We start from the raw sequence: 115343 nt of genomic DNA on the forward strand, positions 1-115343 counted from the left end.
ACCAGATGTAGATGTAAAAGATCCCGATCTTCGAATAAATATTCATATTCATAATAATGATTGTAACGTATCATTAGACAGTTCTGGTTACTCATTACATAAAAGAGGTTATCGTACGGCAACGAATATCGCACCTATAAATGAAGTATTAGCTTCTGGCTTGCTTCTATTAAGTGGCTGGGATGGTCAGTCAGATTTTCTTGATCCTATGTGTGGTAGTGGTACTATGCTGACTGAAGCCGCTATGATAGCTTGTAATATACCGGCCAATATTAATAGAAAAGGATTTGCTTTTGAAAAATGGTCAGACTTTGATGCTGATTTATTTGAGAAAATTATTGATTCTTGCTTAAAGAAAACCAGAGAGTTTCATTTTAAAATTATTGGTTACGATAAAGCACCCTCTGCGGTAAGAAAGGCTCAAGATAATATTGAAAATGCTAATCTAACCGACTATATTACGGTAGAAAGAAAAGATTTTTTCAAAACCGAAAAAGAATCACAAGGCACACTACATATGTGTTTTAACCCTCCATACGGTGAGCGATTAGATATTGAAATGGAGAACTTTTACAGTGCGATAGGTGATACCTTAAAGCAAGGATACCCAGGTACGAATGCATGGTTTATAACAAGTAATTTACCAGCTTTAAAGTTTGTAGGTCTAAGACCATCTCGTAAAATTAAAGTGTTTAACAGCCACTTAGAGTCTCGATTGGTGAAGTACGAGATGTACGAAGGAAGTAAGAAGGCAAAATTTCAAAAAAATACGGAAGAATGAAGCTAAATCACAAAGTTCTAATCTATAATTTTTTGAGTTTCGCGGTACTATTTGTTTTATTTCGTTACATTTTATACATCTCTGTAACTATGAACTCTCTTTATTTATCAGCTATTGCCGCTATTACTGCTTCTTTTTTAGCTCCTAAATTTGCTGTTGCCAAAATTGAAGGTGTCGATAAAATTGTGATGAAATGGATTTTTATAAAGGGTTTTAAAACTTTATAGACGCTCTTTTGGTTTTGGTGGACCTTGGGGTTCACTAGATAATTCAATCTTTTTCTTGATCTTATTCTTCTTTTTATAGAGCGGTAAGAAATAAGAAATGCTGTAGTTATAGCCTATCCCGAAATTACTATCCCAGGTTACCTTATTAAAACCTGGTATCCAAAGATTAGGGAATCTGTCAAAATCATTATTATTGGAAGATACAATGAGACCTAAGCGTATACTTGCGCCCACATACACGTTAGAGAATAATTCTACTTTTGTACCAAAAACACCCTCTAACCAAGTGACATTTAGACCAGAAAATTTCTCAGGTATATCAGAGCCGTTTGCAAATCCGTCAGGACTCCAATATCTATTCGTGTCAAAATATTGATAATTGTTAAGTGTGTTATCGAATGTGCTAAATGCCAATCGACCACCCATATAAATTAAGTTTCGCTCACCGTACCAGTTTGCATAATTATTTTTGTTTACACCTATTTTTATATAATTGCCAGAAGTGGTAAAATTATATAAATCTTCTTGTCGTGTTTTCTCTTCAGTCCCTATCTCTGCAGCTAAATATAAATTTTGAGTTAGTCTATAATCTGCAACTATTTCAAAGCCTTTATAATTATCATCTAAAGCTCCTGTTATAATTCTTCTTAAATCAATACCCAAGCCTAAGCCATATGACTGTTTATAACCGACAGTATCTTTTGGGTTTAGATCAATAGGCTTGCTTTGGCTAAATGCCGAACAAGTAATTAATAGGAGTAAAAGATTAATGAAATATCTTGACATGTGTAGAATCTGAGTTGGGGACTAACGATTGTGTTATTTCGATATCTTGAATCCAATTATTGGTGTCTGCTGTTACCTCGGCTACTAATTCATCATAATTGACTATAAAACCACAGCCACGAGAGAGAAAGTCTTCAATTCTTGAATACGTAAAAGTTATGGTATCAACATTGCCTGTTTCTGTACCATCTTCGGCTGCAGCAGAACTATTTATGAGTATAAAACTAGTAGTGTTCTCATCTGTTTTTAATGGAATGGATATGGTACTCAAATTGCTGCGGTCTGTTACTGTATTTACGGTTACCGTTTGTCCAACACCTACAACTCTCAAAGTTGGAACTTGCTTTAAAGTTGTGGTATCTGAAATATCGTAAAATTCTATGACCAATAGGGGAGTGTCACCTTCTACGCAGATATCATCTTTCTCGCATGATGACGAGAGAACTATCCCTAGAAAAATCAATAATCCGATTTGAAATCTTCTCATTTTAAACTTTCTTTTCTAAAAGTACAACATTTTCTACGTGATGGGTCTGTGGAAACATGTCTACAGGTTGAACTCTAGTGACAGTATACATTTCTTTCATCATTTCTAAATCTCTAGCCTGTGTAGCGCTGTTACAGCTTACATAGACAACCTTTTTAGGAGCAATGTTCAATATTTGTTGAACTACATCTTTGTGCATACCATCGCGTGGTGGGTCTGTAATAATTACATCTGGCACTCCATTCTGAGCTATAAATTGTTCGTTGAAAACATTTTTCATATCACCGACAAAGAAATCTACGTTCTCAATTTCATTACGAACAGCATTTGCCTTTGCATCTAATATAGCTTCAGGTACCGATTCTATACCTACTACTTTCTTTGCCTTCTTAGCAACAAATTGAGCAATAGTTCCTGTACCTGTGTACAGATCGTACACCAATTCATCACCTTTTAAATCAGCGAAATCTCTGGTTATTTTATATAACTCGTAAGCTTGTTCTGAATTTGTTTGATAAAAAGATTTTGCATTAATTTTGAATTTCAATCCTTCCATTTCTTCGAAAATATGATCTCGACCAGAAAAACAGATGATTTCTTGATCGTAAATGGTATCGTTCTGTTTCGGATTGATAACATATAATAAAGAGGTAATCTCTGGAAACGTTTTAGCAAGATGATTTAGAAGCAATTCTCTTTTCTCTTTATCATCTTCAAAAAACTGAACCATTACCATTATTTCACCAATAGATGTTGTACGAAGCATAAGAGTTCGCAACATACCATATTGATTACGCGGATTGAAAAAAGTTAATCCGTTTTCAACGGCAAATCTTTTAGTTTCTATACGAATGGCATTTGATGGGTCTTTTTGAAGGTGACATTTTTTAATATCCAATATCTTATCCCACATGCCTGGTATATGAAAACCTAATGCATTTTTATCTTCAATTTGATTGTCAGATTGTATTTCGTCAAGAGTTAACCAACGGCTATCAGAAAATGAAAATTCCATTTTGTTTCTGTAGAAGTATTGTTGTGCCGAGCCAAGTATAGGTATCATTTCTGGTAAATCTAAATGCCCGATTCTTTTTAAGTTATTCTCTACTTCTTTCTGCTTATAAAAAAGTTGATGTTCATAGCCCATATCTTGCCATTTGCAACCCCCACAAACGCCAAAATGTTGACAAACAGGATCAACACGTTTGTCTGATAATGTATGAAAGTTAATGGCTGTACCTTCAAAATATGCTTTTCGCTTTTTTGTGGTTTGTACATCAACTACATCACCCGGTACTGTATTATTTAAGAAAATTACCCTGCCATCTGGGGCTTTACCTATAGTTTTTCCTTTTGCAGCTGCATCGGTTACCGTTACATTTTCAAAAACTAGTCGATTTGTCTTTTTTCGCATGACGCAAAAATAAATGGTTTCTTTGAAATGAGAAGCAGTTGTTGATAGTATTAACAAGATATTGGAACCATTCGCCGTAATTATTATATTTACAGTCAATAATTCGTATTTTTGAGATTCTACAAGGATGATTTCTCTCCCACGCTGAATTTTCGCCCCGATAACTTTTCGGGATTTGAAAGGAAAAAGGTATAGAAGGAATTGCTAAAGTTTTATTTAAAGTAATTTTTATCATGTCAATTTTAGAAAACATCACTTCTAAAGATGCAATCGCATTAGAAGAAAAACACGGAGCTCACAATTATCACCCATTACCTGTTGTATTAAGCAAAGGCGAAGGTGTTCATGTTTGGGATGTGGAAGGGAAAAAGTATTATGATTTTCTTTCTGCTTACTCTGCCGTAAATCAAGGTCATTGCCACCCAAAAATCGTAAATGCAATGACAGAACAGGCTAAGACCTTGTCTTTGACCTCTAGAGCATTTTATAATGATATGTTGGGTAAATATGAGAAGTATGCTACCGAGACTTTTCATTTCGACAAATTGTTGCCTATGAATACTGGTGCCGAGGCGGTAGAGACTGCTTTGAAGATTTGTAGAAAATGGGCTTACGAGAAAAAAGGTATAGCAGAGAACAAGGCTGAAATAGTTGTTTGCGAGAATAATTTTCATGGTCGTACAACGACGATTATCTCTTTTTCTAATGATCCAGTAGCTCGTAAGAACTTCGGACCTTATACTGACGGATTTATTAAAATTGAATATGACAATTTATCGGCTCTTGAAGAGGTTTTAAAATCAAATTCAAATGTTGCCGGCTTTTTAGTAGAACCTATTCAAGGTGAAGCGGGAGTTTATGTGCCTTCTGAAGGTTACTTAAGCGGAGCAAAGGCATTGTGTGAAAAATATAATGTATTGTTCATTGCTGATGAAGTACAAACAGGTATTGCTAGAACAGGTCGTTTATTGGCAACTTGTGGTAACTGTTCTTGTTCAGATAAGCATTGTAGTGGTACACCTGAAATAAAGCCAGATATATTAATTCTAGGTAAAGCGCTTTCTGGTGGTGCCTACCCAGTTTCGGCAGTTTTGGCAAATGATGCCATTATTAATGTTATACGACCAGGAAACCATGGTAGTACTTTTGGAGGTAACCCAATTGCTGCTGCTGTTGGTATGGCTGCTTTAGAAGTCGTAAAAGACGAGAAGCTTGCACAAAATGCCTTTGAATTAGGAGAGCTTTTTAGATCGGAACTAAATAAGTTTATACCTACTACCGATTTGGTAAATAGTGTTCGTGGAAAAGGTCTTTTAAATGCAATTCTAATTAATGACAGCGAAGATAGTTCTACTGCTTGGGATATTTGTATGGCCTTAAAGGAAAACGGATTATTAGCTAAACCTACCCACGGTAATATTATTCGTTTTGCACCACCATTGGTGATGACGAAAGAACAACTTTTAGATTGTGTTTCAATTATTATAAAAACACTGAAAGAGTTTAAAAAATAGGAATAAAAAATCCCCGATGTAAATCGGGGATTTTTTTTTGATTATTATTTTCTTATTGAAAATCGGCTGTCATAAAGAAAGCCATTATCAATCCGAAGTATAAAATGACAAACATTAGGTAGATAAGGGCTAAAGCCAGACCTACATAAGAAAGAATTCTTCCTGTACTAATATTTTCGTACCCTCTATAATTACCAGGGTTAGCCTCGTAATGTCTCTTTGCGGTTTTAGCATTGCTTAAACCGATGAAACTGAATATGGCACCGAAAGGGCCACAACAAAAAAGGGTTAGCACAATAGATAAAATGCCAAAAGTTAATGCATTGCTAGAACCTGGTATTTGTTGGTACTCTGTATTGTTCATTTAGTTGTTTAATAAATCATTCATCCGCTCTTGAATCAATTCTTGATCTTGGCTCATCATAACATCCCAGCCAATCCACATTATGAACCAAATTAGAAATATTATGAAAAGTATATTTAATACTAGCCCAATTATAGAGACCACTTTAGCAGTTTTTAACGCTGAGTAATTAGTATAATCTTGAGGGTTGGCATTGTAGGTTTTAGTGCTATTTATTGCCAAAATAAGACCTACAACACTTAATATTAAGCCAAGGATACCATAGCACCAGCAAAGTAAAATAGATGCAATGCCAAGTACTAATATTAGCGTTACATTGGGTAATTTTTGTTGTTCCATAATTTAAAGGTTTAGTTAATTAGATGAATTTTAAAATATAATTGGTCAATATAAAACCTACGGTGCTAACCATAAGTGTAATGGTAATAGTATTTGAATGTTTAACAGGATAAAACTTATTGAATCCTAAAAAAGCAAATAAAGCCAACATAGGATAAATGGCAGGATACATTAGAAAAGCAGAGGCAAATTCACCTTTGATTAAAAATAACAGTGAACGTTGTAAACCACAGCCAGGGCAATCAACGCCTAATAACTGCTTAGTGAAACAGGGTAGCATGAAACTTTCTAATCCCAAAAAAATGATTAATGCCTTAAAGCGCATCTCCAAATAAATTAATAGTCCGAAAATTACCATTATTTTTGTGTATTCAAAACAAAAACATGTCTCATTTTAATATTGGCGATACAGTAGAAACAATTGATGATGTCATAAAAGGCGTTGTAGAATCTATTAATGGCTCTAATATTACCATGTTGAGCGATGATGGCTTCCCTTTAATATTTGCTGCTCATGAACTGGTTTTGATCGCTGATGATATAAGGGTATCGAATTACGAGATTGCACAAATTAAAAAGGAAAAAGAAATACCTAAGCGAAGAAAAACTACCGTTCAGAAAATAAAAGAACGTACCGCCCCAAAAATGGAAGTTGATTTGCACATTAATCAATTAATGAAAAACCCTAAGTCTATCGGTAAGTTTGAAATGCTGAATCTACAGTTAGATACCGCCAAACGCCAGTTAGATTTTGCAATCAGTAAAAGAATACAAAAAGTCGTCTTTATACACGGGGTAGGTGAGGGTGTGCTAAAAGAAGAATTGGGCTATTTGTTCGGTAAATATGACAATGTCAAATTCTACGATGCCGATTATCAAAAATATGGACTAGGAGCAACCGAAGTCTATATTATGCAGAATTTTTAAATTACTCTGCCGTTGTGGTTACCGTACCAAATTCATTTACTTGCAAATCTGTAATTCTACTACCGTTTTCATTTAAAAACGTAACACCGCTTAATTGAATAGTATGGGTAAATGTAATACTATCTTCGGTCGAAGTAGTTACGATTATGCTACCACCTTCAGCTTCAATTTCTTCTAAAACGGTAGGTGTAAGTGGTGGTGGTGAATCGCAAAAATATGCACTTGTTACCGTCTCGGAGAATATTCGATAACTAATTTGCGAACTACCAGGTACTGCACTTTCTAAACTAGAAGCGGTTACTTCGTTTTTTAATAGTCCGCTATCAATGGTCAAAATCAATGCCTCATCGCCATTTATCTTAAACACAACATTTTCAGTCGATGCAGACACAGTATCACAACTTTGAACGGTTTCTATACTATCAAAATCTACGGTTTCTATTTGCAAGTCACCATCATTACATCCAAGGAGCAAAATCGAACAACCAATCAAGAGGTATTTTTTCATAATTCAAATTTAATTTAAAAATTGTAAATGTGTCTGTCGCATCAAGGTCAATTATAGGTTAATTAACTATTTTTGTCCTTTATGTATTTAAGAGTACGCCTTTATGAAAAATGTATATTTAGATAACGCAGCTACTACACAAGTTCACCCTAATGTTATTGCGAAAATGCAAGATGCCTTAGGTACTTATGGCAACCCTTCTTCTACCCACAGTTTCGGTAGAACTGCAAAGACGGCCATTGAAAGTGCTCGTAAAACTATTGCTAAGTATATAAACGCGCAACCTTCAGAAATTATATTTACTTCGGGTGGTACCGAGGCAGATAATATGATTATTAGATGTGCTGTTCGAGATTTAGATGTAAAAACTATTATTACTACGAGAATTGAGCACCATGCTGTTCTGCATACGGTAGAAGAGTTGGAACAGACAGGTTTTGTAGAAGTGTTGTATGTAAATTTAGATGCATTTGGTAACCCTGATGTGGCACATTTAGAAACTTTATTGCAAAAAGATGATTCTAAGAAGTTGGTCAGCTTAATGCACGTGAACAATGAAATAGGTAATAAAATCGACTTAGAAGAAATTACCCTATTGTCAAAGAAATATGGTGCTTTAGTTCATTCTGATACTGTGCAATCTTTAGGGCATTATAATTGGGATGTAAAAGCATTTCCTATTGATTTCTTAGCCGCGGCAGCGCACAAATTTCACGGACCAAAAGGTATCGGATTTGCTTTTATTCGTAAAAATTCTGGACTAAGTTGTATGATTTCTGGGGGTTCGCAAGAACGCGGACTTAGAGCTGGTACGGAGTCTTTTCATAATATTGTGGGGTTGGAAGAAGCTTTTATTCATGCTTACGATAATTTAGAGGAAGAGAAGAAGTATGTAGAAAGCCTGAAATCTTATTTCATAGAGAAGATAAATAAAGATATACCTGATGCTACGTTTAATGGGCATTCTGGTGATATGGAAAAGAGTACATATACCTTGGTCAATGTATGTTTACCTATTACAGAAGCTAAAGCAATGCTATTGTTGTTCAATTTAGATATGAAAGGCATCGCCTGTTCTAAAGGTAGTGCATGCCAGTCTGGTAGTGATGCCGGTTCTCATGTTCTTACGCAAATTCTGTCTGCTGAAGATATGAAAAAGCCATCTGTGCGCTTTTCATTTTCTACTTACAATACCAAAGAAGATATTGATTATACCATTGGCATTCTAAAGGATATAATAGAAGCGTAATTAGCTTTTGTTTCGATCGCGTTTACGTTCTCTTTCATAAGGGAATTTTCTAATAGCCAATTTCATCATACGATCAATAAGGTCAGTGGTATTTTTACCGGTTTTCTTATTGATTTCCTTTTCGTATTTCCATAACAGTTTACCAGAGTAGCCATCACTGATTTTTATACCTATTCTACCATAATTTGCGCCACCAGAGAAGTAATCTGTAAAACTAAATTCTGTTGGCACACCATTAGATAAAAGTATATTCAAATCTAAAGTGCCGCTTATAATACCATCAACACCTAAAATTTCACTCAATTCTTTGGTGGTATATACGTCAATATTATCGTAGCGAATGTTGTTCTTAGCTAATATAGCTGTAGTATTTTCAATGTTTTGAAAGGTTACCGGTAATTTTTTCTTTTTGCTACGTTTAGAAAAATAGGTTTCTAAGGCATTTTGCACGGCATATCCTTCATTTTCTTCAAGCCTCTTTTGTTCAGTTTTAGATAATTTACTGTTGAGATCCAAATTAGTAAGAAATGGTATAATGGCTAAAACATTGTGATCAGCACTTAAGTCATCAAAATTCGGACTTTCGTAAATGTTTTTCTGAGCCGCTACGGTTAGGGAAGAAATCAGTGCTAGTAAGAAAAGTATTCTTTTCATTTTTAGTGTTTAAAGGCGAATTCCTAATCGTAAATTCAATACTCTCGATGTAAGGTAATTTGGCACTGCATACTCATTTTTGCTGTCCGCATCCCTAACCCAAGTATTGGTAATCGAATTTTGGTTGTTGAATAAATTGAAAATTTCAAAACCTAAACTCAATTCTTTAAAATTATGAAGCCAATGTGTTGTTGGAAATTGTTTTTCCTTGTTTGCAAAAATATAGGAAATTCCTAAATCTGCACGTTTATAATCTCTTAATCTATTCTGAAAAATGTACGGATCTGCATAACTGGGCGAACCACCTGGCACACCTGTTTGATAAACCAAATTCAAATACATTTTTAAATCAGGAATTGTGGGAATATAATCTTGAAATAGTATCGCGAATTTTACCCGTTGATCTGTTGGGCGTGGTATGTATCCTCTATCATTTCTATTTTCCTCGGTTTTTAAATACCCCAGGCTAACCCATGACTCTGTACCTGGTACAAAGGCACCATTTAATCTAACTTCTGCACCATAGACATAAGCTTCAGTGTTATTGTTCGCCGCGTAGCGTATGCGAACATCTTCGAGTGTATATGGGTTTACGTTTTCTAATTTTTTGTAATAAGCTTCACTGATCAACGTAAAAGGTCTGTCCCACAATTGAAAACTATATTCATTACCCGCAACAATATGAAAAGATTTCTGAGCCTTAACATTGGGTTGAATTGTTCCAGTACTGTCTCTTAATTCTCTATAAAATGGTGGTTGGTGGTATACACCTGCAGATAACCTAAAGAGCATATCTTTCTCCCATTCTGGTTTAATGGCAAACTGTGCACGCGGACTAATTACGGTTTGCGATGCTTTTTCTACTCCGGTTCCACTGACCGTCCAATGATGAGAACGCACACCTATGTTATAATATATATCAGCATTGTTCCATGTTTTATGTGTTCCTAATTGTACAAAGCCCGAAAACCGATTTGTTTTTACAAAATTTAGAGCGTTTAATCCATCGTATGCTTCTAAAGGAGCAGTAAATGGTTCAGAAGGTTGGTTTTTTATAAATTCTGCCCTCGGTGGTCTTATCGAAAATCCGGCAGAGTCGATAAATTCAGATTCTCGCAATTGATCTCGTATATCTTCATGAGTATATTTTGCTCCCCATTCCAATACAGAATTATCCATCTTATGTAATCCCTTATGCTCTAAATTAAAAATGAGCGCATCTAAATCATTTCGAGTTCGGTTAAACTGAGAACCGACACCACGAGATGTCAATACTTCACCGGCAGAACTACTGCCCAAATTACTATCTACTTCGCCAAGTTCGTATGCTGCAACAACATCTGAGTATTCTTCTTCTGTTGTGTGATATATAGATGAAATAAGTTTTAGGGTAGTCTGCTCATTTAAGATATAGCTTCCTTTTAAAGCACCTAAAGCAGTGGTGTATTTATTCGTTTCTTGACCTTCGTAATACACTACTAATGCCTGCGGATTATCTATGGTGCCAAAATTTGTCTGTCGGTTTAAAGGTTCGTTTTTATAATCATTGACCGCAATGTTGCCTAAAAAGTTTAGCTGAAATTTAGGGGAAGTATGATAGGTTAAATAACTTTGAATATCTGTAAATGCCGGATTGAAGTTACTTTGCGTCTGTTGACTATTCACCAATAACGAATTGTTGCGATACCGAACGCCAGAAACCGAGCTTAATTTTTGATTTTTAGAAACAGTTTCTAAACTTGCGCTAGCACCCAAGAAACTTACATCTGCCCGAAGTGAAAATAGGGTAGGGGTCTTGTATGTAATATCCAAAACCGATGCCAATTTATCACCATACTTGGCTTGAAATCCGCCAGCGGAAAATTTTACGTTTTGTACTAAATCGCTATTTACAAAACTTAGTCCCTCTTGTTGAGCAGAGCGAATTAAGAAAGGTCTATACACCTCAATTTCATTTACATATACTAGATTTTCATCGTAGTTGCCACCACGAACCGCGTATTGTGTGCTTAATTCGTTATTAGAAGATACACCTGGCAGTAATTTTAAAATTGTTTCAACACCTGAATTAGCGCCTGGTATTTTTCTTATTTTTTCTGGTGAAATTGTTAATATGCTGCTTACGTTTCTTTCGCCGGTTGCAGATACGGTTACGCCATCTATCTGCGTAATATCACTTTTTAAAATCGGGTTGAACTCAAATGTTTCGTTCGTAGTCAGAATCAAATTTTCTAAAACCACATCTTTGTAAGCAATGTGTGAAAAAACGATTGTGTTTTCTTCATCTGAAGTGAGTTCTAGAATATAAAATCCGTCAGAATTTGTGGTAGTTCCTAAACCACTTGCTGTTATATTGACATTAGGTAAAGGTTCGTTGCCATCACCTAATACAATTCCCGAAATAGTAGCATTCTGCGCAAAACCAAAGGAGCTGCACAGCAGTAGTATCAGGCTAAGAACGTTAAGTAATTTCAACTATATTATTTTCTATAAAAAGAGGTGGTTAAGGTGTTTGCATTGCCTACATTATCTGTAACGGTAACTTCAAGAACACATTGTGTTTTGTCTTCTATCTTATCGTCAAAATTATAGGTCAATGTATTACGTTTTGGTTCGTATTCCATAAGAATCCATTCCCCATTCAAGGTTGCCGAATAGGTATCTACACCACTTAAATCATCCGCTATTTGAACACTTAGATATTTGTAATTGTTAAGCCATTGTTTCTCTTTAAAATTTTTGGTTCTAATGGTTGGCGCAACAGAATCTCTAGCTAAAGTATAGGTGCCTAAATTACGGGTGCGAGTAGTAAATTCATTACCTCTTTTATAGGTGTTTGCGTGGTTGGGTCTAAGTTTGTCATCTAATCTTGCAATAAATAATTGCTTTTGTATCTCGTTCGAATATTTTGAAACATCAAACGTAATGGTGAAATTTCTATGTGCCGGTACCGTACTGTTATGAATGGTTACTGTGTCTTTTCCTTTTTTTAGATCGATATAAAAATCTTCGTAAAAGGTATTGGTGGGAAAGTATACTTTAGCGGCGCCTAAATCAAAATTATTTGGTTTTTTGGCAATTACGTAATTATCGGTTTTGGCAATTTCTTTTTTGTTTCCCAATAAATTTTTAGTGCCAACAATGGGTATATTCAACACAATTTTATTACCGGCATAATCTTTAATCAATAATTTGGCGGTGTAGCTTAAACCATTGGCTACCGAAATTGATCCCTTGTTGTAGAGTTCCTTATAAATATTTAGGTTATTACCCGCCGATTTAAAACTCTTTTGAATACGCTCTCTTGTTCGCCCATAATAATCGTAATCTACCAAAGTGTTTATATATCTGGTTTCACCGAATGAAAATGATTCGAAGTCGTAAAGTGAATATATTTTGCCGTTTACACTTAGTTCAACACTATAGACTCCGTTTTTATTTGCAGCCATATCTAACCTATCAAAACCAACGAAACCGATTCCGATATCACCAAGGGCAGATACTTTATCTGCTAAAAATGTACCGTCGCTCTGTTTACTGAAATTAATTTGCGTTCTCTCATAATTACTATTTACATGAGACTTGTCATTTAAGGGATACGCGAAAAGTTTTTCAATTATAGGGTTGGTGGCATCGGCAACGTCTAAACCATACATTAACGGGTTGGTCGGCTTTTCAGAAATACTACTTCTAATTTCGAAATGTAAATGCGGACCAGCAGAACCACCCGTGTTACCGCTATAAGCAATTAATTCGCCTTTCGATACTTTTAACTCTCCGTAATCAGGAAATACCTCTACTTCAAAAGATTTTTTATCGTACTGTAGTTTTTTTATATAAGCTTCGATAGCGGGAGAGAATTTTTGAAGATGCCCGTAAACAGAAGTGTATCCATTAGGGTGAGCGATGTAAAGAACTTTGCCATAACCCCAAAGTGAGACTTTAATACGGGTAATAGTACCATCGCCGATAGCGTTTATAGGAATGCCTTCTCGTTGTTGCGTTTTAATGTCAATACCAGAATGAAAATGATTAGAACGTAGTTCGCCAAATGTACCCGCTAAAATAATGGGGATATCCATTGGTGGTCCAAAAGCATCTTTCGGATAATTTTCTTGTGCGAAAAGACTAAAACAAAATAATAATAACAGACCAAGGGATATTTTTTTCATAGGTAGACAGCAATAGTGCGAAAATAATTAATCAATAACAATTCCGTGAAGTTGAGGAAGCTAAAATTATAATAAAGAGTTTATTGTAAAATAATCTGAAATTAAGAACGACAGATTTACGAATATTTCACAAAACTATTGCTAAGTCATATAATGTATGTTAACTTTGTGTAAATCGCATTGACCGTAATGTATGAGCGAGTTAATTAAAATCGTTGATTCTTTAGAAAATAAAATTAGCAAATTGTTGCATAAACTTGAGGTTTTAAACAATGCTAATATTGAATTGGAAAAAGAATTGAGGAATATAAAATCTTCACAAGAAAATACCAGTAAATCGGTATCTGAATGGGAAGAAAAATATAATTCACTCAAACTTGCAAATTCAATGCTTGGCAGTAATACAAACAAAACAGAAGCTAAGCTTAAAATAAATACATTAATACGAGAGTTGGACCATTGTATAGCTCAATTGTCGGAGTAATGTTTATAATAATATGTCAGATAAGCTCAAAATAAAACTTTCGATTGCTGATAGGGTCTACCCATTGATTATTGACCCTGCTCAAGAAGAAGGTTTGCGTAAAGCCGCTAAAAATATAGAACAGTTGGCTAAAAAATTTGAGCAGAACTATGCAGTTAGAGACAAACAAGATGTATTGGCCATGTGTGCCTTGCAGTTTGCGTCAAAAATTGAGCAGAGTGGCATAGAGCAAACAGAAGGTACCAAAGAAGCTGAAGAACGTTTAAAAGCGTTAGAAGATTTGGTAGATTCAAAATTGGCTTTAAAATAAAAACGTTCTTTTAAATATATTAAGTTACTGCCCACATTGGTAATACCTTTTGACAAACTCAACATTTATTTTTTTTAAGAAGGGTGAGTTTAGATTGTAAAAGCAGGCCCTACTCGTATAGGGATCCTTGATCAGTCTGTTAACCCTAAACCTGTTTACCGGAGTTTGATCAAAACTTCTCCAATGTGGGCTTTTTTTTTATTAATAAATTACACTATGGATAGTACAATGATAATTATTGCCGCAATAGTAGTTGGGCTGGCAATCGGTTTTGCAATAGCAAAATTTTTGGAAAAAGGGAAAGCCTCTAAAACCATAATAAACGCAAAGAAAGACGCTGAACGCATATTAAAAGATGCAAATGCTGAAGGAGAGAGTGTCAAGAAAGAAAAGATTTTACAGGCGAAAGAGAAGTTTTTAGAATTAAAAGCGGAACATGAGAAGGTCATTAATAGTAAGGATAAAAAAATAAACGACGCTGAAAAGCGTACAAGAGATAAAGAATCTCAAGTGAGTAGTGAGCTTGCCAAAAACAAGAACATGAACTCTCAGTTAGATGGTAAAATGAAAGATGTAGAACAGAAAATAGAACTGTTCGAAAAGCGTCATGAAGAGTTGGATAAAATGCATAAAAGCCAAATTCAACAATTAGAGGTTATTTCTGGTCTTTCTGCCGATGAAGCTAAAAATCAGTTGGTACAGAGTTTAAAGGAAACCGCAAAATCTGATGCTATGGCTTATATTCAATCTACGGTTGAAGAGTCTAAACTTACGGCACAACAAGAAGCACGTAAAATTATTATCAATACCATACAACGAATAGGTACTGAAGAGGCTGTTGAAAACTGTGTTTCAGTTTTTAATATTGAATCTGATGATGTAAAAGGACGAATTATTGGTAGAGAAGGTAGAAATATTAGAGCATTAGAAGCTGCTACAGGTGTTGAAATTATTGTTGATGATACTCCAGAAGCTATTATTCTTTCTTGTTTCGATTCAGTAAGAAGAGAGGTAGCAAGACTTTCGCTTCATAAATTAGTTACCGATGGTAGAATTCACCCTGCAAGAATTGAAGAAGTCGTTAAGAAGACCGAAAAGCAGATTGAAGCAGAAATCGTGGAAATTGGTAAGCGTACTGTTATAGATTTAGGTATTCACGGGTTACACCCAGAGTTGATTCGTGCAGTGGGTAGAATGAAATATCGTTCTTCGTACGGACAAAATCTTTTACAACACTCTAGAGAAGTTGCTAAACTTTGTGGCGTTATGGCGGCTGAGTTAGGGTTGAATCCTAAGATAGCTAAACGTGCAGGTCTTTTGCATGATATAGGTAAAGTGCCGAATACTGAAAATGAAGTAGAAACTCCACATGCAATCTTAGGAATGCAATGGGCCGAGAAATACGGAGAAAAAGAGGAAGTTTGTAACGCTATTGGCGCTCACCACGATGAAATTGAAATGAAAACTCTAATTGCACCTATCGTACAGGTTTGTGATGCTATTAGTGGTGCTCGACCAGGTGCAAGAAGACAGGTGTTAGATTCTTACATTCAGCGTTTAAAAGACCTTGAAGAGGTTGCATTTGGCTTTAGTGGTGTACAGAAGGCTTACGCAATACAAGCAGGTAGAGAGCTTCGTGTTATTGTTGAGAGCGAAAAAGTAAATGATGATAGAGCTGCTCAATTGTCTTTTGAAATTTCTCAAAAAATACAGACAGATATGACCTATCCTGGTCAAGTAAAAGTTACGGTTATACGTGAGACAAGAGCTGTCAATGTAGCGAAGTAATTTTTGCTTAGAATATATAAAAAATGCCTCTATATTATAGAGGCATTTTTTTATGGTGTATGCAGAGAGTTCATCCAATTCTTCAACTTTTCTTCTTCTAAAGACGATAGTTTGTTTTTTCTTCCTTTGGGCATTTTTCGAGTTGTAAATACTTGGTATTCTATAGTTTTTGCCAAAGTATTCATATTTTCAAGGGTGAAGATTGTTCTGTTCCTCTTTTCCTCATGGCAGAAATTACACTTGGTATTTAAAACGTAGAAGGCTTCTTTTTGTAGTATTTGAGATTGGCCTATGGTAGTTTCACTATCTTTCTTTGAGCTGAAGTCAGTAAAAGTATATGCGATTACTACGACCCATAAAAAAGATTTGACAGGGGTTAGCATGGTTAACCTATATTTTTAGAAAGGGTAAAATTAAAATATACACCTTCATTATTGTCTTCTCTTTTGCCAATTGTAATTGTACCTCCAAGTTTATCTATAAGGGCTTTAATAGTGGTTAAGCCGATACCAGTATCATTGACGCCTTCTGTACCCAATTTTTCGAAAAGGGCAAAAACTTTTTCCCAATATCGCTCGGGTATTCCGGGGCCATTATCCTCATAGGTAAAAGTATAGAAATCTTGATCTTCTTTAAAACCTACCAATATATCAATGTTAGATTTATCAGAGAATTTTATACTATTAGAAATTAAATCTCTAAATATTTGATGAAAGCTGTTGAGGGAGTGGGTAATAGTTTTATTACCGTTTTCTAATTTCAAATGTACCTTGGCAGCTTCAGATTGTTTGTTGAGCACTGATGTAATCTCTTTTGAGATATCGAACTCTTGTAAATTAATCTCTGCATTGGTTATAGCATTATAGTTAATGATGCCGTTAACTAACGACTCCATATATTCTACCCTACTATCGATAATATCTAGGAAATTCGGAATTTCAGTTTCCTTAATAAAATCGGAGTAATCTTCTTTGATGAAGCCCACTACAGAACTTATGCCCAAAAGGGGAGTTTTCATGTCATGCGCCAAACGATAAGACAAATGTTTTAGCTGATCATTCTTTATACGTAACTCTTCATTGATAATTTTTTGTTGAATATTCTGCCTTCTAAGTTCTAGTTGAGCCATTACTTGATCGGCAAGATCTTTTAACGAAGCCCTTTGTCTTTCGGTGAATTCATTTCTGGGTTTGGTGTCTATAACACATAATGTACCTATAGATTCACCATCTTTGGTATTCAAAGGGGCGCCGGCATAAAACTGCACTGACGGACCACCGGTTACTAATGGGTTGTCAAAAAAACGATCATCTTTATTGGCATCGTTGACAACGAATAAAGAGTCTGGTGTGTTTATGGCATGCGCGCAAAACGCTAAATCTCTCGGTGTTTCGGTAGCATCTATACCATGATGGGATTTAAACCATTGTCTACCTTCATCTACTAAAGAAACTAATGCCATAGGCGTATCGCAAATATCTGCTGCAATACGGGTTATGGCATCGTATTCTTTCTCTTCTAAGGTGTCTAGAACGTTAAAGCTTTTTAAAGCTTCTAAACGTTGTTGTTCGTTTGTTGGTATTTCTGGTTTAACCATATAGAATCGATAACTAAAATATTAATAGTAAGTTATTTCTTATATATAAAACGTTTAGATTATCGGATTGGTGTATATCCTCTAATTTTCAATCATATCAACTTATTTTCTATAAATTAATATAATTATATAACTGTTTTATATGGTTAAAACTATTCTTCTGTTTTAGTTTCTTCAACCTCTTCGTCTTCTTTATTCAGGTTGTTTTTTAAGATGTTCAATTTTTTCAATTTAGCTTTCCATGCTGCTAAAGATTCTTTATGCTGGTTGACTCTTTTTATAACATCTTGTACTAAAGGGTTGCTTTCAGATGCATTTGAGAAAAACTGTAAATTGTTTTCTAATTGTCTTATTTCATCTTTGCTTTCATCTATTTTTTTTCTGATAAATGCACGCTCATTCTGTATTGCACGTTCTTGATTATCATTATCACTTAGCTGTTGAATCTTATTACCGTATTTCAATAATTCTGACTCTTGCTTACTTACGCCACTTTTTTGGTAAAGGGCATCAATGATTTTATCAAATCTTGAATTGATGTTTTTCTTTTTAAACGGGACTCTACCATATGTTTTCCATTCTTCAGAAAATTTCTTTATTGCAGATAGATCTTTCGTTTTATCGCCACTTAATTCAAAGGCTTTAAGACGATCAATACATTCTTCTTTCTGTTTAAAATTGGCTTCCTCTTCCTTAAAGGCATCATTTTTAAGAGCGTTTAACTTGTCGAAATAGTGATTACAAGCTGTTTTAAACTCTTTCCATAATTTGTCTGAGTATTTTCTTGGAACATGCCCTATTTTTTTCCATTGCCCTTGAATGCGTTTCATTTCTGCCGTGGTAGCATCCCAATCATCGCTATCTTTTATGGTATTCGCGATTTCTAAAAGCGCTCTCTTTTTGTCTAAATTTTCTTGTTGGTCTTTTTTAAGATTTTTGTAGAACGCATTTTTATTTTGGTTGAATGCACGAACGGCTCCTTTAAAACTATTCCAAGTTTTAGAATTTAATTTTTGAGGTACCTGCCCAGCTTTGAAAAAAGCTTCCCTTAATTCTTCTAATTTTTTAATCTGCTGCTGTAACGTTCCATGATTACTTGAAACATTTGTACTTAGTTCGTTAATTTCGGCAATAATTGCCTGTTTGCGTGCTAAGTTTTCTTCTTTTATCTGGTCAAGATTCTTAAAGTAATCTTGTCTTCTTTCATGAATAATTTTGGTTGCAGCACTAAAACTATCCCAAATAGCTTCTCTATGATCTTTACCTACAGGGCCTAAATCTTCTTTCCAGATTTTATGTAATACCTGTAATTCTCTAAAAGCTCTATTTAGATCGGGCTCTTTTGAAAGCTCTTCAGCTCTTGCCACAATTTTAGTTTTCTCTTCTAAATTATGCTTAAAATCTAAATCTCTTAAGTCTCTATTAATATTTAAGAAGTCGTAAAATATTTCTATGTGATGGTGATAGGTCTTCCAAACATTAGTGTAATCTGCTCTTGGAATAGCACCTGCATGGCGCCATTTCGCCTGTATATCCTTAAAATTATTGTAAGTCGTATTTATATCTTCCTCAACATTTACAAGAGATTTCAACTGCTCAATAAGGTCTAATCTATAGGCAAGATTCTCTTTGTGACTTTTTTCTAAGCTTTTGTAATGTTGATTGCGTTTATCTCTGTAGTCTGTATATACTTCGTTAAACTGTTTTTTGTCAACTGAATTATATCTGAAATCAATTTCATTACCTCCGTTAGAAATGAATTCTTCTTTCTTTTCTTCTAGAAGTTCATCAAATTTTTGGTTGAACTCATCTTTAATAGTATCAACATGCTTTCTAATGGACTGAACCTTTTCATTATTTACTAATCGCTGTAGTTCACCCACCAAATTTTCCATGCTCATTTCATGGTAATCAGGCATTGGTATTGCATGCCTTTTTTCAGTATCGGTATCTTCAGCGTCTTCAGCATTAGAATCGTCAATTTCATCCATAACATCGGCTTCTACTGACTCTTCATTAGATTTAGTTGATGTTTCGACTTCTACCACTGTCGATTCTTCAACAGAATCAACTGTTTCTTCCACTGTGTTTTCAGCAGTTTCTGTTACAGTTTTTTCATCTATTGAATTCTCTGTTAATTGTTGTTCTTTATCCTCAGACATAATCCTAAATTATATGTTTACAAGATAGTGACAACCCTACGATTGGCAAAGAATTGATTGTTCTTTTTAGCTAAACGTAATTGAGTACTTTTTAAAGGAAATCAAGAATTTGAAATGTATTGCCAAAAGAGAAGTTTAAGAACAGAAGGTTACTGGTTCCAGATTTCCCAAGATTTTTCGGCTTGAAACTCTAGCATTCGATGTCCGTTACAAATCGATGCACCATTAGCTTTACCTGCAGATAAAAACGCGGTTTCTTCTGGATTATAAATGAGGTCAAAAAGTAGATGTGCTTCACTAATTTTCGAATACGGAATAGCAGGTTTCTCTTCTATTTTAGGGAAAGTACCTACCGGAGAACAATTAATAATCAGGGTATATTCAGCTATGATATCATCGGTCAGTTCATTATAGGTATACCCATCATTTTTACCACTTCTAGAAACAAACGAAAATGTCACACCTAGTTCTTCAAGTATAAATGCCACAGCTTTTGATGCCCCGCCGGTACCTAAAATCAGTGCTTTTTTATGATGTTTCTTTAAATGGGGTTCAAGTGATTTTTGAAATCCGTAGGCATCAGTATTGAAGCCAATTATACCATTCTTGCTAAATTTTATGGTATTTACCGCACCTATCTTTTTGGCTGCAATATCGATATCGTCTAAAAAAGCCATTATTTCTTCTTTATACGGAATGGTAATATTCAGCCCTTGTACATTTTCAGCTTTTTTAAAAATGGTCGGAAATTCTGAAATAGATTGTAAATCGAAGTTTTGATACGAGCAATTATCCAATCCCATATCTTCGAACTTCTTTTTAAAATATCCTCTTGAAAATGAATAAGAAATATCTTTTCCTATTAAGCCGTAGTTAACTTTCTGTCTTTCTGTTTTTTCCATACCAATCTAAAAGTAGTAAAATACTAATGCCAAATATAATTAAGAAAATAGCCGTCCAGTTTTCTACGGTGGTCATATCTGGTAAAAACCGTTCGTAGTTCATTATTATACCTTTTCCGTTAGAGTCTAAAATGGTCTCCCCATCTATTCCCGTTTTGAAAATAGTTTTTTTCCAAGGCCAAACAACCCCTAGCGAACCAGTAATGAATCCCAATATAATAGCTGTTGTAACGTGCTTATAATGTTTTAGTACGAATGTCAATACATGAGATAAAGTAACTAAACCCGTTGCAGAACCTAAAGTGAAAACGGCTAAAATTTTAAGGGTATGTAATCTTTCTGTATTAGTGGTAAAACTAAAATCACCCATTAATATTTCGGAGAAAGTATCATATAAGGCATTTACAGAATCTACTAATAGTAACACGTAATTACCTAATAGAATTAATATGAAGGAACCCGAAAGTCCAGGCAATGTCATACCCGACACACTGATCATACCACATAAAAAGATGAATAGTAGGTTGTCGTTTTCTTTCGCCGGACTAAGAAAACTAATGGCTACACCGACACTTAAGCCAATAATAGCAGCGGTAAAGGTTTTCTTTTTCCAGTAATCGAAATCTTTGCCTATGTAGTAAATAGAGCCGAGGATCATACCAAAAAAAGCAGACCACACATACAGTTCATGTGTTACTAAAAAATAATCTAATATTTTCGAAATGCTGAAATAGCTAACAAGCATACCGAAAATCAGTAGTGTTAAAAAAGTTCCATTTATATACTGATAGAAACTTTTAAGTCTACCATTAATAAGAAGCTTAAAGGCTTTTGCATTTATTTTTTGAAGGGAATAAATGAATTCTTCGTAAAAACCACCTACAAAGGCAACAATACCACCAGATACACCAGGTACTTTATTGGCAGCACCCATGCAAAGTCCCTTTACGACCAAGAAAAATTTATCGGTAAAGGATCGGGGTTCGTTCATGTAGGTTTTCGCTTTACTTCTTAGAAGCTGATTTTTCTAATATAAAAATAAGAGAAAAACCTATTACAGCGGCTACAATAGCAAAGGTTAATTGATTATCACCTTGAAAAGCGAAAGGTGAGATGTTTTCGTCGATTATAATTTCTTTTTTACCAATCTGAATAATCTCAATAATATTCTTCCATGGCCATATTTTGTTCAACGATCCTAAAATAAACCCTGTTAACACGGCAAGTGTCGCATCTTTATAATTGGTGAACATCCACTTTAAAACTCGTGCAAAACTTAAAATTCCGAAGGCAGCACCAAATGCAAAAGTGATAACAATACCAAAATCTCTTTCATTAACAGCTTCTAATACAGTTTTGTACGAGCCTAACAATACCAATATAAAAGAACCGGAAATACCTGGTAATACCATGGCGCAGATTGCTATGGCACCTGATAAAAATATAAATGGTAGACTACCAGAACTAGCAGAAGGGGGTAGGGTAGTAATATAGAAAGCACTTGCAGTACCTATTACAAATAATATAATCGCTAGCAGATTCCATTTTTTTATCGATTTGGCCACAAAAATGACACTTGCCAATACCAAACCGAAAAAGAAAGACCATGTTATAATTGGGTGTTCTTCTAATAACCAAGCAATGACTTTTGATAGCGAGAAAATGCTAATCATCATACCCAAGACCAAGGCTAATAGAAAATTGCCATTTAACTTCTCCCAGAACTTTTTAAAACCTTCTTCTTTTAAAACTTTTAGAGTAGTAAGGTTGACGTTATTGATTGAAGTAATGAATTCTTCGTATATACCTGTAACAAAAGCTATTGTGCCACCAGATACGCCTGGTACTAATTCTGCAATACCCATTGCCATACCTTTTAGAGATATGAATGTATAATCTTTAAGTTTTCTATTGTCCATGAAATGTAGAACCTTTTCTATGAGGTTTTATTGTATTTTCTTACAATTTCTTGTGTCCATTCAGACTTGCCATATTCTGGAAAATTTTCAGTGAACAAATGTAGTTTTTTTAGCTTCTTGTCAATTTTCAATGCATCCATTAACATAATACGTGCGTTAATTGGATCTTCGGCCAATAATAAATAACCTACAGAATTATATAATAGCTTCAAATTATCAGGATAAAATTCTCTTCCTTGAGTTAAAATTTCCACTGCCGCTGCTTCTTCTCCATTAATATGCACTACTTCTGCCCAGTTCAACCAAGTTTCCAATTCAAAGTTGCCTAAATCTACCGCTTGTTTAAAAGCGAAATCTGCTTGGTCATAGTTTTTTAGCGCCATATGAATATTGGCACATTTTTTCCAGTATTGCGGATTTTCACCATCTATATTCAGCGCTTTATTGATGTAAAAAATCGCCTTTTCAAAATCTTTAATACTGTAATATAAATTTGTTATCGCGAGCCAGCCTTTATCTAATAACGGATCTTCATGAACGGTTTGGTAGAAATAGTATTTTGCCATCTCGGTATCTTTCAACTTTTCGTAACATTTTCCTATTCTCAAAAATGCATGAGAGGTTGGGTCCTCAATAGAAATGGTCGTCTCGTAATTTTCAATAGCCTCTTTATGCCTTCCTAATTTTTCTAGTACTTTACCTTTTTCAAAGTAAGCACCTATAAAAGTATCATCAGAAATAATGGCAAAATCAAAAGCTGTTAAGGCTTCGGTAAACATATGTTTATAATAATATTGTTTACCTAACTGATGCCACGCAACTTCGCAATATGGGTTGTTTTCTAAATAACCGTTTAAATAAATAATGGCACCATCATAATCTTCAAGAAACTCAAAACAATACACCACATTGTAAAGTGAAGAATAATCTTCTTCGTCGAACTCTACACATTTCATAAAGCTCTCTTTGGCATTTTTGAAGTTGTCCATAAACAGATACTCCATGCCCAAGAGGCTATAAATATCAAAACTATTATCCGTGAAGCTTAATGCTTTTTGCAGCAAATCAATGGCACCTTCGTGATCATCTCGTTTCGAAAAGATATTTGCACGTTGAATATAAATTTCATCGTTGTGTTTATCTAATCGTTGTAGTTCATCTAAAAGTGCTTCAGCTTTTTCCATCTGATTTTCGAAAACCATGACTTCAACCTGAAGTAATTTCAATTCTATTGAAGCTGGGTGTTGCTGTAGGCCTATTTTAATTCCTTTTTTAGCCAAAGAAATCTTCCCATGATTTAGGTAGTGGTGCACAATATCCTCAAAATCTTCAGCATCAAAGAAATAGACATCGTCTGTCTTCAACATTGATTCGAATTTTGTAATTGGCTTGTCCGGTCTCTCGTTAGATTCTAACGCCATAGGAACTTTTTGGTTTTACAAGATATTTTAAAAGTAAGTGATTGTATGGGGTTTCAGCCATCTTAGCAATCGATATTATTAACAAATTAGTTAACAACGTTGATTTACATGGAGTTAAGAAGTGCTAAAATTATTGCGCAGCCTTCTTTAATTTCTTTATCTGAAATGGTTAACGGCGGAGAAATACGTACGGCTCTATTTTCGAACAGTAGCCAGAATAGAATTAGGTTTTTCTCTTTTGCTCGTAATACCAGTTCATTAGCTGTTTCTGGTGTATCCATTAGTAAAGCAAGCATTAAACCTCTACCTCTAATTTCTTTTATCTTCGGATGTTTTAATAACGATTTAAAAAGTGTTTCTTTTCTTAACGTTTCGGCTATTAAATTGGAATTCAATAGTACGTTCAGAGTTGCCAAACTTGATGCTGCAATTACAGGATTACCGCCAAATGTAGTAATATGACCCATTTTCGGATTCTCACTCAACGTATGCATAATCTCTTTGCTTGCTGTGAATGCACCAACAGGCAAACCAGATGCCATGCCTTTGCCAATAACTAAAATATCGGGAACACAATCAAAATGTTCAAAGGCGAATAACTTTCCTGTTCTGCCGAAACCTGGCTGTATTTCATCTAGTATAAGTAATGCACCCATTTCTTCGCAGCGTGCTTTAACTTTCTTTAGATAATCGTTTTTTGGGAGTATAAAACCAGCACCACCTTGTATGGTCTCTAATATTACACATGCAGTTTTGTTGGTAATTTTCTCTAAATCTTTATCGTTGTTGAAATCAATATGATAAATATCAGGCAGCAAAGGTCTAAATACACTTTTACGCTCTTCGAAATCCATTAAACTTAGACTACCCATGGTATTACCATGATAGGCAGATTTTGCAGCTATTATTTGAGAACGACCAGTATATCTGCGAGCCAATTTTAATGCGCCTTCTATAGCTTCGGTTCCTGAATTTACCAAATAGGTTACCTCTAAAGGTTCTGGTAAATTATCTGCCAGTAATTTAGTATACGTTGTTGCAGGTGATTGCGAATATTCGCCATATACCATAACATGCATATACTTTTCTACCTGATTTTTTATTGCGTCAACCACTTCTGGGTGGCAATGACCAAGTGTACATGCTGAGACACCTGCAACAAAATCTAGATGTGCATTGCCATTGGTATCATAAATATAACTGCCACTGGCATGAGATACTTCCATCCCTAATGGGTAAGGAGAGGTTTGAGCTTGATATTGTAGAAAGTCTTTATTCATGTCAAAGACTTATTTTATTTTTTTCGGATTCCCAGATTTTTTCGGATCTGTTGCTTTATCCTGCCCTGGAATATTGTTAATAGGGTCGGTAGCATTTTTGCTTCGTTGTTGCTCTTCGGCATCAATATCAATAGGGTTGTCAATGCCGTTAATAACAACAAGTTTTAAGTTGTTATCGTCTTCGTCAAAAATATCTTCTTTGGTAAGAATACGCTCATCGCCGCGCCAAATAAAGCCTTTTAATATTCTACTATTCTCAGGCAAATCTTTTTCAGGAAAAATATCGCCGTCGGGATCTGTGTAAAATGTAAGATCTTCGATATCATTTTCTGCCATGGTGATGCGTATTTTACTGCATACCGTTTTATCGATGCCAATAAGTTCGTCATCATCATTATACATATAGTATACTACTTCTGTATTCTGAACTAGGTCGATAATCTTTAATTCGTTTTCTATAAACTGACCGTAAAGGTTAATCCCTTTTGCTTGGTTGTAGCCCGTCATGCTGACACTATCTAACGAAATAATAAATGCATTTTGTAATACTTTAAGCGAATCTAGTTTTTCGGTTTCTAAGTTCGATTTTAGGTGAATGCTATCGCCTGTCATTTGGTTGGCACCGTTCCAAATAATCGGATTTTTAATTAATTGCGTAATACCTGTGGTTTGGGCAGAGTGTATGCTATCGCATTTGCCGCTTAAATCGGTTTTGTAGAATTTTGCATTTCTAAAAGCGCGTAGAATTCTATTCTCTGGTTTACCGGTTACCATCAAGGTATCGCCATGTACGTAAAGTGAATCTCTTTCTTGTACTGAGATAGAAACCGCTCTTCGGGTAGCAAAAACAGAATCTTTTGCCTTGTAAACTTCTGCGTAATGCGCTCTAATTATTCCGTTATTAATAGTGTCTGTTACAGTGATATTATTAGTAGCAGATGCAAATTCTTTTGCTTTGTTAAAGTACACACTATCACCTTCAATAATTCTGTTATTATAATCTATTCGCGTGTTTTTAATACCGTAGCCGCTTTCAATTTTAGTATTATAAAACCCTCTTTCACAATATATTTTGTAAGTCTCGCCATTAATGGTGGACGGACCGTACATGTATGCATTCTTAGAAGTGGTGTAGTAATCTAACTGTTCAGAGTCTAAAGTATATTCCGGATTCTTAACATGTACACTATCTAAAAATTGATACTTTTTTAGCTCCATAAAATACTTGCCAATTTTACTGGTCAAGGTATTGGCAGAATCTATTACAGTGCCATTATCTTGATAAAAAGCTTCCTGCTTTTCGCGATCTAAACGAAGGGTGTCTGTTCTGAGCGTCATGTCTGAATTTGTAAGAACAACATTGCCCCATGCTTTTGCCAATTTTATATCACCTAAATAGTTGATTTTTTTACTCGTCATTTCGACGGAGTCACCTTGCTTCAGAACAACATTTCCTATGGCTTCTAATCGGTTCTCTAATTGGTAGTATATAGCAACGTCGCACCATAAGTCGGCACCTTGATGTTCAAATTGTACTTGTCGGTCATCTTTACTAAATATAGATGCACCTGGGTATTCAGCTTCATTTTTTGTGAAGTTGGCACCATAGACAATATTAATTTGTTTTGATTCTTCTTGGGCAACATCTTGCTGGGCATAACCAAAAAGAGTACATGCAAAGAATAAAAGAACAACTGAATATATCTTTTTCAACCTAAAAATTTTTTCAAAAATAGGACATTTTAAAGGAGCCTTGTCATGCTTAAGATACTTTTGGGATTTTAATACGAAAAGTGCTTTTGTTTATTTTACTTCCCAACCAGTATTTGTATTAAAACCATATGATTTTGCTAATTATTAAATGCTCTTCGAATTCACTGCTTTTTAATCGGCATAGTAAATTATACATATAAAAAAACCACTCGAAAGTGGTTTTTTTATTTTTAAATATGAATTAAAAGTTTCTATAATCGCCTGCTAAGAAAGCATTTGCCTCTTCTTCTGCAAATTTAGCATTTTCACTGTCCCAATGTAAAACTTGATTAGGGAATCTGCCAGCGATAACACCTAGTAAAATAGTTTCAGTAAGTCTAGATGCATATGAAAATGGTGCGGTAGTTTCACCAGTGCCCAAACAAGCATCTACAAATTGGTGGTAATGTTTAGGTCCTTCCAAATCATAATCGCGAATTGGTTTGCCCATATTATTTGCTTTTTCTACAGCTTCTATTTCTGCTGAAATGTCTACATATTCACCATCTACTATCTTCTTTGGTAGTTGCATAAAGTGTGGCAGTAATAGTCTACCTTTTTCACCAATGAACATAGCGCCCTGGTCTGGTAATGTACCTTCTCCAGCAGTTTTAGTTTCTAGCGACAATTTATCTGCCATAGAATCTTCAGAAGTTTCTTTTGAATCTGCCATGTTCTCAGCCCCTGGTAGAATTAAATCTACATGGTCTTTAGGTGCTCCAGGTCCATCATACCAAACCCATTTTAATGTTTCAGTTGTGTAAGCCGTTTGCGGGAATTCATAAGTAACAATATTGTTTTGCGGAAAACCGAATCCGTTTGGTTCTCTACATTCATTTTTAATGGTCATTGGAACTTGAAGGTCTAAGGCGTTATACGGAGTATCGAAAATATGAACGCCCATATCACCTAACGTACCACAGCCATAATCAACTAATTTTCTCCAATTACCTGGGTGATAAAAACCTTCTTTGTATGGTCTTTCTGCTGAAGTGCCTAGCCATAAATTCCAATCTAAAGATTCTGGTACTGGGTCTGAGCCTGTTGGTTCGGCACCATCATAGCCCCAATCTTTCGGCGACCATGCACGTACGGTATGTACTTTGCCAATAATACCAGATTGTATTAATAGGGTTGCCAGTTTGTAATCGTAAAAGGAGTGTACCTGAATTCCCATTTGGGTAACTAAGCCTTTTTCTGCTGCTAGTTTGTTCATGGCTCTAGCCTCAGATACATAATGCGTTAATGGTTTTTGGCAATACACTGGTTTGTTCATTTCCATTGCCATCATTGAAGCAGGGGCGTGTGTGTGATCAGGCGTAGAAACAACAACAGCATCAATTTCATCGCCCATTTCTTTTAACATCACTCTGTAATCGGTATATGTTTTTGCATTTGGATGTAGCTTTTTAGCTTCTGCCAAGTTATTTGCATCTACGTCGCACAATACGGTTACATCAACTTTGCTATGAGAAGAAATTGCCTTTAAATCTTCAGCTCCCATATTGCCAACACCAATATGCGCAGTACGAAGTCTGGTTAATACTTTTTCTTCCTTTTTACAAGACCAAAGTCCTGATGGTAATAATACAAATGTGGACAATGCCGCTGCGTTTTTTATAAAGTCTCTTTTGTTCATCGGTGAGGTGGTTATAGTTTTTTGATTTTTATATTTCTGAACCAGATGGGGCTAGAATGATCTTGGAAGCCAATAAAGCCAGTTTTAAATTTACCGTAATCTTCACTATTTTTCCATTTGTCCGAATTTTTTTTGGCGTACCAAGCTTCATTCTAAGGTACAAATGACACAACTTTTTTGCCGTTCAGCCAATGCTCCACTTGCTCAGGTGTGAAAATGATTTTAGTAGTATTCCATTCTCCAACAGGATTCAATATTTTGCCTTCAGGGTCAGCCGCATGCATAGCATAATCAGAAGCTGTTTGTTGAAGGGGTTTTAATTCTTCTGGTTTGTCAGTGTAGCCTAAACTTAAGTTATAATCGGTTAAATCATGAATGCTAGCGTAATTTTCATCATCGATCAATTGATACTCTGGTGAAACTTCTGGCGGACTATCATAGCCTTCTTTTAAGTGGTAGAAAATACCGCTATTGCCACCCTTTGGTAATTTCCATTCTACATATAGTTCGAAATTGTCGAACTCTTCTGCGCCATAAATAATATCAGTGCCACCGGTGTAGTCTTGCTCTTTTCCTAATTCAGTATCGAATTGTAATTCTCCATCTTTGGCAATCCACCCAGGGGGCAGCTCTTTGCCGTTATAGGCTCGCCAACCTTTGGTGGTTTTACCATCGAATAAAGTAATCCATTCTCCTTTTGTTTGCCGTTCGGTGGTGGCAGTTTCTTGTACTTTTTCTTTAGTTTCTGTTTTGCATGCAATAGCAAAAAACAGTAGAATGAATAGTGTAGCATAGGTGGTTTTTTTCATTCTTGAGAGATGTAGTTTTTAACTGTTGTTGAATTGTAAAAATTTAAATTTTACATAGTACTGAAATTACAAAAAAAAAGAATGGCGATAAAGGTATTTCCCTATATCGCCATTCCTGTAAGTTGAACAACCTATTCTAGTCGCTAAATGTCTATCTTAAAATCGTCTGAGTTCTATCTGGACCTACAGAAACAATCTTAATTGGCACTTCTAATACTTTTTCAAGAAATGCTATATAATCATTAAGTGCTTTTGGTAATTGATTGGCAGAAGTCATTTTTGCTAGATCTTCTTTCCAACCATCCATTTCTAAATAAACGGGGGTAACATTTTCTGCCTCGATATTATATGGAAAATGTTCTATTTGCTTGCCCTTGTAATTATATGCGGTACAAACTTTTAATTTTTTGAATCCGCTAAGTACATCGCCTTTCATCATCATTAATTCAGTAACTCCGTTTACACGAACAGCGTATTTTAGAGCCACTAAATCTAACCAACCACAACGTCTTGGTCTACCGGTAGTAGCACCAAATTCATTACCTACGCGACCCATAGTTTCACCATCTTCATCGAAAAGTTCGGTTGGGAAGGGTCCGCTACCAACTCTTGTAGTATATGCCTTAAAAATACCTTTTACGGCACCAATTTGGTTTGGTGCAACACCAAGACCTGTACAAGCACCTGCAGCAGTTGTATTCGATGAAGTTACAAATGGGTATGTTCCAAAATCAATATCCAATAATGATCCCTGAGCACCTTCTGCCAATATTTTTTTACCTGCTTTTTGTGCTTGGTATAAATATTCTTCGCTATCAATGAAAGTCAATTGTTTTAAATCTTCTACAGCTTTAAAGAAGTCTGTTTCTAACTCGGCAAGATCATACTGAATATCTACATCGTAAAAGCTGATCATTGCTTCGTGCTTGTTCGCTAGGTTACGGTATTTTTCTTTCCAATCGCTTAATTCTAAGTCACCGATTCGCATACCGTTTCTACCAGTTTTGTCCATGTAAGTCGGACCAATTCCTTTTAACGTAGAACCAATTTTTGCTTTTCCTTTAGATGCCTCAGAAGCTGCATCTAACAAACGGTGCGTTGGTAAAATTAAATGTGCTTTTCTTGAAATGAATAATTTAGACTTTACATCTAAATTAAATTTCTTCAATGCATCTAATTCTTTCTGGAAAATAACAGGATCGATAACAACACCGTTACCAACTACATTCACTGCATTTTTATGAAAAATTCCTGAAGGGATTGTGTGTAGCACGTGCTTTATTCCGTCGAATTCTAAAGTATGACCAGCATTTGGACCACCTTGAAAACGCGCAATAATGTCGTAATCTTGAGTTAATACATCAACAATTTTTCCCTTTCCTTCGTCACCCCATTGTAGGCCTAACAATAAATCTACTGCCATCTAAATATTATATACTTGGTTAGTTCTCTTTAATTTCTCTTTTGCCTGCATCTTTTGCAGGAGTATTTTTAGTCCCGTAAAAATAAAGGGAATGTGTGTTTATGGTAATATCAAAAACTTCTTCGATTGTTTTCTTTATAGTTTGAATTCTAGGATCACAAAATTCCATTACCTCGCCGGTATCGGTTAGAATAACATGATCATGCTGACGGTCGAAATATGACTTTTCGTATTGTGCCTGATTTTTACCAAACTGGTGCTTGCGTACCAATTTACAATCTAATAAAAGTTCTATGGTATTGTATAAAGTAGCCCTGCTAACGCGATAATTTTTATTTTTCATTTTAATATAGAGTGATTCTATATCAAAATGCTCTTCACTTTCGTAGATTTCTTGGAGTATGGCGTAGCGTTCAGGTGTTTTTCTATGCCCTTTGTCCTCCAAAAAGGTTGTGAAGACGTTTTTTACAATTTCTTGATTTTTATCAGAAGACATATTTACTACATTAATACACAAAGGTACAGTTAAATTTTAATTTCCTTTTTCTAAATACGAGTAACTTTATCAATACCGTTGATGTTCATTAAATTATCGGTCAGCTTTTTTAATACTGCCTTGTTTTTGACCACCACGGTAATTTTACCTTTAAAGGTGCCACCATCTGTACTGAAATTTAAATTACGCATATTTACGTGCATAATATCAGAAATTACTTCTGTAATATCGCTCACTAACCCCATGTTGTCAATACCCGTTAATACAATATCTGCCTGGTATTCTTGCTGAGAAGAATCTATCCATTTAGCGCTAATAATGCGGTAGGCATAATTAGATTGTAAAGAGATAGCATTAGGACAGTTCTTTTTGTGAACCTTTATACCTTCAGATACACTAACAAAACCAAATACATCATCGCCGGGTATTGGGTTACAGCATAAAGAGAGTTTATATTCTAACTTTTCTTCTTCTTTGCCAAAAACCAACATATCATACTTAGAGGTAATCTCATCTCTATTGATATCTTCTGGTATCGGCGTTTTGCGCATTCGGTTCTTGAAGAAACTAATGAACGCATTACTGTAAGATGAAGCAAAATCTTTAAGCATGGCATTGTCTATCGATCCAATACCAACTCTATAAAATAAATCTAAACTTGTTTTAAGCTTAAAGAAGGTGACCATTTTATTTATGGAATCTTCGTTCAGCGTTATTTTTTGTGATTTTAACTTACGACGTAAAATTTCTTTTCCGTCTTCGGCAACAGATTTTTTCTCTTCCCTTAAAACAGATTTAATTTTTGCTCTAGCCCGTGCGGTTGTAGCATAGTCTAACCAGTTTTGATTTGGTTTTGCTTGGTCAGAAGTGATAATTTCAAGTTGGTCTCCACTAGATAGGGTAGTATTCAATGGTACTAATTTACCATTGACTTTAGCGCCTCTTGTGCGCATACCTACTTCGGTATGTATGCTAAATGCAAAATCTAAGGGAGTAGCGCCTTTTGGTAAAGATTTTAATTCTCCTTTAGGGGTAAATACAAATATCTCTTTAGAATACAGGTTGAGCTTGAATTCTTCAACAAAATCTACTGCATTGGTATTGGCGTTTTCTAATGCTTCTTGAAGCTTGTTCAACCAAATTTCAATACCCTGTTCTTTTTGATTGCCATGCTTGTATTTAAAGTGTGCTGCATAACCTTTCTCCGCTATTTCGTGCATGCGTTCACTTCTGATCTGTACTTCTACCCATTTTCCTTTAGGTCCCATTACGGTGATGTGTAAGGCTTCGTAACCCGTAGATTTAGGTGATGAGATCCAATCTCTTAATCGAACAGGGTTAGGGGTAAAGTGATCAGTTACGATAGAATAAATTTTCCAAGCAAGAAACTTCTCGTTCTGTACATCGGACTTATAGATAATTCGAATTGCAAACTTATCATAGATTTCCTCAAAAGTGACATTCTGGGCAATCATCTTTTTACGCATAGAGAAGATAGACTTCATCCTCCCTTTTATAATATAATTGAGTCCTTCTTTTTTAAGGGAATTGTCAATAGTGTCCGAAAAGGCATCGATATATGCTTGCTGATCTTCCTTGCTATCTTCTATTTTATCTTTAATAGACTTATAGACCTCAGGTTCAGTATACTTTAAGCTTAAGTCTTCTAATTCCGTTTTAATATTGTAAAGCCCTATTCTATGTGCTAAAGGGGCATATATGTATAAGGTTTCAGAAGCAATTTTCACTTGCTTATGCTCTGGCATAGAATCCATAGTGAGCATATTGTGATATCTATCTGCAATTTTAATAATGATTACCCTTACATCATCATTTAAAGTCAAGAGCATTTTTCTGAAATTCTCTGCCTGTTGAGAGATGTTCATGTCTTTCTTTAAATGCGATATTTTTGTGAGTCCGTCAACAATACGTGCCACGGTTTCACCAAACATGCGGTCAATATCATCTAAGGTATATTCGGTATCTTCTACAACATCATGTAGTAGGGCAGAGGCAATAGATACAGCATCTAGACCAATTTCTGATGCCACAATTTTTGCTACAGCTATAGGGTGAAAAATATAGGCTTCGCCAGATTTTCTTCGTTGAGTTTTGTGCGCATCAACAGCTATCTCAAAAGCACTTCGTATTAGTTTTTTATCCTCATCTGTTAAGGTTTGATAACTAATACGTAGTAATTCTTTATACTCGTGAGCTATAAGCTTATTTTCCTCTTCTATTTCTACCTGTGTCATACTAGATTAAAAATAAGATAATCTTATATGATGGGCAACAAAAATTATGCCTTTAAATTACGTATGCGGTCAATAAGTGGAGGATGGGAATAGTGCATGAAAACATATGCAGGATGCGGAGTCAAGTTACTAAGACTGTTTTTTGATAGTTTTTTTAAAGAAGTCACTAATGGCAAGGCTGCGTAAGTGGTCTTTGCATAGTCATCTGCTTGATACTCGAATTTTCTTGAATAATAATTCATTAATAACCCGGTGATTTCTGAAATGGGACTGTATAAGATTCCGAAACCGATTAATGCGGCATGAAAACTTGGTCTGTCTACACCTATTGCCAAAGAAACTTCAGGGTTATTAATAAATAATGACAGTATAAATAACATTACACCTGTTAGTACTATTGATGTGGCTAAATTAAATATGACGTGTTTTCGTTTATAATGCCCTATTTCATGGGCTAAAACAGCAACAATTTCTTCTTCTTCTAAATCATTGATCAAAGTATCATATAGGGTTACGCGCTTCTCTTTTCCGAAGCCCGAGAAATAAGCATTTGCTTTTGTAGATCGTTTGGATCCATTAATGACAAAAATGTTTTGAAGGTCAAAACCTACCTGAGCTGCGTAATTTTCTATTTTTTCTTTTAAACTGCCAGCTTCTAAAGGCTCTTGTTTGTTGAACAAAGGCACAATTAATTTACTGTAGAATAAATTCATGAATAAGGTGAATACCGCTACAAATGCCCAGGTATACACCCAAAAGTTAGTGCCTGCCCATTCAAAAAACCAAATGACTAACGATAGAATTGCGCCGCCAAAAATAATGGTCATTGCCCATTTCTTTAATTTGTCAATTAAAAATGTCGTTTTTGTGGTTTTGTTGAATCCGAATTTTTCTTCGATTACAAAGGTTTGGTAGTATGAAAAGGGGATGTTGAGAATATCGCTTCCTAACATAATAATACCAAAGAATACTAGCGCCTGTATAATAATGTTCTCGCTGATATTTTGAGCAACATTATCTACCCAAGCAAATCCGCCGAAAAATAAAAAGGCTAAAATTAATACTAAAGAAAAAATAGAGGTAAAAACACCAAACTTGTAATTGGTTAATTTATATGCCTGAGATTTTTCATATTCCTCAGCATTGTAAACATCATTTAAATCTTCTGGAATAGGGTCTTTAAATCGTTTTGCGTTCAAATAATTCATTACAGTAGCAAGTATGAATTCTGCAATCAAAATGAAAAGGATACAATAAAAGACGAATGTTTTATCCATATAGTGTAGTTGCAAACGAAAACTGTACTATAAAAAGTATATATGTTACTTGTTTATTTTTCGCTGTCGTTTCGCTTCAAAGATAAGTATTGCTGCAGATACCGAAACGTTCATAGAATCTATTTTACCTTCCATAGGTATTATGATGTTCTGAGTGCTGTTTTCAAGCCATTCATCACTTAGTCCTGAATGTTCTGTACCTACTACTATTGCGGTAGGTTCTTTAAAATCAACTGTCGTATAATCTTTAGATGCTGAAAGTGCAGCACAGAATATCTGAAATCCTTCTTTCTTTAAATAGGATATAATTTCAGTAGTACTGCCCATTTTTACATTTCTAGAAAAAAGGCATCCTACGCTGGATCTTATAATATTCGGATTGTATAAATCTGTTTTCGGGTTTGCGATTAAAACAGCGTCTAAATTTGCTGCATCTGCAGTTCTTAGTAATGCGCCTATATTACCAGGTTTTTCAGGAGCCTCGGCGATAAGAACCAGCGGATTCTTAGTCTCGAATTTCAATGTCGAAAGTTGGTGGTCTTTGCTTTTGGCGATTGCTATAATACCCTCGGTGGTATCTCGGTAGGCTATTTTTTTATAAACATCTAAGCTTACTGAAATCAGTTCTTCACTTGTGAATGATTTTAAAATAGCATTTTCATTGGCATTTTCTAGAATATCTGTGCAGTATAAAATCGTCTCTATTTTATATTGCGCACCAATGGCTAATTGAAGTTCAAGCAAACCTTCTAACACAAAAAGTCCCGTTTTTTTGCGCTCCCTAGATTTTTCTTTTAAGAGTAAAACCTTTTTAATGAGCTGGTTTTGTAGGCTGCTTATGTGTTTTGTTTCTTGCATGTGCTACAAAAATAGTTCAATTTGGTAAGTCCGTTATATTTTATCGACTAAGCGATTTCAAAAAATAATAAATAATTAATTGAAATGATGAGTAAATTTTACCTTTTGGTTTTAGCCTTGGCTATATTTTCATGTAAAGAAGCACCTAAAAAAGAAATGATTACCGATGCTGTTGAAGAAGTGGCTGTTAAGGTAAATTTAGATAAATATCCTACGGAATTAAATAAAGTATTTGAAGCTCATGGTGGCTTAAATGCCTGGAAAGGGTATAAAACATTGAATTTTGAAATGCCTAATGAGAAATTCAACGAAATACAAACTATTGACATTCAAAAAAGATTCGATAAAATTTCTACACCAGATTACACACTTGGCTATAACGGAGAAGTTTGGCTTTTAGACAACACCGGTAATTATGAAGGCAAGCCAAAATTCTATCATAATTTAATGTTCTACTTCTACGCAATGCCATTTGTATTGTCAGATGACGGAATAAAATATGAAGAAGTTGATGCGTTGGTTTATAATGGAGTTTCATACCCAGGATATAAGATTTCATATAATAGCGGAGTAGGAGCTTCTTCTACAGATGAGTACTACATTCATTATGATGCAAAAACATATGAAATGAGATGGTTAGGGTATACCATGACCTATTTTAGTGGTGAACCGTCTACTAAAGTAAATTGGATAAATTATGCCGATTGGGTAAAAGTTGATGCCGTTTCGTTGCCGAAATCAATTACATGGCATAAAGTAGAGGAAGGCGAAATTAAAGGAGCAGCTAAAACCGTAAACTTTGAAAATGCTAGTTTATCTACAGACGCTAAACCACTTGACTTTTATGCCGCACCTGAGAATGCCGTATTTGTAGAGTAAGGCTTTTCTCAAAATCATATAATTTTTTTAAAATAGGTGCCATTTTTATGGCACCTTATTTTTTATACCTAACTTGGAATTTATCTAATTTTTAAAGGGATATGAATGTACTTTTTTTTGGCATAACAAAAGATATTGTAGGTAGTTCTGAAGTTAGCTTTTCTGATGAATTTAAGCCTGTAAATGTTGCCGAACTAAAAAAACAACTTATTAAATCGTATCCTGAATTTTCTAAATTGAATTCATTGGCAGTAGCTGTAAATAGTGAATATGCTGATGATAATGTGCTATTGAACGGCAATGAAGAAATTGCCATTATACCACCAGTAAGCGGAGGCTAATGAAGAAAATAATCGAAATAGTTGATGTAATTGATACTGCTAAGGTGTATGCTGAATTAAGCGATGCCAATAGTGGCGGAATCTGTGTTTTTGTGGGTGCCGTACGTGAGTTTACGAACAATGAAGAAGTAGTTGCATTGGAGTTTGAAACGTATAAAGCTATGGCGTTAAAAGAAATGGAGAAGATTGCCGACACCGCAATGCAAAAATGGTCATTGAATAAAGTGGTCATGAGACATGCCGTTGGTGAAAAAGCTGTTGAAGAACCAGTAGTAATTGTTGGTGCGTCATCTGCTCATAGAGATGCTTGTTTTGAAGCATGTAGGTTTTTAATAGATACCCTAAAGGAAACAGTACCTATCTGGAAAAAAGAGAAGTTTAAGAATAAAACGGTTTGGGTTTCCGCCCATCCTTGATTTTTTGGAAAAGAGAAGTTAGAAGAGAGAGAATAGAATATAGAAAAGAGATAATAGAGTAAAGAAAATAGAAAATAGAGTAAAGAAAATAGAAAATAGAGAAGAGAAGTTAGAAAATAGAATAAAGAAAATTGAGTATAGAGAAGAGAGAATTTGAACTCGAACTTGTTTTTGCATTTGAACTTGAACGTTATTTTTGAATTTGAATTTGTTTTTTGAATTTGTATTTGTATTTGTTTTTTGAGTTTGAACTTGACTCTTGAACTTGAACTTATTTTTTCAACTTGAACTTGTTTTTTTGTATTTGTATTTGTATTTGTATTTGAATTTGTAATGTAAGTATGTTAGTAGACAACCATAATAGAGCAATAAATTACTTGAGATTAGCGGTTACAGACCGTTGCAATCTTCGTTGTAATTATTGCATGCCAGAGGAGGGGATCAATTTTGCCAAAAATGACAAGTTGTTTAACATAGATGAGTTGGTGAAATTAAGTGAGATTGTAGTTTCTCAAGGCATAGATAAAATTCGTATTACTGGTGGTGAGCCTTTTGTTCGTAAGGATTTAATGGTATTACTACGCAGCTTGTCAAAGTTAGACGGACTAAATGATATTTCTGTTACTACAAATGCCACTTTAATAGGTCCGCATATAGATGAGTTGAAAAAACTAGGCATTAAGAATATTAATGTCAGTATGGATGCTATCAACCGTGAGACTTTTGAGCGTATTACGCGCCGTGATCATTACGACGTGGTGTATAATAATATGATTCGCTTAATCACTGAAGGCTTCAATGTTCGTATTAATTTTATTGCTTTAGAGGGTCAGAATACAGATGATATTCTACCTATGTTAGAGCTAACAAAGCACTACAATGTGTCAGTACGTTATCTGGAAGAAATGCCTTTTAATGGTGGTTCAAAAGAATTTCAGACTATCAAATGGGATTTTAAGACTATTCTTGAGCATATTAAAAGTGAGCACCCAGATTATTATAAATTAGAATCTCCAAAAACATCAACATCTATAAATTATAAGATTCCCGGTTTTAAAGGGACTTTCGGAGTAATTCCTTCTTTCAGTAGAACTTTCTGCGGAAGTTGTAATCGTTTGCGAATTTCGGCTACAGGTGATGTTATTACGTGTTTGTACGCCAAAGCAAGTGCCAACCTTAGAGATATTATGAGAGCTGATGATGTGGAAGAAAATATTAAAAAAGAAATTTTAAAGGCTGTAGGCAGTCGTGCTAAAACAGGTTTTGAAGCACAAGAAAAATATAAAGACGTTTTTAGTAATTCAATGACTTCAATAGGAGGATGATGCAGAAGAAATTATCACACATAGATGAATCTGGGAATGCTACTATGGTAGATGTTTCTCAAAAAATAGCTTCGGTACGTACCGCAATTGCTAGTGGAACGATAAAATTTCCGCCAGAGGTTTTTAAATCATTGTCTGATCAAGATTTTGTTGGTAAAAAAGGAAGTATTGTACAAACAGCGGTTATTGCAGGTATACAAGGTGTAAAGAAAACGGCGGAATTGATTCCGTTATGCCATCAAATAAACCTATCAAAAATCAATGTTGAAATTGAACCAGGTATAGATGCTTTCCAAATAACATGTACGGTTAAGTGTAATGAAAAAACAGGTGTTGAAATGGAAGCTTTAACGGGAGTTTCAATAGCTGCATTAACGATCTATGATATGTGTAAGGCTCTTTCACAAGATATAGTGATCGGTGCAATTCAATTAGAACAAAAAACAGGAGGAAAAAATGATTTCCAACGCTAAGTTATACGGATTGGTGCTTTCAGGTGGAAAAAGCACAAGAATGGGAGAGGATAAAGGTTTGATTACGTATCATAACCTGCCACAACGTGAACATTTATATCATTTATTAAGTGAGGTTTGTAATCAAACATTTCTAAGTATTCGTAAAGATCAAGAAAGTGAGATTTCCAATTCGTTTAAAACTATTCTAGATCAAGATGAATTTCGTGGTCCGTACAACGGATTGCTATCGGCTCATAAAGCACACCCTGAAGCTGCTTGGTTAGTTTTGGCTTGCGATTTACCGTTAATGGATAAAAAGGCACTTGAAGAATTAATAGCTGCAAGAAACTCAGATAAGATAGCAAGTGCATTTGCCGATGCTGAAGATCCTCTACCAGAACCACTTTGTGCTATTTGGGAACCAGAAGCTTTAAAGCAATCTGTTGAATACCTAAAAGCAGGAAACGGATCTTGTCCAAGAAAATTCTTAATTAATGCAGATGTCAACTTGGTGTTTCCAAAACAAAAAGAAGTACTGCTAAATGCAAATTCAAGAGCAGAATATGAAGAAGCGCTACTTAAAATAGCACCATGAACGAGGAACGTTACCTAAGACAAATCACTTTAGACGGATTTGGAACCGAAGGTCAGCATAAGCTAAATAAAGCTAAAGTGCTTGTTGTTGGTGCTGGCGGACTAGGTATTCCCGTGTTAACTTATTTGAATGCCATGGGTGTTGGTACTTTAGGTATTGTTGATGCAGATGTGGTATCATTATCTAACCTTCACCGTCAAGTTTTGTTTACTGAAGCTATGGTAGGTAGTCCTAAAGTTGAGGCAGTAAAAAAACAATTGTCAGCTCAGAATTCTACAACCAGTATACAGACTTACAAGTCTTTTTTATCAACCTCTAACGCTCTTGATATTATTAAAGATTATGATGTTGTTGTTGATGCTACAGATAATTTTCCCACTAGATATTTAATTAATGATGCCTGTGTAATTGCAAATAAACCTTTCGTTTATGGTGCTTTACACGCTTTTGAGGGTCAGGTGAGCGTTTTTAATCATAAAGGCGGGCCAACATATCGTTGTTTGTTCCCGTCCATGCCAGCGGCAGATACGGTGCCTAATTGTGATGAAAATGGCGTATTGGGTATTTTGCCTGGTATTATTGGTAATCTACAAGCTTTAGAAGTAGTTAAGATTATTGCAGAAATAGGAGAGGTGTTATCAGGTGTACTGTTACTATTTGATACGCTTACTCAACGAACACAACGAATGAAGTTCAATTTGCAACCAGGTAACAATGAAATTAAAACGCTCGCAACTAGCTACGAGTTTGACTGTGAGCTTCCTTTGAAATCAGTAGAAGCGGAGGAATTTAATACTATTCTGATTGAACAGGCTGTTGAGCTAATTGATGTGCGCACAGTAAAAGAATTTCTAAGACAACATTTAAAAGAGGCCAAACATATTCCCTTAGGCGAACTAATCAATAGAGTGGCTGAGGTTAATCTTGAGAATACAGTTTATGTTATTTGTCAGTCTGGTGTACGAAGTAAAAAGGCAATTATCAAGTTGCAAGAATTATTTCCAGGTAAAGATTTTGTCAATGTAAGCGGAGGTATGAACCAGATGAAAAATTATGTTGATACCTATTGAGCAATTGGTGTTTTTGTGCATTGGTTTTTTCATCATTGCCACCTTATATTCTTCTGTAGGATTTGGTGGTGGCTCTAGTTATTTGGCATTATTGACACTTGTTTTAACTAGTTTTTTTGCCATACGATCTATTGCATTGGTTTGTAATTTGGTGGTAGTTTCAGGTAGTACGTATCTCTATTTTAAAAATGGTCATGCAAAACTAAAAGATTTTCTTCCCTTTGTTTTGGCGAGTATTCCGTTAGCATACATAGGCGCAACATTCCGATTAAAAGAAAGTGTTTTTTTTATAATTTTAGGATGCTCACTTATTCTTTCCGCCTTGTTCTTGGCTGTTCAGACGGTTGAAATTGATAAGTCAAAAAAAGAAGTGAAAGACTATCCCAACTATATAAGTTACGTTTTAGGTGCGGGAATCGGATTCTTATCAGGATTGGTTGGTATCGGTGGAGGTATATTTCTAGCTCCCGTTCTCAATCATTTGCGATGGAACAAAGCCATAAAAATAGCAGCCTTAGCAAGTTTCTTTATTTTAGTGAATTCGGTGTCTGGTTTATTCGGATTAATTACTAGTGATTCGCTATCACTGCCATGGCGAGAAACTATTTGCTTGGTTATAGCGGTTCTTCTTGGCGGACAGTTAGGTATTCGTATCAGTCTTAAAAAACTGTCTGCAAATGGTATTAAAAGGGTTACCGCTTTATTAGTATTTGTTGTGGGTATTAGAGTCTTGTTGGTAAACGGTCTCGGGTTATTTTAGAAGTTTAAAATAATTAGCTACAATTCTTTAATGCTATAGTTTGTAATAGTTTTACCTTTAATTCTATGATTACATTTAAAGAAGCATTTCAAAAAGTGTTAGCCCATCCTCTAGATTTAGGCATAGAGGTCGTTTCACTTATGGATAGTTTGAATAGAATTTTGGCAGAAGATATTTATGCCGATAGAGATTTTCCTCCGTTTAATCGCGCTACCAAAGATGGCATTGCTATTCAGTATTCAACTCTTGTTAATAATGGTCACCTTTTTACAATAGAAGGCGAAGCTGCTGCGGGTGTGGTTCAACAAGTTCTAACGGATAAAAACAATTGTTTAGAGGTAATGACTGGTGCTGTAGTGCCAGAAAATTGTGATACTGTTGTTATGTATGAAAACATTACTATTGAAAATGGCAAGGTTTCCCTAAATGAGAATGTCGTAAAAGGTCAGAATATTCATTATCAAGGCAGCGATGAAAAAGCAGATGCGCTTCTTTTATCAAAAGGGAAAAAAATCAGTCCTGCAGAAATCGGAGTAATGGCTACTGTTGGTAAAGCAAAAGTAAAGGTTATGGGTAACCCTAAAGTTTGCACTATTGCCACGGGTAATGAATTGGTTGATGTAGATGAAACTCCCGAGCCACACCAAATACGAAAATCGAATATGTTGACTATTGAAGCGGCATTATTGAATTCTAAAATTGACGCCAGTTCTCTTCATTTGTTAGATGATAAAAAAGAAATTGAACGAGAACTAGAAAAAGCTTTACAGGATAATGATGTTCTATTATTGAGTGGCGGAGTATCAAAAGGGAAGTTCGATTTTATACCAGATGTAATGGCGTCGCTGGGAGTTCAAAAAGTGTTTCATAGAGTGTTACAAAGACCGGGAAAACCATTTTGGTTCGGTTTTCACCCAAAGCTGAAAACGGTTATTTTTTCTTTTCCAGGAAACCCTGTTTCTACATTTGCCAATTATCACCTCTATTTTTTGCCATGGTTGCAGACCTCTTGGGGACTTCCAATAGATAATTCGTATATTAAGCTTAGTACAGCGATTACAATAACACAGCCGCTAACTAGATTTTTTCAGGTTAGTACAGAAGTAAAAGGAGGTATATTTTGGGCAACGCTTGTTGTTGAAAACGGTTCGGGAGATTTAACCAGCTTGGCAAAGGCAGACGGTTTTATTTGTCTTGAACCAAGAGATGAAGATTATGAAGTAGGTGAGGTAGTACGCTTTGTAAAGACCAGATAGTAACCAATTAAATTTTTTTATATGAGTCCAATGTTAAAGAATATTTTGGTGGTAGTAGCCGGAATTGTTTTTGGTAGCATCGTTAATATGGGAATTATAATGATCAGTGGTTCTATTATTCCGCCACCAGAAGGTGCAGATATAACAACTATGGAAGGTTTAAAGGCTTCTATACACTTATTTGAACCCAAGCATTTTATTTTCCCGTTTTTGGCTCATGCGTTAGGTACTTTGGTGGGTGCAGTTATAGCAACAAAAATTGCCGCAACGAGAAAATTATTGATGGCACTGCTTGTAGGTTTATTTTTCTTAATTGGTGGTACTGCAAATATTGTAATGCTTGGCGGGCCAATGTGGTTTACAGCCTTAGATATTATAGTAGCTTATATGCCTATGGGATATCTAGGATATATGCTTGCTAAAAAAAATAGCTAATTTATTTTAAATCAAAAGAGGCTGTCTAAAATGTTAGACAGCCTCTTTTATTATATCAACTTAAAAAGTTTATTTTCCTTCGTACTTGCCCATGTAGCGTTTCCAAAGCTTAGTTTGGTGTGTTTCTAAAGAAACTGTTCTACCGTCTATAAACACATGTGTTACCTGATTTCCAGCCATATCTAAAGCATCACCTTCAGATATAAAAAGGGTTGCGCTTTTACCATTCTCTAACGTTCCATAGAAGTCATCGATACCTAATATTTTAGCTGTATTACCGGTTAAAAGTTGAACAGCTACTTCTTTATCTAGACCCTGTTGTACAACTTGCCCAGCATAGAAAGGTAAGTTTCTAGTCTGAAAATTTTCTGCATCTGAATTTTGAATAGCTACCATTAATCCTGCATCTACCAATAATTTAGGGAGCTTATAAGGTAAGTCGTAGTCATCATCATCGAATGTGGGGAGATTATGAGTGTACTGAACCAGTACAGGAATATTGTTGCTCTTTAAAAACTCGGGGATTTTATAAGCTTGGTAGCCACCAATTAGAACCACTTCTTTGGCGCCATTAGATTTTAAAGTGTTGATAGCATCTATAATCTGTTTTTCATCATCTGCATGTACATATAGTTTTTGACTACCATCAAATACACCTTGCATTGCTGCATATGCCGGGTTTACCTCTTTAGGAGTAGATTTGCCATAAGCTTCAGCATTTTTGAAAAATGTAACTACTTCTTCCATTTGTTTAGCATAGTCTTTATTTGGTTGATACCCTGGTTCTTCACCTGCCCACCAACGACCTTCTTTAAAAGTTGTTGGCCAGTTTAAATGAATACCGTCATCTACTTTAATAGCAGCATCTTCCCAGTTCCAAGCATCAAACTGTACAATGCTGGAGGTACCAGAAATACGACCACCAGTCGGGGCGATTTGTGCGATTAAAACTCCATTCGGGCGCATACTCTCTACTACTTTAGATTCCGCATTATAAGCGATCAAACTTCGTACGTGCGGAATAAAATCGCCTATTTCATCTTCATCGTTCGATGCTCTAACGGCATCTATTTCTACTAAGCCTAATGTTTTGGCGGGGGCAATGAAGCCTGGGTAAACATGTTTACCGGTTGCATCGATTACTTTTCCTTTTCTCGCAATCTTCAATTTTGAATCGCCTACGAAAGTAATTTTTCCGTCTTCGAACATAATTAAAGAACTTTCAATTACTTCGCCGTTACCCAAGTGTGCAGTTGCACCTTCAATAGTAATAGCTTCGGTCTGTTTAGCACCGGGTGTTTGTTGTGCCATAGTCGGTATGACCAAACCTAGGGCTATGATTAAGGTTATGAATTTTTTCATGTGTATTATTTTATGTTTTTGAACTATTGCTTGTGGAATTATAGACTATCGCAAGTAAAATCTTTTTTCACACTTTGTTTCGGACCTTGTGTTTTTTTACCGCCACTTTTTTCTTTAAGCATCATCGTAACCAATTCGTTTCTTTCCTTCTTAATGGTTTCACGATTTTTCTTATCGGTTTCCAAATCGAAATAGGTAACACCATCGATCATTGTTTTTTCAGCTTTCGAGTATACTGAAAGCGGACTGCCAGACCATAATACCAAATCGGCATCTTTGCCTTCTTTAATACTACCTACACGATTATCTAAATGTAAAAGTTTTGCAGGGTTGATAGTTACCATCTTCCAAGCTTCCAATTCTGTCATGCCACCATACTTAATAGTTTTAGCAGCTTCTTGGTTTAACCTTCTAATCATTTCGCGGTCATCACTATTAATTGCAGTAACAACACCTTGCTGTTGCATTATTGCAGCATTGTAAGGTATGGCATCGTTCACTTCAAACTTGTATGCCCACCAGTCGCTGAACGTACCAGCGCCAACACCGTGTTCTGCCATTTTATCGGCAACTTTGTAACCTTCTAAAATATGTGTGAATGTATTAATTCTGAATCCGAAATGTTCGGCTACTTTCATCATCATATTGATCTCACTTTGTACATAAGAGTGGCACGAAATAAAACGCTCTCCGTTTATGATTTCTGCCAATACTTCCATTTCTTCATCATATCTATATGGCTCTCCATTTTTCTTTTTGGAGTCATATTCTTTAGCTCTTTGAAAGTAGTTCATGTACATCTGTTCAACACCCATACGTGTTTGCGGAAAACGAGAGAAGCTACCCCAGTTACTTTGTTTTACATTTTCGCCAAGGGCGAATTTGATAAACTTTGGCGAGTTCTCATAAATTAATCCGTCTGCTTCTTCTCCCCATTTTAATTTCAATATGGCAGATCGACCACCAATTGGGTTTGCAGATCCGTGCAATAACTGTAAAGAAGTTACCCCACCGGCAAGTGAGTGGTAAATACCCATGTGTTCTGGGTCTACGACATCTTCCATTTTAACTTCAGCAGTACTATTTTGTCCGGCTTCGTTTACCGCCAAAGCTGCAATATGGCTATGTTCGTCAATAATACCTGCAGTTAAGTGCTTTCCGGTTGCGTCGACTACGGTTGCACCGCTGGCACTTAAATCTTTTCCTATTTTGATGATTTTTCCATTTTTAACCAATACATCAGTATTTTCTAGAATACCAGCTTCTTCGCTTGTCCATACGGTAGCGTTTTTGAATAATGTATTTATTGCCTTTGGTTTAGATGCGAATCCGTATCCTACATTAGGGAAGGTCACTGGCATTACTTTAATCACGTCTTCTTTTGTATCTTTTTCAGCTTCCTTTTCTGTAAACGATTTTGATTTTGTGGCCGTAAATTGAGATTCTGTACCATCTGGCAATACCAAACGACCCGATAAATTGTCTGATGCTTTAGTAATCGCACCAATCATTCTATATGTTTTTTCACCTTTATCGGTCGCAAATGACATCGTAACCCAGTTGTCATCGTAAGCAATTTTAGAAGTCAATTTGGTCGTGTCTTGCTTTACTTCGATAGCCGGTTTTGAAATTTCACCTGTTATAGAAACATTATACGATTTGCCTTGAACTGTTAAACTATAATCTCCACGAATATCTTTTGAATCCATAGAATTGACAACACTTTTTGTACCCTGTACCCAGTTTTCGTAAAGCGTAGTAGATGTATCAAAGACATCACCAGAAGTAATTAAGAAGTTAGCAAGTGCCCCTGTTTTCAAAGAACCAATTTCATTTGATTTTCCTAATATTTGTGCAGGAACAGTCGTTAAGGCTTCTAATGCTTTGGTAGATGAAAGTCCGTATTCAATGGCTTTCATTAGCTTTTCTTTGAAATTAGCAGGTGATTTTAAATCATGGGTTGTTAATGAAAATTGAATTCCGTTCTCTGCTAATACTTTCGGATTGGATGGTGCTTGATTCCAATAACGCATATCTTGTAAAGAGATATAGCCAACAGCATATGGGTTAGAAACATCGTACGCCTCTGGAAAGTTTAGCGGTAAAATATATTTGGCATTGGTAGCCTTTATTTCTTCAATACGTTCAAATTCATTACCACCACCTAAAATAGTATATTGTATTCCGTTGGCATCACCGACCTTATCGGCACGTAAATCGTTAGATTTATCTTTAGCTTCGAAAATTTGAACTAAGTTTTTATTACTGTTCAATGCTTCTAACGACAAATCTTTCGTAGTCGCATTGCCTTTTGCATACCAGTCTGCATCGCTATACATTTGCCTTAATAAAGCTAAAGTACCCATTAATGAACCAGGGTAAGATTGCCCTTTAGCTATACTTCTGCTCAATGAAAAATACTGTGCAGAACGGTCATCTAAAATTCTATTTGCATTAGTTCCGTTTCCGTTTAAAGCGATTAGAACACCGGTACCTCTGGCGATACCATCTTGAATGTGAGAGTTAACGACACCAAAACCTGCATCACGTAGCACTTTTGCTTCTTTGTCATCATAAGTGAATTTTTCGACTGCCTTATTCTCTGGCATAATATGGTCGTTCCAGTAATAGCCTTCACGCGATGGTTCGTACTCGGCAGATCTTCCTCTGCCCGGTTTTTTCTTAGCTTGTTCTACTCCGAATTTAGAATATACATCAATAAAAGAAGGGTAGATAGATTTGCCTTGTAAATCAATTACAACAGCATTTTTCGGAATGCTAACAGTACTTGATGCACTAACAACTTTGCCATGTTGAATCAATAAAGTTCCCTTTTCAATTACTTGTGTAGGGGTAACAAAGATTTTCGCATTTGTAAAAGCCGTATAATTGTTTTCATTGACTTTTACCCCGGCGTTTTCTGGGAAATAATCTTGAGCAGTTAAAAATGAGCCATACCCGAGTAGGCATAGCGCAAAAATTAGTTTTTTCATTATGTTTGGTTTGAATTAGTGTTTTAAAAATACTCGGATTCTGCAGTAAAATTGGTCTCTTTCACTTTTGTTTAACAGTTCAGCAGATCGTTATTACTGATAGTTATTATTTTCTTAAAATATTATAAGAAGAGCAGTGATAATACATTTAGAATACGAAGTTCTAACCTTGTTTTAAAGTGGATGATCTTTATGGTAGGCAACTAAAAATAAAACAACGGCACTATAACTTTTAATACCTTCAGTTTGATTATTAGCTTTTAGAAAAGTATCGAATATTGATTTGAAAACAGGTCCCATAGGGTTTTCGTAAGAATTCCAGAATATGGACATTTCTTGAAAATTGTTTTTTACACCAGAATTTAATAGTAACATCAATCTATCAAAATCTTCGTTATCAGTGCGTCTTACATCATTTAAACAATACCCTAGTGCATAAGCATAGGCGGCATATTTGAAATATAAATCTTCATTATTCGACGTTACCAAATAGCCAATAAAGTTTGTTTCGTTCTCGGCGGAGTATCCTAATTGGTGACCCACTTCATGACCTGCAACAAAAGGGAATCTAAAGTTAGGTAGCAAGTCATTTACTTGAGCCTCGTTGGTAAACGGATTCAAATATCCGGCGTAGCCCATATATGTTAATCCGGTGTTGAACGATGATTTTTTTAAACTTGGACGATCATAGATCAAAAACGGATATATTGTTTTTAAGTTATCATATCCCTGTATGGTTTTATCAAAAATTTCTTTCTGAGAATACGGGATATTAACGGCTAAACTGGAGTCTTTTGTAATGGTAAATTGAGATTCGTTGGTTTTGCGAATTAATCGTTCTGTAAATTCTAACAAATCTTGATAATCTTTATTAGGAACCAACTCTAATTTTTCAGCCAGCGGTTCTCTATAATAATTCATACCCCACATTACATGAAATGTGAAATAAGTAACAGAGAGAACCATAGCTATATTCTGTAGAAATTGAAGCTTATGTCGCCATATATAATTTCTGTTTTTAATAAGGTAAACAAGCGCAAGAATTAGCAGAACAAAGTAAAGAATGTCACCAACAGAAAAGGGAACCCACCCGAAGAGTAGTCTAAAGAATTTAGAAATAACGGGGTATAACCCAGTACTGTAATACTGTTCAACTAAATCTGGTCGTGTACCTAGCCATTTGACGATAATGATTTGGGGAATCAATGAAATTGCAATGGCATTCTTAAAAGATATCTTCATTATCTCAAAAATAGCGAAATCCTTTTTCTATCAGTATTTTTGTAGGCACTAACCGTGAAAAATAATGTATGGATATTAATAAATTGGAGCCAACGGCTGTTTGGAAGAATTTTTCAAGATTAAACGCAGTACCTAGACCCTCTAAAAAAGAGGAAAGGGTAATCAGTTTTATGTTAGAATTTGGTAATGCCCTTGGCTTAGAAACTTTATCTGATGCCATTGGTAATGTTATTATTAGAAAACCTGCTACTAAGGGCCTGGAAGGCAAGAAAATGATAACATTGCAGAGTCATTTAGATATGGTGCACCAAAAAAATGCAGATACTACTTTCGATTTTGATACTCAAGGAATAGAAATGTATGTTGATGAAGATTGGGTAAAAGCTAAGGGTACCACTTTAGGTGCCGATAATGGTATGGGCGTAGCTGCTATAATGGCTCTTTTAGAAAGTACAGATATTCAACACCCTGCGCTTGAAGCCTTATTTACCATTGATGAGGAAACTGGTATGACTGGCGCTTTTGAGTTAAAAGCTGGAGTGTTACAGGGACAAATTCTTTTGAATTTAGATACCGAAGAAGATGATGAAATTGATATAGGTTGTGCCGGTGGTATTGATGTTACGGCAAAGAGGAACTACAATGAAAAAGACGGAGCTCATGGTGATGCAGGTATAAAAATTACGGTAAAAGGTTTGAAAGGCGGACATAGTGGTATGGATATTCATAAAGGATTGGGGAATGCCAATAAAATTATGAATCGATTACTTTATTTAGGACTTGATTATAATGTTCGTATTAGTTCATTAAACGGCGGAAGTCTAAGAAACGCGATACCAAGAGAAAGTGTTTGTAAATTAAACGTCGGTAGAAAACACGCCGATAAGTTTTTGAAAAAAGTTAATAAGCTTTCTGAAGCGATAAAGGCAGAGTTGAGTGTTCAAGAGCCTAACTTACATATAGAATTTGCTGATATTAAGCCTGCTAAAAAAGTAATGGGTTTAGGTGCTCAAGAAAAATTGATTAAGGCTGTTTATGCAGCGCATAACGGAGTTTACGCTATGAGTGGCGCTATCGAGGATTTGGTAGAGACGTCAAATAATATAGCCATTGTAAAGGTTGAAAAGGGAGAAATAAAAATTGGTTGTTTAACTCGTTCATCGGTTGATACCGCAAAGTTAGATTTGGCGAATTCTTTACGTTCTGCCTTTGAGGTCAGTGGTTTTGATGTGACATTTAGTGGTGCTTACCCTGGGTGGAATCCGAATCCGGATTCTGAAATACTTTCTGTTGTGAAAGCTACATATATAGATTTGTTTAAAGACCAACCAAGAGTTGTTGCTTGTCATGCAGGTCTGGAATGTGGAATTTTAGGTAAAAATTATCCTGATGTCGATATGGTTAGTTTTGGACCTACTATTCTTGGAGCTCATTCACCAGATGAGCGTGTAAGTATTTCGTCTGTTCAAAAATTCTGGAGTTTGCTGTTAGAGATTTTGCAGCATACAAATTAAAATAAAAAATAAGAATTTGTTTTAAAGAATCCCTAGTTAAAACTGGGGATTTTTACTTTTTAACTCTTCTCTAACCATTAATCCGCTTTGCGTTAAATCACTTGTATTCCATCCTCCGGTAAAACTAGCGTTAGGTAACAGCGCTGCTGAACTTTCTTCTTTATCGGCTATAGACCAGTTGCACCACGATATGTTGTTGTCGTCTAGAAAAGTCCACCAAAGATTAGCCTCGGCGACATCAATAAAACCATCGCCAGATGCATCGGTTGTGCCAAATTCGGTAACAAAAATCGGTATGTTGTTATCTAGTGCTTCTTGAGCAGTATCTCGTAATTCTTGTCTGTGTGTGGTAGCATAGTAATGTAAGGTGTAGGCAACATTATCATCATCAATTTCATTACCTATGACATCATCTACATTTTGCGACCAGTTTCTTGTGCCACAAACTACAATATTATCTGGGTCGTATTTTCTAATTTCGGCAATTACTGCTTCATGGTATGGTTTTAAAACCGTGTTCCATGATATATCTAAAGGCTCATTGTAAATTTCATAAATGATGTTGGGTTGATTGCCGTACTTCTGTGCAACTTCGGTAAAAAAGACTTTTGCTTGTTCTTCGTAATCTTCAGCATGGTGACTATGCCAGTCTACTATTACATAAATACCTTCTGCAATTGCAGCATCTATAACAGTAAATACTTTTTTTTTTTCAGTCTCAGGGTTGGTAATGTAGCCTTCTGAATCTTCGACTGCCATGGCGGCTCTGACAATGGTACACTGCCAATCGTCTTTTAGCCAAGCTACAGTTTCTGGTGTGTAGTATTCACCAATCCATTGGCTCCAGAAAAATGACATACCACGTAATTGAACCTCATTGTTATTTTGGTCAAGTATTCTGGTACCATCTATATGCAATTGCCCGTGCAATGATACCACAGTATCATCTGAATTCGGAGTTGTGGGAGTAGTTGGGGAAGTGGGCGTTTCTTCGTTGGTATTTTCTGTGACCTTAATTGGGTCGGTATTATCAACGTTGCTAGTGCCGCAAGAAAAAAATATAATTGAAAAAAGAAAAACTATAATCGTTATCCTAAATTGTTTAAACATAAGAGTTCTAATTTTTAAGGTTAACGATTATAGTTTTAGATATGAATACTATTCAGAAATACCCGTAATTTCTAAATCAAATACTAAATCTGCATCTGGTGGAATTGGACCACCACCTTGTGGACCATATCCTAAATGAGAAGGTATGAACAAACGAACTTTATCACCAACTTTCATTGTTAAAAGCCCTTCTCTAAATCCTGCAATTAAACGAGATTCTGGAGAGTAGTCCATTGGTACTGGCATGTAACCACCACCTTGTTGTCTCTTAATGTCGAACATACCATATTTCTGAGCAACTTCTTCGTAGTTGCTATCGAACAAAGTACCATCCATTAAATAACCAGCATACATTACGTTAACTTTTTGACCTACAGCAGGCTTTTCGCCACTACCGCTTTCTAAAGTTAATACTTTAAGTCCAGAAGGTAAAGCTGTAGCTTTTGCTTTTTGAGCTTCGGTTGAAGAAGCGAATTCAGCTTTTATTTTTTGAACTTCAGCTAGTTTTTCAGCTTTCTCTTTCTCAATAGCAGCGAGTCTATCTTCTTCACCATCAAAATAATCGGTCATGATTTTTACAGCATCGAACTTACGTGCTTCTTTACCGTTTCTAATGATTTCTACTGTAGTCATCGTAACTGGTTCTACTGGCTTATTACCAGCGCCTACTGCAACATTTGCAATAGAATCAACCACATCAATACCTTCGACAACTTCACCAAAAACGGTGTGTTTGTTGTTTAACCAAGGCGTTTCTTTATGAGTGATGAAAAACTGGCTACCGTTAGTTGTTGGGCCAGAGTTTGCCATTGAAAGTATACCTTTTTTATCATGTACTAATGAATCATTGAATTCATCCATGAACTTATAACCTGGGTTACCGGTTCCTTGTCCTAATGGATCACCACCTTGAATCATGAAATCTTTCATAATTCTGTGAAATGTTAGTCCGTCATAATATTTTTTACCTTTATATTCTTCACTAACAAAAGTATTTGTTCCCTCTGCTAAAGAGATAAAGTTAGCAACTGTAACAGGAGTTTTATCTTGCTCTAAACGAACGATAATATCGCCTTTAGATGTTTTGATGTCGGCAAACAAACCGTCTCCTAAATCGGCTCTTTTTCCGGTTTTGCAGCTGGCTAATACTAAGGCTATAACTGCAAGCAAGTACATTTTTTTAATCATAATGGTCATTTTAATTTACTGTGTTGTCTTCTTGTTTTTCTATTTGTAAAATTGTAATTGTAGATTTAAGAGGAATATTACTTCCTATTTTATTTTCATCGCCATGGTAACCATAAGCAATCGACGACGGAAAAAGAAAAGTGGCACGTTCATTAACTTTTAGCATTTTTACGGCATCCCTAAGACCTAAAAAAAGCTCTTGCTTATCTACTTTATAGGTAACTACACCAATTTCTTCTTTCGAATAGATGGTGTCGTTTTCTAAGGTTAATATATCATAGCTGAATGCTACTAAATCTCCTGTTTTAGATGTGTAATTGCTTTCTTCATTTACCGTTAAGTAATGATACCATGATCCAGAATTACTGTGCGAGTAGTGTTTTAAAGAATCTAATTTTATAACTTCTTGAATTTTATTTTCTTCGGCTTCCAATAGTTTGCGGCTTCTTTCTATAGAAGCCTTAAAGAAACTTCCGCTTTTTGTTTGAATGGGTTTTCTTGGTTCAGGTCCATCGCAACTAACGACCAAAATAGCTAAAAATAAAAATGAAACTAATCTCATGATTGTAATTGATTCTTATATAAAGGTAGTAACGAAGTAAATTTGGCAATGGTTTCCTCTAAATTATCATCACTTTTTCCGCCTGCAGCATTTGTATGTCCGCCACCACTAAAATGTTTTCTTGCGAAATCATTTACCGAAAATTCTCCGACAGATCTGAAAGAAATTTTATAAATACCTTCTTCTCTATTTTCTATAAATATGACGGCAAATTTAATACCATCTAAAGTTAAACCATAGTTTACAAAGCCTTCGGTGTCTCCTTTTTGATATTTATACGTATCTAACTCATCTTGACTCATTGTAATATAGGCCGTTGAATACTCTTCTAATATGACCATATTCTTCAATGCACAACCCAATAAATGTAGTCTACTCGGAGAATTAGTGTCATATATACGGTGATGAATTTCTGTTCCTTCAGCACCTTTATCCATAAGGTCGGCAATAACTCTGTGTGTATTACTGGTTGTCGCTGCAAATTTAAAAGAACCAGTGTCTGTCATAATACCGGTATATATACAATTAGCCATTTCTGGGGTAATACTGTTTTCACCACCTAATTGATTTATCAATACATACACCATCTCGCAAGTAGAGCTCATTTTAACATCTGAGTACATGATTTTAGCGTAATCTGATGGCTCTTGGTGATGGTCTACCATTACAAAAGTGGCCTTTGAAGATTCTAATATCTCGCTCATTTGACCAACACGACCTAGGTGGTTAAAATCTAATGTACATATGATATCAGCATTATTAATACATGCTTTGGACTGCGAATTTTCTTTTTCAAAATTCAAGATTTGGTCTGAGCCTGGCATCCATTTTAAAAACTTCGGATAGTCGTTCGGTGCAACAATACTAGCTGTATGACCGGTATTTACCAAATAATGCCAAAGTGCCAATGTTGATCCAATAGCATCTCCATCGGGATTCTTATGTGGTATAATCGCTATTTTCTTTGGTGAAGAAAGAAGCTTTTTAAGCTCGTTTAGGTGCTCTAAATTCATGGCGGCAAAGATACAATTTAATAATATAGGCTTTAAAACGAAAGCCTTAATTTTACCCAGACTTAACTATCTCATATGAAAATTACGTACTTTTTTATCGCTACATTCTTGTTGGTGGGGTGTTCTTCAAATAAAAAACCAATTGAAAATGAATCTGCCAAGCCCGATTTTACCTTGGCTTTCGGTTCTTGTAATAGAATAGATTTGCCTAATCTTCTGTGGGATGATATTTTAAATACCAAGCCCGATGTTTGGGTGTGGGGCGGTGATAATATTTATGCCGATACCGATGATATGGCTGCATTACGAGCGATGTATACTAAGCAGAAGGAGCAAACGGAATATAAAAAGCTAGTAGCAACCACTGATATTTTAGGTACTTGGGATGATCATGATTACGGATTAAATGATGGCGGAGTAGAGTTTGAAGCCAAAGATGCCAGTCAGCAAGAGTTTTTAAATTTTATGAATGTGCCAGAAGATAGTCCGCTAAGAAAGCGGAAGGGAGTCTATAATGCCAAGAAATATGATATAGGTGACCATTCTATCACGTTTATCATACTTGATACACGTTATTTTAGAACAAAATTGACGCCTGATACTGAAACCTCTAAAAGAGTTAAACCAAACGAATATGGCGACGGTACTTTGTTAGGTGATGTGCAGTGGGCATGGTTGGAAAATGAACTAAATACATCTAAATCTGATTTTAATATTATTGTCAGCAGTGTTCAGTACTTGTCCAATGAACACGGATTCGAAGCTTGGGGTAATTTTCCGCATGAGGTTGATAAGTTGGCAAAGGTAATAGCAGATTCTAAGGCTGCGGGAGTAATTGTACTATCTGGTGATCGACATATTTCTGAATTTTCAAAAACGGTTATTGATGGTATGAACTATCCATTAATAGATTTTACAAGTAGCGGACTTACACATGCTTATAGAGGTTTTGCCGGTGAGCCTAATAAGTATAGAGTAGGGGAAGTTGTTTTTACTGAAAGTTTCGGAATTCTGGAGTTTGATTTTAACGCTAAAAAGGTTGATTTTAAAATAGTTGGAGATAACGGAATAGTGTTAGAGAAACTAGAACAAGTCTACGAATAGTTGTGAGATATGTATAAAAACGTATTTTTGCGCAAAAATTAAGATATGAGTACGAATAGAACGTTTACAATGATTAAACCAGATGCCGTTAAAAACGGACATATTGGGGCTATTTTAGAAAAAATTACTGCTGCTGGTTTTAAAATCGTAGCGATGAAATATACACAATTGAGCTTAAGAGATACACAAGAATTTTATGGTGTACATAGAGAGCGTCCATTTTTTGGTGAATTAGTTGAATTCATGACAAGTGGTACAATTGTAGCGGCTATATTAGAAAAAGAGAATGCTGTTGAAGATTTTAGAGCATTGATCGGTGCTACCAACCCTGCAGATGCAGCTGAAGGTACTATTCGTAAAATGTTTGCTACTAGTATTGGAGAGAATGCAGTTCATGGTTCAGATAGCGATGAGAATGCAGCTATTGAAGGGTCATTCCATTTTGCAGGTAGAGAAATCTATTAAGACTTTTTATACTATATTTAAAAAGCCAGTTCTTTAGAACTGGCTTTTTTTTTGTTACAATAGTAATATAGTTTATCTCAAAACTAGTTTTTTAACTACTTCTTTTCCTATTTCTTCATTGAGCATTCGTACAATTTTTGACTTCCCTAAACTTAATTCTTCGCGTAGTACAGAAGAACTTAATGATACGTAAAGGGTGTCGAATTTTAATTCAATTTCTGTCGTGTAATTGTTTACTCCGTTGCCCATAAGTTTAGCCCATGCAGTTCTTACATCTACTTTGTCCATTCCTTTTTCCAATTTATTCTTTTGAATAAATGCGGAAATTGCGTCTTTCATTGAAGTATTATCGTTGCCTCTGCTTGCCATTATCGAGTTATATTTATAGGTTCAAATCTGTTATATTGGTAAATGAGTCCGTCTTTGTTTTTTACAGAGAAACTTTCTTCCGATAGTTTGGTCAGTACCTCTTCCCAAGTGTTCGAATTGTTATTATAGCTCATGAAAATAGAATCATGCGATATTCTAATACGAAAAGGTTCTGCATCATTAGAGGTTTCAAAAGTACCATTGAATTTTGGGTCTACTTTTTTTCTGAATCCTGTGAGAAAATCTAATTGTATATAGTCAACGGTACTATTAATAGAATACTCTTTTTTTGCTCCGTCTTTAAAGGTAACCTCTTTTATTTCCCAATAGCCATTTAATAGGTGTAATTGATTTTTATCAACTTTAGAACTACAAGAGGCAAGAATTAGGAAGCTCAGAATCAGTAATTTTTTCATCATTACAATTTAAAGATTTTATAGGATTGATGAATTTTTTTAACAACACTTTCCGTTCTATCCGCATGGGTGTCACTAATAAAAATCTGTCCGAAATTTTCATCATTCACTAAAGTTATAATATGCGATACACGATGCTCATCCAACTTATCAAAAATATCATCTAAAATTAAAATTGGGGTAGTGTCATTTTGCGATTTCATAAAATGAAACTGTGCGAATTTTAAAGCTATTAAAAAAGATTTCTGTTGCCCTTGACTACCGAACTTTTTAATGGGGTGGTTGCTGATTTCAAAGCTAAGGTCATCTTTATGTATACCGACACTTGTATATTGTAGGGAGCGGTCTTTGTCTAGATTTTTATTTAACAGTGTAATTAAATCGTAATCTTTCAACTTACTATCGTAAGAAAGGGAGACATCTTCTGTATTTCCAGTGATAGATTTATATTGTTCTTGAAAAATAGGAATAAAAGCTTCTAAGAATGATGTTCTCTTTTTAAAGATTTCTGTGCCATAGGTACTCATTTGTTCATTGTAGACCGCTAAAGTATCTTTATTGAAAGTTCTGTTCGCAGCGAAATACTTTAATAGTGCATTTCTTTGCGAAACCACCTTATTGTAATTGATGAGGTTTTGTAAGTAGCTTTTATCTGATTGTGAGATAACACCATCAATAAATTTTCTTCGGGTATCGCTACCTTCTATAATAAGGTCTCTGTCTGCAGGTGAAATAATAACTAGCGGTAGAAGACCAATATGGTCGGCAAAGCGATCATATACTTTTCCGTTACGTTTAATAATTTTCTTATTGTTCATTTTTAGGCTACAAACAATTTTCTCTTCCTTGCCTTCTTTTTCAAAAGTACCATCGATTACAAAAAAATCTGATCCGTGACGAATGTTTTGAGAAGATACCGGGTTAAAGTAACTTTTGCCGAATGATAGGTGGTATATAGAGTCGAGAATATTCGTTTTTCCAATTCCGTTATCACCTACAAAACAATTTATTTTGGCATCGAACGTCAGTTCTTTTGCTTCAAAATTTTTGTAATTGATCAATGATAATTGTCTCAGCAGCATTAATAAAATCGGATTTAAAAATTGGAAGAATGTAAACTTGCTTAAAATATCCAAAAATAACGAATAAATACACTTTGCGATTTCAATAAAACCATTATTTTTGCGCGACCAATAAATTTATAGATGGCAACATATAAGAAAAGAGGATATAAACCAGAAACAAAAGCTGAGCAACAGGAATTTGACGAACAGGAAAGCACAACAGCTGAGGTTTTTAGTTCTTTAGATGAAGGAGCTTCTAGATCAGAAGAGTGGGTTTCTAAGAATCAGAATTTCATTTTAGGTGCTATTGGTGTTATTGCCATCAGTGTTTTGGGCTATTTAGCTTACAACCAATTTGTAGAGAAACCGAAGGAGTCTAGTGCAGCTAATGAGATGTACTACCCGCAACAATATTTCGACCAAGCATTGGTTGCAACAACTGCAAAAGACTCATTGTTTACTTTAGCATTAGAAGGTGCTGAAGGTAAATATGGTTTTTTAGATATTATTGAAGAATATAGTGGTACTAAAGCTGCTAACCTTGCAAATTACGGTGCAGGTATGTCATATTTGAATATGAACAATTATCAAGAAGCTATTACATATTTAGAAGATTTTAGCTCTGATGATGCTGTTTTAGGTGCTTTGGCAAAAGGTGGTTTGGGTGATGCTTTTATGCAATTAGACCAAGCGTCTGATGCTTTAGGTTACTACGAGGCTGCCGTAAAACATAGTGGTAACGAATATACTGCTCCTAGATTTTTATATAAAGCCGGTATTACTGCTTTAGAAATGGGAGATAAGGATAAAGCTTTAGGTTTTTTCCAAAAAATTAAAGACGATTTTCCAAAATCAGAAAATGCTGCTTCTATAGATGCTTTTATAGGTATGGCTAAAAGTGGAGAATAATGGCTACAATAAATAAAAATTTATCGGTTTACGATAAGGCAACAATCCCAAACGCGAACGGACTTCGGTTTGGGATTGTTGTTTCAGAATGGAATTCAGAAATTACAGAAGGGTTATGTTCTGGTGCTTTTGAAGCGTTACTTGATTGTGGTGCACAAGAATCTGATATTATACGATGGAATGTGCCTGGTAGTTTTGAGCTCATTTTTGGTTCAAAAAAAATGATCAATAGCCATAAACTTGATGCCGTAATTGCTATTGGTAGTGTTATACAAGGGGAGACCAAACATTTCGATTTTGTATGTGAGGCTACCGCTCAAGGTATCAAAGACTTAAATGTAACGACCAATGTGCCTGTTATCTTTTGTGTACTTACAGATAATAATATGCAACAAGCTATAGACCGTAGTGGTGGTAAGCATGGTAATAAAGGTACTGAAGCCGCTATTGCCGCAATAAAAATGGCAGTTTTAGGTAGTTAGTTGCCTTTTTAACAGCTCTATTTTCTTTTAATTATAAGAGTATTAGGTTAGTGTCTTAAGATGTTAACAAATTTTGGCATTGGTAACATGCCCTATTTTTCTATTTTAAGTAACTTTGGAGTTATGGGGATGTTGAGCAAAATAACGCGGTTACGAAAAAATAGGTCATTTGAATACAATCCTAGGTATTATGATGGTAAAGGAAAAGGCAATCCGTTTAAAATGGAACCTAAATTCGACCAATTTCGTAGTACTTTAAATACATCTCGCGGCTTAAAAAGGAAAATAAATAGTGCTATAGAGGACTCCAAAAGAAAAGGGGATCGCAATTTAAAAATCAGAATGATAATTATAGTTGCCGTTTTACTTCTTATTTTTCTTTACATAATCGATTTTGATCTTACAATCTTCTTTACTACATAATGGCAGATATTATTAGATTATTACCTGACCATGTAGCAAATCAAATTGCTGCGGGTGAAGTTGTACAGCGCCCATCTTCAGTGGTGAAAGAATTGGTGGAAAATGCCATTGATGCCGGTGCTACTGAAATACAATTGATTATTAAAGATGGTGGTAAAACACTAATTCAAGTGGTTGATAATGGTAAGGGCATGAGCGGTACAGACGCACGTTTAAGTTTTGAACGCCATGCTACTTCTAAAATTCAAAAAGCAGAAGACTTATTCAATTTACATACCAAAGGTTTTAGAGGAGAGGCTCTTGCTTCGATTGCAGCTATCGCGCATGTAGAAATGCTTACCAGAACTGAAGATGATGATATTGGTACGAAGATTAAAATCGAAGGGAGCAAAATTGTAAGTCAAGAAGTTGTAGTTGCCCCTAAGGGTACCTCAATGTTGGTTAAGAATCTTTTTTTTAATATCCCTGCTCGTCGAAATTTCTTAAAATCTGATCAAGTAGAATTTAGGCATATAACCGATGAGTTTCATCGAATTTCATTGGCGCATCCGCAGGTAGCGTTCAATTTTTATAATAATGGCAGCGACGTTTTTCAATTACCGGCTACCGATTTTAGAAAACGTATCGTTCATATTTTTGGTAGAAAAACCGATGAGAAGTTAGTGCCTGTTGATGAAGAAACTCATGTAGTTAAAATTTCAGGGTATATTCAAAAACCTGAATTTGCCAAAAAAAGTAGGGGAGAGCAGTTTTTCTTTGCCAATAATAGATTTATAAAGAGTCCGTATTTGCATCATGCCATTTTAGGTGCTTTTGAAGGGGTCATTAGACCGGGAACGCATCCAGGTTATTTTTTGAATTTAGAGGTTGATCCAGGTACTATTGATATTAACATACACCCAACAAAAACAGAGGTTAAGTTTGATGACGAGCATACGCTTTATGCTATGCTAAAGTCGACGGTAAAGCATAGTTTGGGTCAATTTAATGTTGCTCCTGCTTTAGATTTTGAGCAAGATTTAAATTTAGATACTCCGTATTCCTATAAAAATAAACAGGTTGGTATTCCTCAAGTTGTCGTTGACTCTTCGTTCAACCCTTTTGAAACTGTACAACCGTCGAGAGGTAATTCTGTTGGTGGTTATTCTAAACCAAAAGTAGATGGGTGGGAGAGTTTGTATGCTGGCATCGAAACTAATGTAGAAACCGGTGCGAGTCATTTAGAGTTCGAGTCAGAGGTTGTTAACAGTAGTATTTTTGATAATGAGAAAGATACAGTAGAACATACGACCACTACATTTCAGTTACGTAAAAAGTATATTATAACGACTATAAAATCGGGTATGGTGGTTATAAATCAAAGTAGGGCGCATCAACGCGTGCTTTATGAGAATTTTTTAAAGAATATTACCATCAAAGAGGCTGTCAGTCAGCAATTACTTTTTCCGTTGTCGTTATCTTTTTCGCCAGGGGAAATAAACATTCTTAAAGAGATTAAAGAGAATTTATGTACTGTCGGTTTTGTATTCGGTGAAATTGCCGAAGACGGAGTAGAAATTTCTGGTGTACCTGTACTGGTTGTTGAAAGTGAAGTGCAGATGATAATGGAGCAACTAATTTCTGATTTTCAACAAGAAATACCAGGCGATAGTTTCTCGCAAAGTGATATGCTGGCAAAAACATTGGCAAAAACATTATCGGTTAAAACAGGTGAGACCTTAGACGAGTTTTCTCAAGTGAAATTAGTGAATGATTTATTCGCTTGTAAAGAATCGACCTTGAGTCCGTTTAACAAAAGAGTATATGTTACTATTACAGAAAATGATATTGAACGAAAATTTATATAGATGGGAAGATTAACGGAAACAATAAAGCACTTACTTATTATAAATGTGCTGTTTTTTATAGCTACGCAAATGTATGGCGAGCAAATGTACGAGTGGTTTTCTTTGTACTTTCCTAAAAACGATCATTTTCAGCTTTGGCAGATATTAACTCATATGTTCATGCATGGTGGGTTTATGCATATTCTATTTAATATGTACGCGCTTTGGGCATTTGGTACACCATTAGAGCGTATGTGGGGTAGAAATAAATTTTTGTTTTTCTACATTTCAGCAGGTTTGGGGGCTGCATTAATTCATATTGGGGTTAATTATTATTACTACAATGCAGGAATGAGTGCTTTGGTAGATGCAGGGATTTCTGAAAGTAGTATTTTAGAAATTATAAATAGTGGACAGTATAATACAGAGTGGTACACCATTGCTGGGAAAGATACTATTGATAATTTTTTAGCGGCTTTCAATACACCAGTGGTTGGGGCATCAGGAGCTATTTATGGTATTTTAGTGGCATTCGGAATGTCTTATCCGAATAGTGAATTATTTCTTATGTTTTTGCCTGTTCCTATAAAAGCTAAATATTTCATTCCTGTTTTAATTGGGTTAGATTTGTTTTCCGGAGTTACGGGGTATAGTTTATTCGGTCAGGGTATAGCGCATTTTGCCCACGTAGGTGGTGCCTTATTCGGATTCTTAATGATGTGGTACTGGAAGAAAAATCAGTTTAATAAAAATAGGTGGAACTAAATTATGGCTCAACCAGATTTAAAATATCAGTTTAGTAGGTTAAATATTGCAGAGAAACTTATTGCAGTCAATGTAGTGGTTTTTATTGTAAATGCTTTGATACCCTTTTTACTGGGCATACCAAAAAATAGCATTGTTCAATGGTTCGAGCTAAATAATGATATTGTTGATATCGCTTTTCAGCCTTGGTCAATTGTTACCTATTCATTTTTTCATGGCGGTATCGGACACTTGTTTTGGAACATGTTGATGATTTATTTTGTTGGGCGTATTTTTCTAAACTTATTTGATGCCAAACGATTTTTAAACGTTTATCTACTCGGTGTTATTTTAGGCGGATTATTCTTTGTGTTAGGATATAATATTTTCCCTGCATTTTTTGATACGAATGCAGCTCTAATTGGTGCATCAGCTGGTGCAAGTGCTGTTTTGATATTCATCTGTACTTATTTGCCTAATCAAGAAGTTAGGGTCATATTTTTCAATATCAAACTCTGGATGGTTGGTGCTGTGCTAGTTTTAAGCGATTTAATTCAATTGCCTATTAGTAACTCTGGCGGACATTTAGCTCATTTAGGTGGTGCATTTCTGGGGTATTTATATGCTAGTCAATTATTGAAAGGAAACGATATTGGATCCGGATTTTCTAGGTTTATGGATAGTATAGCGAACCTTTTTAGAGGTTCAGAGAAGAAAGCACCCATGAAAACGGTTTATAAAAATAAAACTACTGCTGCAAATGCATCATCAGCGGCCGATTATGATAAAAAAACGCATCAAAAGAAGATTGATGCTATTCTAGATAAAATAAGTAAGTCTGGTTATGAAAGTCTTTCAAAGGCTGAAAAAGACTTTTTGTTTAAAGCTGGTAAAGAGAATTAAGCATGAAGAAAATGTCTTTTTTTAAAAAGTTCATGTTATTCTTAAACGTGATAGTTGCCTTCAGTTTATTTTTAGCTTGTATAGTACCTTATACATCTTCTGCAAGTTTAGCCTTTATTAGTTTAACGGTGCCAGCTTTGGTTATAATCAATATGCTATTTTTTTTGTATTGGTTATTAGGTAAGAAGATATACCTATTGCTATCTCTTTCAGTATTGGTTTTCGGTTACTTTACACTCGGATCTTTTATCGCGTTTAATGGGCGGTCAAACACTATTGCTGATTCTGAAACTATTTCATTGTTGAGTTATAATACCTTGGGCTTTCATAGCAAGTATCAAGTTGATTGGGAGAAAATAACTAGTCCTGAAGTTATTGAATTTGTCGAGGGTGAAAATCCTGATATCATCTATTTTCAGGAATTTGAGCCCCACTATGTTAAGGGTGATATGTTGAAAAGCTATCCGTATTTAGCAAATAAATTTGAGGTTGGTGATGATGAATCGAGTAAAGATTTGGCAATTTATTCCAAGTTTAAAATTATCAATAACGGTGAGTTAGATTTTCCTAATACTTACAATGAGGGCATTTATGCTGATATTGTTTTCAAAAAAGATACGATTCGTTTTTATAATCTGCATTTAGAGTCTTTAAGTATTAGACCAAATTACTTCAAAAAAGAGCGCTCAGATAAGTTATTTGTTCGACTTAGAGATTCTTTTGATAAGCAGCAAAGGCAATCAGATATCGTTAGAAATCATATTGATACGAGTCCTTACCCTGTTATTGTTGGTGGTGATTTTAATAATACCCAGTTCTCAAAAGTGTATTTTAATATTAAAGGAGATTTAAACGATAGCTTCTTAGAATCGGGGCATGGCTACGGAGAAACCATTAAATTCTGGAAATTTCCCTTTAGAATAGATATGATTTTGGGGGACCCTAGTTTTACTTTTTTATCTCATAAAAATTATAAAATCGATATATCTGACCATGAACCCATCATGGCAACATTTAAACTACCTAGCGAATAAAGTAGCAATCGACCGTATCAGCTAAAATGTGTATGAGCAATGCTAAACCTATAATTCGTGTCTTCTTATAAGCGAATAACAGCATGTAAACGCCGACTGCCCAATAGGTATGTAAGGGGTGAAAATTGATACTACATCGATTTGGGTCGAACATAGGTGTTGCTAATACATGATCGATGTCAATTAAAATACCTGATAAAAGTATAACGGCTGCCCATAACCTATTTTCCTTATAAAAATAAATAGCTATTATAATGGGTACTATAAAATGTATTCCATAATGTGCTATGAATCTAATCATTGTCAGCGGCTATAAACTCGTGTTTTAGATATTCTATACTATTAGGCCCTAAGTTGAATAAGAGATCTAATATGCTCAAATTAGGAGTAAACCCATGTCTATCACCGAATACTTGAGTATAGGATTCTATATTTAGTTGAGGGGTAAACTTAGCGCTTATTAAAAACCTAAAGTCTTCTTTGCCTTCAGGGTTCGTCTCATATGCAAGAGTTTTTTCTGTAGGCATTTCTAGCTGCAGACATTCAAATATAGTCTCTATAGTCTTTAAATTATAGTCAAGCAGCTTTTCGTAAGGTTGGTTATAAAGTCCTTTAATTTCGTCTTCATAAAACTCAAAAAAAGGCGATGCTCTATAGGCTGTTTCTAGCGTACGCCAATGCTGTCGTTGCCAAGGATAAGAATTGTCTATTAGAACATCTTTATATTTTTGTCTGCCATTTGCTCTACCGGCATGAATGATAGGTATACTTAATATATGTTTACCTCTGTCATTAGAAATATATGATCTGTTTCTAAACGTCTGTTTTTGATAATGATCATTTACTTCCCAACAAATTGGGTGGTGCATAATATAGCTGAACGTAAGTATATTCGGAAAATAAGAGGGATGAATTAATTTCACTTTTTTTACTTTTTACGTTTCCAAAACCAGTTACCTACAAAATAGGCTACTAAAAGTATTAAGAAATACTTAAAATAAGATTGTGGTTCTCCGTCGCCATTCACTGTCGTGAATATACGATCCCATCTTGGTCTCCAGTTGCTAATACCTTCCGTAAAATTATCAAAACTCATCCATATGAAAATAGGTGTTCCGACAATATGGTTTTCTGGCACATAACCCCAAGCTCTACTATCTTCAGAGTGATCTCTATTGTCACCCATCATCCAAAAATAATCTTGTTTAAAAGTATAGCTGGTAGCTGGCGCCCCATTAATGCTAATTTGATTGCCAGAAACAGAGATTTCATTCTCTTCGTACTCCTTTATTATCTTTTTATATAGAGGAAGAACTTTTAGGTTTAAGTTTACTGTGGCTCCCTTTTGAGGAATGTAAATAGGCCCTAGTTGACTATAGTTCCAAGGGTAATCGGGACTCTGAGGAAATAAGTTGATGCCTCTTCTGCCTTTTTCCGTAACTATTTGAACTACAGAATCTATATCAGGATTTTTTCTTAGTGAAGAAACCATATCGGCTGTTAGTGGCACAGTACGTTTTCTATCGGTTATCTCTTTTAATGCTAGTCTATATTTAGATATCACATTTGCAGGTATACCTGATGCTTTTGTGCCTAACTCTAATTGACCGTTCTCAGATTGATTAAAGCCTATTAAATAAGGTCTTAATCCATTTACCTGATCCTGATTCAGCGGACTTGATTGGTATTTTCTAGTATAATCGGCAATGCCCAAATTACCAAGAGTTCTAGACGAAACCCCTTTGGAGCTATAGATATCGTAGTCGAACTGTGGTTTAGCGCTTTTTGGTAATTCTAATTGCTTTCCATTTATAAAAACGTAACCATTTCGAACCTCTAAAGAATCGCCTGGCACACCGACACAGCGTTTTACATAGTTCGATTTTTTGTCTATTGGTTTGTCAACACCTTTTTCTTTTTTGAAAAATACACGAACGGTATCGGCAGGCCAACTGAAAACTACAATATCGTTTCTTTCTACTTTGGTAAAGCCTGGTAATCTAAAGTAGGGTAGTTGTGGTTTTTTCAAGTAAGAAGGAATTCCTAAGCCTGGTAATGTATCATGTACCATTGGTGCGGCAACTGTTGTCATCGGCGTTCTGGCACCATAATGAAACTTACTTACGAAAAGAAAATCACCAACTCTTAAGGTGCGTTCCAATGATCCCGTAGGTATCACATATGGTTGTATAAAATAGGTATGTACTAGTGTGGCTGCAACAACAGCAAATAAAATGGAACTGACCCATTCTCCTGCGGCAGTTTTCGGGTGTAAAGAACGGTCTTCAACGTATTTAACATCAAGTGTGTAGTTCACGTAGTAAATGTAAAGACCAAGTGTTAATACAACGATCCATGTTTCTAATTTACTATTTCTGCCAAAGCTTCTTATGGTTTCTACCCATATTACCGGGAACATCAATAAGTTGATAATGGGTATGAATAATAATATAACCCACCATTTTGGTCTATTGATGATTTGCATTAAAACTATTGCGTTGTAAACAGGTATTGCTGCTTCCCAAGCTTTTCTTCCTGCCTTTACGTAAAGTTTCCAAGTACCTAAAAAATGTATTACTTGTACAATGAGAATAAAAATAATCCATTGAGTGCCGTTCATATTCTTTAATTTTTATTGAAATAGTATGAATTTTTTTGATGCTATTTAAGTCATCAATAATTCATGAGTCTTAAAGATTGTTTTTTGTTACGTTTTTAACCTAGGTTTAACACATCTCTCATAGAGAAAACGCCTGTTTTGCCAATGATCCATTCAGCTGCGGTTACCGCGCCTAAGGCAAAACCTTCTCTGTTGTGAGCAGTATGTTTTATCTCAATACTGTCAACAATACTATCATAGGCTACGGTATGTGTACCAGGTACCGCACCAATTCTTTTTGATGTAATTTTTAGAGTTTCTTTAGATGCACTGTCTAATTTCCATTGCTTGTAATTAGAGTTTGCAATAACACCTTCTGCTAATGTTATGGCTGTACCGCTGGGGGCATCTAATTTTTGAGTGTGATGTATTTCTTCTAATTCTACATTATACTCTGGTAGATTTTGCATCATTTTTGCCAAGTAATTATTCAACTCGAAAAAAATGTTTACTCCTAAGCTAAAATTAGAAGCATATATAAATGCTCCTTTTTTTTCATTACAAAGTGTAATTGCATCATCGTATTTATCTAACCATCCAGTGGTACCTGATATTATAGGTACATTGTTATCTAAACATTTGGTGATATTACCGAAAGCTGCTTCTGGCATACTGAAGTCAATAGCAACATCCATAGTGCTAAAATCAATATTTTCAGAATTTTCGTCTATTTTGGCGACAATTTCATGACCACGTTTTAGAGCTACTTGCGCTATCATCTGTCCCATTTTTCCGTATCCGAAAAGTGCGATTCTCATTCTTAAAATTTTATAATTAAGGCCATTCCGTAATTAGGGCTGTTGGTTACCTGATTAAAATCAAAATAAGGCTCAAAGTCTATACTCAGGTCATCGTCAATATTGAATTGTTGTAAATGTGCGTCAACGTTGGCATCTACTATATTCAACGCATATAAAGCGATTGCGGCAACTAACCAAAGATCACGGTCACTCTGATAACGTTCTTGTTGATATTCGAGATCGTCTGTATCTAAATCTGGATCAGCACCAATGGCGTTATCTCCATTTATATCATAATATTCGTCATCTGTAAAACCAGCTTGTCTTCTTATAAATGCAGTTCTAAAACCTTTATATAGATTGTTGTTATATGAATACATATAGGCACTACCGCCAATAAGTCCCCAAGCAATAGGTGCTTTCCAATAGCGTTTGTTGTAAATTTGACCGGCACCGGGTAAAATTGCAGAGTAAAATGCAGCTTTACTTGGTGCTAATGGATTGAATTCTTTTTTAGCTTTTTTGAAGGAAACGGAATCTTTAAAAACGATACCTTTTTTTGCAAGGTCGCCCTGTAAACTATCTATTTCAGTTTTAGGAATAGAATCTTTCTCCTCTTGAGAAAAGGAGAAATTAATGAATAATAATAATGTACTAAATAATGAAAGATAGCTACGCACCTGTTATCAATTTTTTGATACGGTCAAATTCCTCTTGAGACTTAAATGGTATGGTTATTTTTCCTCTTTCGTTATCAGTAGATTTTATATCCACTTTTACCGATAAGGCATCTGTAAGCTCTTTAATACCCTTACGTACAAAAACAGAAGCTTCTTTTTGAGCTGGCTTTACTGTTTCTTGCATAGGCACATCATCAGCATGATACGCTTTTACAGCACTCTCTGTTTCTCTAACAGAAAGATTGTCAAATATTATTTTTTCGTAAAGAGAAATTTGATCTTGCTTTTTGTCAATATTAACTAAAGCTCTACCATGCCCCATACTTAAAAAGCCATCGCGCATACCTGTTTGTATAATTGGGTCTAATTTCAACAACCGCAAGTAATTGGCTATTGTTGACCGTTTTTTACCAACACGCTCACTCAATCTTTCTTGCGTAAGATTAATTTCGTCTATAAGACGTTGATAAGAAAGTGCAATTTCAATGGGATCTAAATCTTGTCGCTGTATATTTTCGACCAACGCCATTTCTAATGACTCTTGGTCATTAGCAATACGAATATATGCTGGTATGGTGTCTAGACCTAAAAGTTTAGATGCACGATATCTTCGTTCTCCAGATACTAATTGATACTCGTTGAAACCTAATTTTCTTACGGTAATAGGTTGAATTACACCAAGTTCTTTAATAGAGGCAGCTAATTCTTTTATGGACTCATCATTAAAATTAGAACGAGGTTGAAACGGATTCACCTCAATGTGTTCTAAATCAAGTTCAATAATATTACCAACTACTTTATCTGCATTTTTATCTGATGCCGTATTTATATCATTATCGGGGTCTTTTAAAAGAGCCGAAAGACCTCTACCTAAAGCTTGTTTCTTTGTCGCTTTTGCCATACTTAAACCGTCTACTTATTTTTTTTGACTATCTCGTTAGCCATGTTCAAATAGTGAGTTGCTCCTTTACTGGCAGCATCATATTTGATTATACTTTCTCCATAACTAGGAGCTTCACTTAATCTTACATTACGTTGAATTACAGTTTCAAAAACCATATCTCCGAAATGCTTTCTTACTTCATCAACTACTTGGTTCGATAATCGCAACCTAGAATCGTACATGGTCAACAGCATGCCCTCAATATCCAAATCGGGATTGTGCAATTTCTGAACACTCTTAATTGTATTCAATAATTTACCTAATCCTTCTAATGCAAAATACTCGCATTGAATTGGTATAATTACCGAGTCTGCAGCTGTTAATGCATTTAAGGTCAGTAACCCTAATGATGGTGCGCAGTCAATTAATATGTAATCGTAATCTTTTTTAAGGTCTATAATAGCCTTTTTCATCATGTATTCACGCTCCTCTTTATCTACCAATTCTATTTCAATGGCAACAAGATCGATGTGTGCAGGAATAAGGTCTACATTTGGGGAAGTTGTCGGTATAATAGTTTCCCTCGCGGTTCTGGTATGTTCCATCAGTTGGTATGAACCTAGTTCAACACCATCTACATCAATACCTAACCCAGAAGTTGCATTTGCTTGGGGGTCAGCATCGATTAATAAAACCTTTTTTTCCATTACACCTAAAGAGGCAGCTAAGTTAACTGTAGTGGTAGTTTTACCTACGCCTCCTTTTTGATTGGCTATAGCAATAATCTTGCCCATGTTCAAAGTAAGTTAGGTGGTAAAAATACAATTATTTATGGGGCTAATGAAAGCTTTTTGTTAACACTAAGTGAATAAGCGCCGAGTTTTTATTAATTAAGCGTTAAACTTTTAATTATGAAATGGTTAAGTCGCTGATTATTGTGTAGTATGTAGAAAGTGTAAAACTTATTAAAATGATATTAAAAACTATTCTTTATCCTTCAGTTTTAGACTATCCTCGTATTCGATAAGGTAAATTTCTTCGTTCTTTTTCTTTAGGTAGTATTCCTCTCGAGCAAAGCGCTCAAGCTCATCTTCATCAGATAATTTTTCAATAATCTTTTTATCCCTAGCTATTTCATCCTTTAAGAAATCTTGGGTTTTCTCTAGTTTCTTTATTTCCTTTCTTAATTCTAGATGAATTAAAAGTGAATTGGTATCAAAAAAAAGCATCCAAACAACAAAAACGGACAGCACCAATACATACATATTGGTCATGATTTTGAACCATTTTTTTTGTTTTAAATCTTTGAATGCCATTATTCTTGCATGATTTTTTCGTTGATGATACTCTTTACAATTTCAACGGCAACGGTATTGTATTTATTATTCGGAATTATAATATCTGCGTACTCTTTTGTTGGCTCAATAAATTGCTCGTGCATTGGCTTAATTACAGATTGGTATTTTTCTATAGTTTCATCTAAATTCCAGCCTCGTTCGTTTACATCTCTTTTTAATCTTCTGATCAGTCTTTCGTCGGTATCTGCATGTACGAATATTTTTATATCGAACATTTTACGAATGGCAGAGTTGGTCATAATTAAAATACCTTCTACGATGATAACTTTGGTAGGGTGCGTAAGTATGGTCTTTGCAGTTCTATTGCACTCTAAAAATGAATATACCGGTTGCTCTATAGATTGTCCGTTTCTAAGAGCAATTAAATGTTGTTCAAGAAGTGCAAAATCTATTGAACTTGGGTGGTCAAAGTTTGTTTTTCTTCTTTCTTCCAGCGATAAATGCGATAGATCGTTATAATAAGAATCTTGTGAAATTACCCCAACTTCTTCATTTGGTAATTCATTTATAATTTGATTTACTACAGTAGTTTTTCCACAACCCGTTCCACCGGCGATACCTATAATCAGCATACAATTCAATTTATTGCAAAAGTACATATTTGAATTTCAAAAAACCCCAAACTCAAAAATCAACTTTTAATAACATGGCATGAATTGTTAAGCCTTATTTTTGCATGATGCAGAATGAACAGGTAAAACCGAATTTTGAGTTTGTTGCCCTAATGGCTTCTTTAATGTCGATTGTTGCGTTAACTATTGATGCAATTTTACCGGCGATAGCCGATATTGGTATTTCTATAAATAGTCTAAATCCCACACAGAATCAATTATTGGTAACCATGATTTTTTTAGGTTTGGGAGTAGGGCAGTTGTTCTTTGGTCCGCTATCAGACAGTCTTGGTAGAAAGCCAATTGTTTACTTTGGTTTTACCGTTTTTTTGGTTGCAAGTATTATTTGTTTGTTAGCCCCAAATCTCGAAATTATGCTGGTTGGGCGTATATTACAGGGTGTAGGCCTATCGGCTCCAAGAACTATAAGTATTTCTATTATTCGAGATACCTATCGCGGCGATTATATGGCGAAAATAATGTCATTCGTAACTGCATTTTTCATTCTCGTACCAGTAGTGGCACCAGCTATAGGTAAAGCGGTTATGGGGTATACCGGGTGGCAAGGTATCTTTTATTTACAGTTATTTTTTGCTTTATTAGTGGGGATCTGGTTTTATAAAAGACAAGAGGAAACATTGAAGCCCGAATACAAAGTGCCATTCTCGTTTCATGTATTTATAAAAGGTACTAAAGAAATATTTAAATATAAAGAGACGGTTTCTTGTACCATGATTTCAGGATTTATTACTGGTTCTTTTTTGGTCTATTTAAGTTCTGCTCAACACGTTTTTGAGGAGCTTTACGGACTCACGGAAACATTCCCTTATGTATTTGCAGGGTTGGCACTTTCTGTCGGATTTTCAACCTTAATGAACGGTACATTAGTATTGCGTTTCGGTATGCGAAATTTATCGTTCACTGCTTTGGTTGCTTTTACTTTCATAGCTTTATTATATACTGTATTGTTTTTCGGATCTAAAGACCCCAGCATTACTATTTTACTGATATTTCTTTCGCTTCAGTTTTTGTGCTTAGGATTTATTTGGGGGAATATGAGATCTATTGCAATGGAACCTATTGGGCATATTGCGGGAATAGGTGCAGCGATTACCGGATTCATCTCTACCATTCTTTCTATACCTATATCTATATTCGTGGGTAGCTTTATTCAAGATTCGGTTTGGGCACTTTTTGCAGGTTTAGGTGTCTGCGGACTCATATCTGTAGTGCTGTTTATGGCCTTTAAAACGCGACCTCTTTTTGCTAGTAATCGTGCATTTACAAATTAAGTATAGAATTTTATTTTTGTAAATTTCAAAGAGCAGTCTTATTTATAATCTAAGTTTTTTATGCAAAACAAAAATCCATCAGACTCATGGTTAAATGATTCTGATGGATTTTATCTTATTCTTCTTGAGAATTGAATACGCTGTTATAAAGAATTATCCATAATTTCTTGAACAATTTCAGGATTAAGTAAAGTACTTGTATCCCCTAAATTACTAGTATCGTTACTGGCAATTTTACGAAGAATTCTACGCATAATTTTACCGCTACGTGTTTTAGGAAGTCCGTTTACAAACTGAATCTTATCTAGTTTAGCAATAGGACCAACATGTTCTGTAATCTGCTGATTAATTTCTTTTCTTAGATTATCGCGATCTCTACTTTCTCCTGTTTCCTTTAAAATAACATATCCGTAAAGTGCATTTCCTTTTACATCATGAGGAAAACCTACAATAGCAGATTCCGCTACTGCTGGGTGTTCATTGATAGCATCTTCAATTGGTGCAGTACCTAAATTATGACCAGATACAATGATGACATCATCGACACGACCAGTTATTCTGTAGTATCCTACGGCATCTCTCAAAGCGCCATCACCTGTAAAGTACATATTTTCATAAGCTGAAAAATAGGTTTCTCTATAACGGTCGTGATTTCCCCAAATAGTTCTGGCTATTGATGGCCAAGGGAATTTAATACATAAACGACCTTCAACTTGGTTTCCTTTTATCTCTTTTGCACTTTCATCCATTAAGGCTGGTTGAATACCAATAAATGGAAGTGTTGCGTAGGTAGGGGTGGTAGGGGTTACATACGGAATAGGGGTAATCATTATACCGCCAGTTTCGGTTTGCCACCACGTATCTACGATTGGACTGTTCTTTTTACCCACATTATTATTGTACCAATGCCATGCTTCTTCATTTATGGGTTCGCCCACTGATCCTAAAACCTTGAGGCTAGATAAATCATATTTTTCAACGTATTCTAAATTCTCTTTTGCCAATGCTCTAATTGCTGTTGGAGCAGTATAAAATTGGTTTACTTTATGTTTTTGCACCACATCCCAAAAACGACCAAAATCTGGGTAGGAGGGAACGCCCTCAAACATCAAAGTCGTTGCACCGTTTGCTAACGGTCCGTAAACAATATAGGAGTGTCCGGTAATCCACCCAATATCGGCAGTACACCAATACACATCATTCTCTCGATATTGAAAGACATTCTTAAAAGTATATGCCGTATACACCATATAACCAGCGGTAGTATGTACCATTCCCTTTGGAGTACCTGTGGATCCTGAAGTATATAGAATAAATAACGGGTCTTCAGCATCCATAATTTCGGCTACGCAATCTGCATAAGCTTCATCAAGCAATGGTTGTAGCCATTTATCTCTTGTTGGCTCCATATGAATATCAGAACCTGTACGATTTACGACCAAAACATTCGCTACGCCAGGGCAACCCTCTAGAGCTTTATCTACAATACCTTTTAAATCGATTGATTTGTTACCACGAAAAGATCCGTCTGATGTCAATACAATTTTACAGTCAGAATCATTGATACGTGTTGATAGTGCATGTGATGAAAACCCTGCGAATACTACAGAATGAATAGCTCCAATACGAGCACATGCTAAAAGAGCTACTGACAATTCAGGAATCATCGGTAAATAAATACATACACGATCCCCTTTTTTAACGCCATGGTCTAATAAAACATTGGCCATACGACAAACGCGCTCGTGTAATTGCCTATAGGTAATATGAAGTGCTTCTTCATTTGGATTGTTAGGTTCGAATATGATTGCCGTTTTTTCGCCTCTTGTTGGTAAATGACGATCTAAACAGTTTTCGGTAATGTTCAATTTAGCACCTTCGAACCATTTTATTTCGGGCTTCTTAAAATCCCAACTAAGCACATTGTCCCAGCGCTTACGCCAAACAAAATGTTCTTCGGCAATTTCTTCCCAAAACGCTTCAGGATTACGGACCGATTTTCGATAGACTTGATAATACTCTTCGAGATGTTTAATGTGGTAATTACTCATGCTATGCGTTAATTTGATATGCAAAGGGTGTTGAATACCTTTGATTGTTGTTGAATGTTGATTTGTTTCTATTAATGGCCTGTGGCTTCACCTGCACCGCTGGGTATTCTAATATTTTCTACAATTTCTTGAACATCTTCTGGTGGCTCTGGGGTAAATTTTAAAACAATAATTGCTACAATAAAGTTAGCAATCATAGCGATACTACCAAACCCTTCTGGCGAAATACCGAACCACCAATCTGCCGGGGTTCCACCACCGAACCAGCCGAATTTGAACTTGGTCATATAGAATAACATAAGAACGATGCCGACAACCATTCCGCTGATGGCTCCTTCTTTATTCATTTTTTTATAAAAGATACCGAGAACAATAGCAGGAAAGAACGATGCCGCTGCCAAACCGAATGCCAGTGCTACCACGGCAGCTACAAATCCAGGCGGATTTATACCAAAATAACCTGCGATAACTACAGCAACTGTTGCTGCGCCTCTAGCTACCCATAATTCTGCTTTGTCAGAAATATTCGGTTTAAATACTTTCTTCACTAAATCATGAGAAACCGATGCCGAAATAACTAATAACAGACCTGCCGCTGTCGAGAGTGCTGCTGCCAATCCGCCAGCTGCTACCAGGGCAATTACCCAAGCTGGTAAATTTGCAATTTCAGGATTCGCCAATACCATAATATCATTATCTATGGTTAACTCGTTTTTAGCTTTGTCGGCTACATATTGAATTTTACCATCTTTATTTTTATCTTCAAAAGATAGGAGTCCGGTTTCTTCCCAATTTTTGAACCAAACTGGCATACTAGTATACTCTTCGTTGCTAACAGTGTTAATAAGATTGGTCTTCGCAAATACAGCAACAGCTGGTGCCGTAGTGTATAGAATAGCAATTAACAGTAATGCTAATCCGGCAGATTTACGAGCGTCTTTTACTTTTTTAACAGTAAAGAATCTAACGATTACATGTGGTAAACCCGCTGTACCTACCATTAAGGCTAAGGTAATGGCAAAAATATCTGTTATTGATTTTGAACCATCGGTATATTCATTGAATCCTAGTTCAGTTGATAATCCGTCTAACTTATCTAATAAAAATGTACCAGAACCGTCATTCAAAGTTGATCCCATGCCTAACTGCGGAATAGGGTTTCCGGTCATTTGAATAGAAATAAAGATTGCGGGAACCATAAAGGCAAAAATTAAAACACAATACTGAGCTACTTGTGTATAGGTGATGCCTTTCATTCCGCCTAGAACAGCATAAAAAAGAACGATAATCATACCTATAATTACACCAGTGTCAATGTCTACTTGTAGAAATCTTGAAAATACTACGCCAACACCACGCATTTGCCCTGCCACATAAGTAAATGATACAATCAAAGCGCAAATTACAGCCACAATACGTGCTGTTTTGGAATAGTATCTATCACCTATAAAATCAGGGACTGTGAATTTCCCGAATTTACGTAAATAAGGTGCTAAAAGTAAGGCTAGTAATACATAGCCACCTGTCCAGCCCATCAGATAAACAGAGCCGTCATAGCCAGCAAAAGATATAATTCCTGCCATGGAAATAAATGATGCTGCGGACATCCAATCGGCTGCAGTTGCCATTCCGTTTGCAAGTGGTGAAACTCCGCCACCGGCAACATAAAAATCTTTTGTGGATCCAGCTCTTGAATAAATCGCTATTCCTATATAAAGGGCGAAGGTGAGTCCTACTAAAATATACGTCCAGGTTTGAACACTCATAATGTGGTTTTTTGGTGGTTGATGGTTGTGCTGTTATTCGTTGTAGCCGTATTTTTTATCCAACTTGTTCATGAGTCTTACATAAACAAAAATCAGAATTACAAATACATAAATAGATCCTTGCTGCGCAAACCAAAAGCCTAATTTGAAGCCACCTATTTTAATAGTATCTAAAGCTTCTTTAAATAGAATGCCTGCCCCAAAGGATACAACGAACCAAATAGCCAATAAAATGAATAAGTACCTAACATTTTCTTTCCAGTAAGCGGTTGCTTTCTTTTGTTTTTCTGACATGTCTATTTCGGTTTTTATGAAGTGAATATTCTTGAATTTTCAAAGGATCCTTCAAATAAAAATTAGTATGCTTCAGCGATAAATTGCTGGGTCTTTAAATCTCGATTATCGAGTAAATTAGGTAAAAAAGTTTAATTGGGTATGAACAATACTCCGCTTGAGGAATCTTTTTTTGCACCAGTGACAGATGAGAGCACATTTGTTAATTGCTCTACTCTTAATACGCCCATCAGCGCAAATACCAAAGCTTCTTTAAATTCTATAATGATCTTTTCTGGCACAATTACTTTTGTCGAGTCGACTAATTTTTGCTGTAAAGTTTCTATTAAAAAGGAGTTCAATGCGCCACCACCTGTAACCAGCAATTGCTGCTTGTCATTTTTGAAATTGAGATTAATTTGTTGCGCTACCTTATCGCATATATGGTGAATACCTGTATGAAGTAAATTTTCGATGGTATCATCCGTATTTTCTACTATAGGAACCACTTCTGCTAAAAACCATTCATAACCGATGGATTTTGGATGTGGTAGTAGATAGTATTTTAAATTGTTTAACTGCTCTAACATCCTAGGGTTTATGTTACCCGAACGCGCAAGTTTACCATCTTCATCATATTCTAAATCTACCTTTCTGGTGATGTAGTTTAAAATCATATTTGCCAAACCGATATCATATGCAATTCTCTTATCCTTTACTTCAAAAGACACATTGCTAATACCACCAAGATTTAAACAATAATCATATTCATTGAAAAACATGCGGTCACCTATTGGTACTAGCGGAGCTCCTTGTCCGCCAAGTGCTAGGTCATTTGTTCTGAAATCAGCAATTACTTTAATACCTGTAGCATTTGCCAAATGTTGTCCCGAACCTACTTGAAAAGTAAGGCCCATTTCTGGTCTGTGATGAGTGGTATGACCGTGACTAGCAATGTAATCTACTTCTAACTTGTTCTCGTTTATGAATATTGAAGTTTGCTCACCAAGGTAAGTACCGTAAGTGTTATGTAATTCAATAAGTTTTTCTGCGGATAGACTAATAGCATCTTTAAGGGTATTCAACATCTCTGATGAATACTTCACACTTTTAGTTTCTTTAATATCAAACTCCCAAATGCCATTTTTCTCCCAAATGTGGCAATAGGCTAAATCAAGACCATCTAATGATGTGCCCGACATGAGACCAATAATTTTATATATTTTCATTTTCGATCAATTGGGGTTTCTTTTTTATTTGATAATAATAGATGATTAAAAACACTAAAATTAACTCGGTGAGTAGAGAAAAAACAGAGCCTTCGAAGCCAAATTGACCTCCATTAATTTTGTTGTTTTCAGGAACCGTAAATTCAATAATACTATAAATATCTTGCCCACTAACATTAAAACCAAGTAATGACTGAAAGAGGTTCCAGCTAAAATGGAATGCGATAGGGTACCATAAATTTTTAGTATACATATATGTAGCACCCAAAGCCATACCAGCCAAGAAAAGCCCCAATAAACTAAACAAACTTATATTAGGGTTGGCACCATGCATTAAGGCGAAAAGTGCGGAAGCGACTATTAAGGCAACATATTTATTGAATGAGAGCATTAGATTTTTTTGAATATACCCTCTAAACAGTACTTCTTCTAAAAATGCTACTAGTATAAATAACACCGTGGTTAAAAACAATTCTTGTAAATTAAAATTGAATTTAGAGAATACAATCTCTTTTGAAGCTACTAGACTAAAATAGGCAATCATCATTATTAATAATCCTAGTAAAGTGCCTATGGCGATATCCTTTTTTCTGTTTTTAAGTTGAAGTCCTACTTCTATAAATTTTTCTTCGTCTACAAATTTCATAAATAGCCAAATGAGTAGAAATGTGCCTAAGAAAGAAAAGGCCGTCATAATTACATATTGTATGATTGTTTCTTGATAGTCTATATCGCCCATCGGTATGTCTGCTAGTAAAGCACCCGCAACTTGAAACAAACCTACTATTAGAAAGTAGGGTATTATGATTGCTAAAACTCTTAACCACCCATTATGATTCATATTTTTTATTTTAATGCTACTGGCAATTTTCCCTTTGCTTCTAAAGTACCCAAAAAATGCTCGGTTGCCACATCTTGAAATTCTTTAAAATTCTGATAAGCTATAACAGTTGCCGTTGTTTTTTCGATATTGAAAAACTTCAACGCATACGGATTACCGAAGTGATACAGAATAACATTTTTAGAGGCTATCAGTTTATTTATAAAATCGATTTCGGCATCAAAGAATCCGAAGTTGTTGGTCGGTTTTATTTGTGGAGGAGTTAATAGAAGTAAGATTTCGGTTTCTTGCTCAACTTCTTTTTTCATTTCTAAGATATTATCTAAAATATCTTGCCTCGTTTGGTCGGCTCCAAATCGTTTTATGGTCAATGTGCAGAAATTGGTTGATTTAAACGCAGCAATGTCTGCAGCAATACCATGATGTAAAGCCAATGAGTTTTCTGCTATTTTTCTATTTAAAGAACTTGGGTCGTTTAATTCAAGCGTTGAATCTTTATTTAAAATCGCTTTTTCTTTCAGCTGCCAAATGCGTTCGATGCTTTTATTAATTTGAGCTTCAGTAGCATTTTTTAAGATATGCAGAATACCTTCTTCTATATGTTCGGCAAAACATAATACATCATTTCCAGCGTCAAAAGCTAACCATTCTAATTCTCCCTTAATAGGGTAATGTTTTGACACCGCATGCATATTCAGCGCATCGGAAATAACAACCCCGTCAAAGCCCATTTCATTTCTTAGCACACCAGTTATAATATCTTTATTGATACTTGAAGGTAGACTAGCGTTTTTAGTTAGTGCAGGAACGGATAAGTGACCCACCATAACCGAATCGACACCTTCATTAATTAATTTTTGAAAAGGATACAATTCATTTTTAATAAGTTCTTCTTTCGATTTATCAATAAAGGGTAAGCCTAAATGCGAATCTGTAGCGGTATCTCCGTGACCAGGAAAATGTTTAATGCTCGTAAGCACACCTTCACTTTGAGTGCCTTTTACAAAAGCAGTTGCCATGTTAACTACATTGTTTTTGTCATCGCCAAAAGAGCGATACCCAATCACAGGATTATTCGGGTTCGTATTGATGTCGACCACGGGAGAAAGATTCCAGTGAATTCCTGCTGCTTTGCAGTCTTTGGCAATCTGCGTGCCCACCTCAAACACTAATGCTTCGTTATCAGTATTTGCACCAAGAGTTATAGCATACGGGTATTGCGGTGTATTTTCAATTCGCATTGCTAAACCCCATTCGGCATCAATAGAAATCAGTAGGGGATAGGTTGCGGCTTTTTGATATCTCTTGATAAGGTTTTTTAAGGTGTCAAAACTATTTTCATTGACAACTACTTTCTTCTTGCCTTCAAAATTAGTCGCAGCACTTGCTCTGGAATGAAAGAAGCAGAGTCCGCCAACGTGGTGCTTAGATATCAGTTTTTCTAATTGCTGAATTTCTTCTTCTGTATCATTTATAAAAGCTGCGGGCATAAAAAGCTGTCCGACTTTCTCGCTCAAAGAGAGTTTTTCTATAGCTTCTTTTGTAGGTATTATTTTATTCATTGGGAGCTGTTGTTTTTTTACCGAAATCTGCCGGATAAGAAATGAATTTTAGTAAGAATACCGCAGGTAAGGCAGCAATAACTACCCAAACGAAAAAGCCTTCATAACCCAGCCACTGTTGAATATAACCACTAGCCATGCCCGGTAGCATCATGCCCAGCGCCATAAAGCCTGTGGCAATCGCGTAATGTGATGTTTTAGACTTACCGTCTGCAATATAGATGAGGTACATTAAAAAGGCTGCAAAACCGAAGCCGTAGCCGAATTTTTCAAAAATCACGGTTGCTGTTACTGCATAAATATTTGTGGTATTTGTCACCGCCAGTACGGCGTATAAAATATTGGGTAGGTTTAATGAAAGTACCATGGGTAGCATCCATTTCTTGAGGCCATCCCTAGAAATTAAAATTCCTCCTAAAATTCCTCCTATGGAAAGAAAGATAACTCCCGCTGTACCGAAAATAGTACCTAGTTGTTCTGTAGAATATCCTAATCCACCTTTATCGGGGGTATCCAACAAAAACGGAGAAGCCATTTTTACCAATTGAGATTCACCCAAACGATAGGTAAGTATAAACGTTAGCGCAATGCCGATACCTGGTTTTTTGAAAAAAGAAGTAAATACTTCTAAGAACCCTGCAGGCTTTTCTTTTTCTTCGGTGCTTTCAGATTCGTACTTTGGTGTGACAAAGAAGTTGGCAACTGTCATGACCAACATTAGAAATGCTGCTGCCGACATGGTTACGCTCCAGGCTTTGGTATTGTCACCATATTTGTTCTCTAAAAATCCCGCTAAAACAACTATTAATCCTTCACCGGTGACCATCGCTAGTCTGTAAAAAGTACTTCGCATACCTACAAAGAAAGATTGTTTCTTTTCGGTCAAACCTAACATATAATACCCGTCTGATGCTATATCATTGGTTGCAGAGGCGAAAGCGGCCATCCAAAAACAGGCCAATGATGATATAAAAAACATGTTGGTCGGTAAGGTCAACCCAACGCCCAATAGTGAAATAGCAATTAACAGTTGCATAGCTAAAAACCATTTACGCTTAGTACTTTTTAGATCTACAAACGGACTCCATAATGGTTTCAATACCCATGGTAGATACAATAAACTGGTGTATAGACCAATGTCTTCGTTGCTAACGCCTAATTTTTTATACATAATTACCGAAACTGTGACTACCAAAACATACGGCAACCCTTGTGTGAAATATAAAACTGGAACCCATGCCCAGGCGCCCTTATCTTTTTGAATCATTTTTAAGATTGTTCTTTAGGTTGATGACCGTTGGTTTCGTTTCTGCACCATAAAAATCAATAAAGCTGATACTGTAAAATGATTTACGGTAATCTGATTTTGATATGCGAATGGAATTAGAATTCGCTATCACTAAATTTTTAGATAGTAATTTTTTAATAGAATATTCCTCTTTTACCTTTCTGCCAGCCTTGTACAGAAGTGCATAACGCAAGCCTGTTAAGTCATCGTATTCTAAAATGACCTCATCACCATCTATAGAAATATCTAAAAGTTTGGGTGTCTTAGAAATATGATTTTTTGCCAACGAAGAAATAGGGTTCAAAGCAGGTAACTTGTAATACTTCTTGTGAATATATTCAACAACGTCATCGTTGTCGTTCATTAGAGATTTGGCACTGAACATAATGTTACCCTGAATTTCCGGAGTCTCTCGTGCAAGTACTAATTGATTAGGAATCTCTTTAATATCATCCCAAGCTTTATCGCTGTTGTTTCTTATTTTATATGGACCGTTACCAACATATAGGTTAGTACCATAATTGTTTTTAGCCCACCATTCTACAATTTTGGTGTGCGATGCTACTGGCAGATCCATACTCCAATATACTTGGGGAGCTAGGTAATCAATCCACCCTTTTTTCATCCAAAGTAGCGGGTCTGCGTATAGATCTTCATAGGTGGTTTGCCCTGCTTTAGTATCTGATCCTTTTGGGTCGGTTGAATTGTTTTTCCAAACCCCGAACGGACTAATACCGAACTGTACCCATGGCTTAATCGATTTTATAGTATTGTGAGATTGACGTACGAGAGAATCTATATTGCTACGTCGCCAGTCATCAATAGTCTGATCTTTCTGTGCGTAAGTTGCAAATGCTAAAGAGTCATTAAAAACTTCATTGGTTATTTTATAGGGATAGAAATAATCATCGAAATGAATAGCATCTACATCATAGGAAGCAACCAATTCTGCAATGATATTAGAAAAATGCTTGCGTACCTCTGGTAGTCCAGGGTTGTAGTAGTTCTTTTTACCATAATGCACGATCCACTCTGGATGTTTACAGTAATCATGGGTTTCAGAAAGTACTTCGAAATTTTCATCGAAAGTAGCTCTATACGGGTTCAACCATGCGTGAAATTCCATGCCACGTTGGTGAGCTTCGTTTATCATCCATTCAAGAACATCTGTATTCCATTTTGGTGCTGTGCCTTCATCACCCGTTAGAAATCGAGAATATGGCGCGTAATCAGATTCATAAAACGCATCTCCTGCAGCACGTACTTGAACGATTACAGCATTGTAATTTTCTTTTTCATAAAAATCTAGAATTTTAAGGTAGTCCGCTTTTTGTTTCTCAGAAGTATCATTGCCATTTTTTGGCCAATCTATATTGACCACCGTAGCGATCCATACGCCTCTAAACTCTCTCTTCGGATGTTTTTCGTACGATTGAAAAACTCCGCAAGAATTAAGAAGTAAAAAAAGTAGAACGAGTAGTGTTAATTGTTTTGTCATAAATGTAAAAAAGGCCCATTTTAAAACTAAAAATAGGCCTTTTAATTCAATTTAGTTGTTAGTTGAATTTATGTCTTACAAAGGCTTCCATTGCGGCGTATGATGATAAGCCCATTGCTTTATATTTATTGGCAGTGTCACGATTTCTTTCTTCTGCACGCATCCAGAATTCTCTTGAATCATCACCTTGAAACATCACTCCGTCTTTTTGAGATTGGTGACAGAAAATTGCATATCGCTTTTTCAATACTTGCCCCGGACTCATTGGTACTGCCATTTCAATTTCGTTGATGTCCCACTCATGCCAAGCGCCTCTGTATAACCATAACCAGCAATCTTTCATGAATGACTCTGATTTCAATTCTTCGCATGCTGCAAATACAGCATCTAAACAAACCTTGTGTGTACCATGTGGATCGGCTAAATCGCCAGCGGCATAAATTTGATGAGGTTTTATCTGTTTGATAATATTTACCACAATCTTAATATCTTCATCAGATAAGTTTTTCTTCTTTATCGTACCTGTTTCATAAAAAGGAAGATCTAAAAAGTGTACGTTTTTATCATCAAGCCCCATATACCTGGTAGCGGCATATGATTCCCCTCTTCTTATTTTTCCCTTTAAATTTCTAACTTCTGGAGCATCTATGCGTGTTTCGTTTTTCTCTGCTATAGATTTTATAATATTTTTAGCCTCATCTGACGGATTGATTTGCATAGCTATTTCAGCATATTTTCTAGCATCGGTATCTGAAACTGCAATGTTGCCAGAAGTTTGATATACAATATGTACATCATGACCTTGCTCGACTAATCTGTCAAAAGTGCCGCCCATAGAAATAACATCATCATCTGGGTGCGGACTAAATATGATTACTCGCTTTATAGCCGGTATAGCACGTTCTGGTCTGTGGGTATCATCAGCATTTGGTTTGCCGCCTGGCCAACCTGTAATGGTATGTTGTAATTTATTGAACATTTCAATATTTAGATCATAAGAATCGGCTAAGGCTAAAAGATCGGCCATACCGTTATCATTATAATCTTTATCTGTCAGACTTAAAATAGTTTTGCCTGTAGTTTCACAAAGCCAAACCATGGCTTTAGCCTTTAACTCCTCGTTCCATTCGCAAGCATCAACTAACCAAGGTGTCTTATTTCTAGTTAATTGGCTACCTGCACCTGTATCTAAAACAAAAGTACAATTGTCATGTTCTTGCAGATAGGTTGCCGGTACATGAGATGAAATATCGCCTTCTATAGTTTTTTTAATGATACCAGCTTTGTTTTCTCCCCAGCCCAATAAAACAATTCTTTTGGCTTTTCGTACTGTGGCAATCCCCATGGTAATTGCTTTTCTAGGTACATTGGCTATTCCTAAGAATGAAGGTGCTGCATCTACTCTTGTGATGTGATCTAAAGTAATTACTCGTGTTCCAGAATTGAAATGTGATCCTGGTTCATTGAAACCTACATGCCCCGTTCTACCAATACCCAGTAATTGAAAGTCTAAGCCGCCATGCTCTTTTATTTTACGATCGTAGCTTAGGCAGTATGCTGTAGTTTCTTCATTACTTACGGTGCCATCTGGTATATGAATATTTTTTTCAGGAATATCTACATGATTGAAAAGATGCTCATGCATGAAGTAAAAATAACTCTGTATGTTATTCGGCTCCATCGGTAAGTATTCATCTAAGTTGAAAGTGATAACATTTTTAAAGCTTAAACCTTCTTCTTTGTGCATACGAACCAATTCTTCATAAACCCGTATTGGTGAAGAACCAGTTGCTAAACCTAAAACGCAATTTCTCTTTTGTCCCTGTCTCTTTTTTATTAAAGCAGCAATTTCATGAGCTACGACTATCGAAGCTTCATTGGAGTCTTCGAAAATGACATTATGAATTTTTTCGAATCGCGTTTCTTCGAACTGACCAATGGGTTTGTGGGTGATGTCGATCTTGGAATTTTTTACAGCTGTTTTCATGAGGTTGTGGTAGATTTTTGGATTTTTAAATCATGCAAATATATGCGTTATTTTAATTTAATGCAGTTTTTTGCAATAAATATTGCGGTATTTTGCTGTTAATTTAATATTAATTTTTGTTTTAATAACATTAACGACATAAAACAGCATGTGCTAAAAATTATTATCTTTGTAATAATTACAAGTACATAAAGTTGCTGTTACATGCTAAAAGAAGAGCGTCAACAAACCATTTTAAGTGAAGTTGACTTACATAATAGAATACTTATAACAGATATTGCCGAGGCTTTAGATGTATCAATTGATACTATAAGGCGTGACGTTAAAGAGCTAGATGCAGAAAATAAATTGCGTAAAGTTCATGGTGGTGCAATCTCTATGGGGTACATGACTAATAGCGCCAGAAATACCAATATATATAAGATAGAAGATAAAGCGGCAATTGCCGTAAAGGCGGTTAGTATGTTGCGAGATGGTGCTGTTATTTTTTTAGATGGTGGTACTACGTGTATGGAGCTTGCAAGAATTATACCTGAGAATTTAAATCTTACTTGTTTTACGATTAGTTTACCAGTGGCTATGGAATTGTCTCATAAAGCAAATATTAATGTAATTTCTATTGGCGGACAAATTTCGAAGGAAGCACAAATTGCTATTGGCGCTAATGCCATTCATCATCTATCTGAGATACGATTCGATTATAGTTTTATCGGTACAGGATATGTTGATGCAACCTACGGATTAACAGAATTCGATTGGGATATTGTACAAATCAAAAAGGCGGTGATTAAAGCATCTAAGAAAACGGTCTTGTTGTCTATCTCTGAAAAACTGAATTCTCAACACCGCTATAAAACGTGTGATATTAATTCTATTAATACCATGATCACAGAATTAAAGCCCGATGATACATTGCTAATGGCATTTAGAAATCACGATATAAAAATTTTATAAGTATATGGATTACAAGAAAATTACCGAAACTCCGTCGAACCACGACAATTTAGAGTTGATGGATACCACTACTATTCTTCAAAAAATGAATGAGGAGGATAAGAAGATTGCCGATGCAGTAGAAAAAACGATTCCGCAAGTAACGAAGCTTGTAGATGCCTTAACAGAAAGATTTAAAAAAGGCGGAAGATTATTTTACATAGGTGCAGGTACCAGTGGTAGATTGGGAATTCTAGATGCTTCTGAGATCCCCCCAACTTTTGGTATGCCGCATGAACGTGTAGTTGGTTTAATTGCCGGTGGTGATACTGCTATTAGAAAAGCGGTTGAAAATGCTGAAGATGCAACTAAACAGGCATGGTTAGATTTAAAAGCCCACGATATTAATACGAATGATGTGGTTGTAGGTATAGCTGCATCTGGTAGTACACCATATGTGATTGGCGGATTGGAAGATGCTAAGAAAAACGGAATCTTAACTGCTGCAATTACCAACAATCCTGGAGCACCAATTGCCAGAATTGCAGATATTCCTATCGAGATTAATGTAGGTCCGGAATTTCTTACCGGTAGTACAAGAATGAAAAGTGGTACGTCTCAAAAACTGGTATTAAATATGATATCTACCGCTTTAATGATAAAAATTGGTAGAGTTAAAGGGAATAAGATGGTGAATATGCAATTAAGCAACGATAAATTGGTTGATCGTGGTACGCGCTATATTATGGAAGGGCTGAATATTGAATACGCCGCCGCTGAAGCTTTATTGAAAAAGCATGGCTCCGTTAAGCTGGCTATTGATGCCGCTAGGGGGTAAGTAGCTCTTCTAATTTTTGAATAAGCATAAAAAAGGTCTGTAATCAAATATGCTTACAGACCTTTTTTGATTTCGAGAGCTTGCTATTATGCTACTTTTTCGGAATTAGTTTATAGATGCCTTTTCCTTCAACGGCGACATAAACAAAACCATCAGGACCTTGTTTTACGGCACGTACTCTACCTAGTCCGTCCATTAATTTTTCTCTTGCGATTACTTTGTTTCCATCCATTACCAATCGTTCTAAATATTGAAAAGCCAAGGATCCTACTAAAAGACTCCCTTTCCAATTTTTGTATTTATCCGTAGTTACAAACTCCATTCCGCTAGGGGCAATAGACGGTACCCAATAATGTATGGGTTGCTCCATTCCGCTCATTTCTGTTTTATCGGTAATTGGGGTGCCACCATAATTGATTCCGTAGGTGACTAAAGGCCATCCGTAGTTAGCACCTTTCTTAATGATATTAATTTCATCACCACCTCTTGGTCCGTGTTCATTATCCCAAATTTCTCCTGTAATAGGATGCTTTATCAACCCTTGCGGATTTCGGTGTCCGTAACTGTAAATTGCAGTCTTCGCGCCTTTTTCGCTTATAAACGGATTGTCTCTCGGTATACGCCCATCGTCATGTAAACGATAAATTTTACCGCCATCTCTTTTAATGTCTTGTGGGTTGATGTCCCTATCCCCACGCTCACCAATAGAAAAGTATACATATCCGTCGTTATCAAAAGCAATTCTAGACCCAAAATGTTGCCCTTTTGTAGTATTCGGTACCGCCTTATAAAGTACTTGTGTTTCGGTCAAAGAATTATTCTTCAATTTTGCCCTCATTAATGCGGTATGTCCGCCCTTTTCATTTCCGTCTGTTGATGCATAAGTGAGGTAGATCCATCTGTTTTCTTTGTACTTAGGGTGAAGGGCAACATCCAATAATCCGCCTTGACCTCTGTTATATATTTCAGGTGAATTGCCGATTATCGTTTTTTTTCCATTGTTAAAATGAATCAATTTACCTTCTTTTTCGGTGATTAAAATACTATTGTCAGGTAAGAAGGTGAACCCCCATGGAATATGTACCTCATCGACGAACAGCTCAGCTGTAAAAACAGACTCTTTTGGTGTAGTTACTTTGTTATCAGTATTTTGCGCGCAAGAAAAATTTAGCGATACAACGAATAAAAGGTTGAAGATGATACTATTTTTCATATACAAACGTTAGAAATATATTAGAGAACACATGATTATTTAATAAGATAAAATATAAGTATAAAAATTACACCAAAGAACTAATTAGATCCCAAATCAACTTTGTTCTTAAAAACGAATTTTAACCTATGCTTCCAAAACAACAGCGGTACGCGCTGTATGTACTACTTCTGATCGTTATTTCAGTAATTGGTACTACGGCTTTAGCCAACTCTAAAGTAACTACTTTATACGAAGAGGTGGCACATGTAATCGAAAAAGCTGTTTCGGTTTCTACCAAAAACACATCTACTTTAGAAAAGAAAAATCAAGTTGCACGTAAGTCTAACTTAGCTATTTCAGCAATGTTTACTACACTGATTGTGGGTGCAGATGCTACGGAGACTTGTAATGATAACGGATTTACAATTGCACGTTTTAATTTATGTGGTGATTTTGATGATCGTATTATAAGTTTGTCTGGCGGGCCGTATAGTTCAGTTTCATGGCAAGTATTGGGTGGCTCTTGCTCAGCGAACGTAAATACAGAATGCCCGAATACTACAGCATCTTGTTATTCTACAATTAGTTCTGGACAAACATTTAATTTAGACGCTAGTTCTGTTCCTGCAACTTCAGGTGCTGAATATAGAGTATTGGTAGATGGTCAACCCTATTACTTTAAAGTAAAGAAAAGTACTATAACCCAAACGTATGTAAAACAAGATTATATCTGTGGAGTTGATGGTAGAATACAGATTACCAATTTATCTAGTGCCTATGAGTTTAGTATTGATGGTGGTACTTCTTGGCAAGGTGCTATATTTTCTAACCTAACACCAGGTACGTATAATATTTTAGCGAGATTAATAAATACAGCTAATACATGTGAATATCCTTATGAACCTATTGTTATAGAAGAAAAGGAAATTCAAATAGCCGCTACTTTTACAGATGCATTATGTAGTGGAGATACTGGTAGTATTACTGTTACTGCCTCTAACGTACCAGGACCTTATAAATATACTCTATTGAACTCTAGTGGTGTAGCCCAAGAGTTTACTGCTTTTATAGCAACAAACCCTTATACGTTTTCTGCGGTAGGTTTTGGTACATATACTGTTCAGGTAGAGACACAACAATGTACAGGTGATCCTTTAAACGGAATTACCGCTCCAAGACAGGATGTTGATACCAGCGGTAATCCTTTAACTATTGGGGCAGGTGCTTCGGCTTTAGATGCCTCAACTGAAGTTAATAGTAGTTTCGGTTGTTCAGATATCTCTAGTGCAGATATTACTTTAAACACAACAGGAGGTTCAGCACCTTATACATTTACAGTTAATGGTGGCACTGTTCAACCTTCATTTGGAGATGCGACTACAGATTCTGGTACAACTACATATACGGTATCATCTGCAGGAACTTATGATTTTGTAATTACCGATAGTAATGGTTGTATTATTAATGCTTCTTCTGATGTTGAAGATTTATTGCCGCCAGATGTTACGGTTGCAGGTATTGATGGTACGTGTAGTAATGGTGGAGCAAAACTAGAGTTTACTATAAATAATGGTAGAGGTTATAATATTTCTTATAGAGAAAGTGCTTCTGAAGTTTGGGTGAATACACCACAAATTTCAGTAGCTGCGGGTACTTATAATGATATTGAAGTAAGATACCAACAAGGTGCATTCGAATGTACTTTAGATTTACCTTCTGTAACGGTTGATACTGTTGGTTCATTAACAGGTAGTGCAACTAAAATTTCTGATGTTACTTGTACAGGGGCTGGAACTACTGGCGGACAAATTGATTTTGTTGGTCCGTTTTCTGGTGGATCAGGTAGTGGATATGTTTTTAGTATTGATGGTGTCAATTTCTCTGCAATAACTTCTTATACCGATTTAGCAGCAGGTACGTATACACCTATTATTCGTGATGCAGGTGGTTGTCGTTTAGACCTTACATCAATAGAAATTTTAGATGTTGATCCTCCAACAAATTTAGATTTTGCACAAAGTAATATTAGTTGTGCTGCTGGTACATCTGATGTTCAGTTGACTCCAACAAGCAACGCTGCAATCAATAGATATGAAATTATTAGTCCTGCTTATTTTGATAATGGTAATAACGATACGTTTACAGGTTTACTAACATCTCAAGCTTATATTTTTCAAATTACAGATGTAAACGGCTGTTCTTATACTGAAGGTTTTAGACCTGTAGTTATAAGTTCTATTCGTGCTCGTGTAAAATCAGGAGGAGATTTAAGAGTTTGTAATGGAGCTACCGATGGTACAGGAACATTTATTATTGACGGTTTTGCAAATAATTATACGTATGATATTAACGGAGGCTTGTTTACAGGCGGACCACAAAGCACTAACGAAGTAGTTTTACCATTATCAGGTGCAGGTACGTATACAATTACAGTTACTGATGCTGATACTGGTTGTACTGATACAACTTCTTTTGATATTCAAGATGCTCCTGTTTTAGATTTGGCAACAAGTACGGTTACTGATATGAGCTGTGCAAATGGAAATTTAGGAGCCGTAAGAGCAAATGCAACTGGTGGTTGGGGTACATTCAGATATACCTTGACACAGCCAGTAGGACCAGAAATTGGCCCAAAATCAGGAAGTACGTTTAGTAACCTTTCTGCAGCAGGAACATATACTTTAACTGTTGAAGATGCAGAAGGTTGTACAGATACGTTTTCATTCGATTTAAATCCTATCGATGCACCTAGTATAGCATTAGATGGTCCTTCGTCAGATTTCTGTTTCGTTGCAGGTACTGGTGCTACGGTTGCAGTAACTTCTACTGCAGGTACTGCAGCTATTGGAACACATCAATATAGAATTAATGGTGGTACGTTACAACCAATTCCAACTTTTGCGGGACTTTCCCCTGGTAATTACACAATTGAAGTAGTAGATGGTAATGACTGTTCAGATAGTTTACCGATTACTATTGCTCCTCAATTAAGAGTGAATACTAGTATTGAAGCTGAAATACCTTGTGGTGGAGCAGATGGTAGAATTAATGTAAGTGTAAACGGAGGATATACTTCTGGTGCTGGTGCAAAACAATATGAAGTAAGTTCTGATGGAGGAGCAACTTTTAGTGCTGCGGTTCCATTAATAACGGATACTTTTGATTATGATACAAATGTACCTGGAGATTATGTTTTCAGAATTACAGATAATAACACTACAAGTAGTGGTTGTGTAGCAGAGTCTGTTTCAATTACCTTAAATCCGCCTCAAAATATTGCAGCAGCGGCATATACTACTAGACCAGTAAGCTGTAGTTCTACTAACAATGGTTCGGTAACCATAATACCAGATGCTACAAGCGGTGTACCACCGTACGAAGTTAACTTTAATGGAATGGGATGGGCTTCAGAAACAGTATACTCCAACTTAACGGTAGGTACGTATTCTTACTTGGTAAGAGATGCTAGAGGTTGTGAAACCCCAGCTGATACTTTTGATATTGTATTAGATAATACAGCACCACCTGCAACTACGGTTTCTGAAGTACAGGCAGTTTGTGGAGGTAGTGGACCAGTAAGTGGCGGTATTACTATTGATGCTGTTACTGACGGTACGGCTAATTTCGATTTTATTATTGAAGATAATACAGGGGTAGAAATTACGAGAATGGAAGATGTTGATCCTTCTGCCTTACCGGTACAAATTTTAGATTCAGGTTTAGTAACGGGAGATTATATGGTTATTACCATTGATGCTAACGGCTGTACGGATATCGATACTGTTTCTATTACTTCAAACGAAGTAGTTATAACACCAATACCGCCACCGGCACCAGCAGATTGTGATGATACATCATTTACTTATGCTGTTACCGTAACTGGAGGTTCTGGTTCATATCAAATAAGATTAATAGATCAGCCTAGTTTTTACGCTTTGAATAATACACCGGCAGTCAATGACCATACTTTTAGTAATACTGCTGACGGCATTCAATATGGGGTGGCATATACTGTGGTTGTTTTAGACGTAGTAACAAATTGTACTTATGAGCAAGAAATTCCTCCTATAGATGCACCTTCTACTTTAGATGTTACGGCAACTTCAACTCCTGGGGCATGTGATTTAAATAGAAATGGGGAAATAGCTTATGAAATAATAGGTTATACAATTGGTGATGCTTTAAGAATTACATTAATAGATAATTCAGATGGTTCAAGTATAATCTTAGAAAATTCCGTAATCACAACAGTATTACCTTATTCAGATACATATGCAGAATTACCGGGCAACTATCAGATATTGGTTGAAAATTTAACCGATACATGTACAGATGCCGCACCGGTTACTATACTTCAAAATTTACCGGATATTGATATTTTGCAAGAGGTTCCTGCAAATTGTAATGCTTTTGGTCAAGTTACCGTACAAGGTAGAGGTGGTTCTGGTGGACCATATGAATTTGCTTTTATGGATACAGGTGTAGCACCTACAGGTTGGACAACGGCTACTACGTTTTCGGCAGCTGATGGTACTTATGATGTTTATGTAAGAGATGCAAGTGGTTGTACTTCATTTGATATTGCTACCATTATTTCTTTAGATCCAGATTTACCGGTACCAACATTTGCAGTAGTAAATCAATGTGATCCTACTTCAACTGCTTTTGATATTACCGTAAGAGTACCTAGTTCTGTAAACACGCCAAGATTTACTTTGGGTGGTGATGAGCAATTACCAACTGTAGTCGGTGCTTTTTGGGAGTATACATATATAGTAAGTAGTCCTGGTGATTATGTTGTTGATGTTGTTGATGCAAATGGTTGTACTAGTGAAGGTATTGCTACGGTTTACGATTTCTTATCGGCTACGGGTAGATTTTCAACAGATAGTACGTGTAATGATGCAGATGGAGAAATTACCATTTCAACTACTGGAGGTAGTGGTGATTTTACTTATGAATTGACAGGTACTGATTATAACGCTAGTGCGGTAGGTTTAATAACACAAACTAATGATCCAATATTTACAGGATTAACTCCTGGAACGTATGAAGTTCGAATAATTGATCGAGTAGTAAACGATGGTGCTGGTTTCTGTGAAACAACCGTTTCTAACATTATTCTAAACCAAGCAGCACAACCTGCAATTGTTTCAGAAGAACGAATTGATATTAGCTGTAGAGATGAAAATGACGGGTCTATTGAGATAGTAGTTGGTCCGGCAAATGCATTGGTACCATTTACATCTCAAGATACTCCGATCACCTATATTTTAAATGATGTTAGCTCAGGAACTACAGAGGTGACAAGAAATAATACTGGTGCTTTTTCTAGTTTACCAGCAGGTGATTATCAAGTACAGGTTGTTACAGCTCGTAATTGTGAGGTGTTATCTGCTGTACATACAATTACCAATCCTGATGCTTTCAGTATTACTGCCAGTGCTGCAGATTTTGCTTGTGAGCCAGGTGCAAATAGATATAGTTCAACCATTATTACGGTAAATGTGGTAGACGCGGGTACTGTTGGTTCAGGCTATCAATATAGTATCACTGGTTTTGAAAATTATCAAATGCTGAATACGTTTGAAATCATTGATGATGGTAGTGCTCAAAATATTACTGTTTATGCTATTGATGGAAATGGTTGTCAGACTACATTTGACGTTCCTACTATTAATCCGCCAACAGATGTTGTTCCAACAATTGTTGAGGTAGATATTTTAAACTGTAGAGATGATGAACGTGTACGTATACAAGTTATAGGCACAACTGATTTTACGGTGAATACGGTATCGGTAACTCCGGTAGCTCCAGTAACCAACTCTTCGGGTAATAACTATGTAGATGTTTACTTATCTGATGTAGGAGATTACTTGTTCGAAGTAACCGATAATGCCGTAGGTTGTACGTACCCAATGCCAGTACATACGGTGAATACACCAGAAACGCCAACGGTATTAATTAGCGAAGCTAAGCCTGTTAGTTGTGCAGTGCCAGGCAATGATGGGGCGTTATTCATTACTGTAGGTAATTATACAGGTGAGTATGAAGTATTTGTTTATGAAGCAACTGACATAACAAGGTCTACGCCTTTAGCTTCCCAAACCTTTAATACAAATGATTATCCAGACGTAAATGGAGATGAGGCTAGAGTAGATAATTTAATAGGTGGTAACTTGATTGTTGATGTGGTTTCTATTGATACGCCTTTCTGTTCAGGTACAAGTAATGTAACGAATATTAGAACTCCTAATGGGGAACTTCAAGTAACAGCTGAATCTATAGGTAATGTTAGTTGTACAAATAATACAGGTGAGATAATTGCTACCGGTACTGGTGGCTGGGATACAACTCCGTATGAATATAGATTATTAATGAGTGCAGATGGCGGTGCTACGTATACTTCTGAAATTGCTGCATTCTCTAATAATAATGAATTTACAGGTTTGTCTTTCGGATTCTATGAAGTAGAAATTACAGATGTTGAAGGATGTACAAATACAGTAGAAATAGAATTAGAAGAAGTACCTCAAATTATTGCAGGTATTAGAGAGCCACAAACACTAGATTGCCCTAATGGTAACAATGCGGTGCTTGAAGCTTATGACACTACATCGGGTGATGCCATTACAGCTACGGCAGGTGCAAGCGGAGGTTTTGCCGGTGCAGGTTACAATTACACATTATTATACTTAAGTGGTGATGATAACACAGCTGTTGTGTCTGAAAGTGGATTGCAAAATACACCTACTTTCATTGGCGATAGTGGCGGATATATTAGTGCAGGTTGGTATGCAATAGAAGTTTCTTCTAGTTTTGGATGTTCATTTGTAACTGAAGCTTACTATGTTGATCCACCACCACCAGTTCAACCAGTTTTAGTACAAACAAGGGTACCTGGTTGTGGAGGTGATGGAGAGATGCGAATGACGATTGAGAATCCTGATCCTTTATTTACCTATGAATACTTGAGAGTTGAAAACGGAGTAACCATAGGGGCTTATGTGCCTATGACTGGTAATTCTGTGACTATTACAGGTGTTCAAGGGATTACATATCAATTTGACGTTAGAAAGGTGAATGGGGCAGGTGTTTGTCCGGCAATACGTTCTAATGGAATTACCATGACTGATGCTACGGGTATTACTTTACTTCCAAACTTACCAGATGATATTTCTTGTGCTTCTGAGTTAGATGGTAGAATAGAGTCATTTGTTAACGGTGGTGTAGGTGCAGATTTATTTTATTTATATGAAGGGGATCCTGTAGATGCCTTTAATCCAGCAGTGACTGCAACAGTAATAAGAGGTCCTCAAGATAATGGTACTTTTGAAGGTCTTCCTGCAGGTACAGAATATTACATTGCTGTAACTAGTGGCGATACTTGTATGGACATTGCTGGTCCTTTTGAAATAGTTAGACCAGATCCTATAATTTTCGATGCTGTGCCAACTAATGTAACTTGTAATGGAGAAGAAGATGGTACTATAACAGTTTCTGTTAGTGCTGGTGGTGAAGGCTTAATTCAGTTTGCAATTGCACCTAACTTTAATGAGTTCTTTAGCGATTCTGATAATCCTGGCACATATACTTTTGATGAGCTTGCAGCAGGTACATATGAGATTTTAATAAAAGATGACAACGGTTGTTTTGAAAAAGATTTTATCGTTGTTGAAGAGCCAGATGAATTACAAATAATAAATATCGATACCACACCTGAGTTATGTATTGGCGCTAATAATGGTTCAGTTGTTTTTGATGTTATCGGTGGTACTCCGTTCAATGATGTTACTATAAATCCTACCCCGTATTTTGAGTATAAAATTGAAATGGTTGATCCAATAGATGAATCAGGTACTGCAGTATTTGCTCCTTACACAGGTGCTATTACAGAAGATTTGCAAGGTGGAGCATCTTATATTATTTACATTCAAGATGTTAATCTTTGTGCGGTATCAGAGTTATTTACTATTGAAATAGGGGTAGACCTTACTGCAGAACCAATAGTACAATATGGTTGTGAAGGTATATTCCCAACGAGTACGACAACGATACAATTAGAAAATAATAACTTATTGTCTCAGCTGATGTTTGCTCTTGACCCAATTGATGCTACAGATGCTATAACAGCAAATGCAACCGATGAGTATGTTTGGGGAGATTTACCTGCTGGTGATCATATCGTATACATTTATCATGAAAATGGTTGTACCAATATGGTGGAGTTTAGTATCGAAGGATATGAGCCTTTAAGTCTAGTAGTAGATAAAACCGGACCTAATGAGGTTCTTGCAAATGCAGCTGGCGGATATGGTGAATATGAATTCTTTTTCAACGGACAGTCTTTTGGTGAGGAAACTACCTTTACAACCAATGAAAGCGGAATAGTAAATGTTCGTGTAAGAGATGCAAGAGGTTGTAAATTAGAACTTAGTGTGCCATTTGAATTTACGGGTATGTTAGAATTCCCTAATTTCTTTACTCCCGATGGAGATAACCTAAATGATATTTGGTCGCCGAATAATAGAGAACTTTTTGATGGTGTTGAGGTTCGAATTTATGACCGTTATGGTAGAGTAGTGGCTGTATTAGATGAGGTAAGCGGCTGGGATGGTAAATATGAAGGTAAAGAAGTGCCAACAGGCGATTATTGGTATGTAGTTAATGCAAATAGTGATGCAATTAAGTATGTAGGTCACTTTACCTTATACAGATAAATAAAAGAGAGAACATAGATTTAAAAAGGAGGATGCATTGAGCATCCTCCTTTTTGTTTCGCAAAATTTTAAATAAGTTTTTGAATTCTTATTCGTCTAACGTTTCGAACACAAATGGACCTAAAAGCACTTTAACTTTAAAAGAGCTTGTTTTTAAGGTACATTTGATATAAATTTTGAATTTACAGATGAGGTCAATTTTATATATTATTTTACTGGTTATCTTTCAAAGTTGTGCATCTCAGGCAAAACCTATTCTGATAGATTCAGAAATGGCAACGAATGTAAAAGAGAATCTAGCCTATTACCTGTATTACCCAGAAGATTACGAGGAGGAGCCTGAGAAAGATTTTCCTATATTACTGTTTTTACATGGCGGTGGCGAATCTGGCGATAGCTTGGTTACGGTGAAAAGGAATGGTCCGCCTAAATTGATAATTCAGGGAAAGAAATTTCCGTTTTTAATATTGGCACCGCAGAACCCTAATGAAAAAAAGTGGTGGAATACAAGGGCGGTGAAGCAATTGCTAGACTCCATTGTAGATAATAATAGAATAGATAAACGTAGAATTTATTTAACCGGATTAAGCCGTGGGGGAGGTGCTGCTTGGGAAATGGCAGTACAATATCCTGATACCTTCGCTGCGATGGCAGTAGTCTGTGGAATGACACCTTTACCTTATGCTTCTTGGATTAATAGAGACATGCCTATATGGGTTTTTCACGGCGAGAAAGATAAGTCTATACCAATAGAAGAATCTGAAACTATGGTGGCTAAATTAAAAGAAATGGGGTATGAAGTAATTTTTACTAAATACCCCAATGTTGGACACAGTGCATGGATCAAAGCTTACGAAACAGAAGCGCTGTACGATTGGTTTATGAATCAGGAGTTAAAGTAGCTTTACGTTCTAGTTAATTCTTCTGAAACACTCGAACAGAGTCTCTATTTTGAGTCACAATAAAGTATGGTCGGTCTACAATATTACTGTTTACTTTTATAATACTTTTTGCATCAGCTGGTACTAAGAATCCACTTTCACTAGTAGTAATAGTTGTATAATTACCTTTACCATCATTCTCTAATAATAAGCCGTTGAAGGCATCGTTTCTTCCAACGAAAACTTCATTTCCAAAATTATTTCCGATTAACAAAATATCTTCATTCCCATCCTTATTATAATCTAATGTTGTAATTCCATTAATTGGAGCAACTTGTGCTTCTATGGGTAGTGGGCTATATTTAAATGTGCCATTGCCCATATTTTCCAAAACTATACTCTTGTCAAAAGTGCCAATTAATTTTGTTGATCCTTGTAATTCTTCATCGGTAAATAGACTTGATATAGTTGCCTTAGAATATCCTTTAAAAGTGTTGAACTTTGCTCTAAATATTGGACTTTGACCATTCAAATCGCTCCAAAAGTTCACTGGAAATGATTTGTATGTGGGATTATCAAAGCTCTCTTTAAAATAAGCGAACATAACAGGATCAATAGTGCCATTGTTATCAAAATCTTTTGCGATTACTGTAACTGGTCTTTCTGATGATGGTTGGTAAAAGTTGTTCATACCTAGGTTACCTACAATAAAATCAATATCGCCATCATTGTCGATGTCAGTTTTTACAATACTTTCCCACCAACCAGAAAGGTCTTCAGCTCCTGTTTTCTCTAATTTATTGAAACTAGTTCTGTTATTTTTAAAAATAGTGATAGGCATAAATTCACCAACAACAATCAAGTCACTATTCCCATCTAAATCAATATCAGCCCAAACCGCATCGGTAACCATGCCTAAGTTTCTCAATTCTGGTGCAAGATTATCAGTTACATCTTTTAACGTTCCGTTTTCGTTTTTTAATAAGAAACTTTTTTCAGCATTGGGGTATTTTGAATAAGGTGTTCTGCCACCAACGAAGAGGTCGACGAAGCCGTCATTATCAAAATCTGAAACGGTAACAACTGAACCGCTTGCATTTATTTGTGGCATCTTATCGGTCGAAATACTAAAATTTCCCTTGCCATCATTCAGTAATAATCGGTCTGTATAGTTTATAGTTTCTAAATTGAATTCATTACTGCCAGAAACTAAGTACATATCTAAATCTCCATCATTTTCTAAATCGAATAAAGCAATACTTTCTTCTTCATACAGTTTATTTTCTTCATCGCTAAATAATGGCTGTTGTATGAAGTTGCCTTCTTTGTTTTGAAAAAATAATTGTGGGGAAGTACCTGAAGAACTACCGATAATAAAATCTTCTATGCCATCACCATTAAGGTCACCAACCGCTGTTACGGGACCATTTTGAGTTAGTTTGTGCGGTATAGTGCGTTGTATATTATAATCTACAATATCATTTTCTTCATGTAAGTAGTTTATTCCAATAATATTAGAAACTTCTTTGAAAACTGGTTGTGTTTTTTTTGCAACAAATGGGAATTTTAAATCTTCTGAAGATATAGCAATTGCATCTTCATATTTTAAGATTAACCTTTGGTTGCCTTCGACGTTGGTTAATTTTTGATACTTATTATCTGTCCAAAGTACTTCAACAGATGCTACTTGTTTTTTATCTCCTAGTCCAAAATGTGCTATGTCTTCAACGGTAGACATATACCCTCTATACGTGTGGTGTTCTTGGTATTGAAAAGTATCGTCTTTAAATCTTAACACAATTTTTGTGCCTGTCTTTATCGATTTTGATGCGGAATCTATTAAACCTATACTTAGATAATTATGTTGACCATCCTTTTGACTGGTATGGTTTTGGAAAATCAGGGCTTCGTCATTTATATTATTTATGATATAATCTAAATCTCCATCATTATCTAAATCTGCAAACGCTGCACCATTAGAGAAGGAGGGTATACCAATTCCCCAATTTTCACTAACATCTGTGAACTGGTTATTTTTATTGTTCTTATAGGCGTAGTTAGGAATCTTGATTTTTGGGATAGAATCCAAAATTTGAGCGGGACTTAAATATCTACTTACGTTAAATTTGAAATCACCGAAATCTAAATCTGTAATGTCTCTTGGAAAACCATTTGTTATCAGTAAATCTTGATAACCATCGTTATCCATATCAGCAAATAGGGGAGACCAGCTCCAATCTGTTTTTGATATGCCTGCCATTAGACCAATTTCACTAAACGGCACATTGTTTCCATTACCTTTTTGTAGCATGTTTCTGGTGTGCTGGTATTCGTAACCGAAACGATCATTTAAGATATACTCTGTGTACTTGTTTCCAGATAAAGTTGTTTTCAACCTTTCGTTGGTTTCGCCAAGCATATCTAAAGTGATGATATCTAGATACCCGTCATTATTAAAATCGGAAATATCATTACCCATCGAGAACTTACTTTGGTGCTTAATGTTCTCTTTTATCTTATTAGAAAATGTGCCATCTTGATTGTTGATGTATAGAATGTCATTTGATAGGTAATCGTTACTTACATAAATATCTGGCCATCCATCGTAGTTTAAATCGGCTATGGAAAGGCCTAAGCCGTAACCTTCTATAGTTATGCCTGCTTCTATAGTTACATCGGTAAAAGTACCGTCACCATTGTTTTTGTATAATTTATCATTACTTAATGCAGAGCCATCAGTAATTTTTTTTCTAAAATTAGATGGTAAAACATGAATATCAACATTGTTTAAAACGTATAAATCTAAAAGTCCGTCTTTATTGTAGTCAAAGAAGGAAGCTCCCATACTATTACCTGATTCTTCTACTCCAAATTCTGAAGCTTTATCTGTAAAGGTTGGTATGTTGTTTTTATTTAAACCTTGATTTATGTATAGAATATTTTTCTTTTCTTCAGCGCTGTCTAACATTGCAGAACATATATATATATCTAAAAAACCATCATTATTAATATCTGCCAGAGCTACACCGGTATTCCATTTATTTAGGGCTTCTATACCAGATTCCTTAGAGACATCTTTAAATTTAAAATTTCCCTGATTTAAGTATAACTTATTAGATACTTGATTTCCACTAAAAAATATATCGGGCATATTGTCATTGTTGAAATCGCCAATAGCTACACCACCACCGTTAAATATATATTCACTGGTAAGAATATTAAAACTATCTGTTTCAATGATTTTATTATTGAAATCAATACCTGATTCGGAAGCAGGGACCACTTTAAAAAGTGAGATGGATTCTTTTTGATTACATGAGAAAAAGCTGATAATTAGTATTGTAATTGTTAGAGCCGAAAAGATTCGCATAATTGGATTTTTAATACTATTTACTAGAGAAGAAGTAGTCAATTTGTAGTTAGTTTATTGTAAAGAAAATGATGTGATCAAGTGTCGTATGTTCGTAAATGTTGATTTGCATTTTTGCAGTACCAAAATAGTGTTTTTGTACTGAATATCATAAGTAGTTGTGTACTTACTTAAAGATTTAACTTGATTGTTTTATGAATATTTTTTCAAATTTAAATATGAATAGTTGCTGTGTTTAATTACTAATTACTTGCACGACTACTTTATGAAATACTGTTCCTAATTTTTTGAATTTTGTTTAAAAAAAAAGCAGGACATCAATTAGATGTCCTGCTGATTATGAATTTAATAACTAGTTATTAATAACCAGGGTTCTGTTCTAGAATACCACCACTTAAATCGATAGCGGTTAATGGAATTGGTAAAACCTCGTTCTTAGCTTCAAAAGCATTTGCTTTAGTACCAAAGTTTGCAATGGTACGGCTTTCGTTGGTAATGTATTCGTTGATTACTTCAACTCCGTTACCCCATCTGTACAAATCGAATAAACGGTGACCTTCCATACTAAGCTCTAAACGACGTTCATGACGAACAGCTTTTCTTGCGAAAGCTTGATCAGCAAAACTTGTGTAAGGTTCGATAACATAGTTTGCAGCATCTGCATCACCAGCTTCATTTTGAATATAGGTCATATTTTTAGCTCTATTACGCACTAAGTTTACCCATGTTAAAGCTGATGCTAAATCATTTGTCTCTACAGCAGCTTCAGCTCCCATTAATAGAACATCTGCAAAGCGAATAATATGATAGTTGATACCGGCATGTTGTTGACCCCACGCACCAGCACCTTGGTTATCCGTATCACCACTTTGATAAACGTTTTTAGCTGGTAAGTATGGACCAGAAATATCCGCAAATGTTGCACGAATCCAAGAGTGACCTGGGAATGTTCCATAACGGTTATAATCAATCCCTCTTCTACCAACTGTGTAATCTAACCTTGGGTCTAAAGGACCTGTATGTGTAGTAAATGCATCAGCATCTTCTAGACCGTAATCATTTGCTACATCAGTATCATTGAAGGTATCCAATAACGGAAGACCTGAAGCATCCGTTTGAAATGCATTCACTAAATCTTGAGTTGGTTGGTAAAAACCACAACAAGAACCAAACGGACCTGGATTAGGAAAGTTCAATACACCACCCTGATTTCCGTTCAAAGATTGACCATCATCGGCAGTAAATTGAATAGCAAAAATAGCTTCAGAACTGTTTTCTCCAGCACTTTCCCAGTTAGCTACAAACTCAGGATTTAAAGAGTAAGGACCGTCATTGATTACTTCTTCAAATAGATCAAAAGCAGCAGCCCATTCAGATTGTTGTAAATGTACTTTTCCTAAATAAGCTTTTGCAGCCCAAGAAGTTGGTCTACCCGATTGCGCTTGTGACGCAGGAAGGTTGTCAATTGCAAACTGTAAATCAGCTTCTATTTGATCCCAGATAGGACCAGGGTTTGGCTGGTTAAATTCTGTGTTCGCATAGTTTTCTTCAGAAATGTAAGGAACGTTTCCGTAGATTCTTTGCAATTCAAAATTAAAGTGCCCACGTAAAAAACGTGCTTCGGCTAATTTACCTGTTAAATCCGCATCTTCTATGGTCGCAATTAATGCGATTACTGCATTTGAACGATTAATACCTGCAAAAACAGAAGACCATTTTCCAAGGACGTAAGGGTTAGCTGTTGTCCAATTATAGGTCTCCATTTCAAAAAGGTCCGCTTGATCACCATCAGTACTTCCTTTGTGGGCATCATCTGCTAAAACATCAAACCACCAGTTGTCTCCACTTGCTGCGAACCCATTACCAGATAAATTGTTACGTATACCGTCTAAGGTTGAATACGCACCTACCAGTAATAATTCAACGCCAGCTTCATTTTGTACTGCAGCGTCACTAAGAGCACCAATTGCGGGTTGCTCTGTAAAATCGTCGCTACATGCACTTATAGCAACAAATAATGTGAGTAAATAAATTAAATTCTTTTTCATTTTTTTTACAATTTTAAATTAAATCCAAGTGTAAATATTTTAGATTGAGGAACAACCTGGCTATCTACACCTAATGTTAAGTTATTACCAGTTACTGAAGAGATGATTTCTGGATCAAAACCTTCATAACCTGTAATAGTAAGGATGTTTGTACCTTGTATATAAACTCTGAATGAGTCTAATCCAATTTTATCAGCTATCTTATCAGGGAACGCATAACCTAATTGAATGTTTTTAAGACGTAAGTAAGAGCCATCTTCAACAAAGTATGAATTTGGTTGTGTTTCACTATTTTGAATTGAGTTACTTAATGCAGGCAAGGTAGCATTAGTGTTTGTAGGCGTCCAAGAATCTAAAACTCTTACACTACGGTTACCATCTACGAAAGTTGGGAAATCTGTAAAGATTTTAGTGTAGTTGTAAATATCGTTTCCTTGAGAACCTTGTAAGAATAATGAAAGATCAAATGCTTTGTACCCTAAATTAAAGTTTGCGCCATACGTAAAATCTGGGTGAGGAGAACCGATGAAAGTTCTGTCATCATCATCAATTACAGTATCACCGTTTACATCTCTGTATTCAAATCTACCTTCATCGGTAAAACCGATTACTTCTCTACCAAAGAAAGAAGAAATAGGTTGTCCAACTTGAGTTCTGGAAACAGCACCTCCACGGAAGCTGTCATCACCAGTTTGGAATTCACTGATCCAATCAGTTACTTCATTCTTGTATTTAGAAAAGTTTACATCAAAACCATATTTCCATCCAGATGTAGTTTCATCTTTATAACGTAGCGTAATATCAAAACCAGTATTTGTAACATTACCTGCATTTACATAAGGTGCGCCTGCATCGATAGCTGTTGTGCTTATTAAACTATTATCTTGAACAATTAAATCTTTAGTTTTAATGTTGAACCATTCAAAGTCTAAGTTCAATTTATCATTAAAAAAGCCTAGTTCAATACCTGCATTAATCGCTTCACTAGTTTCCCATCTTAAATTTGGGTTACCAACAGAAGATAATATTGCGCCTGTTGCTATAGTGCTTCCATCAAGAGCGTAATTACCAAAACCTTCGCTAAGGCTAGAAATGTTGATAGTAGGGTTACTAGCAGGTAACGATTGGTTACCCAATTGACCCCATGACCCTTTTAGTTTGAACCAGCTTAATGCAGCATCAGAAGAAATAAAATCTTCTTTACTAACTACCCAAGCACCACTAATTGAAGGGAAAGTGTCACTTTTATTATCTCCAGCAAAACGAGAAGATGTATCATTACGTAAAGTACCCGTAATAAAATATTTGTCAGCATAAGAATACGTCGCAGATCCAAATAAAGAATACAAGCTTGTAGCTGCGTCGAATGCATTGTCAATGTTAGGGGTACCGCTACCATTGTTCAATAAGTAGAAGTCTGGTGTTTCAAATAAGAATCCATTTCTACTTACTTGCTTGCCTTTAATACCGTCTTTTACGGACTCAATACCTGCTAAAGCATCAATTTTACTATTGTTGAACGTTTTTTTGTAGTTCAATGTATTTGTAAAGGTCCAAGAATACCCATCTTGGTTAAGTTCAGTTAAGGTATTGGTACCTAAAGGCTCACTAAATTCTGGATCTAATGCTTGAAAACTACGAGTATTGAATGAATTGATTGTACCACCGAAATTGGTTTTAAAAGTAAGACCTTCCATAATCTCAGCTGAGGCATAAACATCACCTAAAATTCTAATCGTTTTATTAAAGTTATCACTTGCTCTACCTAATTGTGCTAATGGGCTTCTTGAGTTACCAGTACCTTGGGCACCAGTACCTGCAAAATTACCGTTATCATCGTATAGTGGTATTAACGGGCTACTTCTAACAGCTTCTTCATATCTAGCTCCAGCTCCACCTTGGTTTCCATTAGAATAGGCAGCACTAAAGTGCTGACCAACACGAACTTTATCCCCAAGTTTAAATTCAGAGTTTAATCGAATTTGACCTATTTTGTAAAAGGTGTTTACAAGATTACTTGGATTGTTTAAGAAATTTGCAGAAAGATTGTATTTACTATTCTCTTCACCGTTTGCTACAGAAAAGGCAACACTTTGAATAATTGAAGTTCTTGTAATTGCATCGATCCAATCTGTACCATTAGGGTTAACCGTTGCAGAAGCTGGGCCTCTAACAATTGGATCATAAGAAACTACTCTAGTGTAACCGTTTAAGGATGAAGGAACAACTGCAGAGGAACCATTACCATATTGTGGATGGTCAAAAGCAGTACCGTCGTTAGCAGAACTTTGAAATAATACATCACCTAATTGTTGTGCATTTAAAAACTCAGGAGTGTTAGCTATAGTAGAAACACCTGTATATGTATCAACAGAAACAATTGGCTTATCCATATTGTAACCACCACCTTTAGTTGTAATAATTACTACTCCGTTAGATGCTCTTGCACCATAAATAGCAGCAGCACCATCTTTTAAAACGTTCATTTGGTCGATGTCGTTCGGGTTAATACTATTCAAAACAAATGGGTCATCGGTTTGTAGACCATCTATAATAAACAATGGGTTGGTATTGTTACTTGTACCAAAACCACGAATGTTAATTTTTGGAGGGCTACCTGGTGTTGCGTTTTGTACTACTGTAACACCACTTACACGACCTTGTAATGCTGAGGCAGCGTTTACAACTGGTGCTTTTGTTGCTTCAGATACATCTACAGATGCCACAGAACCTGTTAAGTCACCTCTTGTTGCTGTTGAATACCCTAATACAATAACTTCATCTAGAGCTGCAGCATCTTCAGCTAATGTTGCGTTAACGGTAGATTGACCATTTACTGCGATTTGTGTGCTTTTAAATCCTATATAGCTAAATACTAATGTAGCACCATCAGATACATTTAAGCTATAGTTACCATCAAAATCTGTCTGTGTACCATTAGTAGTACCTTTCTCTACGACATTGGCTCCAGGTAATGGTTGGCCAGTGTCATCAAGAACGGTTCCTGTAATGGTAGATTGAAGTGTTTTTACTTCAACTTCGTTTGAAGTACTTGTGTTTTCATTTGCCTGGGCCAGTTGGGCTCCTAAGCAAACAAGCATTGATAAAACTCCAGTCTTAATAAAGGAAGACCTTTTTTTGGATTTCATCAACGTGTAATCACGTTTTTGACTCATAATTGTTGTTGTTTGTTAGTTTAATTAAATTGTGTAGAAATTGACCTTTTTTAAATTTTGTTGAAGTTGTTAAATGTTAAAAAAATCAAAATCTGGTATAATAATAGCAATTTTACTTCAATTTCCGATATTTCACTTATTAAATTTTATGAGCAACATAAAACCATTTGAGCCTATTGTTATTGTAATAATCTGTATTAATAGGCGTAATTATTAAGGTATCAGCAATTTAGCACTTGTGAAATTTGGAATTTAACACGTTAAATTTTTAACATATTAAATTCATTATGTAGATAAAAATTACGTCAAATGGTAATATACAACGTTGTAGTTTTGCAATCATAGCTATTTTCAATTTGAGTTAAATGCTATGAATTTGAAGCTGATTTTTGTCTTCTAATGATCTTGAAAGATCTGTAAACACGAAATTATGACTAAATTTTCCTCAAAATCCGTGGTGCAAAAAAGATAGATTTCTCCGCCATCTTTAATTCCCAATTTTTTTCTGATTTTGAGGACCGAATCTGGGAAGTTTCTTGTGGTAATATTTGCTTTAGTGATGCCCTCTTTTTTCAATGATTTTTTAGAATAATCATGAACGCCCTCTAACTTGAATATTCGACCAGGAAAAGTAATTAATTGATCTGAGGTATATAAATGAGAATTGGAGTGTAGTTTTCTAAGATCGAAATGCTCGCCTAATAATTTAAACGCTCCAGATTTTAATAGTGCTGCATTTGGTTCGTAAATATAATTAAGCGGCTTAGAATAATGCGATGCACTATTCTGTTCTCTGCTTAAATGAAATTCAAATTCTTGGATGGAATCTGTTTTGTAATTAACTGTTTTAATCAATGGTTCATTTTTATAATCTTTCTCAATCAACCAAAGAATTTCTTTTACATCATTATTTACTGCCACAACATGTATTTCTTTTACATGCGACAATTCTTTCAATCCGCTTTTAAGGTCTAGTAACGGACCTGTTTTGATTAATATATTGGATGATTTCTCTAATAAAAGTTTCATGTTAATAATAACATTGGGCTCGCAATCAGATAAATAATAAACTTTTTTATTATCCTTATCTCTTCTTGATGGGTCAATGTAAATCCATTCAATAGGGGTATTAGCTTCTTTAAGGTATTTTAATCCATCAACTGCAATACATTCTATATTGAAAGCCTTGAGTTGTTTAAAATTATGATGTGCAATTTTTGATAACTCCTCATTTCTATCCAAATGGATGACATGGTTCATTTTCTTGCTAAAAGCAAAAGAATCTACACCGAACCCAGCGGTTAGGTCTACAATAATATTGCCGTTCACTAACGTGGCTTTATAGTTCGCCGTAATCTCTGAAGAGGTTTGTGAAAGATTTAATTTGTTAGGGTAGTAAATATTATCTGATCCAAACCAAGTAGATAATTTTGTTTTTGCTTTAAATTTCGATTCTATTTGTTCGACCAATTCTTTTGAAGAAACCTCAAGAAATTTTGACTTAGACAAAAGTATTTTTTGAATATCACTACTTAGATTATCATTGATAAACTGCTGTACTTCGCTAGCTAGTATTTCAGAATTCACGAATGCTTAGAGATTATGGGTCAAAGATTTTACAATTTGATTGTCAGAAAGAAACTCTTTCAGAATGACCTTAATAGCAGTATAACCAGGTACGGCAACTATCATGCCTACGGTGCCGAATAATAATCCTGCAATAATAATTACCAAGAAAATCTCTAACGGGTGAGATTTTACACTATTAGAAAATATAAATGGTTGAGAGAAAAAGTTGTCTACTAGTTGACCTATTAATAACCCTAAAAATACATATCCTGTTTTTGGTAGTATTACCTCACTAAAATCTGAACCTAAACTACTTGTCATGGTCAATGTGATCATAATTACGCCGCCAATTATGGGACCTAAATAAGGTATAATGTTGAATAAGGCACAAAGAAATGCTATAACTACTGCATTTTCAATACCTACTATAAGTAAAACTATAGTGTAAATTACGAATAGAATAAATATTTGAAGTAGCAGGCCAACAAAGTATCTTGATAATAGTCCATTGATTTTGCCAATAGAATTTGTGGTTCCTTTCTTTTTATCTACAGGAATAAATATCAATAAACCATGTTCGAACAATTTGCTGTCCTTCAAAAAGAAAAAGGAAATGAAAAGAACCGAAAATAGTCCAATACTTGCAGTGCTCAATACATCTAGGAAGGAATTTAAAAAGTTAGGAATAAACCCAATATCTAAACCCTGTAGTATGTTCTTCTCTAACCCGGCATCGTCAATGACATCTTCTACTATATGTGAAGAAAGACCGAGGTAATTGGTAATTTGATGGTACAATGTATTTAAGCTTGTTTGTAAATCATCAATATTAAGTAAAGATAAATTTTTGCCTTGCTCTGATAATAAAGGAATGAATAAGGCAACAATACCGACCAATAAACCAACCATTAAGAGCATGGTTATGATTACGGCAAGTATATTAGGTAGTTTAAGACGCAATCTAAAAAAACGTACCAAAGGGCTACCAATTAACGCGACAACTGCAGCAATGGCCAAATAGGCGATTACAGATTGTATGGCGTAAAGAAAATAGAGTAAAAGTGCTATACCTACTATAGCACCTATGGCTCTTAATATACCTTGCGAAATGGTTTTTGAGGTCATTGTTTAATTTTTAAAAACATAAGTTATAATATTGGCTCCCATTTGTAAAGCTTTTTCTCTAACTTCTGCGGTGTCATTATGCACAGTAGGGTCCTCCCAACCATCACCTAAATCAGATTCTGAAGTAAATAGCAAGACTATTCTATTTTTATGAAAAATGGCAAATGCCTGAGGTCGCTGTCCGTCATGTTCGTGTATTTTTGGTAAACCCTTCGGAAAAGAATACGCATTTGAAAAAATAGGATGATCAGCACCTAGTTCTTCCAATGCTGTATCTGGGAAAAGTCTTTTTATCTCTCGGCTTATATATGGTTTCATGCCATAATTATCATCAATATGTAAAAAACCACCTGACAATAAATAATTTCTTAAGTTCTCTAGTTCCTCATCTGAAAAAACCACATTACCATGCCCTGTCATATGTAAAAATGGATATTGATATATTGAGCTGCTGCCAACTTCAACTGTTTCTGGCTTATTATTTAGGGCCGTATCAATGTTATTGTTGCAGTACTTAATTAAGTTGGGTAGGGCAGTGGGGTTGGCATACCAATCGCCACCACCTTGATATTTTAAGATGGCTATTTCTTGAGCGTTGACAGACACACTAGAAACGAATATAAAAAAGAGGTAAGTAGAAAGGATTATTTTCATATTCAAATCTACAAAAATCGGTTGTGAAAAATGAAGGTATATTTTTTACGGTTATAATTATCCGTTATTGATAGAGGCTACAATAGTACAGGCTACAATTGCGGCTGTTTCGGTTCTTAATCTCGTTTTACCCATAGCAACCGGTGCATAGCCATTATCCATTGCCTTTTTAATTTCTTCTGGAGAAAAATCACCTTCAGGACCAATTAATATGGTAATATCTTGATCAGCTGCAACTCTTCTTTTTAGCTCGTGACGTTCACTCTCTTCGCAATGTGCAATAAACTGTAAGCCCGATACGGGTTGATCTAGAAATTCCTTTAAAGTTATTGGTTCGTTCAGTTTGGGTAAGAATGTCTGTAAAGATTGCTTCATTGCAGATTCTAAAACTCTGTACATACGGTCTAACTTTAGTACTTTACGTTCAGAGCGGTCACAAATTATAGGTGTAATTTCATCTACGCCTATTTCTGTAGCTTTTTCTAAAAACCACTCAAAACGATCATTCATTTTGGTAGGTGCAACCGCCATATGCAACCAATGCGATTTTGAATGTGTTTTTTTAGATGAGATAATCTCAACCGCACATTTTTTTATATTGTCATCAACTATTATAGCTTCGAATAAAATGCCTTCGCCATTGGTAATCCATAATTCGTCACCAATCTTCTTTCTTAGCACCTTAATAATATGCTTACTTTCATTGCTATCAAAAGTAAAAGCGGTGTCTTCAGTTTTTATATTCGGATTGTAAAAAAGTTGCATTTATACTTTTGTTTGAATTAAGATATTACATATCTAGCTTTTGCCGTTACATCTTGCTGAGAGAATTGCTCGTTTTTATATTTATAGTATCCAACAATACCTATCATGGCGGCATTATCGGTACAATATTCAAATTTGGGTATATAGGTTTTCCACCCGTATTTGGTTTGTGCTTCGACCAAAACTTTTCGAATACCTGAATTTGCTGACACTCCGCCGCCAATAGCAATTTCTTTTATACCAGTTTGCTTTACGGCCTTTTTCAGCTTTTTCATCAATATGGTAATTATAGTATATTGTATTGATGCGCAGATGTCCTCTAAGTTGTTTTTAATAAAATCAGGATTCTCTTTCGTTTGTTTCTGTATGAAATAGAGTATGTTCGTTTTTAATCCGCTGAAACTAAAGTCTAAATTTTTTACATTGGGTATGGTAAATTCAAATTTATGCGGATCACCTGTTGCAGCATATTTATCAATTAAAGGTCCGCCAGGGTAGGGTAGTCCTAAAATTTTGGCACTCTTATCAAATGCTTCCCCTACGGCATCATCTAAAGTTTGTCCAATGATTTTCATATCAAAGTAATCATTCACTTGAACAATCTGCGTATGACCGCCACTTATAGTCAGCGCTAAAAACGGAAATGAAGGTGCTTTCATAGTTTCCTCATCAATAAAATGAGCTAAAATATGGGCTTTCATGTGGTTAACTTCGATAAGTGGAATTTGTAAACCTAACGATAAAGATTTTGCAAATGAGGTACCTACAAGTAAAGATCCCATTAGTCCAGGTCCGCGTGTAAATGCTATGGCTGATAATTGTTTTTTATCGATATTTGCTTTGGCTATGGCCTGATGAACAACGGGTACAATATTTTGTTGATGCGCTCTTGATGCAAGTTCAGGTACAACCCCACCATATTCGTTATGAATAGCCTGGGTTGCCACAACATTACTGAGCACTTTATCGTTCATTAAAACTGCCGCAGAAGTGTCATCGCAAGAAGATTCTATTGCAAGTATATAAATTGTTTCGTGATCCAACATATTTGGAATAAAATTTGAATAACAAAGGTAAAACATAAAGACCTATCAAAAAACTGAGAAAAATATTGGTTAGAACATTATTGGTGCTTTTGCTGATATGTGTTTTGGGTACCATCATTTTTTCATTGCCAGTGGTTCAGACCTTACTGGCACAGTTTGCTACGAAAAAAATTAACAAACAATATGGCACTCACATAAACATAGAACGCCTAAAAATTTCACTAATTTCTTGGAATACATCTCTTGAAGGAGTTTTTATAGAAGATTATAAACAAGACACTTTATTTTATGTTAATGAACTAAAAACATCAATTTTAAGTATAAATAATTTAGCGCAGGGTATATTAGAGTTTGGCGACATTTCTGTCGATGAGCTAAATTTTAATCTTAAAACCTATTTCGGCGAAAGGAATACGAATCTTGAGGTTTTTGTAGATAAGCTTGATGATGGTAAGCCGAGGGAGCCAGGCACGCCGCCTTTTAGGTTGTCTTCGTCTCATATTGACATCTTAAAAAGCAAGTTTAAATACATTGACGAAAATTTAGAGAATACGACCGTTTTAAATTTTGATAGCCTTAATATTAGTGCTGGCGATTTTTTAATTCTCGGGCCCGAGGTTTCTACCGATATTCAAGAAATGTCTTTCTATAGTAATAGGGGTTTAAAAGTAGATAGGTTGGCCACCAATTTTAAGTACACGAAGCAGCAAATGCGCTTCGATTCTTTGAAAATAAAAACGCCACTTTCTGCTATAGATGGTAATTTGGTATTTAATTATAACCGCGAAGATTTTGCCGACTTCTTGAATAAAGTAAATGTTGTAGCAGAATTTAAAGAGTCTAAAGTGGCTTTTGATGAAATCAACTTGCTGTACAATGAATTTGGCAAGGGAAAAGAAGTGACTTTTAATGCGAATGTCAACGGAGTTCTAAATGATTTGAATACCGATAATCTATTCTTATTCTCTGATGATACGGGTATTCGCGGCGACTTTAATTTTAAAAATTTATTCAGTAAGCAAAAACCATTTAGCTTAAATGCTCAAATGAAGAATGTAACGAGCAGTTACTATCAATTAAATGCCTTATTGCCTAATTTAATTGGTAATTCGTTACCGTCAACCTTTAGTAAATTAGGGCAATTTACCATTAGAGGTAATGCTTTTATTACCAATTCTTCTATAGATACTAAGGTCAATTTAAATACTGCCGTGGGTAGTAGTTATGTTGATATTGTTTTAAGTAATTTTAATAACATCGATAATGCAACCTATAAAGGGTTTATCTCTTTGATCGATTTTGATTTGGGTGATTTTGCTGAAAATAAAAATTTAGGGAAAACAACGTTAGATTTTAATGTGGAGGGTAAAGGTTTCGTAAAAGAGAAATTGAATACCGAGGTTATCGGGCAGATATATTCTATTGAATTTAATAATTATAATTATCAAGATTTAAGGGTTTCGGGTGTAATTAAAGACCAATTATTCGATGGGTCATTGGTAAGTAATGACGAAAACTTGAAATTTGATTTTAAAGGTCTTGCGAATGTAGCAGAAACTAGAAATAATTTCAACTTTATTGCATCTGTTGACTACGCCGATCTAAAAAAATTAAATTTTATAAATGATAGTGTTTCTGTATTTAAAGGAAATGTTAATATGGATATTACCGGTACCACATTAGATAATATCATCGGTGATATCAATTTTACCCAAACAAGCTATCAAAATGTAAATGACACGTATTATTTTGAAGATTTTGAGGTGACCTCAAGTTTCGATGAAGATCAGGATCGAACCATAAATATAAATTCCCCAGATATTATTACCGGCTTTATGAAGGGTAATTTTAAAGTTCGAGAATTGGGTAAGCTTGTGCAAAACTCATTAGGTAGTATTTATACAAACTATAGACCTTTTCAAATTTCTGACGGACAGAATCTTTCTTTCAATTTTAAAATTTATAATAAAATTGTAGATGTATTTTTCCCAGAGGTGCGTTTCGATCCCAACACTTTTATAAAAGGTAATATTGTTGCAGATGAAGGCGATTTTAAATTAAATTTTGTGTCGCCAAGTATAGAAGCTTTTGGTACCGCTGCCGAAAATATAGAAGTCAGAATTGATAATAAGAATCCGCTATTCAATACATTCGTTTCTGTAGGTGAGCTAGATACACCTTATTATAATTTTAAAGATTTTAATCTGATCAATACCACATTAAAAGACACGCTTTTTTTTAGGTCTGAGTTTAAAGGTGGTAGTGATTTTAACGATTCTTACAACCTGAATTTTTACCACACATTTAATAAGGACAATAAATCTGTTATTGGTCTTAAAACATCCGATGTAAATTTTAAAGGTAACAAATGGGTGTTGAACAAAGATGGTGACTCTAAAAATAAGGTCATCTTAAATAGAGCGCTTGATAGTATTACAATTCAAGAAATTGTAATGAACAATGAAGAGAAAGAACAAATTAGGTTAAAAGGGCAGCTGGCAGATTCTACATACAAAGATCTTCAGCTTCAATTCAAAATAGTATCCTTAGATAAGATTACCCCGGTTATTGACAGTCTTAAATTGCAAGGCGAGGTTAATGGTACCTTAAACGTATTACAGAAAGACGGTATCTATTTACCATCGTCAAATCTGAATATCGATAATTTCGGAATAAATGATATCCCTCTTGGTGACCTGGTGATCAATATTATTGGTAATAAAGATTTATCTGAGTTTCAAGTCAATTCTCAATTATCAGATAATAAAGTCGAAAAATTCAGTGTCGTAGGTAGTATTGATAATAAAGGTGATGTACCGAAAGCAAATCTTATTGCCAACTTTAATAATTTCGGATTAGAACCTTTTAGTCCCTTAGGTGAAGGTGTGATCGATAATATACGTGGCGATATCGATGGTAGGGTAAAGATTGAAGGCAATGTGGATAACCCCATTTTCAACGGACTATTAACTTTAGACAATGCTGGTATTGCTGTACCTTATTTAAATGTTGATTATAGCTTTGCCCCGCAATCAAGAGTGTTGCTTAAAGATCAGACTTTTGATTTTGATAATATAGCCTTAGAAGATGTTGCAAAAGGTACCAGGGCAAATTTAGATGGTACCATTACCCATAGTTTCTTTAAAGATTGGGTGTTAGATTTAAATGTCGATACTAAAAATGACAGATTTTTAATTCTAAATACCGAATTTAAAGAAGGTGATCTATATTACGGTATAGGATATTTAAATGGAACAGGGCGAATTTTCGGACCTACAACTGCACTCAATATCACCGTAGACGGGGCTACGGCAAAAGGTACTTCGTTGAAGATTCCTTTAAGCGACGTAGCTAGTGTAGGCGACTATTCGTTCATCAATTTTATAGAGAAAAACGATAAAAAAAGATTAGAAAGTCAGCGTCAATTAAAAGATTATCAGGGGCTAGAGCTAGAATTTAACTTGGATGTTACGCCTGACGCCGAGATTGAAATTGTTACAGATACCAAAACAGGTAGCTCTTTAAAAGGTACGGGAGTTGGTATTGTTTTGATACAGATCAATACCAATGGTAAGTTTGAAATGTATGGTGATTATGTTGTAGTGACTGGGGAGTTTAATTATAAATTCGGTGGTATAATCGATAAGAAATTTAATGTGGAACCTGGTGGAACCATCAACTGGGATCAAAAACCATTGGAGGCTATTTTAAGTATGGAGGCAGTTTATTCATTGAATGCCAACCCTGCACCTTTACTTGATGATGCCGGATTTACACGTAGAATACCCACAGACGTTATTATCAGTTTAACTGGGCAACTTCAAAAGCCAGATATAGATTTCGGTATCGATTTTCCGGGTACAAGCTCTATTGTAAAGTCTGAATTAGAATATCGTTTACAGGATCCAACGGTAGAAGAGAAGAATGCCATATTTTTATTGGCACAGGGGACATTCGTTAATTCTCAAAGTGGTATTAATCAGCAAGCCATAACAGGTAACTTGGTGCAAAGTGCCTCAAGTATTTTAAACTCCATTTTAAGTGGTGGTAATGATAAATTTAACTTGGGGCTAAGTTATGAGCAAGGTATTTTAGATCGATCATCAGATATAGAAACCGATGATCGCATTGGTGTAACGGTATCTACTCAGATATCCGATAGAATATTATTTAATGGCAAGGTAGGTGTGCCGGTCGGTGCATCTAGTGAAACATTGGTAGCAGGTGATTTTGAGATACAGGTATTATTAAATGAA

At 35.5% G+C, this 115343-nt stretch carries 96 protein-coding genes, 1 other RNA gene and 1 pseudogene (2 of these 98 cut by a window edge); 35 read left to right on the forward strand and 63 right to left on the reverse strand.

All coding sequences use genetic code 11. From position 1 onward, the window contains the following. Together ACPF9A_RS16670 and ACPF9A_RS16675 are read left to right on the forward strand one after the other, a co-directional pair. A protein-coding gene (locus tag ACPF9A_RS16670; RefSeq protein WP_423998599.1) for a THUMP domain-containing class I SAM-dependent RNA methyltransferase crosses the window boundary here: on the forward strand, nt 1-781 show its 3' portion. It extends 389 nt beyond the left edge of the window; only the last 781 of its 1170 coding nucleotides appear in the window; the start codon falls outside the window, past its left edge; its stop codon occupies nt 779-781. An 89-nt stretch (nt 782-870) separates the two neighbouring features. Next, a complete protein-coding gene (locus ACPF9A_RS16675; RefSeq protein WP_423998601.1) occupies nt 871-1008 on the forward strand; it encodes a hypothetical protein in 138 nt (45 codons plus the stop codon). Here ACPF9A_RS16675 and ACPF9A_RS16680 read toward each other — a convergent pair. Genes ACPF9A_RS16680 through rlmD form a run of 3 tightly spaced genes read right to left on the reverse strand, consistent with a single transcriptional unit; the run spans nt 1003 to nt 3695 of the window. Continuing rightward, nucleotides 1003-1794 carry a DUF6048 family protein gene (locus ACPF9A_RS16680; RefSeq protein WP_423998603.1) on the reverse strand — a complete coding sequence of 264 codons (792 nt, stop codon included), beginning with the start codon at nt 1792-1794 and terminating at the stop codon, nt 1003-1005. The genes ACPF9A_RS16675 and ACPF9A_RS16680 overlap by 6 nt on opposite strands. Then, a complete protein-coding gene (locus ACPF9A_RS16685) occupies nt 1775-2281 on the reverse strand; it encodes a DUF6452 family protein (RefSeq protein ID WP_423998605.1) in 507 nt (168 codons plus the stop codon). The genes ACPF9A_RS16680 and ACPF9A_RS16685 overlap by 20 nt, the downstream gene beginning before the upstream one ends. A gap of 1 nt (nt 2282) precedes the next feature. Next, complete coding sequence (rlmD, locus tag ACPF9A_RS16690) at nt 2283-3695, reverse strand: 23S rRNA (uracil(1939)-C(5))-methyltransferase RlmD (RefSeq protein WP_423998607.1); 1413 nt, start codon at nt 3693-3695, stop codon at nt 2283-2285. A 233-nt stretch (nt 3696-3928) separates the two neighbouring features. Between rlmD and rocD the strand changes: the two genes are divergently transcribed. Then, nucleotides 3929-5209 (forward strand): ornithine--oxo-acid transaminase, encoded by a 1281-nt coding sequence (gene rocD / locus ACPF9A_RS16695; protein WP_423998609.1) that lies wholly within the window; start codon nt 3929-3931, stop codon nt 5207-5209. 52 nt (nt 5210-5261) lie between these two features. Here the strand turns inward: rocD and ACPF9A_RS16700 are convergent, their stop codons facing one another. The 3 genes from ACPF9A_RS16700 to ACPF9A_RS16710 are packed head-to-tail and all read right to left on the reverse strand — an operon-like array spanning nt 5262 to nt 6270. Further along, nucleotides 5262-5573 (reverse strand): CCC motif membrane protein, encoded by a 312-nt coding sequence (locus tag ACPF9A_RS16700; protein WP_423998611.1) that lies wholly within the window; start codon nt 5571-5573, stop codon nt 5262-5264. Then, the gene (locus tag ACPF9A_RS16705; protein ID WP_423998613.1) at nt 5574-5912 is read right to left on the reverse strand and encodes a CCC motif membrane protein; all 339 of its coding nucleotides are present in this window, start codon (nt 5910-5912) and stop codon (nt 5574-5576) included. It abuts the gene before it with no gap. A gap of 19 nt (nt 5913-5931) precedes the next feature. Then, nucleotides 5932-6270 carry a DUF2752 domain-containing protein gene (locus ACPF9A_RS16710; protein ID WP_423998615.1) on the reverse strand — a complete coding sequence of 113 codons (339 nt, stop codon included), beginning with the start codon at nt 6268-6270 and terminating at the stop codon, nt 5932-5934. A gap of 26 nt (nt 6271-6296) precedes the next feature. Between ACPF9A_RS16710 and ACPF9A_RS16715 the strand changes: the two genes are divergently transcribed. Then, nucleotides 6297-6839, forward strand: coding sequence for a Smr/MutS family protein (locus ACPF9A_RS16715; RefSeq protein ID WP_423998617.1), 543 nt, complete (start codon nt 6297-6299; stop codon nt 6837-6839). A gap of 1 nt (nt 6840) precedes the next feature. On the opposite strand, the gene ACPF9A_RS16720 is transcribed toward ACPF9A_RS16715, so the two are convergent. Then, nucleotides 6841-7347 carry a hypothetical protein gene (locus tag ACPF9A_RS16720; protein ID WP_423998619.1) on the reverse strand — a complete coding sequence of 169 codons (507 nt, stop codon included), beginning with the start codon at nt 7345-7347 and terminating at the stop codon, nt 6841-6843. Between the two features lie 103 nt (nt 7348-7450). Between ACPF9A_RS16720 and ACPF9A_RS16725 the strand changes: the two genes are divergently transcribed. After that, nucleotides 7451-8596 (forward strand): cysteine desulfurase family protein, encoded by a 1146-nt coding sequence (locus tag ACPF9A_RS16725; protein WP_423998621.1) that lies wholly within the window; start codon nt 7451-7453, stop codon nt 8594-8596. On the opposite strand, the gene ACPF9A_RS16730 is transcribed toward ACPF9A_RS16725, so the two are convergent. Genes ACPF9A_RS16730 through ACPF9A_RS16740 form a run of 3 tightly spaced genes read right to left on the reverse strand, consistent with a single transcriptional unit; the run spans nt 8597 to nt 13422 of the window. Continuing rightward, nucleotides 8597-9250, reverse strand: a complete 654-nt coding sequence (locus tag ACPF9A_RS16730; RefSeq protein ID WP_423998623.1) for a hypothetical protein — start codon at nt 9248-9250, stop codon at nt 8597-8599. Nucleotides 9251-9259: 9 nt separating this feature from the next. After that, the gene (locus ACPF9A_RS16735; protein ID WP_423998625.1) at nt 9260-11725 is read right to left on the reverse strand and encodes a TonB-dependent receptor; all 2466 of its coding nucleotides are present in this window, start codon (nt 11723-11725) and stop codon (nt 9260-9262) included. A gap of 5 nt (nt 11726-11730) precedes the next feature. Beyond that, nucleotides 11731-13422, reverse strand: coding sequence for a M23 family metallopeptidase (locus ACPF9A_RS16740; RefSeq protein ID WP_423998627.1), 1692 nt, complete (start codon nt 13420-13422; stop codon nt 11731-11733). A gap of 193 nt (nt 13423-13615) precedes the next feature. Here ACPF9A_RS16740 and ACPF9A_RS16745 point away from each other — a divergent pair, with 193 nt between their 5' ends. The 4 genes from ACPF9A_RS16745 to rny all read left to right on the forward strand — a co-directional run bounded on the left by ACPF9A_RS16745 (nt 13616) and on the right by rny (nt 16004). Then, on the forward strand, nt 13616-13906 hold the full coding sequence (locus tag ACPF9A_RS16745) for a hypothetical protein (protein WP_423998629.1): 291 nt from the start codon (nt 13616-13618) through the stop codon (nt 13904-13906). Nucleotides 13907-13919: 13 nt separating this feature from the next. Continuing rightward, on the forward strand, nt 13920-14216 hold the full coding sequence (locus ACPF9A_RS16750) for a cell division protein ZapA (protein WP_423998631.1): 297 nt from the start codon (nt 13920-13922) through the stop codon (nt 14214-14216). Nucleotides 14217-14272: 56 nt separating this feature from the next. Then, a non-coding RNA gene (gene ssrS / locus ACPF9A_RS16755) (6S RNA) lies at nt 14273-14383 on the forward strand. 49 nt (nt 14384-14432) lie between these two features. After that, on the forward strand, nt 14433-16004 hold the full coding sequence (rny, locus tag ACPF9A_RS16760) for a ribonuclease Y (protein WP_423998633.1): 1572 nt from the start codon (nt 14433-14435) through the stop codon (nt 16002-16004). A 50-nt stretch (nt 16005-16054) separates the two neighbouring features. Here the strand turns inward: rny and ACPF9A_RS16765 are convergent, their stop codons facing one another. The 16 genes and pseudogenes from ACPF9A_RS16765 to ACPF9A_RS16840 all read right to left on the reverse strand — a co-directional run bounded on the left by ACPF9A_RS16765 (nt 16055) and on the right by ACPF9A_RS16840 (nt 35794). Beyond that, nucleotides 16055-16387: a hypothetical protein gene (locus tag ACPF9A_RS16765; protein ID WP_423998635.1), complete on the reverse strand. Its 333-nt coding sequence runs from the start codon at nt 16385-16387 to the stop codon at nt 16055-16057. A 2-nt stretch (nt 16388-16389) separates the two neighbouring features. Continuing rightward, nucleotides 16390-17601, reverse strand: coding sequence for a sensor histidine kinase (locus tag ACPF9A_RS16770; RefSeq protein WP_423998637.1), 1212 nt, complete (start codon nt 17599-17601; stop codon nt 16390-16392). Between the two features lie 152 nt (nt 17602-17753). Continuing rightward, on the reverse strand, nt 17754-19763 hold the full coding sequence (locus ACPF9A_RS16775; RefSeq protein ID WP_423998639.1) for a DUF349 domain-containing protein: 2010 nt from the start codon (nt 19761-19763) through the stop codon (nt 17754-17756). Nucleotides 19764-19912: 149 nt separating this feature from the next. Continuing rightward, a complete protein-coding gene (locus tag ACPF9A_RS16780; protein WP_423998641.1) occupies nt 19913-20665 on the reverse strand; it encodes a shikimate dehydrogenase family protein in 753 nt (250 codons plus the stop codon). Continuing rightward, on the reverse strand, nt 20637-21656 hold the full coding sequence (locus tag ACPF9A_RS16785; RefSeq protein ID WP_423998643.1) for a DUF368 domain-containing protein: 1020 nt from the start codon (nt 21654-21656) through the stop codon (nt 20637-20639). The genes ACPF9A_RS16780 and ACPF9A_RS16785 overlap by 29 nt, the downstream gene beginning before the upstream one ends. Nucleotides 21657-21669: 13 nt before the next feature. Then, the gene (locus ACPF9A_RS16790; RefSeq protein ID WP_423998645.1) at nt 21670-22584 is read right to left on the reverse strand and encodes a DUF368 domain-containing protein; all 915 of its coding nucleotides are present in this window, start codon (nt 22582-22584) and stop codon (nt 21670-21672) included. A 17-nt stretch (nt 22585-22601) separates the two neighbouring features. Then, complete coding sequence (locus tag ACPF9A_RS16795; RefSeq protein WP_423998647.1) at nt 22602-24005, reverse strand: tetratricopeptide repeat protein; 1404 nt, start codon at nt 24003-24005, stop codon at nt 22602-22604. A 104-nt stretch (nt 24006-24109) separates the two neighbouring features. Then, entirely contained in the window at nt 24110-25285 is a 1176-nt protein-coding gene (locus ACPF9A_RS16800; protein ID WP_423998649.1) for an aspartate aminotransferase family protein, read from the reverse strand. 9 nt (nt 25286-25294) lie between these two features. Beyond that, a complete protein-coding gene (locus ACPF9A_RS16805; RefSeq protein ID WP_423998651.1) occupies nt 25295-26998 on the reverse strand; it encodes an OstA-like protein in 1704 nt (567 codons plus the stop codon). Between the two features lie 241 nt (nt 26999-27239). Then, nucleotides 27240-28676, reverse strand: a complete 1437-nt coding sequence (locus tag ACPF9A_RS16810) for a Gfo/Idh/MocA family protein (RefSeq protein WP_423998653.1) — start codon at nt 28674-28676, stop codon at nt 27240-27242. 11 nt (nt 28677-28687) lie between these two features. After that, nucleotides 28688-29485: pseudogene (locus tag ACPF9A_RS16815) on the reverse strand (3-keto-disaccharide hydrolase). Between the two features lie 151 nt (nt 29486-29636). After that, on the reverse strand, nt 29637-30908 hold the full coding sequence (locus ACPF9A_RS16820) for an adenylosuccinate synthase (RefSeq protein ID WP_423998655.1): 1272 nt from the start codon (nt 30906-30908) through the stop codon (nt 29637-29639). 19 nt (nt 30909-30927) lie between these two features. Beyond that, on the reverse strand, nt 30928-31404 hold the full coding sequence (locus ACPF9A_RS16825) for a Fur family transcriptional regulator (RefSeq protein WP_423998657.1): 477 nt from the start codon (nt 31402-31404) through the stop codon (nt 30928-30930). Nucleotides 31405-31454: 50 nt separating this feature from the next. Next, entirely contained in the window at nt 31455-33659 is a 2205-nt protein-coding gene (locus ACPF9A_RS16830; protein ID WP_423998659.1) for a RelA/SpoT family protein, read from the reverse strand. Nucleotides 33660-33703: 44 nt separating this feature from the next. Further along, nucleotides 33704-34936, reverse strand: coding sequence for a M48 family metallopeptidase (locus ACPF9A_RS16835; RefSeq protein WP_423998661.1), 1233 nt, complete (start codon nt 34934-34936; stop codon nt 33704-33706). A 45-nt stretch (nt 34937-34981) separates the two neighbouring features. After that, nucleotides 34982-35794 (reverse strand): TrmH family RNA methyltransferase, encoded by an 813-nt coding sequence (locus tag ACPF9A_RS16840; RefSeq protein ID WP_423998663.1) that lies wholly within the window; start codon nt 35792-35794, stop codon nt 34982-34984. A gap of 84 nt (nt 35795-35878) precedes the next feature. Between ACPF9A_RS16840 and ACPF9A_RS16845 the strand changes: the two genes are divergently transcribed. The 10 genes from ACPF9A_RS16845 (at nt 35879) to ACPF9A_RS16890 (ending at nt 43326) form a co-directional block, all read left to right on the forward strand. Continuing rightward, on the forward strand, nt 35879-36673 hold the full coding sequence (locus tag ACPF9A_RS16845; RefSeq protein WP_423998665.1) for a DUF6503 family protein: 795 nt from the start codon (nt 35879-35881) through the stop codon (nt 36671-36673). A 101-nt stretch (nt 36674-36774) separates the two neighbouring features. Continuing rightward, nucleotides 36775-37014 (forward strand): MoaD/ThiS family protein, encoded by a 240-nt coding sequence (locus ACPF9A_RS16850; protein ID WP_423998667.1) that lies wholly within the window; start codon nt 36775-36777, stop codon nt 37012-37014. Further along, entirely contained in the window at nt 37014-37430 is a 417-nt protein-coding gene (locus tag ACPF9A_RS16855; RefSeq protein WP_423998669.1) for a molybdenum cofactor biosynthesis protein MoaE, read from the forward strand. The genes ACPF9A_RS16850 and ACPF9A_RS16855 overlap by 1 nt, the downstream gene beginning before the upstream one ends. A 341-nt stretch (nt 37431-37771) precedes the next feature. After that, a complete protein-coding gene (gene moaA / locus ACPF9A_RS16860; RefSeq protein ID WP_423998671.1) occupies nt 37772-38755 on the forward strand; it encodes a GTP 3',8-cyclase MoaA in 984 nt (327 codons plus the stop codon). After that, nucleotides 38752-39228, forward strand: coding sequence for a cyclic pyranopterin monophosphate synthase MoaC (gene moaC, locus ACPF9A_RS16865; protein WP_423998673.1), 477 nt, complete (start codon nt 38752-38754; stop codon nt 39226-39228). The genes moaA and moaC overlap by 4 nt, the downstream gene beginning before the upstream one ends. Continuing rightward, complete coding sequence (locus tag ACPF9A_RS16870) at nt 39212-39805, forward strand: NTP transferase domain-containing protein (RefSeq protein ID WP_423998675.1); 594 nt, start codon at nt 39212-39214, stop codon at nt 39803-39805. The genes moaC and ACPF9A_RS16870 overlap by 17 nt, the downstream gene beginning before the upstream one ends. Further along, complete coding sequence (locus ACPF9A_RS16875; protein WP_423998677.1) at nt 39802-40875, forward strand: ThiF family adenylyltransferase; 1074 nt, start codon at nt 39802-39804, stop codon at nt 40873-40875. Before ACPF9A_RS16870 ends, ACPF9A_RS16875 begins: the two co-directional genes overlap by 4 nt. Further along, the gene (locus tag ACPF9A_RS16880; protein ID WP_423998679.1) at nt 40859-41635 is read left to right on the forward strand and encodes a sulfite exporter TauE/SafE family protein; all 777 of its coding nucleotides are present in this window, start codon (nt 40859-40861) and stop codon (nt 41633-41635) included. The genes ACPF9A_RS16875 and ACPF9A_RS16880 overlap by 17 nt, the downstream gene beginning before the upstream one ends. Before the next feature lie 65 nt (nt 41636-41700). Further along, nucleotides 41701-42891, forward strand: a complete 1191-nt coding sequence (locus tag ACPF9A_RS16885; RefSeq protein WP_423998681.1) for a molybdopterin molybdotransferase MoeA — start codon at nt 41701-41703, stop codon at nt 42889-42891. A 21-nt stretch (nt 42892-42912) separates the two neighbouring features. After that, nucleotides 42913-43326: a hypothetical protein gene (locus tag ACPF9A_RS16890; RefSeq protein WP_423998683.1), complete on the forward strand. Its 414-nt coding sequence runs from the start codon at nt 42913-42915 to the stop codon at nt 43324-43326. Between the two features lie 69 nt (nt 43327-43395). Here ACPF9A_RS16890 and ACPF9A_RS16895 read toward each other — a convergent pair whose 3' ends face one another. The 3 genes from ACPF9A_RS16895 to ACPF9A_RS16905 all read right to left on the reverse strand — a co-directional run bounded on the left by ACPF9A_RS16895 (nt 43396) and on the right by ACPF9A_RS16905 (nt 48923). Further along, nucleotides 43396-44688: an amidohydrolase family protein gene (locus tag ACPF9A_RS16895; RefSeq protein WP_423998685.1), complete on the reverse strand. Its 1293-nt coding sequence runs from the start codon at nt 44686-44688 to the stop codon at nt 43396-43398. Between the two features lie 38 nt (nt 44689-44726). After that, on the reverse strand, nt 44727-47681 hold the full coding sequence (locus ACPF9A_RS16900; RefSeq protein WP_423998687.1) for an amidohydrolase family protein: 2955 nt from the start codon (nt 47679-47681) through the stop codon (nt 44727-44729). A 174-nt stretch (nt 47682-47855) separates the two neighbouring features. Then, nucleotides 47856-48923, reverse strand: coding sequence for a DUF3810 domain-containing protein (locus ACPF9A_RS16905; protein ID WP_423998689.1), 1068 nt, complete (start codon nt 48921-48923; stop codon nt 47856-47858). Nucleotides 48924-48991: 68 nt separating this feature from the next. Here ACPF9A_RS16905 and ACPF9A_RS16910 point away from each other — a divergent pair, with 68 nt between their 5' ends. Beyond that, nucleotides 48992-50437: an aminoacyl-histidine dipeptidase gene (locus tag ACPF9A_RS16910; RefSeq protein ID WP_423998691.1), complete on the forward strand. Its 1446-nt coding sequence runs from the start codon at nt 48992-48994 to the stop codon at nt 50435-50437. A gap of 36 nt (nt 50438-50473) precedes the next feature. Here ACPF9A_RS16910 and ACPF9A_RS16915 read toward each other — a convergent pair whose 3' ends face one another. From ACPF9A_RS16915 to ACPF9A_RS16930, 4 genes are read right to left on the reverse strand one after another with little or no spacing between them, the layout of a single operon-like run. Further along, nucleotides 50474-51547: a glycoside hydrolase family 5 protein gene (locus ACPF9A_RS16915; protein ID WP_423998693.1), complete on the reverse strand. Its 1074-nt coding sequence runs from the start codon at nt 51545-51547 to the stop codon at nt 50474-50476. A 48-nt stretch (nt 51548-51595) separates the two neighbouring features. After that, nucleotides 51596-52732: a peptidylprolyl isomerase gene (locus ACPF9A_RS16920; protein ID WP_424004507.1), complete on the reverse strand. Its 1137-nt coding sequence runs from the start codon at nt 52730-52732 to the stop codon at nt 51596-51598. 13 nt (nt 52733-52745) lie between these two features. After that, on the reverse strand, nt 52746-53297 hold the full coding sequence (gene gldI, locus ACPF9A_RS16925) for a gliding motility-associated peptidyl-prolyl isomerase GldI (protein WP_423998695.1): 552 nt from the start codon (nt 53295-53297) through the stop codon (nt 52746-52748). Then, a complete protein-coding gene (locus ACPF9A_RS16930) occupies nt 53294-54310 on the reverse strand; it encodes a DHH family phosphoesterase (RefSeq protein ID WP_423998697.1) in 1017 nt (338 codons plus the stop codon). The genes gldI and ACPF9A_RS16930 overlap by 4 nt, the downstream gene beginning before the upstream one ends. Nucleotides 54311-54385: 75 nt before the next feature. Between ACPF9A_RS16930 and ACPF9A_RS16935 the strand changes: the two genes are divergently transcribed. Continuing rightward, nucleotides 54386-55414: an alkaline phosphatase D family protein gene (locus ACPF9A_RS16935; protein WP_423998699.1), complete on the forward strand. Its 1029-nt coding sequence runs from the start codon at nt 54386-54388 to the stop codon at nt 55412-55414. Nucleotides 55415-55459: 45 nt separating this feature from the next. Then, nucleotides 55460-55879 carry a nucleoside-diphosphate kinase gene (locus ACPF9A_RS16940; RefSeq protein WP_423998701.1) on the forward strand — a complete coding sequence of 140 codons (420 nt, stop codon included), beginning with the start codon at nt 55460-55462 and terminating at the stop codon, nt 55877-55879. A gap of 72 nt (nt 55880-55951) precedes the next feature. Here ACPF9A_RS16940 and ACPF9A_RS16945 read toward each other — a convergent pair whose 3' ends face one another. The 3 genes from ACPF9A_RS16945 to recF are packed head-to-tail and all read right to left on the reverse strand — an operon-like array spanning nt 55952 to nt 57746. Beyond that, nucleotides 55952-56248: a DUF721 domain-containing protein gene (locus ACPF9A_RS16945; protein WP_423998703.1), complete on the reverse strand. Its 297-nt coding sequence runs from the start codon at nt 56246-56248 to the stop codon at nt 55952-55954. Continuing rightward, nucleotides 56248-56667: a lipocalin family protein gene (locus tag ACPF9A_RS16950; RefSeq protein WP_423998705.1), complete on the reverse strand. Its 420-nt coding sequence runs from the start codon at nt 56665-56667 to the stop codon at nt 56248-56250. The genes ACPF9A_RS16945 and ACPF9A_RS16950 overlap by 1 nt, the downstream gene beginning before the upstream one ends. After that, nucleotides 56667-57746 carry a DNA replication/repair protein RecF gene (recF, locus tag ACPF9A_RS16955; protein ID WP_423998707.1) on the reverse strand — a complete coding sequence of 360 codons (1080 nt, stop codon included), beginning with the start codon at nt 57744-57746 and terminating at the stop codon, nt 56667-56669. Before recF ends, ACPF9A_RS16950 begins: the two co-directional genes overlap by 1 nt. A gap of 123 nt (nt 57747-57869) precedes the next feature. Between recF and ACPF9A_RS16960 the strand changes: the two genes are divergently transcribed. Genes ACPF9A_RS16960 through ACPF9A_RS16990 form a run of 7 tightly spaced genes read left to right on the forward strand, consistent with a single transcriptional unit; the run spans nt 57870 to nt 64049 of the window. Beyond that, nucleotides 57870-58637 (forward strand): tetratricopeptide repeat protein, encoded by a 768-nt coding sequence (locus tag ACPF9A_RS16960; RefSeq protein ID WP_423998709.1) that lies wholly within the window; start codon nt 57870-57872, stop codon nt 58635-58637. Further along, nucleotides 58637-59119, forward strand: coding sequence for a 6,7-dimethyl-8-ribityllumazine synthase (ribH, locus tag ACPF9A_RS16965; protein WP_423998711.1), 483 nt, complete (start codon nt 58637-58639; stop codon nt 59117-59119). Before ACPF9A_RS16960 ends, ribH begins: the two co-directional genes overlap by 1 nt. 60 nt (nt 59120-59179) lie before the next feature. Then, nucleotides 59180-59542 carry a riboflavin synthase subunit beta gene (locus tag ACPF9A_RS16970; protein ID WP_423998713.1) on the forward strand — a complete coding sequence of 121 codons (363 nt, stop codon included), beginning with the start codon at nt 59180-59182 and terminating at the stop codon, nt 59540-59542. Beyond that, a complete protein-coding gene (gene mutL, locus ACPF9A_RS16975) occupies nt 59542-61389 on the forward strand; it encodes a DNA mismatch repair endonuclease MutL (RefSeq protein ID WP_423998715.1) in 1848 nt (615 codons plus the stop codon). The genes ACPF9A_RS16970 and mutL overlap by 1 nt, the downstream gene beginning before the upstream one ends. Then, the gene (locus ACPF9A_RS16980; RefSeq protein WP_423998717.1) at nt 61390-62133 is read left to right on the forward strand and encodes a rhomboid family intramembrane serine protease; all 744 of its coding nucleotides are present in this window, start codon (nt 61390-61392) and stop codon (nt 62131-62133) included. It abuts the gene before it with no gap. A 3-nt stretch (nt 62134-62136) separates the two neighbouring features. Beyond that, nucleotides 62137-63015, forward strand: a complete 879-nt coding sequence (locus tag ACPF9A_RS16985) for a rhomboid family intramembrane serine protease (protein WP_423998719.1) — start codon at nt 62137-62139, stop codon at nt 63013-63015. Between the two features lie 11 nt (nt 63016-63026). Next, nucleotides 63027-64049 (forward strand): endonuclease/exonuclease/phosphatase family protein, encoded by a 1023-nt coding sequence (locus tag ACPF9A_RS16990; RefSeq protein ID WP_423998721.1) that lies wholly within the window; start codon nt 63027-63029, stop codon nt 64047-64049. On the opposite strand, the gene ACPF9A_RS16995 is transcribed toward ACPF9A_RS16990, so the two are convergent. From ACPF9A_RS16995 to udk, 9 genes are all read right to left on the reverse strand, one after another. After that, the gene (locus ACPF9A_RS16995; protein ID WP_423998723.1) at nt 64039-64350 is read right to left on the reverse strand and encodes a DUF6122 family protein; all 312 of its coding nucleotides are present in this window, start codon (nt 64348-64350) and stop codon (nt 64039-64041) included. The two genes, ACPF9A_RS16990 and ACPF9A_RS16995, sit on opposite strands and share 11 nt — an antisense overlap. Further along, nucleotides 64343-64972, reverse strand: coding sequence for a WbqC family protein (locus ACPF9A_RS17000; protein ID WP_423998725.1), 630 nt, complete (start codon nt 64970-64972; stop codon nt 64343-64345). Before ACPF9A_RS17000 ends, ACPF9A_RS16995 begins: the two co-directional genes overlap by 8 nt. A 5-nt stretch (nt 64973-64977) precedes the next feature. Further along, nucleotides 64978-66669 (reverse strand): signal peptidase I, encoded by a 1692-nt coding sequence (gene lepB, locus ACPF9A_RS17005; RefSeq protein WP_423998727.1) that lies wholly within the window; start codon nt 66667-66669, stop codon nt 64978-64980. Between the two features lie 95 nt (nt 66670-66764). Further along, on the reverse strand, nt 66765-67466 hold the full coding sequence (gene dapB / locus ACPF9A_RS17010; RefSeq protein ID WP_423998729.1) for a 4-hydroxy-tetrahydrodipicolinate reductase: 702 nt from the start codon (nt 67464-67466) through the stop codon (nt 66765-66767). A 2-nt stretch (nt 67467-67468) separates the two neighbouring features. Then, complete coding sequence (locus tag ACPF9A_RS17015) at nt 67469-68128, reverse strand: DUF5683 domain-containing protein (RefSeq protein ID WP_423998731.1); 660 nt, start codon at nt 68126-68128, stop codon at nt 67469-67471. Beyond that, complete coding sequence (locus ACPF9A_RS17020; RefSeq protein WP_423998733.1) at nt 68121-69029, reverse strand: ParB/RepB/Spo0J family partition protein; 909 nt, start codon at nt 69027-69029, stop codon at nt 68121-68123. The genes ACPF9A_RS17015 and ACPF9A_RS17020 overlap by 8 nt, the downstream gene beginning before the upstream one ends. 11 nt (nt 69030-69040) lie before the next feature. Further along, entirely contained in the window at nt 69041-69805 is a 765-nt protein-coding gene (locus ACPF9A_RS17025) for a ParA family protein (protein ID WP_423998735.1), read from the reverse strand. Nucleotides 69806-69994: 189 nt separating this feature from the next. Further along, entirely contained in the window at nt 69995-70327 is a 333-nt protein-coding gene (locus tag ACPF9A_RS17030) for an FtsB family cell division protein (RefSeq protein WP_133673608.1), read from the reverse strand. Continuing rightward, nucleotides 70327-70941: a uridine kinase gene (gene udk, locus ACPF9A_RS17035; RefSeq protein WP_423998738.1), complete on the reverse strand. Its 615-nt coding sequence runs from the start codon at nt 70939-70941 to the stop codon at nt 70327-70329. Before udk ends, ACPF9A_RS17030 begins: the two co-directional genes overlap by 1 nt. A 107-nt stretch (nt 70942-71048) precedes the next feature. Between udk and ACPF9A_RS17040 the strand changes: the two genes are divergently transcribed. Further along, nucleotides 71049-72272 (forward strand): multidrug effflux MFS transporter, encoded by a 1224-nt coding sequence (locus tag ACPF9A_RS17040; protein ID WP_424004509.1) that lies wholly within the window; start codon nt 71049-71051, stop codon nt 72270-72272. Nucleotides 72273-72415: 143 nt separating this feature from the next. Here ACPF9A_RS17040 and acs read toward each other — a convergent pair whose 3' ends face one another. The 9 genes from acs to nagB form a co-directional block, all read right to left on the reverse strand. After that, the gene (gene acs, locus ACPF9A_RS17045; protein WP_423998740.1) at nt 72416-74323 is read right to left on the reverse strand and encodes an acetate--CoA ligase; all 1908 of its coding nucleotides are present in this window, start codon (nt 74321-74323) and stop codon (nt 72416-72418) included. A gap of 71 nt (nt 74324-74394) precedes the next feature. Continuing rightward, nucleotides 74395-76089: a sodium:solute symporter family protein gene (locus tag ACPF9A_RS17050; protein WP_423998742.1), complete on the reverse strand. Its 1695-nt coding sequence runs from the start codon at nt 76087-76089 to the stop codon at nt 74395-74397. 33 nt (nt 76090-76122) lie between these two features. Next, on the reverse strand, nt 76123-76383 hold the full coding sequence (locus tag ACPF9A_RS17055) for a DUF4212 domain-containing protein (RefSeq protein ID WP_303599669.1): 261 nt from the start codon (nt 76381-76383) through the stop codon (nt 76123-76125). A 131-nt stretch (nt 76384-76514) separates the two neighbouring features. Beyond that, a complete protein-coding gene (locus ACPF9A_RS17060) occupies nt 76515-77591 on the reverse strand; it encodes an anhydro-N-acetylmuramic acid kinase (RefSeq protein WP_423998744.1) in 1077 nt (358 codons plus the stop codon). Further along, entirely contained in the window at nt 77578-78432 is an 855-nt protein-coding gene (locus ACPF9A_RS17065; protein ID WP_423998746.1) for a lysostaphin resistance A-like protein, read from the reverse strand. The genes ACPF9A_RS17060 and ACPF9A_RS17065 overlap by 14 nt, the downstream gene beginning before the upstream one ends. A 5-nt stretch (nt 78433-78437) precedes the next feature. After that, nucleotides 78438-79994 carry a glycoside hydrolase family 3 protein gene (locus ACPF9A_RS17070; RefSeq protein WP_423998748.1) on the reverse strand — a complete coding sequence of 519 codons (1557 nt, stop codon included), beginning with the start codon at nt 79992-79994 and terminating at the stop codon, nt 78438-78440. Further along, complete coding sequence (locus ACPF9A_RS17075) at nt 79987-81261, reverse strand: MFS transporter (protein WP_423998750.1); 1275 nt, start codon at nt 81259-81261, stop codon at nt 79987-79989. Before ACPF9A_RS17075 ends, ACPF9A_RS17070 begins: the two co-directional genes overlap by 8 nt. Beyond that, complete coding sequence (locus tag ACPF9A_RS17080; RefSeq protein WP_423998752.1) at nt 81245-82780, reverse strand: glycoside hydrolase family 10 protein; 1536 nt, start codon at nt 82778-82780, stop codon at nt 81245-81247. Before ACPF9A_RS17080 ends, ACPF9A_RS17075 begins: the two co-directional genes overlap by 17 nt. 58 nt (nt 82781-82838) lie before the next feature. After that, nucleotides 82839-84767 carry a glucosamine-6-phosphate deaminase gene (nagB, locus tag ACPF9A_RS17085; protein ID WP_423998754.1) on the reverse strand — a complete coding sequence of 643 codons (1929 nt, stop codon included), beginning with the start codon at nt 84765-84767 and terminating at the stop codon, nt 82839-82841. A 204-nt stretch (nt 84768-84971) separates the two neighbouring features. On the opposite strand from nagB, the gene ACPF9A_RS17090 reads away from it, so the two are divergent. Both ACPF9A_RS17090 and murQ read left to right on the forward strand, forming a co-directional pair. Continuing rightward, nucleotides 84972-85721, forward strand: coding sequence for a DeoR/GlpR family DNA-binding transcription regulator (locus ACPF9A_RS17090; protein WP_423998756.1), 750 nt, complete (start codon nt 84972-84974; stop codon nt 85719-85721). A gap of 4 nt (nt 85722-85725) precedes the next feature. Continuing rightward, entirely contained in the window at nt 85726-86538 is an 813-nt protein-coding gene (murQ, locus tag ACPF9A_RS17095) for an N-acetylmuramic acid 6-phosphate etherase (protein ID WP_423998758.1), read from the forward strand. Between the two features lie 91 nt (nt 86539-86629). On the opposite strand, the gene ACPF9A_RS17100 is transcribed toward murQ, so the two are convergent. Beyond that, entirely contained in the window at nt 86630-87751 is a 1122-nt protein-coding gene (locus tag ACPF9A_RS17100; protein ID WP_423998760.1) for a PQQ-dependent sugar dehydrogenase, read from the reverse strand. Nucleotides 87752-87879: 128 nt separating this feature from the next. On the opposite strand from ACPF9A_RS17100, the gene ACPF9A_RS17105 reads away from it, so the two are divergent. Beyond that, nucleotides 87880-96453: a T9SS type B sorting domain-containing protein gene (locus ACPF9A_RS17105; protein ID WP_423998762.1), complete on the forward strand. Its 8574-nt coding sequence runs from the start codon at nt 87880-87882 to the stop codon at nt 96451-96453. Between the two features lie 188 nt (nt 96454-96641). Beyond that, nucleotides 96642-97355 (forward strand): prolyl oligopeptidase family serine peptidase, encoded by a 714-nt coding sequence (locus ACPF9A_RS17110; RefSeq protein WP_423998764.1) that lies wholly within the window; start codon nt 96642-96644, stop codon nt 97353-97355. A 13-nt stretch (nt 97356-97368) separates the two neighbouring features. Here the strand turns inward: ACPF9A_RS17110 and ACPF9A_RS17115 are convergent, their stop codons facing one another. The 8 genes from ACPF9A_RS17115 to tsaD form a co-directional block, all read right to left on the reverse strand. Next, nucleotides 97369-100704, reverse strand: a complete 3336-nt coding sequence (locus ACPF9A_RS17115; RefSeq protein WP_423998766.1) for a VCBS repeat-containing protein — start codon at nt 100702-100704, stop codon at nt 97369-97371. A 359-nt stretch (nt 100705-101063) separates the two neighbouring features. After that, entirely contained in the window at nt 101064-102752 is a 1689-nt protein-coding gene (locus tag ACPF9A_RS17120) for a RagB/SusD family nutrient uptake outer membrane protein (RefSeq protein WP_423998768.1), read from the reverse strand. Between the two features lie 5 nt (nt 102753-102757). Further along, nucleotides 102758-105928, reverse strand: coding sequence for a SusC/RagA family TonB-linked outer membrane protein (locus tag ACPF9A_RS17125; RefSeq protein ID WP_423998770.1), 3171 nt, complete (start codon nt 105926-105928; stop codon nt 102758-102760). Nucleotides 105929-106324: 396 nt separating this feature from the next. After that, complete coding sequence (locus tag ACPF9A_RS17130; RefSeq protein ID WP_423998772.1) at nt 106325-107515, reverse strand: THUMP-like domain-containing protein; 1191 nt, start codon at nt 107513-107515, stop codon at nt 106325-106327. Between the two features lie 6 nt (nt 107516-107521). Continuing rightward, nucleotides 107522-108622: an AI-2E family transporter gene (locus ACPF9A_RS17135; RefSeq protein ID WP_423998774.1), complete on the reverse strand. Its 1101-nt coding sequence runs from the start codon at nt 108620-108622 to the stop codon at nt 107522-107524. 3 nt (nt 108623-108625) lie between these two features. Further along, complete coding sequence (locus ACPF9A_RS17140; RefSeq protein ID WP_423998776.1) at nt 108626-109276, reverse strand: DUF4159 domain-containing protein; 651 nt, start codon at nt 109274-109276, stop codon at nt 108626-108628. Between the two features lie 57 nt (nt 109277-109333). Continuing rightward, the gene (locus ACPF9A_RS17145; RefSeq protein ID WP_423998778.1) at nt 109334-110041 is read right to left on the reverse strand and encodes a 16S rRNA (uracil(1498)-N(3))-methyltransferase; all 708 of its coding nucleotides are present in this window, start codon (nt 110039-110041) and stop codon (nt 109334-109336) included. 17 nt (nt 110042-110058) lie between these two features. Beyond that, nucleotides 110059-111087 carry a tRNA (adenosine(37)-N6)-threonylcarbamoyltransferase complex transferase subunit TsaD gene (tsaD, locus tag ACPF9A_RS17150; RefSeq protein WP_423998780.1) on the reverse strand — a complete coding sequence of 343 codons (1029 nt, stop codon included), beginning with the start codon at nt 111085-111087 and terminating at the stop codon, nt 110059-110061. 65 nt (nt 111088-111152) lie between these two features. Between tsaD and ACPF9A_RS17155 the strand changes: the two genes are divergently transcribed. After that, on the forward strand, nt 111153-115343 hold the 5' portion of the coding sequence (locus ACPF9A_RS17155; RefSeq protein ID WP_423998782.1) for a translocation/assembly module TamB domain-containing protein. The gene runs 261 nt beyond the window's last position; 4191 of the gene's 4452 nt are visible here — the first part of the coding sequence; the start codon lies at nt 111153-111155; its stop codon lies off the right edge, out of view.

Source organism: Maribacter sp. IgM3_T14_3, assembly GCF_049603095.1.
Lineage (GTDB): Bacteria > Bacteroidota > Bacteroidia > Flavobacteriales > Flavobacteriaceae > Maribacter.

Coding starts and splice junctions, on each gene's coding strand:
- ACPF9A_RS16675 (WP_423998601.1), top strand. CDS start 871: ATGAACTCTCTTTATTTATCAGCTATTGCCGCTATTACTGCTTCTTTT.
- ACPF9A_RS16680 (WP_423998603.1), bottom strand. CDS start 1,794: ATGTCAAGATATTTCATTAATCTTTTACTCCTATTAATTACTTGTTCG.
- ACPF9A_RS16685 (WP_423998605.1), bottom strand. CDS start 2,281: ATGAGAAGATTTCAAATCGGATTATTGATTTTTCTAGGGATAGTTCTC.
- rlmD (WP_423998607.1), bottom strand. CDS start 3,695: ATGCGAAAAAAGACAAATCGACTAGTTTTTGAAAATGTAACGGTAACC.
- rocD (WP_423998609.1), top strand. CDS start 3,929: ATGTCAATTTTAGAAAACATCACTTCTAAAGATGCAATCGCATTAGAA.
- ACPF9A_RS16700 (WP_423998611.1), bottom strand. CDS start 5,573: ATGAACAATACAGAGTACCAACAAATACCAGGTTCTAGCAATGCATTA.
- ACPF9A_RS16705 (WP_423998613.1), bottom strand. CDS start 5,912: ATGGAACAACAAAAATTACCCAATGTAACGCTAATATTAGTACTTGGC.
- ACPF9A_RS16710 (WP_423998615.1), bottom strand. CDS start 6,270: ATGGTAATTTTCGGACTATTAATTTATTTGGAGATGCGCTTTAAGGCA.
- ACPF9A_RS16715 (WP_423998617.1), top strand. CDS start 6,297: ATGTCTCATTTTAATATTGGCGATACAGTAGAAACAATTGATGATGTC.
- ACPF9A_RS16720 (WP_423998619.1), bottom strand. CDS start 7,347: ATGAAAAAATACCTCTTGATTGGTTGTTCGATTTTGCTCCTTGGATGT.
- ACPF9A_RS16725 (WP_423998621.1), top strand. CDS start 7,451: ATGAAAAATGTATATTTAGATAACGCAGCTACTACACAAGTTCACCCT.
- ACPF9A_RS16730 (WP_423998623.1), bottom strand. CDS start 9,250: ATGAAAAGAATACTTTTCTTACTAGCACTGATTTCTTCCCTAACCGTA.
- ACPF9A_RS16740 (WP_423998627.1), bottom strand. CDS start 13,422: ATGAAAAAAATATCCCTTGGTCTGTTATTATTATTTTGTTTTAGTCTT.
- ACPF9A_RS16745 (WP_423998629.1), top strand. CDS start 13,616: ATGAGCGAGTTAATTAAAATCGTTGATTCTTTAGAAAATAAAATTAGC.
- ACPF9A_RS16750 (WP_423998631.1), top strand. CDS start 13,920: ATGTCAGATAAGCTCAAAATAAAACTTTCGATTGCTGATAGGGTCTAC.
- rny (WP_423998633.1), top strand. CDS start 14,433: ATGGATAGTACAATGATAATTATTGCCGCAATAGTAGTTGGGCTGGCA.
- ACPF9A_RS16765 (WP_423998635.1), bottom strand. CDS start 16,387: ATGCTAACCCCTGTCAAATCTTTTTTATGGGTCGTAGTAATCGCATAT.
- ACPF9A_RS16770 (WP_423998637.1), bottom strand. CDS start 17,601: ATGGTTAAACCAGAAATACCAACAAACGAACAACAACGTTTAGAAGCT.
- ACPF9A_RS16775 (WP_423998639.1), bottom strand. CDS start 19,763: ATGTCTGAGGATAAAGAACAACAATTAACAGAGAATTCAATAGATGAA.
- ACPF9A_RS16780 (WP_423998641.1), bottom strand. CDS start 20,665: ATGGAAAAAACAGAAAGACAGAAAGTTAACTACGGCTTAATAGGAAAA.
- ACPF9A_RS16785 (WP_423998643.1), bottom strand. CDS start 21,656: ATGAACGAACCCCGATCCTTTACCGATAAATTTTTCTTGGTCGTAAAG.
- ACPF9A_RS16790 (WP_423998645.1), bottom strand. CDS start 22,584: ATGGACAATAGAAAACTTAAAGATTATACATTCATATCTCTAAAAGGT.
- ACPF9A_RS16795 (WP_423998647.1), bottom strand. CDS start 24,005: ATGGCGTTAGAATCTAACGAGAGACCGGACAAGCCAATTACAAAATTC.
- ACPF9A_RS16800 (WP_423998649.1), bottom strand. CDS start 25,285: ATGAATAAAGACTTTCTACAATATCAAGCTCAAACCTCTCCTTACCCA.
- ACPF9A_RS16810 (WP_423998653.1), bottom strand. CDS start 28,676: ATGAACAAAAGAGACTTTATAAAAAACGCAGCGGCATTGTCCACATTT.
- ACPF9A_RS16820 (WP_423998655.1), bottom strand. CDS start 30,908: ATGGCAGTAGATTTATTGTTAGGCCTACAATGGGGTGACGAAGGAAAG.
- ACPF9A_RS16825 (WP_423998657.1), bottom strand. CDS start 31,404: ATGTCTTCTGATAAAAATCAAGAAATTGTAAAAAACGTCTTCACAACC.
- ACPF9A_RS16830 (WP_423998659.1), bottom strand. CDS start 33,659: ATGACACAGGTAGAAATAGAAGAGGAAAATAAGCTTATAGCTCACGAG.
- ACPF9A_RS16835 (WP_423998661.1), bottom strand. CDS start 34,936: ATGGATAAAACATTCGTCTTTTATTGTATCCTTTTCATTTTGATTGCA.
- ACPF9A_RS16840 (WP_423998663.1), bottom strand. CDS start 35,794: ATGCAAGAAACAAAACACATAAGCAGCCTACAAAACCAGCTCATTAAA.
- ACPF9A_RS16845 (WP_423998665.1), top strand. CDS start 35,879: ATGATGAGTAAATTTTACCTTTTGGTTTTAGCCTTGGCTATATTTTCA.
- ACPF9A_RS16850 (WP_423998667.1), top strand. CDS start 36,775: ATGAATGTACTTTTTTTTGGCATAACAAAAGATATTGTAGGTAGTTCT.
- ACPF9A_RS16855 (WP_423998669.1), top strand. CDS start 37,014: ATGAAGAAAATAATCGAAATAGTTGATGTAATTGATACTGCTAAGGTG.
- moaA (WP_423998671.1), top strand. CDS start 37,772: ATGTTAGTAGACAACCATAATAGAGCAATAAATTACTTGAGATTAGCG.
- moaC (WP_423998673.1), top strand. CDS start 38,752: ATGATGCAGAAGAAATTATCACACATAGATGAATCTGGGAATGCTACT.
- ACPF9A_RS16870 (WP_423998675.1), top strand. CDS start 39,212: ATGATTTCCAACGCTAAGTTATACGGATTGGTGCTTTCAGGTGGAAAA.
- ACPF9A_RS16875 (WP_423998677.1), top strand. CDS start 39,802: ATGAACGAGGAACGTTACCTAAGACAAATCACTTTAGACGGATTTGGA.
- ACPF9A_RS16880 (WP_423998679.1), top strand. CDS start 40,859: ATGTTGATACCTATTGAGCAATTGGTGTTTTTGTGCATTGGTTTTTTC.
- ACPF9A_RS16885 (WP_423998681.1), top strand. CDS start 41,701: ATGATTACATTTAAAGAAGCATTTCAAAAAGTGTTAGCCCATCCTCTA.
- ACPF9A_RS16890 (WP_423998683.1), top strand. CDS start 42,913: ATGAGTCCAATGTTAAAGAATATTTTGGTGGTAGTAGCCGGAATTGTT.
- ACPF9A_RS16895 (WP_423998685.1), bottom strand. CDS start 44,688: ATGAAAAAATTCATAACCTTAATCATAGCCCTAGGTTTGGTCATACCG.
- ACPF9A_RS16900 (WP_423998687.1), bottom strand. CDS start 47,681: ATGAAAAAACTAATTTTTGCGCTATGCCTACTCGGGTATGGCTCATTT.
- ACPF9A_RS16905 (WP_423998689.1), bottom strand. CDS start 48,923: ATGAAGATATCTTTTAAGAATGCCATTGCAATTTCATTGATTCCCCAA.
- ACPF9A_RS16910 (WP_423998691.1), top strand. CDS start 48,992: ATGGATATTAATAAATTGGAGCCAACGGCTGTTTGGAAGAATTTTTCA.
- ACPF9A_RS16915 (WP_423998693.1), bottom strand. CDS start 51,547: ATGTTTAAACAATTTAGGATAACGATTATAGTTTTTCTTTTTTCAATT.
- gldI (WP_423998695.1), bottom strand. CDS start 53,297: ATGAGATTAGTTTCATTTTTATTTTTAGCTATTTTGGTCGTTAGTTGC.
- ACPF9A_RS16930 (WP_423998697.1), bottom strand. CDS start 54,310: ATGAATTTAGAGCACCTAAACGAGCTTAAAAAGCTTCTTTCTTCACCA.
- ACPF9A_RS16935 (WP_423998699.1), top strand. CDS start 54,386: ATGAAAATTACGTACTTTTTTATCGCTACATTCTTGTTGGTGGGGTGT.
- ACPF9A_RS16940 (WP_423998701.1), top strand. CDS start 55,460: ATGAGTACGAATAGAACGTTTACAATGATTAAACCAGATGCCGTTAAA.
- ACPF9A_RS16945 (WP_423998703.1), bottom strand. CDS start 56,248: ATGGCAAGCAGAGGCAACGATAATACTTCAATGAAAGACGCAATTTCC.
- ACPF9A_RS16950 (WP_423998705.1), bottom strand. CDS start 56,667: ATGATGAAAAAATTACTGATTCTGAGCTTCCTAATTCTTGCCTCTTGT.
- recF (WP_423998707.1), bottom strand. CDS start 57,746: ATGCTGCTGAGACAATTATCATTGATCAATTACAAAAATTTTGAAGCA.
- ACPF9A_RS16960 (WP_423998709.1), top strand. CDS start 57,870: ATGGCAACATATAAGAAAAGAGGATATAAACCAGAAACAAAAGCTGAG.
- ribH (WP_423998711.1), top strand. CDS start 58,637: ATGGCTACAATAAATAAAAATTTATCGGTTTACGATAAGGCAACAATC.
- ACPF9A_RS16970 (WP_423998713.1), top strand. CDS start 59,180: ATGTTAACAAATTTTGGCATTGGTAACATGCCCTATTTTTCTATTTTA.
- mutL (WP_423998715.1), top strand. CDS start 59,542: ATGGCAGATATTATTAGATTATTACCTGACCATGTAGCAAATCAAATT.
- ACPF9A_RS16980 (WP_423998717.1), top strand. CDS start 61,390: ATGGGAAGATTAACGGAAACAATAAAGCACTTACTTATTATAAATGTG.
- ACPF9A_RS16985 (WP_423998719.1), top strand. CDS start 62,137: ATGGCTCAACCAGATTTAAAATATCAGTTTAGTAGGTTAAATATTGCA.
- ACPF9A_RS16990 (WP_423998721.1), top strand. CDS start 63,027: ATGTCTTTTTTTAAAAAGTTCATGTTATTCTTAAACGTGATAGTTGCC.
- ACPF9A_RS16995 (WP_423998723.1), bottom strand. CDS start 64,350: ATGATTAGATTCATAGCACATTATGGAATACATTTTATAGTACCCATT.
- lepB (WP_423998727.1), bottom strand. CDS start 66,669: ATGAACGGCACTCAATGGATTATTTTTATTCTCATTGTACAAGTAATA.
- dapB (WP_423998729.1), bottom strand. CDS start 67,466: ATGAGAATCGCACTTTTCGGATACGGAAAAATGGGACAGATGATAGCG.
- ACPF9A_RS17020 (WP_423998733.1), bottom strand. CDS start 69,029: ATGGCAAAAGCGACAAAGAAACAAGCTTTAGGTAGAGGTCTTTCGGCT.
- ACPF9A_RS17025 (WP_423998735.1), bottom strand. CDS start 69,805: ATGGGCAAGATTATTGCTATAGCCAATCAAAAAGGAGGCGTAGGTAAA.
- ACPF9A_RS17030 (WP_133673608.1), bottom strand. CDS start 70,327: ATGGCATTCAAAGATTTAAAACAAAAAAAATGGTTCAAAATCATGACC.
- udk (WP_423998738.1), bottom strand. CDS start 70,941: ATGCTGATTATAGGTATCGCCGGTGGAACGGGTTGTGGAAAAACTACT.
- ACPF9A_RS17040 (WP_424004509.1), top strand. CDS start 71,049: ATGCAGAATGAACAGGTAAAACCGAATTTTGAGTTTGTTGCCCTAATG.
- acs (WP_423998740.1), bottom strand. CDS start 74,323: ATGAGTAATTACCACATTAAACATCTCGAAGAGTATTATCAAGTCTAT.
- ACPF9A_RS17050 (WP_423998742.1), bottom strand. CDS start 76,089: ATGAGTGTTCAAACCTGGACGTATATTTTAGTAGGACTCACCTTCGCC.
- ACPF9A_RS17055 (WP_303599669.1), bottom strand. CDS start 76,383: ATGTCAGAAAAACAAAAGAAAGCAACCGCTTACTGGAAAGAAAATGTT.
- ACPF9A_RS17060 (WP_423998744.1), bottom strand. CDS start 77,591: ATGAAAATATATAAAATTATTGGTCTCATGTCGGGCACATCATTAGAT.
- ACPF9A_RS17065 (WP_423998746.1), bottom strand. CDS start 78,432: ATGAATCATAATGGGTGGTTAAGAGTTTTAGCAATCATAATACCCTAC.
- ACPF9A_RS17070 (WP_423998748.1), bottom strand. CDS start 79,994: ATGAATAAAATAATACCTACAAAAGAAGCTATAGAAAAACTCTCTTTG.
- ACPF9A_RS17075 (WP_423998750.1), bottom strand. CDS start 81,261: ATGATTCAAAAAGATAAGGGCGCCTGGGCATGGGTTCCAGTTTTATAT.
- ACPF9A_RS17080 (WP_423998752.1), bottom strand. CDS start 82,780: ATGACAAAACAATTAACACTACTCGTTCTACTTTTTTTACTTCTTAAT.
- nagB (WP_423998754.1), bottom strand. CDS start 84,767: ATGAAAACAGCTGTAAAAAATTCCAAGATCGACATCACCCACAAACCC.
- ACPF9A_RS17090 (WP_423998756.1), top strand. CDS start 84,972: ATGCTAAAAGAAGAGCGTCAACAAACCATTTTAAGTGAAGTTGACTTA.
- murQ (WP_423998758.1), top strand. CDS start 85,726: ATGGATTACAAGAAAATTACCGAAACTCCGTCGAACCACGACAATTTA.
- ACPF9A_RS17100 (WP_423998760.1), bottom strand. CDS start 87,751: ATGAAAAATAGTATCATCTTCAACCTTTTATTCGTTGTATCGCTAAAT.
- ACPF9A_RS17105 (WP_423998762.1), top strand. CDS start 87,880: ATGCTTCCAAAACAACAGCGGTACGCGCTGTATGTACTACTTCTGATC.
- ACPF9A_RS17110 (WP_423998764.1), top strand. CDS start 96,642: ATGAGGTCAATTTTATATATTATTTTACTGGTTATCTTTCAAAGTTGT.
- ACPF9A_RS17115 (WP_423998766.1), bottom strand. CDS start 100,704: ATGCGAATCTTTTCGGCTCTAACAATTACAATACTAATTATCAGCTTT.
- ACPF9A_RS17120 (WP_423998768.1), bottom strand. CDS start 102,752: ATGAAAAAGAATTTAATTTATTTACTCACATTATTTGTTGCTATAAGT.
- ACPF9A_RS17125 (WP_423998770.1), bottom strand. CDS start 105,928: ATGAGTCAAAAACGTGATTACACGTTGATGAAATCCAAAAAAAGGTCT.
- ACPF9A_RS17135 (WP_423998774.1), bottom strand. CDS start 108,622: ATGACCTCAAAAACCATTTCGCAAGGTATATTAAGAGCCATAGGTGCT.
- ACPF9A_RS17140 (WP_423998776.1), bottom strand. CDS start 109,276: ATGAAAATAATCCTTTCTACTTACCTCTTTTTTATATTCGTTTCTAGT.
- ACPF9A_RS17145 (WP_423998778.1), bottom strand. CDS start 110,041: ATGCAACTTTTTTACAATCCGAATATAAAAACTGAAGACACCGCTTTT.
- tsaD (WP_423998780.1), bottom strand. CDS start 111,087: ATGTTGGATCACGAAACAATTTATATACTTGCAATAGAATCTTCTTGC.